Genomic DNA, 115343 nt, shown 5'->3' on the forward strand with positions numbered 1-115343 from the left:
ATCCTCACCAACCCTAGGGAGTCGAGTCAGCGGGATGTCGAGGTCGTTTATGGCGAAGCCCTCTGACGAGCAGCAAAAAGCCTTGGAGGGGCTGCTGGGGCTGGGCAATCACTCGACGCGCAAGAGTCACTATCCGGAGCTGGCGGCGCGCCTCGATGAGCTGGAGCAGGCTCGGCAACATCTGCAACAACTCAACGACCGGTTGGAGCAACGAGTGGCCGAGCGCACCGACGCGCTGCTGGAGGCCAATCACAATCTGCAGCAACAGATCGTCCAGCGCGAGTTGATCGAGCAGCAGTTGCGCGATGCCCGGGACGCCGCACAGGCCGCCAATCGCAGCAAGGACAAATACCTGGCGGCCGCCAGCCATGACCTGTTGCAACCGCTCAACGCCGCACGCTTGCTGATCTCCACCTTGCGCGAGCGTTCGCTGCCGACCTCCGAGCAGGTGCTGGTGGAGCGCACTCACCAGGCCCTCGAAGGCGCGGAAGATTTGCTCACCGACCTGCTGGATATCTCCCGGCTGGACCAGGCAGCGGTCAAGCCCGACCTGGCACCGTATCGGCTGGACGAGTTACTGGCGCCGCTGGTGTCGGAGTTTCAATCGGTGGCCGGCGCCGCGGGGCTGGAGCTGCGGGCGCACTTTGGCGACGAAGCGATCATGACGGACCTGCGGCTGATGACCCGCATCCTGCGCAACCTGCTCAGCAATGCCTGCCGCTACACCGCCCAGGGCGGCATTCTTCTGGCCGCCCGGCGGCGGGGAGGGCAGTTGAGCCTGGAAGTCTGGGACACCGGCCGGGGCATTGCCGCCGACAGCCTGGAGTCGATATTCCTGGAGTTCAACCAACTGGATGTGGGGCGGGCGGCGGATCGCAAAGGCGTCGGCCTGGGCCTGGCGATCGTCGAGCGCATCGCCCATATCCTTGGCTATCGGGTCCAGGTGCGTTCCCGACCAGGGCGCGGCTCGGTGTTCAGCATTCAGGTGCCGCTGTCAGCCGAAAGACCGCCACCCCTCTCTCAGATACCCGTACAAGCAGTTGCTGGCAACCCGCTACCGGGCCGCCGCCTGCTGGTGATCGACAACGAACTGAGCATTTTGCAAAGCATGGCCGCGTTGCTGGGGCAGTGGGGCTGCGACGTGCTGACTGCCACCGACGAGGCGGGCGCCCTTGATGTGCTGCAAGGTCGCGCGCCGGAACTGATCCTGGCGGATTTTCACCTGGATCATGGGGTGGTGGGGTGTGAGGTGGTCAAGCACCTGCGCGAGCATTTTCACCAGGCGATCCCGGCGGTGATCATCACCGCCGACCGCAGTGACCAGTGCCGCCGCGCCCTGCGCAAATTGGGTGCGCCGCTGCTGAACAAACCGCTCAAGCCCGGCAAGTTGCGGGCGGTGTTGAGTCAGATGCTCGGGTAGCGTGAAATTATGTGGAACAGCATGTTCCTGTGGCTCCGTTGCCGGTTAAACGTCAAGCGGAGCCAACAAAATGACCTTGTTTACCCAGTGTTTTTGTCAGGAATGTCAAAAAGGGGCTTCGGTCTGTTTATCTCCTTATGTAAACTCCCCCCGCTGCGACAATCGGGCACGGTCACGCCGGGCCCGATTACAACTGTTTTGCAGTGTCCCTCACCCAGCTGAAGCCAAGACCTACAAGAAGTCAGCGCCGGAGAGACATAAACGTGAGGCCGACGATTGCTCGGCCCTGTAGGTCCACCCTCAGTTCATCTCGATACGCCATGCGGGCTCTGCCGGCCATGGGCGTGGTCTATCATTGATCAGGACTGCTGGGCGGAATGGCGTTCTACCTAGGGATACACACATGTTGAAGAAAACACACACGGCGCTACTGGGCCTGGCGATGGCGATGGGTCTTGCGACCACGCACGCCGCCGAGGCAAAAAAAGTGGATGTCTTGCTCATTGGTGGGGGCATCATGAGCTCGACACTCGGCGTCTGGCTCAATGAGCTGGAGCCGGGCTGGACCATGGAAATGGTCGAGCGCCTGGACGGTGTTGCCGAAGAGAGCTCCAACGGCTGGAACAACGCCGGTACCGGCCACTCCGCGCTGGCCGAGCTGAACTACACGCCGGAAGACAAGAACGGCAAGGTCGATATCTCCAAGGCCATCGAAATCAACGAGGCCTTCCAGATCTCCCGCCAGTTCTGGTCCTGGCAGGTCAAGAACGGTGTGCTGAAGAACCCGCGCTCGTTCATCAACTCCACACCGCACATGAGTTTCCTGTGGGGCGACGAGAACATCGCGTTCCTGAAGAAGCGCTACGAAGCTCTGCAGGCCAGCCCGCTGTTCGCTGGCATGCAGTACTCCGAAGATCGCGAGCAGATCAGCAAGTGGGTACCGCTGATGATGCAAGGACGTGATCCGAGCCAGAAAGTCGCGGCCACCTGGAGTCCCCTGGGCACCGACGTGAACTTCGGCGAAATCACCCGCCAATTCGCGGCTTATCTGCAAACCAAGCCGAACTTCTCCCTCAAGCTGTCCAGCGAAGTAGAAGACATCACCCGCAACGAAGACGGCACCTGGCGCGTTTCGTACAAGAACCTGAAAGACGGTACTGAAACCGAGACCGACGCCAAGTTCGTGTTCATCGGTGCTGGCGGCGGTGCGCTGCACCTGCTGCAGAAGTCCGACATTCCAGAAGCCCGTGAGTACGCAGGTTTCCCGGTAGGCGGCTCGTTCCTGGTCACCGAAAATCCGACTGTCGCTCAGTTGCACTTGGCCAAGGCCTACGGCAAGGCTTCGGTCGGCGCACCGCCGATGTCGGTTCCGCACCTGGACACCCGCGTGCTCGACGGCAAGCGCGTGATTCTGTTTGGCCCGTTCGCAACGTTCTCCACCAAGTTTCTGAAGAACGGTTCGTACTTTGACCTGCTGACCAGCACCACCACCCATAACGTGTGGCCAATGACCAAGGTCGGTATCGAACAGTACCCTCTGGTCGAGTACCTGGCCGGTCAACTGATGCTGTCGGACGAAGATCGCTTCAACGCCCTGAAGGAATACTTCCCGCAAGCCAAGCAGGAAGACTGGCGCCTGTGGCAGGCCGGTCAGCGCGTGCAGATCATCAAGCGTGACGAAGAGAAGGGCGGCGTCCTGAAACTCGGCACCGAAGTGGTCGCGTCCCAGGACGGCAGCATCGCCGGCCTGCTGGGTGCCTCGCCAGGCGCCTCGACCGCCGCGCCGATCATGCTGACCGTGCTTGAGAAAGTCTTCAAGGACAAGGTTGCCAGCCCGGCCTGGCAGGAAAAGCTGCACCAGATCGTGCCGAGCTACGGCACCAAGCTCAATGATAGCCCTGAGCGCGTCGCTCAAGAGTGGGCGTACACCAGCGAAGTCCTGCAACTGGACCCGCCACCGGTGATCGGTAAGCTAGGCGCCACGCCCCGGCACCGGCCAAACCGGGCGCAGCACGCGAAGCTAACCCAGCGGCTGACATGGCGCTGTAAACCGGACGCTGTCTGGTGATGGACAAGAACGCCGCTCAATGAGCGGCGTTTTTTATGGGGGACAGCCGCAGGCCTCTAATGTGGGAGCGAGCTTGCTCGCGATGACGGCGGATCAGTCAACAGCCTGCCCCGCTTGCGAAGTGCCCTCGCAAACCTGCCGAAACCGCTGATCAAAGTCCTCCGCCAACCGGGCCAGGGTAATCCCTCCCAGACGCTTGAGCAGCAACGCCTGGGCCTCATCGAACGCATCCGTCAGCGCCGCATTCACCGCTTGCTCCACCAGGCACTGCGGATGATCGGTGGACAGGCCAAGGGCGAAGATCGACGTGCTGCCCAAGGCCTGGTGGATGTCGAGCAAGGTCATTTCCGACAGCGGTTTGGCCAGGGTCCAGCCGCCGCGATGACCTTTCTCCGAGGTGACGTAACCCTGTTCCTTGAGCAGGGCCATGGTCCGGCGTACCACCACCGGGTTGGTGCCGAGCATCTGCGCGAGGGTGTCGGAGGTGGCGGATTGTTGGTGACGATCCATGTGGATCAGCACATGAAGCATGCGGGACAGGCGGGTGTCGGTTCTCATAATCGTTGCGTGTTCTGTGGTTGAGGCTGGGACGAGTATCGCCTGTAATTGCAAAAGTTACGAGATCGTTGACAAGGGCTTTTCAAGGAACTTACGATGTGTCGAGACTTTCCGGCTCCTTCGAAACCACCCTTGGAGAATGATCATGCGCTACGACGTCATCATTGCAGGCGGCAGCTACGCCGGTATGTCCGCGGCTTTGCAACTGGCGCGGGCCCGGCGCAAGGTGTTGGTGGTCGATGCCGGCCAGCGTCGCAATCGGTTCGCTGCCAGCTCCCATGGATTTCTTGGGCAGGACGGCCGGGCTCCCGCAGATATCGCCGACGACGCCCGCGCCCAGCTCATGGCTTACCCGACGGTGGAGTGGGTGTCGGACACGCTGGTCAATGCCCGCAAGGAGGCGCAGGGCTTCACCTTGGAAACCGCCCGCGGCCTGCGTTACAGCGCTTCGCGCCTGCTGTTGGCGACGGGTGTGATCGATGATCTGCCGGAGGTGCAAGGGCTGGCGCAGCGCTGGGGCAAAAGCGTGTTCCATTGTCCTTACTGCCACGGCTATGAGCTGGAACAAGGCCCGATTGGCGTGCTGGCGACCTCAGAGATGTCGCTGCACCATGCCTTGATGCTTCCAGACTGGGGCCCGACCACATTTTTCACCAATGGTGTGTTCGAACCGGACGCTGAGCAACGGGCGAGCCTTGCGCAGCGTGGGGTGACGCTGGTACCGGAGCCTGTCGAACGCATCGAAGGCGACCGGGCCAACGTTGTACTGACGGATGGACGTGTGGTGGCTATCGACGGTTTGTTCGTCTTGCCCCGCACCCGAGCGGCCAGCCCGCTGGCCGCGTCCCTGGGGTGTGAGTTCGAAGACGGCCCGCTTGGGGCTTTTATCCAGACGGACATGACCCGCGAAACCAATGTTCCAGGGGTCTTTGCCTGTGGCGATGCGGCCATGCCTTTCGGGTCGGTCGCATTGGCGGTCGGCGATGGGGTGAGGGCGGGGTCAGGCGTGCATCGATCGTTGATCTTCAGTACGCATTGAACAGGTTCGCTCCGACATTAAACCCTGTGGGAGCGAGCTTGCTCGCGATAGCGGTGGCCCTGCCACCGCAGATTGAGCCGCCCCGCGTAGAGCTATTGGGTACCAAACATCGCAGTCCAATAGATCCCCGCATCACTTTTCGGATCGGTCGCGTACCCGGCGCCCAACTCGCGGAACTGCGGGTTCATCAGGTTCGCGCAATGCCCGGGGCTGGCCAGCCAGCCGTCCACCACCTTCAACGCCGTGTCCTGCCCGGCGGCTATGTTCTCGCCGACCAACTGGCCGAGATAGCCGGCCAATTCGGCCCGGTCACCCGGCATGCGGCCGTCGCGGTCCTTGTGGTCGAAGAAGTTGTTGTTGGCCATGGCCCGGGTGTGCGTCACCGCCGCCAGGGCCAGTGTGCCGTTCCAGGCCAGTGGCGTTGTGGCCGTGAACGTTTCGGTGCCGCAGCGGCGTGGCTGCGAGCGGGCGCTGTTGATCAGCTTCAGCAGCTTCTGGCCTTCGGCTTGCCAGTCCCCCAGGCGCGCCGACAGCAGTGGACGCGCCAGCACGATGCGCCATTCGCGATCCAGGCGGCTGACGCCGATGTCGACGAACTGCGGATCCAGCACCACTTGGCAGAAACTTTCCTGCACGGCCTTCATCGCGGCTTGCGCATCTCGTGGCCCGGACAGGCTGATGGCCTGCACGTTGACCATCGGATAGGCCGTGCGCGCCAGCGCCTGCTGCAGGTCGCCGATGCCATTGGCCGACAAAATCAGCCGCGAATCCATCGCCAGCGGCGGCAACTCCAGAGAGGCCTGGCCTGCACAGCTTTGGGACTGGCTACGGTAAAGGTTGATGGACTCGACCAGTTGCGTCTCTTCGGTGGCCGCGGCGCCGACGGCGAATGCCAGGCCCAGTGACAGCACGGCAAGCCTTATGGCGGATGAAATGGCACGCATGTAAATCTCCCTTGAGCGGACGGCGCCTATGATGCGCAATTTTTGCCCCGCTGGGGCAACGGTATTCACGCTCTCTTGAAATCCCTTGGAACGGCACCGCTGGGTACCGTTCGGGACAATCCTCAAGTAGTGGGATCAATTTTCAAGCAAATAAGTCCATTTCCGTCGTTTCAAGGCCCTAAAACCGCAAATTATCAGCTCATCCAGTTCCCGCCATCGACGTTGTAGGTCTGCGCCACCACATATTCACTCTCTGCCGAGGCCAGGAAAATCGCCATGCCTGTCAGGTCGTCCGCGGTCCCCATTCGGCCATAAGGCACTTGCTGGCCGACTTGGCGCTTCTTTTCCCCCAGTGGCAGGTTTTCATGGTGGGCAAACAGCGCATCCACGCCGTCCCAATGCTCGCCATCCACCACACCGGGGGCGATGGCGTTGACGTTGATCCGATGTTTGATCAAATCCAGCCCGGCGGACTGGGTGAGGCTGATCACCGCTGCCTTGGTGGCGCAATAGACGCCCACCAGCGCCTCGCCACGACGACCGGCCTGGCTTGCCATGTTGATGATTTTGCCGCCATGCCCCTGGCGGATCATCTGCCGGGCCGCGGCTTGCAGCGTGAACAGGGTGCCGGCGACGTTGATGGAAAACAGCCGCTCGTAGCTCTGGCGGCTGATCTCCACGATGGGCGCGAGGTCGAACAACGCCGCGTTATTGATCAGGATATCCAGCTTGCCGACCCGGGCCACAACCGCGTCGATGGCTTGGTCGATGGAGGCCTGGTCGGTCACGTCCATTTTTACCGCGTAGGCGCTGGCGCCCAGCTCGGCGGCGGTGGCCTGGGCCCGTTCAAGGTCGATATCGGCAATCGCGACTGTCGCACCTTCGGTGATGTAGGCCTGGGCGAATGTCCTGCCGATACCTCGGGCGGCGCCGGTCACCAGCGCACTTTTCCCTTCCAGTCTTTTCATGGGGTTGTCCTGTCTCCAGCTGCATCAATAAATAGGGGCCCTGTGCCGAGGCCAGCGCCTGTTCCACCGTGACCTGTCCGGTGAGGTGGTGGGCGCCTTAAATGGCCAACCGATTACAGCAGTGCACCTGAGCGCGGACAAACGCAGGGAGGAAGATCCGGTGGTACTTTTTTAACCCCGGTAAACTTCGTTCGATTGGGTTAAAAAAGTATCAGTGGATGCTCAGGTCAAAACTGGCGAGTGCTGGGCCCCCGGCGTAAGGTGCTGCCTATAACGCTAAGAGAGGCGCGACATGCCTGACCACAGAACGCCTTTGTTCGAGCAGCGACCGGCCGAACTGGAAGTCATCCTGCCCGAGCCCGAGCACAGTTTTCGCTGGTACGAGCACGACTATCCCTATCCGATGGCGCGTTGGAATCATCACCCTGAGTTTGAAATCCACCTGATCCGCCAGGGCAGCGGAAAACTGTTGGCAGGCGACTACATCGGCCCGTTCGGCCCTGGCCATGTGGCGATGATCGGCCCAGACCTGCCCCATGACTGGATGGGCGACCTGGCGCAGGGCGAGCACTTGGTCGGGCGCGATGTGGTGCTGCAATTCGACGGTGCCACCTTGCTGACCCTGCGCCGGACCCTGCCCGAGCTGGGGGATTTGCAGACGCTGTTCGAACGGGCGCGGCGCGGCTTGGCCTTCAGCGGCGACACCGCCGTCAACGCCGCGAGCCTGCTCGAGGCCATCGGCCCGGCGCAAGGCCTGGGGCGGCTGGCGCTGTTCCTGCAACTGCTGGAGACCCTCAGTAAGGCCCCGCAAGAGGATGCCTTGTGCCTGGCGAGCCCGTGCTACGCGCCCACCCTGGATGCCCGCAGTTCAGAACGCATTCACAAAGCGTTCGAGTACCTGCAGGCTGAGCTCACCGGCGACCTGCGTCTGTCGGTGATTGCCCGGCAACTGGACATGAGCGAACCGGGCTTCTCGCGCTTTTTCAAACGCATCACCGGGCACGGCTTCATCGACCTGATGCGCAAGCTGCGGGTCCAGCGCGCCTGCCGCTTGCTGCTGCAAAGTGAAATGCCGGTGACCGATATCTGTTTTGAGGTGGGGTACAACAACCTCTCCAACTTCAACCGGCACTTTCGCATCGAGATGAACCAGACGCCCAGTGAGTATCGTCGGGGCGCCTTGTCGTTGACTTGAAACGGCGATGTTTCAACGCGCAGCCTGCGCCTCACCCACCGTCACCGCACGAGCCATCACGCTGATCGCCGCCACGGCTGCAATCAGCAGCCCTGGCGATGTCGCCAACAGCACGCCGGTGGTTCCCGCACCGGCCGCCAGGATCTGCCCTGCGGCCAGAGGCCCGGCGACCGAACCCAGGCGCCCGATGGCAACCGCTGCACCCACACCCGTCGCCCGCACAGCCGTGGGATAGGCGGGCGGCGCCAATGCGTACAGCACCAGTTGAGCCGCCATGACGAACAACCCGGCGGCAAACCCGGCGATGGCCATCGGCACAATGCCGACCGACAACCCGACCCCGGCCAGGGCGCTGAGCAGTCCGGCATAGACGAACAGCACCACCTTGAGGCCATTGCAACGGTCCAGCAACAGGCCACCGAGCAACGAACCCAGGGTTCCGCCAATGTTGAACAGCATCTGCACCAGACCGGCCTGGGGCTTGCTGAAGCCTTGTTCCACCAGCAACGACGGTAGCCAGTTGAGCAACATGTACATGACCGTCAGGGTGAAAAAGTAGCTCAGCCAAAGTGCCAGGGTGGTGCGGCCCCGACCTTCGCCGAACAGCGCCTGGCCGGTTGAGCCGCGAGCCTCGCCGCCGACATCCCGGGCCTGGCGAAAGGCGCTGGACTCAGGAAGCCACAACACCATCAGTGGCACGACCAGCAACGGCGCCAACCCGCCGATGAAAAACGTCATTTGCCAGTGCTCGCCAAACAGCATGGTGACCACGGCCGCCAACGCACCCCCCAACGGAACCCCCGCATACATCACGCTGATGGCCGTGCCACGACGTTGCTCCCCCACGGCTTCGGCACACAGGGCGATGAGGTTGGGCAGGGCGGCGCCCAGGCCCAGGCCGGTCATGAAACGCACCAGCAGCAGGCTGGAAAAATGCTCGACATAAGCGGTGCTGAGGGAGAACACACCGAACAACAAGACGGCAGCGATGAGGATTTTCTTGCGGCCGATGCGATCAGCGATCCAGCCCCCGAAGAACGCCCCCGGCAGCAGCCCGATGATTCCGGCACTGAAGACCCAGCCCATCATTTTCGGATCCAGGGTAAACGTCTGTCGCAAGCCTGCGGCGGCGGTGCCGGCCGACTGCAGGTCAAACCCCTCGATCAGCGCAACGATAAAACACAGGGCGATGGTCAGCGTCGCACGACGCGCCGGACGGTTCATGGCAAATCCTCTTATTGTTTTTGTCTTGGAACACCGGCTGGGTAGAAACCGGCACGCTTGGATTAGATTAACAAAGCTAACTAAAAAATGAATCGGGGCGAGTGATCGGCATAATTTTCTTAAATTCCAAACAAAATCATAGAGTTGCTTTCTATCGGAGAGGGAGTTCACAAATTAGATAATGATATTAATGTTCGATTATCGGTCATTCAGGTTGACGAAACATCCGCCGCATTTCCATTCTCTCTCCCAAGAGCCCATCCCTCAGTCGTTGCGGCCGATCAAAAACAACAACAATAAGTGGATATCGAACATGCCAAACCTTGCGCGGGCCACCCTTGTGGCGACCCCTGTTGCACCGCTCGTTCAACTGCTGGCCTGCCTTGGATTGAGCCTGGGTTCCAGCGCGATATGGGCAGAAGGATTCATCGATGACAGCCACGGCACCCTGACCCTGCGCAATTACTACATGGACCGCGACTACAAGGACGACGGTGCCAAGACCGCGGCACGGGAATGGGCCCAGGGTGTGTTCATGAACATGGAATCGGGATTTACGCCGGGCACCGTCGGGTTCGGCCTGGACGCCCGTGGATTGCTGGGAATCAAGCTTGATTCGTCGCCGGATCGCAGTGGCACTGAGTTGCTGCCGGTGTCCAGCAGCGACAAGCGTGCCGCCGATGAGTATTCGCGCCTGGCGTTGACCGGCAAGTTGCGCTTCGGCCAGACCACCGTGAAGACCGGCGATGTTTCGATTTTCCTGCCGTTTGCCTTCGCCAGTCCGTCACGCCTGCTGCCGCAGACCTTTCGCGGGACGACGCTCAGCTCCAAGGACATCGACGGATTGACGTTGAACACCGGCTACATCGACCGCATCAACCGCCGCGATTCCACCGACTACCAGCCGATGAGCATTGCCTCGCCCAATCGGCGTTTCAATGGCGCGGCGACTTCGTCTCACATGGCCTATGTGGGGGGCGACTATCAGGTCAACAAAGACCTCAGCCTGCGGGCCTACCACGCCGAAGTGGCAGACCTGTACCAGCAAAATACCCTGGCGTTGCTGCATAACCTGCCCTTGGGCGACGGCGTGTTGACCACCGACCTGCGTAGCTTTTTCAGTGACGAAGATGGCGCCGCCAAGGCCGGTAAGGTGGATAACCGCAATGTCTCGGCGCTGGTCGGCTATCGCTTGGGTGGGCACCGCGTGAGCCTGGGTTATATGCATGCCAGTGGCGATACGGCCACGCCTTATGTGTCCGGCACCGAATTGATGGGCTTGAGCGAAATGACCATGAGCTCGGATTTTCTCAATGCCAAGGAACGCACCTGGCAGGCGATCCATGACTATGACTTTGCCGCCGTGGGCGTACCGGGACTGAGGACCCGATTGCGCTACGTGCGTGGCGATCACATCGAACTGGCGGCCCTCAATGCCGAGGATCGCAAGGAGCGGGAGTTCCAGATGGAGCTGGGGTACGTGATCCAGAGCGGCCCGCTGAAAAACGTCGGGCTGCTGGCGCGCAAGTCGATCTATCGCAACAACTTCCCGGGAACGGCGGCGTTTCGCGACGAGAACCAGACCCGGTTTCTGGTGACCTATAGCGTGCCGATCTGGTAGGGAATGTGAGCAGTGCTTTTGTGGCGAGGGAGCTTGCTCCCGCTGGGCGGCGCAGCAGCCCCAGACCGGTGAATGCGGTCTGGCAGGCTGATTGAGTCGACTGTTTTGGGGCTGCTTCGCAGCCCAGCGGGAGCAAGCTCCCTCGCCACGGGGGGCCAGTCGTTACTGCTGGTAAACCTTCTTCAACAACCGCAGCAATTCTTCCCGCTCACCATCCGAAAGCGCCGCCGTGGAATCCAGGTCGCTCTGGACGGCGATCTGTTGGAGTTCCTTGAGCAGGGTTTCCCCGGTCTTGCTCAGGAAAATTCCATAGGAACGCTTGTCCGGCTTGCACCGCACCCGTACGGCCAGCGCCCGGCTTTCCAGTTTGTTCAACAGCGGCACCACTTGCGGCGGTTCGATCGCCAGGGCCTTGGCCAGGTCGGCCTGCATCAGGCCGGGGTTCTGGTCGATGATCGCCAGGGCCGAGAACTGGGCGGGCCGCAGATCGTGGACGGCGAGCCGGCCGATCAGGTTCTGGAACAGTTTCAACTGGGCACGGCGCAGGGCGTAACCGATCAGGTCATCCAGCGCAGCGTCCAGCGGTACCTGCGCGTCGGCACCGTCGGCCACGGCCTCGGCGGGTTCGGCAAGCTTGGAAGACTTGGCCATCGAAGAGAGCATCCTCAAGGTGAGTGATTAACAAGGCTATCCAGTTTGCCCGAGGTTGTGACGCGATGGCTACGGTGGATCGCATATTCGTTGTTCGGCTGCGTGACTCCAGTGGTTGAAAAAATACAGATAAATCGATTAATAGTTAATTGACATAACTAATATTCAGGTTTAATTTTTGATCATCTTCAGCCAAGAACAAGAGTGCACGCATCATGAGCAATTACGAAGGTCGCTGGAAAACGGTCAAAGTCGATATCGAGGAAGGCATTGCCTGGGTGACCCTTAATCGCCCGGAAAAGCGCAACGCCATGAGCCCGACCCTCAACCGCGAGATGATCGACGTGTTGGAGACCCTGGAGCAGGATCCCGCCGCCGGCGTACTGGTGCTGACCGGGGCCGGAGATGCGTGGACCGCTGGCATGGACCTCAAGGAGTATTTCCGCGAGGTGGATGCCGGCCCGGAAATCCTCCAGGAAAAAATCCGTCGCGAAGCCTCGCAATGGCAGTGGAAACTGTTGCGCATGTACGCCAAGCCGACCATTGCCATGGTCAACGGCTGGTGCTTCGGTGGCGGTTTCAGCCCGCTGGTGGCGTGTGACCTGGCGATCTGCGCCGACGAAGCGACCTTCGGCCTCTCGGAAATCAACTGGGGCATCCCGCCCGGCAATCTCGTCAGCAAGGCCATGGCCGACACCGTGGGGCATCGTCAGTCGCTGTACTACATCATGACCGGCAAGACCTTCGGCGGACAGAAAGCCGCCGAGATGGGCCTGGTCAACGAAAGCGTGCCCCTGGCGCAACTGCGGGAAGTCACCGTAGAGCTGGCGCGCAACCTGCTGGAGAAGAATCCGGTGGTGCTGCGCGCAGCCAAGCACGGTTTCAAACGCTGCCGCGAACTGACCTGGGAGCAGAACGAGGATTACCTGTACGCCAAGCTCGACCAGTCGCGCCTGCTCGACACCGAAGGTGGTCGCGAGCAGGGCATGAAGCAGTTCCTGGACGACAAGAGCATCAAGCCTGGCTTGCAAACCTATAAGCGCTGAGTCGACAGGCGAATAGCGGGCCGCATCCCGCTGTTCGCTGCGTCGCCCTGGCGCTACTGTTACACCGCTGCGATGCATTCCCGATAAAGACAATAAAGAGGAATCACCATGCTGGACGTGCCCCTGTTGATCGGCGGCCAGTCGTGCGCCGCCCGTGACGGCCGGACTTTCGAGCGCTGCAATCCGGTGACGGGTGAAGTGGTCTCGCGGGTGGCCGCCGCCACACTGGAAGATGCCGACGCCGCCGTGGCCGCTGCGCAAGCTGCGTTTCCCGCCTGGGCTGCGCTAGCGCCCAACGAACGGCGCAGCCGCCTGTTGCGTGCGGCCGAGCAGTTGCAGGCCCGCAGCGGCGAATTCATCGCTGCCGCCGGCGAGACCGGTGCCATGGCCAATTGGTACGGTTTCAACGTGCACCTGGCGGCGAACATGCTGCGTGAAGCGGCGTGCATGACCACCCAGATCAATGGCGAAATCATTCCTTCGGACGTGCCCGGCAGTTTTGCCATGGCCTTGCGTCAACCTTGCGGCGTGGTGCTGGGTATCGCGCCGTGGAACGCGCCAGTGATTCTCGCCACCCGCGCCATCGCCATGCCCCTGGCCTGCGGCAACACCGTGGTACTCAAGGCTTCTGAAATAAGCCCGGCCGTGCACCGGCTGATCGGCCAAGTGCTGCAGGACGCCGGCCTGGGCGACGGCGTGGTCAATGTGATTTGCAATGCGCCAGCGGATGCGCCGGCCATTGTCGAGCGGTTGATCGCCAACCCGGCGGTGCGCCGTGTCAATTTCACCGGTTCGACCCACGTTGGGCGCATCGTCGGCGAACTGTCGGCGCGCCACCTCAAACCGGCGCTGTTGGAACTCGGTGGCAAGGCGCCGCTGCTGGTGCTGGACGACGCCGACCTGGATGCCGCCGTGCAAGCAGCGGCTTTCGGGGCGTATTTCAACCAGGGCCAGATCTGCATGTCCACCGAGCGACTGATCGTCGACGCCCGTGTGGCCGATGCCTTCGTCAGCCGGCTGATCGCCAAGATCGCCACCTTGCGCGCCGGCGATCCTGCTGCCGGTGATTCAGTGCTCGGCTCGCTGGTGGATGTCAGCGCCGGCCAGCGCATCAAGGGGTTGATCGACGACGCCTTGGCCAAAGGCGCGACACTGCTGGCGGGTGGGCAGTTGGAGGGCAGTATCCTGCAGCCGACCTTGCTCGATGGTGTGACCCCGGACATGCGTCTGTATCGCGAAGAGTCCTTCGGCCCGGTGGCCGTAGTCCTGCGCGGGGAGGGTGACGAGACGCTGCTGCGCCTGGCCAACGACTCCGAGTTCGGCCTGTCGGCCGCGATCTTCAGCCGCGACACCACGCGAGCGCTGGCCTTGGCCCAGCGGGTCGAGTCGGGCATCTGCCACATCAACGGCCCGACCGTACACGACGAAGCGCAAATGCCGTTCGGTGGGGTCAAGTCCAGCGGTTACGGCAGCTTTGGCGGCAAGGCGTCCATCGAGCATTTCACCCAGCTGCGTTGGGTGACGATGCAGAATGGACCCCGGCATTACCCGATCTGAAATCCGTCGCACCGCGGCGGCCAGGCCTTGACGGCCACCGCCCCGGTGCAGGCCAGAATAACAATGACAAGGCCACAGCCAGAGGCTGTCATGCTCCGCTCGCTTCGCGCGACCCGAGCGTGCCTTGGTGGAGGAAATGTACGTGAGTTCCGAGTTCAGATCGTCCTCCCGACCCGGCCCTGGGCAGTATCGCCAGGTCTCGATTGGTCATCCTGCTGTTGAAGTCAGGGAAGAGCGGGGCATCCTGCACATGCGCTCCCTGGAGCCCCTGGCGCCGTTGCCGGCGCGGTTGCTCGATCGCCTGGTGCACTGGGCCGAGGTGCGCCCGCAGCACACCTTTATCGCGGCTCGCGAGGCGGGCGGTGACTGGCGTCGCGTCAGCTATGCGCAGATGCTCGACAGTGTCCGGGCCATCGCCCAAAGCCTGCTGGGCTACGGCTTGTCGGCCGAAAAACCGCTGGCGCTGCTCTCAGGCAACGACATCGAGCACCTGCAAATGGCCCTCGGTGCAATGTATGCGGGGATTCCGTATTGCCCGGTGTCGCCCGCCTATTCGTTGCTGTCCCAGGATTTCGCCAAACTGCGGCACGTCTGTGATCTGCTGCGGCCGGGGCTGGTATTCGTCAGCAATGCCGCGCCGTTTGAACGGGCGATCAATGCCGTATTGCCGGCGGATATTCCCTTGATCACGGTCCAGGGTGAGCTGGCGGGAAGGGCGAGGACAAGCTTCGCCAGCCTGCTGGCACAACCCGGCGGCGTCGAGGCCGAGCAGGCTTTTGCCGCCACCGGTCCGGACAGCATCGCCAAGTTTCTCTTTACGTCCGGTTCGACCAAACTGCCGAAGGCGGTGGTCACCACCCAGCGCATGCTCTGCGCCAACCAACAAATGCTCCTGCAGACCTTTCCGGTGTTCGGTGAAGAGCCGCCGGTGCTGGTGGATTGGCTGCCGTGGAACCACACGTTCGGTGGCAGCCACAACGTCGGCATCGTGCTGTACAACGGCGGCACGTTCTACCTGGACGACGGCAAGCCCACGGCCCAGGGCTTTGCCGAAACCTTGCGCAACCTCAAGGAGATTTCGCCCACCGCTTATCTGACCGTGCCCAAGGGCTGGGAAGAACTGGTCAACGCCCTGGAGCAGGACGGCGATTTGCGTGAGCGTTTTTTCAAGCGCATCAGCCTGTTCTTCTTCGCGGCGGCGGGTTTGTCCCAAAGCACTTGGGATCGCCTCGACAAAGTGGCCGAGCAGCATTGTGGTGAACGGATCCGGATGATGGCCGGGCTGGGAATGACCGAGGCGGCGCCGTCCTGCACGTTTACCACCGGGCCGTTGTCCATGGCCGGGTACATCGGCCTGCCGGCGCCGGGTTGCGAAGTGCGGCTGGTGCCGGTGGATGGCAAGTTCGAAGGGCGCTTTCGCGGGCCGCACATCATGCCCGGTTACTGGCGCTCGCCGCAGCAGACCGCCGAGGTGTTCGACGAGGACGGTTTCTACTGCTCGGGTGATGCGATCAAACTGGCCGATCCGGGCAACCCGCAACTGGGGTTGATGTTCGATGGGCGGATTGCCGAAGATTTCAAATTGTCTTCCGGGGTGTTCGTCAGTGTCGGGCCGTTGCGCAATCGGGCCGTGCTGGAAGGCACGCCATATGTGCAGGACCTGGTAATCACCGCGCCGGATCGCGCGTGCCTGGGCGCGCTGGTGTTTCCACGGCTCGCTGAATGCCGACGCCTGTCGGGCCTGGCCTCGGACGCCAGCGATGCCCAAGTGCTCGCCAGCCCGGCGGTACGCCGCTGGTTCGCCGACTGGCTGCAACGCTTGAACCGCGAAGCCAGCGGCAACGCCAGTCGCGTGGAGTGGATTGCCTTGCTCGATGAACCGGCGTCCATCGATCGCGGCGAAATCACCGACAAGGGCTCGATCAACCAACGGGCGGTGTTGCAGTGGCGGGCGGCGAAAGTCGAGGCGCTGTATCGCGGTGAAGACCCATCGATCCTGCGGGCGGGATCGGCGAGTTAACCCCCAATCCTTGTGGGAGCGAGCTTGCTCGCGATAGCGGTGGTTCAGCAGCATTGATGTTGACTGACACGCCGTCATCGCGAGCAAGCTCGCTCCCACAGGATTTTTCATCTTCGATTCGTTCTGCCCTCAGCCCAGCCCCCGCCGTGACACGCCGCTCCAAGCCTTTTACTATGCCGGTTCTCTTTTCTCTGGAATCCACCTGGATGAGTAAGCCTGGCCAAACGGTGCTGGTGGCGCTGCGCAGAATGATCGCCTCGGGCGAGTTGGCGGCCGGTGAGCGCTTGATGGAAATTCCCACCGCAGAATTGTTCGGCGTTTCGCGGATGCCGGTGCGCATGGCGTTCCGCACGCTGGAGCAGGAAGGGCTGCTGGTGCGCTTCGGTGGGCGGGGATTCCAGGTGCGTTCGGTGAGTGCCGAGGAGATCGCCGGGGCGGTAGAGGTGCGGGGTGTGCTGGAAGGCCTGGCCGCTCGGCAGACGGCCGAACGTGGCTTGTCCGAAGAGGGCCGGGCGATCCTCGAACAATGCTTGGTGCAGGGTGACGAACTGTTCGCCAAAGGCTATGTGACCGAGGATGACCTGGAGGTCTATCACGACCTCAACATGCGCTTTCATCAGGTGATCGTCGAAGGCAGCCACAACCCGGCGATTGCCGATGCACTGGCCCGTAACGATCATCTGCCTTTCGCCTCAGTCACCGCCCTGGCGGTGGATCGCCAGAACATGGCCGGCGAGTTTCGCCGCTTCAACTACGCCCACATGCAGCACCATTCGGTGTTCGACGCCTTGATCCATCGCCAGGGTGCCCGTGCCGAGGCGATCATGCGCGAGCATGCCAATGCGACCTTGCGTTATGCCGAGGTGTTTGGTTCGACGCTGGCGGATGAGCGGATGACGGTGATCCTGCGTTCAGAATGAAAGCCCTCACGGTGGGCGCGGGCTTGCTCGCGAAGGGGCCATCACATTCAGCATCAGTGCAAGCTGACTCTCCGCCTTCGCGAGCAAGCCCGCTCCCACAGATTCCGTGTTGATCTGGAGGTTAGAGATCCAACACCAGCAACGGCGTCTTCGACCGGGAGCAACAGGGCGTGAACTGGTCGTTGCACGCCTGTTCAGCCTCGGTCAGGAACATGTCCCGGTGCTCCGGCACGCCCTCCAACACGCGGGTCAGGCAGGTGCCGCACACGCCTTGTTCGCAGGAAATCGGAATCTCGATGCCATGGCTTTCCAGCACCTGCACCACGCTGCGGTCCGCCGGCACTTCGAAGACCTGGCCGCTGCTGGCCAGTTTCACTGAGAAGCGGCCATCGGCGCTGGTGTCGGTAGGCGCGGCGGCGAAGTATTCTCGGTGCAGGTGGGGTTCCTGCCAGCCCTGGACTTTGGCGGTGTCGAGTACGTGCTGCATGAAACCGCCGGGACCGCACACATAAAGATGCAGGTCGTCACTGGGCGTAGCCAGCACCCGAGCGGCGTCCAGCAGCGTTTCGGGTTCTTCATCGAAATGCAGGAAAACCCGATCGGCATAAGGTGATTGGCGCAAACGTTCGACAAAGGCTGCTCGCTCCCGGGACCGGGCGCAGTAGTGCAGTTCGAACGCCGCACCGCTCTGGGCCAAGTGTTCGGCCATGCACAGGATTGGCGTAATGCCGATGCCGCCGGCAAACAGCAGGCTGCGCCGGGCCTCAGGCGCGAGGGGAAACAGGTTGCGGGGCTCGCTGATGCGCAGGCGCATGCCGGGCTGGATCAACTCATGCAAACTGCGTGACCCGCCGCGCGAGGTGGAGTCCTTGAGTACGCCAATCAGGTAGCGGTGCCGCTCCTCTGGGTGGTTGCACAGCGAATACTGGCGTATCAGGCCGTCGGGCAAGTGCACGTCGATATGGGCACCGGCCGTGAACGCCGGCAGCGCAAGACCATCGACGCGGATCAGCTCGTAGCTGCAGATATCGACGGCTTCGTTGTGCCGCGCCGCCACCTGGACTTCGATCATGGCCGTTGCTCCGCCAGTTGTGGCTGATGGCTGCTGGCAATCAATCCGGGCTGGGCTTCACGCTCCCGGGCAATCCAGCGCTCCAGCACACGACGCGACTGCACGCCGCCGGCATCGATGTTGAGCTTGAGCAGGTTGCGTTGCGGGTGATCCAGCAGGTTGCGCTGCTGGCGCTCAAGCATTTCCAGGTCTTCGCTGAAGATCTTTCCCTGGCCTTCGCGAATGCTCGCGGTCAAAGCCTCATCCTGCGGCTGGAAGTGCCGGGCCATGCCCCAGAAGTACCAAATGGAGGTTTCGGTTTCCGGGGTGATGAAATCCACCACGATGCTCGACGCCTTGAATTGCGGCGCGGCGTGATAGCCGCCGTTGCCGGCATGGGCCACGCCCACCTCGATCAGCACATGGCTGGGCGGGGTGAAGCGGCAGATCTGCCAGCGATCCACCGGCACATCGTCGGCCAGGTTGTTACCGCGCAGCGCCATGCGCCAGAAGGGCGGAGCCATGATGTTTTCCATGTGCCGGGCGGTGACCACTTCGTCGCCCTCGACCGTGGTCACGGGCGGCGCTTCGTCGATTTCCTTCTGGCCGATGCTGGAGGCGTGCACGTAGGTTTCGTGGGTCAGGTCCATCAGGTTGTCGATCATCAGGCGGTAGTCGCACTGGATATGGAACAGGCCGCCACCGTAGGCCCACTCGTCACTTTCGGCCCATTCCAGATGATGGATCAGCGCCGGATCGGCCAGCGCCTGGTCACCCGGCCAGACCCAGATGAAGCCATGGCGTTCCTCCACCGCAAAGGTCTTGTTGCAAGGAAAACCCCGTACCCGTTGTCCTGGCATTTCCACGGTCCTGCCGTCGCCACCCATCACCAGGCCGTGATAACCGCACACCAGGTTGCCGTTTTCGACGTAGCCCAAGGAGAGCGGGGCGCCACGATGGGGGCAGAAGTCTTCCACGGCCGCGACCTTGCCTTCATGCCCACGGTAAAAAGCCATCTTCTCGCCACAGATCTGGCGGCCCAGAGGCTTGTCGGCAATTTCATCGGGGGTGCAGGCAACGTACCAGGCGTTTTTGGGGTACATGTCGGATCTCCAGGCGGGTGTTGTTTTTGTTTATGGATCCATTAAGTCTCTTAACTAATATCATTGTCAACGGTATCTGCATTAAATTGGACTATTGGTTTATTAATGGATCCATTGATCTTGATCCAAACATGATCAGACCCAGTGCTTTGAATTTGTTGGCTCAAACCCCATCGAAGCTCGATACTCGGCAAGACTTTCTGCCGTACAGCACGGAGTGATCCATGAAAACCAAAGCGGTACTCACTGAACAAGACGTTGCCATGTTGCTGGTAGCGGCCAAGGATCTGGCGCACCAGCGGGAATGGGCGGTGTCGATCTGTGTGGTAGACGATGGAGGCCATCCCCTGGGACTGTTGCGCCTGGATGACGCCTCGCCGCTATCGGCCTACATCGCCACGGAAAAAGCCCGCACCGCCGCCATGGGCCGGCGCGACAGCAAGGTCTTCGAGGACATGATCAACGGCGGCCGCTACGCCTTCCTCAGCGCCCCGCACCTGCAAGGCATGCTTGAAGGCGGCGTGACGATCCGTCATGACGGCCAATGCATCGGCGCCATCGGCGTGTCCGGGGTCAAGGCCGAGCAGGATGCGGAATTGGCGCGTCTGGCGGTGGAGGCGGCGCTGCCGCAAGCCTGAGGCTGGGGGCAGGCTGATCCCCTGGGAGCGAGCTTGCTCGCGATAGCGGTGGGTCATTCAACAGCTGCATCGACTGATCAGCCGCCATCGCGAGCAAGCTCGCTCCCACCGGGAATTGCACAAATCTTCCAGACGTCATCCCCTCGAGCGGTTAATCTGCCCCAAGCGGATACACAAAACGAGGCGGCTCATGACGGCATGCAACTGGATCGATCTCAAGCAGGACGCCACGTCCGGTATCGAGACCGTGCATGCGCATTTCGAGGGGCATGCCTACGATCCCCATTGGCACGACACGTACCTGGTGGGCGTGACCGAGCAGGGCGTGCAGCAGTTTCATTGCCGCCGCCAGCAGCACAACAGCACGCCAGGCAAGGTGTTTCTGCTCGAGCCGGGTGAGTTGCATGACGGCAATGCGCCCCAGGCCAACGGTTTTACCTACCGCACCTTGTACCTGGAACCCCAGTGGCTGGAGCGCGAACTGCGCTCCTTGTTCGACGAGGCGCCGGACAACGCCCAGTTGGGGTTCGCCGCCACTCTGACGGACGATGCGCGGCTGGCCAGTGCCACCGCCCTGGCGTTCCAGAGCCTGCATGAACAGGAGATTCGCATCGTGCGCCAGACCGCCCTGGACACCTTGCTGGCCAACCTGACCCAACACTTGCACTGGCGGGCGCGGATCAATCCTGACCCACGCTTGCCATTGGTCGCGCAACAGGCTCGTGATTATCTGCACAGTCACCTGCACGAAGACATCGGGTTGGATGACCTGGCGCGGGTCACTGGTGTCGATCGTTTCCGCCTGACCCGTGCGTTCAAGGCCGCTTTCGGCCTGGCACCCCATGCCTATCTGATCCAGTTGCGCCTGGCCCGCGCCCGGCGTTTGCTGGCCCAGGGTGAGAGTGCCGTGGCGGTGGCAGCCATGCTTGGCTTTGCCGACCAAAGCCACCTGGGCCGCTGGTTCCAGCGCGCCTATCGACTGAGTCCGGCGGACTACCGCAAGCGCTGCTCAATTGTTCCAGACTGAATCCGGCTTGTTGGTGATGATCAAGCGACGATCATTCACCGAGAAGTTGCTTCATGGACCAGTTACTGCCGTTTGCCTTGTTCGCCTTTGTCGCCTCCATCACCCCGGGTCCGACCAATATCCTGGTGTTGAGCCATAGCTCGCGCTTCGGCCTGGCCACCACCTTGCCGATCATCCTCGGCGCGTGCGCGGCGGCAGCCTTGTTGGTGCTCCTGGTCGGCACGGGGTTGGGGGATGTGCTCGCGCGCCATGCCACGATTCAAACATTGCTCTCATGGGCTGGCATCGCCTGGTTGAGTTGGATGGCCTGGCAGATCTTCAGCGCGCCGGCCCAGGCCATTGACCCGGACCGGCCCGCCGAAGGCCCGCGACTGGGCCTGGCGGGTGCGGCCGGGTTGCAGTTGGTGAACCCGAAAACCTGGATGATGGCGCTGGCGGTGGTCAGCGTGTTTGCTGGCGCCGAGGCTGACCGTACCGTGCGGGTGCTCTGGCTATCCCTGGCGTTTTTTGCGATTTCCATTCCGTGCATGACCCTGTGGGCCTATCTGGGCCTCGGCGCTGCCCGGTTCTGCCGTTCCGCCGTGGCCATGGGCCGGTTCAATCGGACCATGGCGGTGTTGTTGCTGGTGTCGGCATGGGCGACGTTGGTGGTCTGAGGGATCGGAAAGAACCATTGTGGCGAGGGAGCTTGCTCCCGCTGGGCTGCGAAGCAGCCCCCGCTCAATCAACCTGATAGATACACCGCGTCGCCAGGTTCTAGGGCCGCTGCGCGTCCCAGCGGGAGCAAGCTCCCTCGCCACAATGGGTATCCCAGCCCATCTGGCTCTATCGCCGGTCAGCTTTGCAAGTACACCGCATGGGTATGGGTGTACTCATACAAACCATGCTTGCCATCGGCCCCACCCACCCCGGATTTACGCACGCCGGCATGGAAGCCCTGCATGGCTTCGAAGTTTTCGCGGTTGACGTAGGTCTCGCCAAAGTCCAGGCCACGAATGGCGTGCATGGCCCGGCTCAGGTCCCGGGTGTAGACCGAAGAAGTCAGGCCGTAGTCGCAGTCGTTGGCCAGGGCGATGGCCTCGTCCAGGTCGTCAATGATCTGGATCGGCAGCACCGGACCGAAGATTTCGTCACGCATGATGTCCATTGATGCGTTGCAACCGGCCAGTACCGTGGGTTGGAAGTGGAAACCACTGGGGCGGTCCGCCACGCTGCCGCCGCTGACCAGGCTGGCGCCTTGGCTGAGGGCGGTTCGAACCTTGCGTTCCACGCTGTCCAGGCCCTGGCGGTTGATCAGCGGGCCCATCTCCACGTCGGCTTCGGCGATCGGGTCGCCGTAGCGGGTGGCAGACATTGCCGCGCTGATTTGCTCGATGAATTGATCAGCGACCTTGCGTTCCACGTAGACGCGTTCGGCACAGTTGCAGACTTGCCCGGTGTTGATGATCCGTGAATCGCGAATGGCTTTCACCGCCAGCGCCAGATCGGCGTCCGCCAGCACGATGGCCGGGGCCTTGCCGCCCAGTTCCAGGTTGAGCTTGGTAATGTTCGGCGCCGCCGCCGTCATGATCCGTGAGCCGGTGTCGACGCTGCCGGTGAAGCTGATCATGTCCACGCCTTTGTGACCGCTCAGCGCAGCGCCCACCTGGCCGTCGCCGCATACGACATTGAACACGCCGGGTGGCAGGTCGGTCTCGGCCACCAACCGGGCGAATTCGAAGCAGTTGTTCGGGGTTTCTTCGCTGGGCTTGATGACGATGGTGTTGCCGGTCAACAGCGCCGGTGCCATCTTGCGAGCGATCAGGAAAAACGGAAAGTTCCACGGCAGGATCCCGGCCACCACGCCCAGCGGCTTGCGGAACAGGAAGATGTTTTCACCGGGGCGGTCGCTGGTGATGATCTCGCCTTCGATGCGCCGGGCCCATTCGGCCATGTAGTCGAGATAGTCGGCGGTGAAATTGACCTCCACCTCGGCCAGGGCACTGATCTTGCCTTGTTCCAGGGTGATGGTGCGCGCCAGGTGGGCGACGTTTTCCCGCAGTTTGGCGGCGATGCGGCGCAGGTGTCCGGCGCGTTCGATGGCCGGTTTGGCCGACCAGTCTTTCTGCGCGGCGCGGGCGGCAGCCAGGGCCTGATCGACGTCGGCGGCGTTGGAAGCCGGGACTTGGGACAGCAATGCCCCAGTAGCCGGGTTGAACACGTCCAGGTGCGCCTCGCTGTGGGTGAACTGGCCGTTGATGAAGTTCTGGAACACAGGAACGGATGACATGGCAGTGTCCTTCAGTAAGTGCGCGACGGCGCTTGAACGGTGGCGGGTTCGCGGTAGCGGGCGAGGGTGGCAAGGGCACTCTGGCGCAGCAGGCTGATGTCGATGGCCACGGCAATGAACTGGCAACCCCAGCCCTGATAACGGCGGGCGTCTTCTTCGTTGGGCGCGAGGATGCCGCAGGCCTTGCCGGCCGCGAGGGTGGCATTGACCGCGAACTGAATACGCTCCTGGACTTCGGGGTGGCCAGGATTGCCCGCATGGCCAAGTCCGATGGACAGGTCGGCGGGGCCGATGAACACCGCATCCACCCCTTCGACGGCGGCGATGGCCTCGACGTTTTCCACCCCGGTGCGCGACTCCACCTGGACGATCAGGCACAGCTCTTCATGGGCCGTGGTGAGGTAGTTGGCGACGCCGTCCCAGCGGGTGGCGCGGGTCAGGCCACCGCCCACCCCGCGAATGCCGTGGGGCGGATAACGCATGGCGCGCACCAGGGCCTGGGCTTGTTCAGCGGTCTCGACCATGGGAATCATCAGGGTCTGGGCGCCGACGTCCAACAGTTGCTTGATCAGGTTGGCATCGCCGGTCACCGCTCGCACCACCGGCGCGGTGGCATAGGGCGCTACGGCCTGGAGCTGGCTGAGCACGCTGGGCACGGTGTTGGGTGCGTGTTCGCCGTCGATCAGCATCCAGTCGTAACCGGTGCCGGCGACGATTTCGGCGGCGTAACCGCTGGCGAAGCCGGCCCAGATGCCGTACTGCGTATGCTTGGAGGTCAGCGCGGCCTTGAAGGCATTGTGGGGCATGGTCATGGTGGGCTCCTCTAGCGGTTATAAGGCCGGTGCAGTTGGCACTCAGGGTTTAGCGTCACGCCGAAGCCGGGTTGGTCGAGGACCGACAGGCGCATGCGGCCTTGCACCGGTACCGGCTCGCCCAGCAATTGCGGGTGGAACATCGGCACCACTTCGTCCGCCTTGGGCGCCATCATCAGGAACTCGGCGAACGGGCTGTTATGCCGGGTGGCGACGAAGTGGTAGCTGTAGACCGAAGAACCGTGGGGGATCACCAGCGCGTTGTGGGCGTCGGCCAGGGCCGAGATTTTCACCAGTTCGGTGAGCCCGCCACACCAGCCGACGTCGGGCTGGATAATGTCGCAGCAGCCCATTTCCAGGAGCATACGGAAGCCCCAGCGGGTGGCCTCGTGCTCGCCGGTGGTCACCAGCATGCCCTTGGGGACGTTTTTGCGCAGCGCCGCATAGCCCCAGTAATCGTCGGGAGGCAGGGCCTCTTCGATCCATTTCAAGCCGTGCTCATGGGCGCCGACCGCAAGTTTGGTGGCGTAGTTGAGGTCCAGGCTCATCCAGCAATCGAGCATTAGCCAAAAGTCCGGACCGACCCGTTCGCGCATCGTCGCCAGTGCCTCGAGGTTCTTGCGCAGGCCTTCCTCGCCTTCGGCCGGACCGTGATGCAAAGGCATCTTGCCGCCGATGAAGCCCATGTTCTGCGCCAGGTCCGGCCGTGCACCGGTGGCGTAGAACTGCAACTCATCGCGCACCGCGCCGCCGAGCAATTGATGCACCGGTTCCTGGCGAATCTTGCCCAGCAAGTCCCAGAGCGCCAGGTCCACGCCGGAAATCGTGTTGATTACCAGGCCCTTTCGGCCGTAGTAGAGCGTCGATTGGTACATCTGGTCCCAGATCTTTTCGATGTCGGTGACCCGGGCACCCTCGACGAATCGCGCCAGGTGCTTCTCAACGATGTAGGCCGCCGGTTCGCCGCCGGTGGTCACGGCAAACCCGACCGCGCCGTCGCTGGCCTCGATCTCTACCACCAGGGTGCCGAGTACGTTGATGCCGAAGCTGCGGCGACTCTGGCGGTAGTCCGGGTATTTGCTCATCGGTGTGGCGATGTGATCGTCGATCCAGTGGCCGTCCGCCTGGTCGTGATAATCCGCGCCGCCACCTCGCAGGACGATGGCGCGGACGTGTTTGATAGTGGGGATACCCATTGTGCAGCTCCTTGAGTTAAACCGTGGCCGGTGTGTTCGAAGCGCGTTGGCCGGGGGAGTGGATGCCCAGTACCAGCAACGCGGCGATGACGGTGGTGGCGGCGAGCACGTAAAGGCCCGCCGCAGGGGAGTGGAAGGCGCCTTCGGCCCAGTTCTTCAGCACCGGGGCAATGAAACCGCCGAGGGCGCCGAAGGAGTTGATCAGCGCGATACCTGCCGCAGCGGCACTGCCAGCCAGGTAACTGGAGGGAAAGGTCCAGAACACCGGTTGCACGGCGATGAAGCCGGAAGCGGCGAAGCACAGGGCGATGATGCCCAGCAGTGGGCTGGAAACGCTCACCGAGCAGGCGATCCCGGCGGCGGCCATCAACAGGGTCAACGCAGCCGTGCGGCGGCGTTGGCCAGTGCGGTCGCTGTAACCGGGAATCAGGTAGGCCGCGCACAGTGCACAAACCCACGGAATGGCCGTGACCAGGCCCACCATCAGGCCAACCTTGCTGCCCAGCAACCCGGCCACCTGGGTCGGCAGGTAAAACACCACGCCGTAGACGCTGGCCTGGATCAGCAGGTAGATCAGGCACAGGTACAGCACCGAAGGCTGGCACAACACGCTGAGCAGGCTGCGGCCATGGGATTGTTTGTGCTGGTCTTCGGCATCAAGCAGTTCCTGGACCTGGCGGCGCTCCTCAACAGTCAGCCACTTCGCATCGGCGGGGCGGTTGTCCAGGTACCAGTAGGCCCACACACCCACCGCCGAAGCCATCAGGCCTTCTACGGCGAACAGCCATTGCCAGCCGTGGACACCGCCGAAACCGTCCAGCTCCAACAACAGCCCCGACAGCGGACTGCCGAAAATGAACGCCAGCGGTGCGCCGAAGTAGAAGAAGCCCATGGCCTTGCCCCGGGCCGCCGAGGGGAACCAATAAGTGAGGTAGAGAATCACGCCAGGGAAGAATCCGGCTTCGGCCACGCCCAGCAGGAAGCGCAGCACGTAGAAACTGGTTTCGTTGTGGGCAAAGACCATGGCGGCCGACACGAGGCCCCAGGTGACCATGATCCGGCACATCCACAACCGCGCACCGACGCGGTGCAGGATAAGGTTGCTGGGCACTTCCAGCAGTGCGTAGCCGGCGAAGAACACGCCCGCACCAAACGCGAATGCGGCGTCGCCGATACCGGTGTCGGCCTGGAAGGCCTGTTTGGCGAAGCCAACGTTGGCCCGGTCGAGAAAAGCCATGATGTACATCAGCAGCAGGAAGGGCAGCAGGCGCCAGGAAATCTTGGCCAGCACAGACACAGGAAGAGTCTTCATCGCGGGAGTCCTTTAGCAGGTATTTGTTCTTATGGGCTGGACTGTACGGCGGGCGATTGATGCGTTACAAATCGAATCTCGCTAACAATCGATACCTTTAGGGTATCGATAATCAGGGGCCTATTCATGACTCATCCAGTATTGTCGCGCAGTCTGTTCAACCGCCTGCGCTACAAGCACTTGCACATGCTGGTGGCCTTGAGCGCCAGCCAGAACCTGCACCGGGCTTCCCAGAGCCTGAACATGTCGCAACCGGCGGCGACCCGGATGCTGCACGAGATCGAGGACATGTTCGGTTGCGACCTGTTCGAGCGACTGCCCCGGGGCATGCGCCCGACCGCCCTGGGCCAGGAGCTGATTCGCTTTGCCGAATTGGCCCTCAGCGGCCTGGACCGCTGCGCCGAAGACCTGCTGGCCCGGCAGCAGGGCGGTTATGGTTACCTGTCCATCGGCACCATCATGGGGGCGGCTCCGGACCTGGTCATGGACTCCATCGCCCGGATCAAGGCGCTCAATCCGCAGCTGCGGATCCGCATCATGGGGGACACCAGCGACCAGGTGATCCAGTTGCTGGAGCAAGGCCGCATCGACCTGGCCATCGCCCGGCGCAACGCCGCCACCGACAGCGAGCACTACGACTTCGAACAACTGGGCAATGAACGGCTGCTGGTGGTGGTCCACGCCGGCCATCCCCTGGCCCGGCGCAAAAAACTGGACCTGGCCGAACTGGTCAGCGACTGGCCGTGGATCCTGCAACCGGAAACCAGCCCGGCACGCATCGGCCTCGATCAAGCGCTGCAGCGTCTTGCGCTGCCGACGCCCGCAGACATCATCGAATGCAGCTCGGTGTATTCCATGCAACAACTGATTCAACTGACCGACGCGATCATGGTGCTCTCGGAAACCGCCTTGCGCGATTACCTGAAGATGGGCCTGGTGGTGGCGCTGCCGGTGGCGCTGGACGTGCAATTGGCGCCGTTTGGCTTGTTGCGGCGCAAGGGGGAGCCGGTGAACCGGGAGCTGGGGTTGTTCATTGACCTGCTGCGCACGCAGGCCGGGGCGGGAAGGTAGCACCGGAGCGCTTACTGCGCTGACGCCCGCAACCCCTTGCAACGGTTGCGCGGTTTCAAAAACCGATCGGTTTGGAGAGCATCGGCCAGCGTCAACGCATTCAATCGCCCCCAAGGAAGGAGGCCCAACATGTCCACACTCGAGACCCATGTCGAGTTCATCCACGCCAGGCTGCCCATCTGGTTGAAACACGCTTCGCGGGCCCATCAGAAACGTTTCAAGGTCCTCACCCAGCAGTTGCAGCGCGACAGTGACACCCTCAATGCGCTGATGATCGACTTGCCGGCCCCCGATACCTTTGCGCGCGACCTGTTGCAGGCTCAGCCGCAGGTACAAGCCTGGGGGCCGGTGAATGGCACTGGCGGTGTCGCGGCTGCGGTACGTCGGGCGCGGGTCAAGCGCGATCCCTTCGGCGCCTCGCTGTCGGTGGTCGAAGCGGCCATGCGCAATTACCCTCCCGCTGATGCGAGCGCCGGCAGTGAGTTTGATAAACACGGCGAGCTTTTCATCAAGGGCAAGCCTGGAGAGTTCAGCCGTTGGGGAGCACCGTCAGCCACGGCGGCGCTGCCCACGACCCCGGCCAGCTTCGCGCGGCTCTGTCGACAGGTGGATGTGGGCGGGGCTTATCAGCATTTGCTCGAGCAGCGGCTGCCGCGTATCGGCAGGGAGGTGCCCTCCGTCGCCAAGGCCTACAGGGCCTACGCACGTAGCCAGCTCGCCTATGACGCCTACGAGGCGAAGCTGGATGGACGCCTGGACGAAACGGGTGAGCGATTGCTGGCTTATGTCGGGGTACAGCTTGAAGATCGACTCGTGGCGCCTCTGGCTTGTGAAGTCAAGGCGCTGGAGGTGCTGTCGGCGCCGCTGTTCGGCGCTCGGGTGTATTGGGGCCTGGCAGCAGATGCCAAAGGCGTGCGCCCGGTGGTCTTGCACCTGCCTCATGACGTGGTGGCGCCCATCAAGCAATTTCCCAGCTTGCAGGCCATGGCCGCTCAGTTGACCGAGCGGGTGCGCAAACGCAGTTACCGCCAGAGCCTGATGCGTTACCTCCCGATGCGCCTGCAGGCCCAACTAGGTGATGCCCTGCATGATCAGGTGGAGTGGGAAGTAAAGGACAACCTCAATCTCTTTCAGGAAATCCACGCTCGCATTACCGGCTGGCGAGAGGGCGAGCTGGGTGAGGATGGCAACCCCCGACGCATTCGGGTGCCAGCGCCCCACGTGCCCTGGAATCTCAGCGATGTGCGCGAAAATCACTGGGACGATCGCTATCACGAATGGCGCACTCACACCCTGGCCAATGCCTCGGCGCTGATGGTCCCCACCAGGAATCAGGACTGGCAGGCACTGCTGGCTCGCCTCGAGTATTGGGAAAGCCTCGTCGAGCGCTCGTTGATGCTGGCCGTCAGCTTCATCCCGTTTTGCGCGCCGATTGGCATGGCCGCAGCGGCGGTGGGCGGGGTGCGCCTGGTGTATGAATTCTTCGAAGGTATCCAGGCGTTCAACGAAGACCACGCCCAGGAAGGCATCGACCATATCTTCAACGTCTTGTTTGGCATCGCTCAAGGCGCCTATCTCGGTTTCATCGGCGGGGCCGTTGAACCCATGCCGGTGCGTGACGGTACGACGCGTCTGTGGAACGGCGATGTCACGCCGTTCCAGGCCCGGCGCCGGCCCCCCATGGAGGCCGAGCAGGACGCCTGGGGCGTCTGGCGCACGGCGGACCAGGCATGGGTGCAGGTTGACGGCCGTTACTTCGAGGTGCAAGGGACCGTCGATGCCTTGGGCTTGCGCCTGCCCGCCGACCATCGAGGCGTGACGCCTCTGCTGGAATGGAGCCGTGCCCGCGGCTGGCGATGGGCGCACCGTAACCCGTTGCAGCGCAGCAACCTGGAACTGCTGCGCGACTTTGCTGAAACGCCAGGCGAACTGGACGACAAGATGCTCCTTGCCTTGCAGCGACAGGTCGGCATCAGCGAGGCGCACCTGCGTTACCTGCAAGTGGAAGGACAGCCGCTGCCGGCGCTATTTGCCGACGCCCTGAGCGAAGCGCGCAATTGGCAAAAGGTGCAGCAGACCATCGGGCGTCTGCGCCGCGATGATGCGCCAGGGCATGTGCCTGTTCAAATCGCGCAAACCCTCGTGGACCTGCCGGGTTGGCCAAAGGACCTGAGGCTGCGTTACCACGACGGCGAGCAGACTCACTCCGCAGGCGACACAGCCGCCACGCGCGCGCTCGACGTGCACGACACAGACCTGGCGCAAGACGCCTGGGCGGATCGCATCCTGGCTGGGCTGAGCATGGATGAACAGCGTACTTTGCTGGGGCAGAGCCCCCTTGGCCTGCGCCCGGTGGAGCGCAGTCGGTTATTGGCCAGGCGCTGGTCCGATTATCTGGACCACCATGGGACGCAAGCGAGCGCTGCCATGGTCAGACCCACAGGGCTCGATCCGCTGGCCGTTCCCGTGGCGCGTGCCTTCCCAGGTTTGCCGGAGTCCATGGCCAACGAGCTGGCCAACCAGGCTCAGGGCCAGGACCGGTTGCGCCTGCTTAAGGGGCGTGTTACCGGGCGTCTGGGCAAGCAATGTGTAGAAGCCCTGAGCGAGCTGCGCCTGACCCGTGCCTTGCGCGCCCTGGAACGCGGCGAAAGCAGCGCCGACCGGGACGCCATTGTCATGGGGTTGCTTGGCAACACTGCGCGATTGCGCGGTCGGCTGCACCTGCGTCTGTCATCGCCCGAGCAGCGAGGCCCGCTCACGGTGGGAGAGGTCGGGCCGTTGAAACTCATTCGCCAGGAGGACGGCCAATACCTTCCCTTTGACGAAGCGGATAACGAACTGGCCGGGCCTTCGAGCCTGGAGGAAGCGTTGCTCAGAGCGATGCCGGACGAAGCACGCAATGCGTTGGGCTTGAATATCTGGGACGCAACCAAGCTGCGCGAGGCCCTTCTTGAACAAGCCCTTGGCGATCGGCAGGGCTTGCGTGCGTACCTGCGACTCAAGCGCTTCGACAACATGAATGGGGGGCCGCAATGGCTGAACGGATACTTGGGTTATCCCATGAGCGGACGTGGACGACTCCCGTTGCAGCGCTGGCTTGGCAGCCTGCAAGGGCGCCTTGAACGGCTGTATCCCCACTATGCCGGGGACGCCTTCGAGGGGCTGCAACGTAGCTTGACCGAGCAGGCCGGACTAGAAGGCATCAGCCTCGACGACTTGGTCACCCGCTTGACCAATGAATGGGCAACCCTGGATGAAGGGCTGCGCCAATGGGAGGTTGAGGAGGACCTTCATCACCCTAACGAGAGCCGTTACAGCCGTGATGAAGTGATTTCGGTGCGCAGGGCGGTGACGAGGGAAATCCGCCGGGCCTGGCGACGTGAACCCGATCCGGACCGGGAAGATAGTGAGCTGATATTGCGTCTGTCGGGGTGGGACATCGGCCGGCTTCCTCCCCTCAGCGCGCGTTTCGACCATATCGAAGAGCTGATGTTGTCGCACATGGGCTTGAGTGAAGACCCCTCGGATTTCCTGCGGCTGTTTCCCAATATCGAGACGCTGCGCCTGCACGGCAATAATCTCACCACCGTGCCAGCGGCGGCCGGCGAGTTTCGCAATCTGGTGGAGCTGTCATTGGGCAGGAATCCGCTCAACCTGGACGCGGAAGTGTTCGCCCCCTTGCTGGGCGCCGACCGCGCTCCCCGTCTACAGGAGCTGAACCTGTCCGAGGTGAGTGGCGAAGCCGTCGCCAGTGCCGACAGAGTCGTGGCCATCGGTCGCTTGGCGGAGCTGCCCTCGCTAGGGGAACTGGTATGGACTGACAACTTGCATTTCACCGCCGAGCAATTGCAAGCCATCACCGCTTTACCGGGATTGCGCACCCTGGACCTGGCTCGCTGCGGCCTGCGCCTGGATGAGGAGGGCAGTGCGTTCCTGCGGACCGCCACGACCTTGAGGGAATTGCGCCTGAGTGGTAACAACTGCCGCGATTTACCCGATCTGCCCGAGCTTGTGGCCCTGGAGGCACTGGAACTGGCCAACGCAGGGCTTGACCGCGTACCAGCGCTGGCACTGCGGCTGTTATCCAAGTCTTCATCCGAGGCGCTCTTCCTCGACCTCAAGGGCAACCGCATCACTGACATTCAGGGTGATCTGATTCCGGCACTGGACAACATGCCAACGGGGAATACCCTTGGGCTTTGGCTCGAAGATAATCCGCTACCCAGCGCCCAGATCCGAATCCTGCGTGCCGTGGACCCCCAGGCTTTTCGCTACACCGTCGACGACTGGCTGGAAAACTCCGATGGGCTCCAGCGGGCGTTGGAAGTGGCCCGCGACGATGCCGGCGGGCGACGCTTCATCGATTGGTACTCCGGCCTCATCCGCGACGCCGATGCCGATGCGCCAGGTGGGCTGGCCTCCGGAGATCGCCAACGGGCGACCAGCATCCTGCAGTACTACACCGGTTTCCCGGATGTCTACGCCGACCTCTCGGCCAGGATCACGGATTTCGACCAGCAACTGGCTCAACTGCGCACACGCTTGCAAGCACGCGTGCTGGACAGGCAGACGCCAGACGTCGGCGAACTGGAGGTGCATTTCCTGATGTTCCAAGCGGTTCAACGCGCCCGTCTCGAACCCCAAGGGGTGCCTTTTTCGAGTTTCCTGGGTCGCCATCATGACTATTGGGACCGAGTGCTGGCCAATCAATATCCCGAGGCCTCCCAACGCCAGGCAGCCATGACGCGCGAAGGGTTCATCAACTGGCTCAGCGACGCCCAGGACTCCTTCAACGGCAATGATCAAATACCCCGTGTCGGCGAACTGACCTGGCGACCCTACCTGGGGTTGATGTCCCGCGAGTGGTCCGACGGCCTGGCAATCTGGGACTCGGTGGAGGACAACCTGGTGGATGCCTTCAGCGAGCCGGTGGACCCTTCCCATTGGCCCCAGGTATTGCTGGATAACCTGGCCCGGCCGGACGCCGACCTGCCCAGTGCCCTGGAATCAGTCACCCTACCTGGAGGAATCGTCTGGCACCGTGTGAGGCTCGAGGCGGTGGCAGATGTGGATTGGGCCGCCGGCCAGCCTGTGATGCTCAGCGAAGACCAGTTGCGACGCACCATGGCCATCTACCGTTCGGTCAAGAGTCGGGAGATTGAAGCTTTGGTGAGGCGGATCACGACTGACCTGGTCAGCCCTTGGTGGGCGCTGCGTGCTTACTGATCAGAACCATCGCCAGGCGCCCTCATTTTGAACACCAGCGCCTTCAGGCCACACGCCATGTCGGCATCTGGAAACTCCGGCGGATTTGCCAGCCGCTGTTCGAACGTCAGGCCCGGTGCTTCGCGGGTGACGCCGTCGATGAGGAAGTCCGGGCCGGTGGCCGGGTCGTTGCTGCAGGCCAGGACCGTGCCGTCGACGGTCAGCAGTTCCGGCAGGCGGCGCAGGACGCGCTGGTAATCCTTGGTCAGTAGGAAACTGCCTTTCTGGAACGTAGGCGGATCGATGATCACCAGGTCGTACGGCCCGCTGTTGATCACCTTGCCCCAGGATTTGAACAAATCGTGGCCGAGGAAACTCACCTGACCCAGGTCATGGCCGTTCAGGCGATGGTTGTCGCGACCACGACTGAGGGCGGCGCGGGACATGTCCAGGTTCACCACATGCCGCGCCCCGCCAGCGATGGCCGCCACCGAGAAGCCGCAGGTGTAGGCGAACAGGTTCAACACGCGCTTGGCGCTGGCGTTGGCCCGTACCCAGTCGCGGCCGTAGCGCATGTCGAGGAACAGGCCGTTATTCTGCTTCTTGCCCAGGTCGATGCGGTAACGCAGGCCGCCTTCGGTCAGGGTCCATTCGTCGATCGGCTCGCCCACCAGCCATTGAGTGAGGCTCTGCGGCAGGTAGCGATGCTGCACGGCCAGGGTATGGGCGGCGCTGTGTTGCCAGGCAGGCGAGGTGGTCAGGGCCAGCAACGTCGAGGTCAAGCCATCCAGTTGTGTCGGCTCCGGCTCCTTGAACAACGAGACCAGCACCACCCCTTGCAGCCAGTCGACGGTGATCTGCTCCAGCCCCGGCCAGCAGCGCCCACGGCCATGGAACAGGCGCCGGGTTTCTTCGGGCGCAGACGCCAGCGCCGTCAGTAAATGAGTCTGCAGGGTTTGAAGGGCTTCAGGGTTCATCGCAAAGGCCAGCAATTCGAAGGGCCGGCATTCTAACCACCCCGTGACCCTGGTGGCGAGGGCGCTTGCTCCCGCTTGAGTGCGAAGTGCTCATCGCTTTTTTGGGGCCGCTGCGCGACCCAGCGGGAGCAAGCTCCCTCGCCACAGGCCCGTTGCCTAGCCACCACTGGTCGCAAGAATACTGGCGACCTGTTGCGGCTGACAGTTGAGGTACGCCGAACGCTTGAGCCAATTCGGCTCCGGGTACCAGGAAAACATGAATTGCCCGCCCTTGAGCTTGTCGATCACCTGGCGTGCCACCTGCGGACGAACGGCAGGGCAACCCTGGCTGCGGCCGATGCGGCCCTGGCGCACGCTCCAGAGCGGGTTCACGTAGTCGGCGGCGTGGATCACGATGGCGCGATCTCGGGCCTGGTCATTGAAGCCCGGCTCCAGACCGTCCATGCGCAGCGAATAGCCGTGGGTACCCTGGTAGCTTTCCTGGGTGCGAAACAGCCCCAGGCTGGATTGGTAGCTGCCCAGGCGATTGGAAAACTGCGTGGCGAAGTTTTCCCCGGATTTCTGCCCATGGGCCACCAAGTCGCGCAATACCAATTTCTTTTGGCGCAAGTCGAAGATCCACAGGCGACGGGCCGTGGACGGCTGCGAGTAATCGATCACCGCCAGGTGACGGGCCTGGGTGGCGCCATTGGCGACCGCGCATTGCATGGCGCTCAAGGCACTTTTGAGTGCTTGGGGATTGAGTTCCGGCGCTGCGTGGGCGAGGCTGTTGTAAAGAAGTTGAGAATTGGCCTTTTCGGCCAGCGCTGGGCTGCACATCACGCCAAGGCCCGTCATGATCAGGCAAAATTGGCGCAATACGCTGAGCACGGATGAAAAAAGCCCACGGTGGTGTTGAGTTGCGGCATCCCGTCCGTTTTTGTTCGTTTGCATGATGGCGGGTCGTACCTGTCGCAAAGTTAACCGTCAACGAGACGGCCATGGAGTGGAGTAAAGCAGTTGTTCAAAAAGTCCGCATGTTACCTGAGCCTTTTGTTGCTCACGGCGCCATTGGTCGCGACAGCCGAGGACGGTGAGCCGACACGCGTGCAAACCACATTGGCACAATTGTCGGTCGCCTGCCCGGAAGTGGCGGCGGGCGTCGACTTTCCGACGATGCTCAACTTGCAGGCGTTTTATCAGCAAAACGCAGGCCAGGCGGTCTGGGCGGACGATGAGCGGTTGAGAAGCTTGCAGGTCCAGTTGCAGCAGTTAGCCGATGACGGACTGGATCCGACGCGCTACAGCCTGCCGCTCGAAGGCACAGCCCAGAACGCCCAATGCGTCGACATCGCCATCAGCCAACGCTACTTGCAAGCCTTGCATGACCTGCGTTTCGGCTATTTGCCCCAGGACCGTCTGGAGCCGGTGTGGAAGGCCAACCCGCAGCCCCAAGACCGTCAGGCCGCGGTGCTGGCCATCGCCGGACCGGGCCCGGACAACCTCGCCGGGGCTTTTGAACAGGCGCGGCCGAGCCTGGCGCTTTATCGCAACCTGCGCGACCTCTACGCCCGGCTACGGCAACAGCCGTTATCCGACTGGCAGGCAGTGCCCGGCGGTCCGCTGTTGCAACCGGACAAACGGGATGCCCGGGTGCCCGCCCTGGCCCAGCGGCTGTTCAACGAAGGTTACCTGAGCGCGCCGCCGCTCAGCGGCGACGAGCATTACAGCTCGACGCTGGTGGACGCGATGAAGAACTTCCAGCTCCAGCATTCACTCCAGGCCGATGGTGTGGTGGGGCAGTGGACCGTCACCGAGCTGAACATCAGCCCGGCGATGCGCCGCGAGCAGTTGCGCATCAACCTGGAGCGCATGCGTTGGCTGGCCCAGGATCTGGAGCCCGACAGCGTGTTGGTCAACGTGGCGGCGGCCCAACTGACGGTTTACCAGGGCGGCGCGCCGGTCTGGCAGACCCGCACCCAGGTCGGCCGCGCGCAGCGGCAAACGCCGTTGATCAAGTCCCGGGTCACCCGCCTGACGCTCAATCCGACCTGGACCATTCCGCCGACCATCATGCGCGAGGACAAACTGCCCGAGATTCGCCGCGATCCGGAGTTTCTCAGCCGACACAACCTGAGGATTCTCGACCGTGATGGCTTGCCGCTGATGGCGGCGGATATCGACTGGGAGCACCCCGGCGATCTCATGCTGCGCCAGGACCCAGGTCCGAAGAACCCGCTGGGCAAGATGGCGATCCGTTTCCCCAATCCGTTCTCCGTGTACCTGCATGACACGCCCAGCCAGGCACTGTTCAGCAAAGGCCCGCGGGCGTTCAGTTCAGGCTGCGTGCGGATCGAGCAAGTGATGCACTTGCGAGACCTGCTGGTGAGCCCGGCCGAACGGACCCGCACCGACACGCTGCTGGCCACCGAGTTGACCCATGAGTTCAGGCTGGCCAAGCCCATGCCGATCCTGCTGGGCTACTGGACCGTCCAGGCGGATAACCAGGGCCAGCCGGTGTACATCCCGGATATCTATGGGCGCGATCCGATGCTATCTGCCGCCCGAGGCCGTGCCCTCTGAGGTCAAACCCAGGCGGCAGTGCGGTGCACCTGAGTCGCTTCGTCGGCTGACGCGAACAGGCGCTGGCCGATTACGCCAGCAGCCTCCAAGTGCTGCCTGGGATCGAGGGTTTCCGAGTCGAGCAAACGTTGGGAACTCACCACCCGGGCGCCGCAGTAATCGAAAATGCCATGGTCGATCTGCGTGGTCATCGCCTCGCCATAGCCGTGACGGAGGAATGAGTCGGCATCGGCACCACCGACTGCCACCAGATGCACCTGCAAATGCTGCAGTTTCTGGATAAACGGCTTATCGGGACTGAAGTCGAACGCCCAGCCGTTGGAAAATACCCGGTCGATCCAACCCTTGAGCAATCCAGGCATCGACCACCAATAAATGGGATAGACCAGCACCAGCGCGTCGGCGCGGTCGATTCGGGCCTGCTCTGCCAACACATCTGCAGGCGGCAGTGCCTCGCGATGATGGACCGCGTGGTCGGCGAAACCGAAACGCGGATCGAAGCCTTCAGCGGTCAGGTCAGCGATCTCGAACGTATCGGCGGAATTGGCGCGAGTGATGCCCTCGGCAATTTTCCCGGCCAGGCTATGGGTGAGGGAGTGAGGGTCGTGATGGGCCACAACAATAAGTGCATGCATGGCGAAACTCCTTCTGGTCATGAGGTCTTGAAGACACTATGCTGGGTTAAGTTACGGTTAGTAAGTTACGGTTGGTAAAGTTAGCATGTCAAGTCCCGAAGAAAATTCGCAGTCACCTCGTCGCCGTCTGTCCCGGCATGACCGGCAACGGCAATTGCTGGATGTCGCCTGGCGGTTGGTGCGAGAGGAGGGCAGTGAAGCGCTGACCCTGGCCCGGCTGGCGGAACAGGCCGGGGTGACCAAGCCCATTGTCTATAACCACTTCGTCACCCGGCCCGGCCTGTTGGCGGCGCTTTATCAGGATTTCGATGCTCGCCAGACCGCGCTCATGGATGCAGCCCTGGAAGCGAGTGAACCGACATTGCTCAGTCGGGCTACGGTGATTGCTTCTTCCTACGTGGAGTGCGTCCTGCTGCAAGGCCGCGAGATTCCAGGGGTGATCGCGGCGTTGACCAGTTCACCGGAACTGGAACTGATCAAGCGGGAGTACGAGGGGATTTTTCTGGAGAAATGCCGGGCTGTCCTGGAACCGTTCGCCGGCATGAGGGGCATCAGCCAAGCCGGCTTGCGGGGGATGCTGGGGGCAGCGGAAGCATTGTCCAATGCGGCAGCCTCCGGCGAAATCAGCGCTGCCGAGGCCAAGGAAGAACTTCTTGTGAGCATCGTTGCGATGGTCGATAGAACCGTCGACATCCCTTCAAACTGAACAGCCGCTATCGCGAGCAAGCTCGCTCCCCCATGAGATGACGCGTGGACGCAGATCTTGCGCCCAGCCGAGGAACCCTGTGGGAGCGAGCTTGCTCGCGAAGACGGCGGCACATTCAACATCTCCTCAACTGATCCACCGCTTTCACGAGCGAGCCCGCACACAGGGGCTTGGTGGCAGGCTGCACTTTTATGAAGCCCCAGGCAGGGAGGTCGCACCATGGGAAGGCAATTGTCAGCGCATGCGAAACGCCAGGTCAGCGCTTGTTTGCAACGGGTGACTGAACGGATATTTTCGCGCGCAAGCCCACTCCCACGGGGCTTAGCGGAGAAGACCGGTGTCGAGAGGGCGGTAAAACTTCGATGTTGATAAGGCTTGGCACGCTCGCTGCAAGAGGGTATCCAGGCCCACCCTGAACACAATCGAGTGGGCAGCCCCGTCGGTCAACGAAGATCGAGAGCCAGCAGGCCGGGAGATAACGGTAGATCAAGGCGCAGTCGCCGGATCGATACCGCACAGAACAGGCAAAGACGCCTGGAACCGCAAGGTTTCAGGCGTCTTTTTTTTGCTTTCAAAATCGTGATGGGCTTTTGTCGGGTGCTTTTTATGAATTCCAACGTTGCTTCTCTGAACAAGCTGCAAACGCTGATCGTGATCGGCAATGGCATGGTCGGCCATCACTGCGTCGAGCAATTGATCGAGCGCGGTGCCCTCAAGCATTACCACCTGCATGTGTTCAGCGAAGAACCGATGCGCGCCTACGACCGCGTGCATTTGTCCGAGTACTTCTCTGGCCGCGATGCCGAATCCCTGGCCCTCGGTGAAGCGTCGCTGTACCAGACGCCAGGTGTCACGCTGCACCTGGGCGTGCCGGTGTTGGAGATCGATCGCCAGGCCCGTCAGGTCGTCACCGCCCGGGACCGCATCAGCTACGACAAACTGGTGCTCGCCACCGGCTCCTATCCGTTCGTGCCACCGATCGAAGGCGCCGAAGGGGATTCCTGCCTGGTCTATCGCACCCTTGAAGACCTGGACGCGATCCGTGCCGTCGCCAACAACGCCCGCCGTGGTGTGGTGGTCGGTGGTGGCCTGTTGGGCCTGGAAGCGGCCAACGCCCTCAAGACCCTCGGCCTGGAAGCCCACGTGGTCGAGTTCGCCCCACGGCTGATGCCGGTGCAGCTGGACGAGCAGGGCGGCCTGGCCCTCAAGGCTCGCATCGAGAAGCTGGGTGTCGGCGTGCACCTGTCCAAGGGCACCCAGTCCATCAGTGCCGGCGAGCAGTACCGCTATCGGATGAACTTCGGCAACGACGATTTCCTGGAAACTGACCTCATCGTGTTTTCCGCCGGTATCCGCGCCCAGGATGCCTTGGCGCGCCAGAGTGACCTGCAGATCGGCCCACGTGGCGGCGTGGTGATCGATGACCATTGCCTGAGCAGCGACCCGGACATCTACGCCATCGGCGAATGCGCGGCCTGGAACGGCAGCATCTTCGGCCTGGTCGCCCCGGGTTACCAGATGGCCCGCAACGTGGCAGCCCGCTTGTGCGGAGAAAGCGGCGAAGCCTTCACCGGCGCCGACATGTCCACCAAACTCAAGTTGCTCGGTGTCGACGTCGGCTCCATCGGCGACGCCCACGGCAACACACCGGGTTCGCGCAGCTTTCAGTTCATCGATGGCACCAGCGCCAGCTACCGGCGACTGGTGGTGGACGCCGACGGCAAGCGCGTAATCGGCGCGGTGTTGGTGGGCGACAACAGCTACTACGATACCTTGCTGCAATACATGCAGAACGGCATCGCACTGCCCAAGGACGCGGCCAGCCTGATTCTGCCATCGTCTGAAGGCGCCCCGACCCTGGGTCCGGCAGCGCTGCCGGAAGCGGCCACCATTTGCTCGTGCCACAACGTCAGCAAGGGCTCGATCTGCTCGGCTATCGACGGCGGTTGCACCGACCTGGGCCAACTCAAGTGCGACACCAAGGCTGGCACCGGTTGCGGTGGTTGCGCGGCCCTGGTCAAGCAAGTGTTCGAGCATGAATTGATTGCCCGCGGCGTCAGTGTCGACAAGAGCCTGTGCGAACACTTCGCCTACACCCGCCAGGAGTTGTACGCCCTGGTGCGGGTGGAAGGCATCATCAGCTTCGAAGAACTGTTGGCCAAGCACGGTCGCGGGCATACCGGCTGCGACCTATGCAAACCAGCGGTGGGCTCGATCCTCGCGTCGTGCTGGAACCAGCCGATCATGGACCCGTCCCTGGTGTCGCTGCAGGACACCAACGACACGTTCATGGCGAACATGCAGAAAAACGGCACTTATTCAGTGGTGCCGCGTATTGCCGGTGGTGAAATCACTGCCGACAAGCTGATCGCCATCGGCGTGGTCGCGAAGAAATACGACCTCTACACCAAGATCACTGGCGGCCAGCGCATCGACCTGTTCGGCGCCCAGTTGCACCAGTTGCCGGACATCTGGTCCGAGCTGATCGAAGCCGGTTTCGAAACCGGCCACGCCTACGGCAAATCCACTCGCACGGTGAAATCCTGCGTGGGCAGCACCTGGTGCCGCTACGGCGTGCAGGACAGCGTGCAAATGGCCCTGACCATCGAGGATCGCTACAAAGGCCTGCGCTCGCCCCACAAGCTCAAGTTCGCCGTGTCCGGTTGCACCCGCGAGTGCGCCGAGGCCCAGAGCAAGGACGTCGGCGTGATCGCCACCGAGAAGGGCTGGAACCTCTACGTGGCTGGCAACGGCGGCATGCGCCCGCGTCACGCCGAGCTGTTCGCCACCGACCTGGATGACGCCACGCTGATCCGCTACATCGACCGCTTCCTGATGTTCTACATCCGCACTGCCGACAAATTGCAACGCACATCGGTCTGGCGCGAAAGCCTGGAAGGCGGCCTGGACTACCTCAAGGACGTCATCATCAATGACAGCCTCGGCCTGGGCGCCGAGCTCGAAGCACAGATGCAACTGGTGGTCGACCGCTATGAATGCGAGTGGGCCAACGCCCTCAAGGATCCGGACAAACTCAAGCGTTTCCGCACGTTCGTCAACGACAAGCGCGGCGATCCGGACGTTCATTTTGTCCGCGAACGCGGCCAGCGTCGGCCGGTTCACGCCGGCGAACTTCACCTGATTCCCGTCACCGAGGAGGTGCTCTGATGAGCCAGTCAAACGTCGTTCGTATTCCCGTCCGTGATGTCGCCCAGGAGCCCTTGCAGTGGCGTGCCCTGTGCAGCCGCGACGACCTGGTACCCAACTCCGGCGTGGTCGCCTGGCACGACGGCAGCCAAGTGGCGTTGCTCTATCTGCCGGAGCATGAGGACAAGCCGCTGTACGCCATCGACAACCGTGACCCCAAATCCGGCGCGAACGTAATCGGTCGCGGGTTGCTGGGCAATATCAAGGGTGATCTGGTGATTGCCTCACCGATGTACAAACAGCATTTCCGCCTGGAAGACGGTCATTGCCTGGAATACCCGGAACAGCGCCTGCGGGTGTGGCCGGTGCGTTTGAATGGCGATGTGGTAGAGATCGGCGAAGACTGATCCGTGAGTTGAACGCTGCATGAAAACCTGTGGGAGCGAGCTTGCTCGCGATAGCGGTGTATCAGTCAATACCAATGCTGCTGATCCAACGCGATCGCGAGCAGCTCGCTCCCACACGGGATGTTTTACCTGGCAGACATGGTGTTCAAGCATGTCTTTGGCTGAATGTGGGGATAAGCAATGAAAACCGCCGCTCAACTGGTAAGGCTCAAGAGTGTGCAAAACCAGCAGGTCCACAGCATTGCACCGGAACAGACGGTGCTCGAAGCCCTGCAAATCATGGCCGATAGAAACGTCGGTGCGCTGCCGGTAATCGAGAACGGCCAGGTAATTGGTGTGTTCAGCGAACGGGACTATGCGCGCAAGATGGTGCTCAAGGGTCGCTCGTCAGTGGGCACGCCGGTACGCACCATCATGAGCGCTCCGGTCATCACCGCCGACAGCCAGCAGAGCATCGACCGCTGCATGGAAGTCATGACCGACAGCCACTTGCGGCACTTGCCGGTGCTGGATAACGGGCAGTTGATCGGCCTGTTGTCGATTGGCGACCTGGTGAAAGAGGCCATCGTCGAACAGGCAGACCTTATCCGTCAGTTGGAACACTACATTCGCGGGCACTGAGCCCGCGCTGTTCAAGTCACAACGGCTCTTGTGGCGAGGGAGCTTGCTCCCGCTGGGCTGCGCAGCGGCCCCACGATTTCACAGTCGCTGCCCAGCCAAGCGGGAGCAAGCTTCTTCTCCACAACAGCTGTTTGCCATAAGGCATTTCCACTCCAACAGCCTCACCCCAGCATCAGCAACTGCCGAATCAGGTTCGGCGTGCTACCGGTCCAGCGCTTGAACGAGCGCCGGAAGTTAGCCGTGTCGTTGAAGCTCAAATACTGCGCCACTTCTTCGTTGCTGAACCCCTTGACCTGATACAGGTACAACGCCACATGGGTGTGTACGCGGTCGACCTGTTGCTGGAAACCGGTGTGGTGCTTATGCAGTTTGCGCTTGAGGGTCGCCGGGCTCATGGCGAAGGTCTGGGCGGTTTGTTCCAGGCTTGGCGTTTGCTGGACATGGGCGCGCAGGTGATCGTAGACACAATCGACAAAGCTTGAGGCAAAGCCCAGTTGGTCGAGCTGGTTTCGCGCCTCGCTTCGCGCCACCTGAGCGGCGGTGGCAGACACGTTGGGCCAGGGCTTGGTCAGGAAGTGGCGGGGCAGGCGCATCAGGTCCAGCGGTCGGTTGAACTGCGTCTGTTCGCTCAGGTGCACCCAATACTGCTCGACGTAACGCGGCTCACTGTGGCGAAAAGTGCACTGCCAGGGCAGGCGCTCACCGCTGAGCCAAGCACTCATCGCGACCATCGACGTCATGCTTGCCTCCAACACGAAGCGCCAATGTTCGTCGGCGCCGCAGCTGTCCAGCCAATGCACATAGGCATATTGCTCGTCCAACAATAGGCGCGGTGCAGCCAACGGGCTGAGCAAGGCCTGTTGGTCAATCAGGGTGTCCAGGGCCTGATGAAGGTTCTGCGCGTGGCGTAAGGCATGGCTGGCCGGTCCGTAGTGCCCCGGCAACAGCCGTTGGCCGAACAGGAAACTGCTGTCGTTGGCGTCCAGCAGGCGCCGGCTGTTGTCGATCAGGCCTATGAACTGCTGCGGGCTGATGCGGCTCTGGCCGGCCAGGATATCGTCGTGGAACAACCCGGTACCGCGCAGCAGGCGATGGCTGTCGATGTCCCGCGATAACGCCAGGTCGATCAGCGCGGCAGGCTGATAGTGCCCGGGGATGAAACGACTGTCGGCTTCGTACCAGCACGTCTTGAGCGTCATGGAACGGCCTCAGGCACTTTTTGCCAGCGTGGTTCGGGACTGGGCCAGCGTCAGGTTGAGGCGTTTGAGCAAGATTTCGGCGGATTCGTCGAACGCCATCACCACCGACGTACTGGCGGCCAGTCGCAACCGCTCACCGTGTTGCCGGGTTTTGTGGGCCAGGCTGCGAACCGCCACTTCCAGTTCCAGCGCCAGGCGCTGGGCCTGACTCTCGCCGGTGTCGGGCAGCAGCACCACAAAGCGATCACCGGCCAGTCGACAGAGCAGATCCTGACGACGCAGGTTCAGCACCAACAACTGGCTGACGGCTTGGAGCACGGCGTCGCCCTCGCCATGGCCGAAACGCTGGTTGATGGCGGTGAAGTTATCCAGGTCCAATGCCAGCAATGACAAGGGCTGCTCACGCCGTTTGCTGTCTTCCAGGCTGGCGGACAGTTCCTGCTTGAAAAAGTCGGCCCCACCCAGGGGCGTGAGCTTGTCGAATAAACGGTGTTCGCGGAACAGCCGCTCGCGCTTCTCCATCTGTCCGTTGATTGCCAACTGTTCCCGGTGCCAGTGATAAATGCCAAGGGTTAGCAGAATCATGCCCACCGGCATCGGCGCGGATTCCAGCCAGTGATCCCAGGTGATGCTGTCGGGCAGGCGGATGAATTCGTCGAGGGCGTCGATCCACCAGGAAAAGAAGATACAGCCCAATCCCAGGATCAAGTAACTGGTCACACGCCCGGCCGGGCGGCTTTTGAGCACCAGGCCCAGCCAGACCAGCGCCAGCAGCGCCGAGCCACCTTCGCCGAGAATATCCAGCCAGACCCACTGCGTGACGGGTTTGAGCTCGCCGCAGGCCAAGTGCAGGATCAACCCGAGATTGGCCGCCAGCAGAAGCAGGGCGAGTTTTAAACGGTGCGGGCGGAGCACGGAGAACATGGCCGGAATCCTTTGCCAGAAGCGGAATGCGGCCCAGCACAGCAGATGAATGTGACAGTGCGGTGACGAGGGGCGAATGGCTGGGACAGGTCGAATCAGCTCATCGGTTGTCGGTTTTTTTTGTAGCGACCGCGCATCTATCCGACTTCATGGCATACCCATTGTGGCGAGGGGATTTATCCCCGCGGGGTTGCGAAGCGACCCTGAAATCAGGCATCGCGGTGTGGCAGGCAACATGAAGGGGGGCGCTTCGCGCCCAGCGGGGATAAATCCCCTCGCCACAAGTTGACCGACTTCAGATTCTTTGGACCGCGGGAAAAGGTCATTTCAGCTCACTCTGGCCAATCAACCCGCTCTAAACAGCCTTTATAGGCCCAGTAGTCGCCCTCCTGTCACAGAACCGTCATCCCCCACCCCTAGCGTGCCCTCCCAGTTGCCGGGCCATTGCCTGGCGGATGTTCGGATTCCTGGGGGAGGACCACCATGCACCACCGCACAAGCACCGTCGGGCTCGTCGGTTTCACGTTTACCGCGTTGGCGATGGCCGTTGCCAGCGAGCGACTGAGCGCCGCCGAGCAGGCGGCCACTGAGCACGTCGAGGTGGTCGGTCAGGCCGCCAGCATCGACCAGGCCCTCAAGGAACAACGCAGCGCCGACAGCATCAAGAGCGTGGTGCATGCCGACGGCGTGGCGCAGCTGCCGGACGAAAACGTCGCCGAAGCGGTGCAACGCCTGCCGGGTGTCAGCGTCGAGCGCGACCAGGGTGAAGGCCGTTTTGTCAGTGTGCGGGGCCTGGGGCCGGACCTTAACAGCGTGACCATCAACGGCACCCTGGTGCCGGCTCCAGAAAGCGAACGTCGGGCCGTTGCCCTGGACGTGCTGCCCTCGGAGCTGGTGCAGTCGTTGTCGGTGATCAAGACCCTGACGCCAGATATGGACGCCAACTCCCTGGGCGGCACGGTGGACGTCAAAAGCCTCTCGGCCTTCGACCACATGGGACTGTTCTACACCGGCAGCAGCGAAGCCAGTTACGACAAGAACACCGGCCAGACCAGCCCCAAATTCTCGGGCGCCATCAGCGACCGCTTCAGCCTTGGCGACGGTATCGACAACTTCGGCGTGGCCGCCGCGTTGAGCTGGCAGAAGCGCGACTTCGGTTCGGATAACGTCGAAACCGGCGGTGCCTGGGATTTCGAGCAAGGCTCACGCCTCGAAGAGTTCGAACAGCGCGATTACGACATCCGTCGCGAGCGGGCCGGGGGCGGGTTGAACTTCGACTACAAGCCTGACGATTTCAGCAGCTATTACCTGCGCACGCTGTACAGCCGCTACAAAGACAGCGAAACCCGCAACGCCGCCAGTATCGCTTTTGAAGACCCGCAAGCCGCGGGTGAGCTGGGAGACGCCGAGGGCAAACGCAAACTCAAGCAACGTGAAGAAACCCAGGAAATCCAATCCTACGTGCTCGGCGGCGAACGCATGTTCGGGCTCTGGACACTCAGTGGCCAGGGCGGCTACAGCCAATCGAGCGAAGACAGCCCCGGCCACATCGCCGGTGCCACCTTCGAAGGCATCGACGGTTTCAACGGCGGCTTCTACGACAACGACAAACCACGGCCGATCATCAGCCCGGGGTTCTACGACCCTGCCAACTTCAGCCTCGACAAGGTGGATTGGGAACAGCAGAAAACCACAGACACCGAGAAAAACTTGCGCCTGGACCTGGCCCGGGACTACGACTTCAGAGGGTATGCGTCCCAAGTCAAATTCGGTGGCAAAGTCAGCCGACGCGACAAGGATAACGACCTTGACGCTTGGGTCTACGAGGACTTTGACAGTCTGGGTTTCAGCGATGATCAGCTTAACCTCGGGCAATTCCAGAAGGGCACTATCGATTATCGACTTGGGCGATTCGGTCCTGGCATCAGCACCGATGCTATCAAGCAGTTGCTGGGCGGCCTCAATCGCGATGATTTTTTTGACGAGCAGGAGTCGCGGGTCAACGACTTCAAGATGAGCGAGGACATCAACGCCGCTTACCTGATGAACACCGTCGACATCGACGACTGGCGTTTCATTGCCGGCATGCGCTATGAGGGTACCGAGTTCGATGCCAAGGGCACGGGCGTCACCGATGGTGTATTTACCGACACCGAGACCCGTCGCAAGTATCACCATTGGCTGCCGGGCCTGCATGCGCGCTACCAACTGGACAAGAACACCCAGGTGCGCGCGGCGTGGACCAAGGCCGTGGTGCGCCCGACTTTCGGGCAGCTGGCGCCGGGCTTTGTCATCGACGATGACGAAGCGACCTTTGGCAACCCGCAGCTCAAGCCGCTGGAGTCGAGCAACCTGGACCTGGGGATCGAGCATTTCATGGGGCGCGCCGGTACCGTCTCGGCTTTCGTGTTCTACAAGGACATCAAGAACTTCGTCTACAACACTGACCTGGCGGGCACGGGCGCCTGGACCGATTTCGCCGAAGCCCACAGCTACGCCAATGGCGACAGCGCCAAGCTCTATGGCCTGGAATTGGCCTACTCACAAAAATTCGATTGGCTGCCGGCGCCCTGGAATGGATTGCTGCTGGGCGCCAATACCACCTTCAGTCGCTCGGACGCCGAGATCGAAGGCTTTGACCAGGCCAGCGGCACCCAGCGCAAACGCAGCATTGACCTGCCGAACCAGTCGGACACGGTGGGCAACCTGATGCTGGGTTGGGAAGGCGACAAGCTGAGCCTGCGTCTGTCAGCCAACTACAAGTCGGCCTACCTCTATGAACTGGCGTCCATCAGCGACCGTGACCATGACCTGCACGTCGACGCCCAGACCTTCGTCGACTTCAGTGCCCGCTATTCGTTGACCAAAAACCTGCAAGTCAGCCTGGAGGCGCAGAACCTCACCGACGAGCCGTATTTCGTCTACACCGGCCATCGCTCCTACAACGGCCAGTACGAAGAGTACGGCCCGACCTACAAGCTGGGCCTGACCTTCACCCATTTCTAGGTTCCGATGCTGATCACCTGTGGCGAGGGGATTTATCCCCGCTGGGCTGCGTAGCAGCCCCAAAGACCTGACTGTGCGGTGTGTCAGACATCTTGGATGGGGCCGCTTCGCGCCCCAGCGGGGATAAATCCCCTCGCCACTAAGTGCCCGACACACTTGTTTGAACCCGGCTCAATGACAAGGATTTTCCGATTGAACACGATGTTGTTTTTACCCAAGCGTTACCTGCTGGCGATGCTCGTCAGCTTGGCCACGGTCCCAGCCTTGGCGGCTGCCGCCGGCCTCAACCTGAAGTTGCAACCCTGGCCTGCGCCCCAGGACCTGTCGCTTAACGCCTTGGCCTTTGTGCCCGGCCATTCGACGACCGAGCGCCTGGCCAGTGCCCGTGAGGGTTTGTTGCTGCTCGATGCCCAAGGCCGTGAACTGGCGCGCCTGAAGGGCAGCTTCGAGGACCTCGACAGCCGGTCCCTGGGGACGAACGTTCTGGTCGCCAGCCTCGACACTACGCGTCAGCAAGCGTTGCTGGTCAGCCTGGATCCGCAGAAGCGCCAATGGGGAACGCCGCTGTATCTGCCGACACGGGACTTCCCGGTCAACGGCCTGTGCCTGTACCGCGATGAAGCGAGCAACCTGTTTGTGTTCCTGATCGGTGAAGAGGGCAAAGGCGAGCAATGGCTGGTCGGCAATGGCGAGCGCCTGAACGACACCGCGCAACGGGTGCGCGGCCTGCCGTTGCCACCGGACGCCAAGGTCTGCCAGGTGCAGGACAGCGCCCATCAGTTGTTCGTCAACGAGCAACGGGTGGGCTGGTGGGTCTATCCGGCGTCTGCCGAAGCCGAAGCCGTTCGTGTCCCCGTGGCGATGCGCGCGCCGTTTGGCGACATCCAGCAAGCCGCTGGCGCCATGGCGGTACTGCCGGGAGGCATGCTGGGCCTGGACCCGGCCGCGGCCCAACTGCATCTGTATCAGCAAAAGGGCGAGGGTTGGAGCGCCAAGGTCAGTTTGCCGTTGCCGGGCCTGAAAGAGCCAGAGAACCTGGCGGTACGCCCGACGAAAACCGGTATCGAAGTGCTGCTGCGAGACGATGACAATGGGCGCCTGTACCAAGGCGAAATCAACTGGCAACCCACGCCAATGCCTTTGTCGCCGGCACTGCCCACGGTGTCCGCCATTGTTCAGAGTGAACCGGTGGCCCGTCAGGGTGATGCGGCCGATGACCCGGCGATATGGGTGCATCCGACCACGCCTGGGTCGAGCCGGGTCCTGGGTACCAACAAGAAGCAAGGCCTGCTGGCCTATGACCTGCACGGCAAGTTGCTGCAGGAACTCCCGGTCGGGCGCCTGAATAACGTCGATGTGCGGGCGAACTTCAAGCTGGGCACGCAGACCGTCGATCTGGCGGTGGCCAGTAACCGTGATCGCAACAGCCTCAGCCTGTTCAGCATTGACCGAACCCACGGCGAATTGCGCGAGGCCGGCGAGATTCCTACGTCGCTCGAGGAAATCTATGGCGTCTGTCTGTTCCAGCCCAACGAAGGTGAACTGTATGCCTTCGCCAACGGTAAGGACGGTCGCTATTTGCAGTACCGCCTCAGTGCAGCGGACGGTGTGGCGAAAGGTGAACTGGTGCGTCAGTTCAGCGTCGACAGCCAACCCGAAGGTTGCGTCGTCGATGACCTGCGCCAACGCTTGTTTCTCGGTGAAGAAGATGTGGGTGTCTGGGCAGTGGACGCCCGGGCCGACCAGCCGACGACATTGAACAGCGTGATCAAGGTTGGCTCGCAGTTGCACGCCGACGTCGAGGGGATCGCCCTGTACCGCAGCGCGGACCGTGACTACCTGGTGGTGTCCAGCCAGGGCAACGACAGTTACCTGGTGCTCGATGCCGAACCACCCTATGCCATACGTGGGGCTTTTCGAGTGGGCTTGAACGCCGCCGCAGGCATTGACGGCGCCTCGGAAACCGATGGCCTGGAAGTCACCTCGGTGAATCTGGGCGGGCCTTGGAACCAAGGGATGCTGGTGGTCCAGGACGGGCGCAAGCGCATGCCCGAGCAAACCCAGAATTTCAAGTTCGTGCCCTGGGCCGAGGTGGCAAAAGCGCTACGCCTGCCTTGAGCAACGTTGTCATCAACCGGTCACGAACATCTCATCGAATAGCAGCCAGACAGGAATTTCAACCATGCACGCTACTTTGGAACACATGACAATTTGGGGCCTGATCAGCGACGCGAGTCTGTTGGTCAAGGCGGTCATGCTCACGCTGTTGCTGGCCTCGCTGCTGAGCTGGTACCTGATCATCCAGCGCAGCGCCGTGTTGCAACGCGACGAGCGCCAGCTCAAGGGCTTCATGCAACGCTTGCGCAGCACCCAGGACTTGCTGCCCCTGTATCGGGAGACCGCACAGGGGCGGGAGGAAGGCGGCGGCATAACGCCGATTTTCCAGGCGGGTTTGTTGGCCTTCACTCAACTGAACCAACCTTCGAGCGCTCCGCAAATTGTGCTTGAAGGCGTCGAGCGCTCGCTGCAGGTGGCGATCAGTGAACAGGAAGTGCAGTTGGAAAAAGGCTTGCAGTTTCTTGCCACTGTCGGTTCGGTCAGCCCTTACATCGGCCTGTTCGGTACCGTCTGGGGAATCATGAACGCTTTTATCGGCCTATCCCAAGTACAACAGGCCAGCCTTTCCACCGTTGCGCCGGGCATCGCCGAAGCGTTGATCGCCACGGCCATCGGCCTGTTCGCGGCGATCCCAGCGGTGATTGCCTATAACCGCTTGGCCGCCCGCGGCCAGACCTTGTTGACCCGCTACTACGCCTTCGGCAACGAATTGCAGGCACGTCTGCACCACAAGCTGCACGGTGCCTCGGTGAACCTGGCCGCGGCCGCTTGAGAGGAGAGGGCAGATGTTAGTCAAGCCGCAACGCAAGCACGGGCCCAAGGCCGAAATGAACGTAGTGCCCTACATCGACGTGATGTTGGTGTTGTTGGTGATATTCATGGTCACCGCACCGATGCTGACCCAGGGCGTGAAGGTCGAACTGCCCAAGGTCGCCAGTGAGGCACTGCCCAATGACAAACGTCAGCAGATCCTGACCCTGTCGGTGAAGGCCGAGGGTGGTTATTACTGGAACCTTGGCGGCGAATTGGATACCCGCAACCAGACCGACAGCGCCGTGGACCTGGACCAGATGAGCACCAAGGTGGCGCAAGTCGTTGCCGAGCGCAGCGACACCCAGGTGTATATCCGTGCCGACGATCACGCCGACTACGGCCGAGTCGTCGCGGCCATGGCTGCTTTGCAGCGGGGCGGGGTGAGCAACTTGGGCTTGGTGACCGAGGCACCGCAATGACGGCGATGATCATGCATACCCCCTCTCTGCACTTTCCCGCGTTGACACGCCATGGCGTTTGGAGAAACAGCCTCGCGGCAGGGCTCGCCGTGGCGTTGCACGTGGGGGCGGTAGGGTTGCTGGTGTTGGGCTGGACCGCGGAGAAACCCGCTGCCCAGGCGCCTCGGGTGCTGCATACGCAACTGGTGATGTTGCCTGCGTCACCGGTGCCCGTAACTCCTGCACCTGCACCAGCCCCTGTTGCAGCGCCACCGGTGGAGTCCGCCCCGGTGCCGGTTGAAATGCCACGCCCTGCAGCAGCCAAACCCGTCGTGGACCCGCGTGTCCAGGCGCAAAGACTGGAACAGGCGACCCTGGCCCGCAAACGGGTCGAGGATCAGAAACGCGAGCAACAAGCCCAGCAGCAACGTGAACGCCAGGAGAGCGAGCGACGCCAGCACGAAGCTGAGCAAAAGGCCGCCGAACGACAACGTCAGGCACAACAGGTGCAAGCGCTCGCACAACAGCGCGCCGAGCAGGCCCGCCTGGCCGCCGCTGACAGCCGCAGCTATCAACCGCTGAGCAAACAAGCCCCCGACTATCCGCAACGGGCGCTGGACAAGGGACTGGAAGGCGACTGCACCGTCGAATACAGCGTGACGCCGGACGGACGGATCGACAGCCCCAAAGTGCTCGACGGTTGCCACCCGCTGTTCATCCGACCATCCCTGGCCGCCGCCCAGACCTTCCGCTACCAACCGCGGATTATCGAAGGCAAAGCCGTGACAGTGCCGGCGGTGCGTAACACCTTTCATTACCGGATCAAATAAAACGCAAAATCCCGACAACTCAAGCAAGTCCCCCAAAGAACGCGCGTGCGTGATCGACGACAGTGGAGGCGTCGAAAACAAACCCGTTTTTTTGGAGAACTGACATGACTGACTTCACCCCCACCCCCAACGAAATCGCCGGCAAGGTGGTACTGGTCACCGGTGCGGCCAGCGGTATCGGCCGGGCAATCGCAGAGTTGTTCCATGCCCGCGGCGCCAAGGTCATTGCCGAGGACATCAACCCAAAAGTGAGCGCGCTGGAGCAACCTGGCCTGGTGCCGTTCGTGGCGGACATCACTGCGGACGGCAGCGCTGAAGCCGCCGTTGCGCTGGCGCAAGAGCGCTTTGGCCGGCTTGATGTGCTGGTGAACAATGCCGGGCGAATCCTCTACAAGCCCTTCGTGGAAATGACCCGCGAAGATTGGAACTGGCAGATGGAAACCAACGTGACCGGCGCCTTCCTGCATTCACGCGAAGCCATGAAAGCGATGCTGAAACAGCAGTCGGGCGCGATCGTGAACATCGCCTCCTATGCGTCCTATTTTGCTTTCCCAGGCATCGCGGCCTACACCGCCTCCAAGGGGGCCCTGGCCCAGTTGACCCGGACCCAGGCCCTGGAGGCTATCGAGCACGGGATCCGGGTCAATGCCATCGGCGTCGGTGATGTGGTCACTCATCTGCTTGATCACTTCATGGAAGATGGCCAGGGGTTTCTGGCCGAGCACGGCAAGTCCGCGCCCATTGGCCGGGCGGCGTCCCCCACGGAAATTGCCGAAATCGTCGCGTTCCTGGCCTCGGAACGCGCCAGTTTCATGGTGGGCTCGGTGGTCATGGCTGATGGAGGGATGAGTGTTGCGGTAGGCGGTTGACCAGCATTAGCTTTTGTGGCGAGGGAGCTTGCTCCCGCTCGACTGCGCAGCAGGCGCTCTATATTGGGTCTGCTTCGCAGCCCAGCGGGAGCAAGCACCCTCGCCACGGGGTTTGTGTTCACTTCACCTGCGGTAATGACTCGGCGCAACTCCCACCTCGCGGCGAAATATCTGGGAGAAGTGACTGGCGCTGCCATACCCGACTTCCAGGCCGATATCGATGATGCTGCGCTCGGTTTCGATCAGCAGTTGCCGGGCCCTGGCCATCCTCAGTTGGATGAAATACTGCGACGGCGAACGCCCCGTGGCGCGTTTGAACAGCCGGCTGAAGTGGTATTCGCTCATGCCGATGGCCTGCGCCAGGTCGCCAAGGCTGAAGTGATCGGCCAGCCGTTGTTCCATTAGCTGGACAACCCGTTTGAGCTTGAAGGCGGGCAGGGCATTGCGCCCGGACATGTCATCGGCCTCGGCATCCCGATAATGGCGCGCCAGGTGCACCGCCAGGCATTGCGCCACGCCCTGGATCAACAACGCGCTGGTTTCACCGCGCCGGGTCAGTTCCAACCGAATCTGTTCGAGCAGGGCCGTAAGCACGTCATCCCGTCCACCCGAGACTTCCCGCAAGCGGATCGCGGCGCCACCACCGGTTTCGGCAATGGCGCGCTCCAGCAGCGGTAACCCCAGGTAAACGTGCATGACCACGAACGGCTCGGTACCGCTGGTTTGCCAGCGCATTTCATAGGGCACGGGTGACGCGGTCAGGAAAAAATCGCCACGCCGCACCGAACTCGAAAGCCAATCCTCCTGTTCGTCGCGCTCTTCGACAACGGCCTCTCCGGACAACACCCAAACGAGCAACGGTTCGGCCACGGCGGGCACGATGACGCGTTCTTCCGTGCGTTCGCGGACAAAGATCTCGACCAGGACATCTTGCGACGAGATACCGCCGGACGTCGCCAGGCGCTCGCCGCGAATGTACGCTTGCAGACCGGTTGCCGATGTTCGCTGGATGATGTCCATACTCGACGCTCTCAATGCCTGCCGCCAGGCTAGACCGGATCGACCGCCGGCCGGTGCTGACGCAACAGCTCGATCTGTTGGGGTGGAATCAACTCGCGCAACGCCTTATAGAGCGCCCGGGTCTCCAGCAGGTTCCAGACCCGCAGCATGGTTTCCAGTGCATCCAGCGGCTTGCTGATGAAGTCCCGGGCGCCGAGGGCCAGGGCACGCAAACGGGTATCGCGGGTGGCGTCGGCGGTGAGCACAAGGATCGGCAGGTAGTCGTTGGCCGGGATGCGCCGGTTGAGTTGTTCCAGCACGGCAAAGCCATCGAACGCGGGCATGTGCAGGTCGAGGATGACCAGGTCCGGTTCGAAGCTGTTGAATAGATCTAGGGTGCGCAGGGGCTCGGTGCTGCTCAGCACATTGTGCAACCCTTCGCGGGCCAACAGTTGTTCCATCAGGTCCAGGTTGGGGCGCTGATCGTCGACGATCAGAATGCGCAAATCGCGATTCATGCGGGCTCCGGTAAATAATGCTCGAGGTGGCCTAGAAAGGCCTGGATATGGATAGGCTTGGTCAGGATTGCCGTGGCGCCGGCGTCGTGCAGGGTGCGATGCGTCAGGTCGCTGGCATCGGCGGTGATCATCAGCACCGGCGTCGACGCGGTGGCGGGGGAATGGCGCAGGCGCCGCAAGACCTCCAGACCGTCCAGGTCCGGCAGGGTCACGTCCAGCAGGATCAGTTGCGGCGCGTGCTGGCGAGCCAGGTCCAGGCCCATCTGGCCCTGCATGCTCGACAACAACTGAATGCCGGGGCGACGCTGCATCAGCGTCTCGATCAATGCGAGGCTCGACAGGTTGTCTTCGATGCACAGCACTTTGCCGTGATATTCAACCGGAGGGCGCGCCACCGCCAGGGTCGCAACGGGCGGCAACTGGCTGCTGGACACCTGGGCACCCGGTAGTTGCAGGGTAAAGCGGCAACCCTGTCCCGGTTCACTGTGGACCTCGAGGTGCCCCTGCATCATTTCCAGCAGGCTCTTGCTCAACGACAGCCCCAGGCCGGTGCCTTCGACCTGGGGGTCGGCGCCCAGGCGTTCGAAGGGCTTGAACAGTTGATCCAGCTGTTCGAGGGCAATGCCATGCCCGGTATCGCTGACGGCAATGCTCACTTGGCGGGCCTGGACGGTGACGGCAATGCGCACCTCACCCCCCGGCCGGTTGTACTTGATGGCGTTGGACAACAGGTTGAGCAGCACCTGTACCAGGCGTTGGCGATCGGCGAGCACACCGCTGCCATCGGGTAGCGGCGGCAGCTCGGCCAGATGAATCCCGGCATCGGCCGCCATGGGCGAAACCAGGGTCAGGGCCTCGTGCAACACCGTCGAGAGGGCGATCGGTTCAATGTTCAGCGGCAGGCGCCCGGCCTCGATCCGGGCGATGTCCAGCACCTCGTTGATCAGCGCCAGCAAATGCTGGCCGGCGCGCAGGATGTGGCCGACCTGGGGACGCTGGCCGGCCGTGGAGTCCATGTCCAGCAGTTGCGCGAAACCGAGGATGGCATTCAGCGGCGTGCGCAGTTCGTGACTCATGCGCGAGAGAAACTCACTCTTGGCCCGACTGGCGCTTTCCGCTTCTTCGCGGGCGGTGCGCAGGGCAATCTCGGCGGCGCGGCGGTCGGTGATGTCGCGGGTGATCTTGGAAAAGCCGCGCAGGACGCCGGTACTGTCATATTGGGCGGTGATGACCACGCTGGCCCAGAAGCGGCTGCCGTCCTTGCGACAGCGCCAGCCTTCTTCCATGTAGTGACCGTCGCGGGTGGCCTCGCGCAGAGCCATGTCCGGATGCGCGGGGCATTCTTCGGGCAGGTAGAACAACGAAAAATGCCGACCGAGGATTTCCTGCTCGGTGTAGCCCTTGATCCGTTCGGCGCCGGCGTTCCAGGTGGTCACGTAGCCCTGGGCATCCAGTGCAAAAATCCCGTAGTCCTTCACGCCATCGATGATCAGCCGCAAACGCTCTTCGTTATCGCGCAGGGCCCGCTCACGTTCGGCCAGCAGTTGCCCGGCCTCCACCAGGCGAGTGCCCAGCTGGCCGATTTCGTCTTGCTCCGGCGGTTGCGGCAACAAGGGTTGACCCAATGCCAGGCGCTGGGCGTTGCCTTGCACCTGCTGGACCCGGGCGACAATGCCCTTGGACAGGAACAGCACGGCGACAATGGCCCCGAACAGTCCGCAGACCGCCGCCAGCAAGGTGGCGAACAACAGCCGCATGCGCGTGGCCGAGGCGGCGGCGCTACGTTCGGCGAGCAAGGCATCCTCGCGAACCCGCATGGCGCTGATCTGCTCGCGCAGTACATCCAGCACCTGTTTGTTTTCGATCAGGATCGCGGTAATGGCCTCGGTGTCCTCACCCTTGGCGCTGCGCAAGGCGATCAGCCCGTCGAGTTTGTCGGCGATCAATGGGGTGATGGTCTTGAGGTACTCGCGCATCCGGGCGTCGCGGATGTTGTGGTCCAGCCGTTGCAGCGCGGCCTGGATCAGCGGCGTGGCCTGTTCGTAGCTGGGCAGGAAGTCTTCGCGGCGGGTCAGCAGATAACCGCGTACGCTAGCCGCAGCTTCGGCCAACAGGGTATGGACCGTCTGGATATCGCCCTGGACCAGCAGTACCCGACGCACGTCTTCTTCGGCCCGAGCGGTCTGGCGTTCGGTGATGTAGATCAGCACCAGCGACAGCAGCAAGACCACCAGCGGCAGGGAAATCACCACCAGCGCCTTGCCCCGCAACGGCAGGTCGGCCCAGCGGCGAGCGGCGAGGAACCTCATGGCCATTGCCTGCTGGGTTGCGCCACCAACCCCAGGGCAACACCGCGCACGGCCGCCTGGGTCCGGTCCGCGGCACCCAGCTTGCCGATGACCCGTTCCACGTGGGCCTTGGCGGTACCGGGGGCGATACCAAGTTTTTCGCCGATTTCACGGTTGCTGAAGCCGCCGGCAACCAGCCCCAGGACCTGCCGTTCTCGCGCTGTCAGGGCCTGGACCGGGCTTTCGCCACTGGCGCCGCGCTCGGCCATACGCCGCAACAGGCGCGCGCTGACCGAACTGTTCAACGCCTCTTCGCCTCGGGCGACCCGTTTGAGCGCATCCAGCACTTCATCGCGGCTGGCATCCTTGAGCAGATAACCGACAGCGCCTGCGCCGATGGCGGCCTCCAGGTGGTCGGGGCTGTCATCCATGGTGAAGATCACCACTTTGATCCCAGGCTGGCGCTGTTGCAGGATGCGCGCCGCCCCCAGGCCGTTGAGCACCGGCATGCGAATGTCGAGAATCGCGATGTCCGGCTTCAGCCGCTCGCAGAGATCGAGGGCTTCCTGGCCATCGCGGGCCTGGCCGACGACTTCGAACCCCGGGCTGCCGGCCAGCATGCTGATAAACCCAGTGCGGGTGACTTCGTGATCATCAGCCAGCAGTAGGCGCAAGGGAGGCGTCATGGGTGTGCTCCGTGGGTGGGCAGGGGCACGCTGGCCAGCAATCGGGTGCCGCCCTCGGGCTCGCTGGCACAGGCCAGGTGGCCACCCAGCAGGCTGGCACGTTCCTGCATGGCGGCCAATCCCAGGTGGCAGGTGCCATTGGTCTCGATGGGTTGTTCCAAGGCAAAGCCACGGCCGTCGTCTTCCACTCGCAGCGAGACGTGCTCGTCGCTGACGGCCAGTTCCAGGCGCACATGGCTGGCGCGGGCGTGTTTGAGGATGTTGTTGATGCCTTCCTGGGCAATGCGGAACAGGGCAATTTCCACGTTGCCCGGCAGACGAGCGGCACTGTGCTCGGCCCACTCCACCGTCAGGCCCGCGTCACGCAGGCGATCGGCTTCCTTGTCGACGGCTTTGTAGAGGCCGAAATCATCCAGCGCATGGGGACGCAGGCCGCCGATCAGTTGCCGGCCTTCGCCGACACAGCCCCGGGCGAGGGTGAGGATGGTCTGCAACTCGTTCGCCAGTTCAGGTGGGAGAGGCGGGCAGCGGCCGGCGAAACCTTGTAGGCGCTGATGCAGGCCGGCGAGGTTCTGTGCCAGGCCATCGTGCAGGTCATAGGCCACGCGTTTGCGCTCGTCTTCCTGGGCGCTGAACAGTCGATGGACCAGCTCGGACATGGTGCGCTCACGGGCCTGCAGCGCTTCGAGCAGGCGACTGTTCTCCAGATGCGCCGCCAGCAGGGTCGCCAACAGTTGCAGCGACTCGATGTCCTCGTTGTCCGGCGCTCCCAGGGCCACGCTGTTGCCCAGCAGTAAAGCCCCGAACACCACGCCGTCGGAGCCACGCAATGGCACGCGCAAGACCTGGGGCAGGGCGCTGTGGGGATACTCCAGCCATTGCGGTTCGGGCGCCGACGGCTGGGCCAGGCTGGCGAGCAGATCGAGCCGTTCGCGGTTACCGTGGCTGGCAATGGTGCGCAGGGTTGTGTCTGCCGCCCACTCCAGCAGCAGGCCATGGTCCATGGCCATGAACGCGCACGCCCGTTGCACCGCGCGCTGACGCATCGCCGACAGTGGCAACTGCGTCAGTTCATGGCCCGTGCCCAACAGCAAGCGCAGGCGCGCGGCTCGGCTTTGCGACTGGCGATACTGGCTGCGAATGGCCAGGGCACTGCCGGGGTCGTGGGGTGGGCTTTGCATGGTGAGGCTCCAGCGTAAGAGGGGACCGGTCTGGTTCGTGGTGGCGTCATTAGAACGTGTCATCGACACCGGGCCTATCTGCCGAATGGCATAGGCGATCGGCACCGGTTGGCCGATGGCGAAGGCTGCACGAGCCGGCAAAGTGACCTCATTGAAACCCAAAGGAACGCTTCGATGAAAATGAAAACCTGCGCCATTGCTGCTTTTTTCTTGCTGACTGCGCCGCTTGTCCATGCAGTTGACGCCACGCCTTACGTGTATCGCACCGTGGCCGAACAGCCAGCGAACGTGAATGACCGCGAGATTGCCGCACTGTTCGACCGCTGGAATGCGGCGCTGAAAACCGGCAGTGCCAGCGCGGTGACGAACCTGTACGCCCCGGATGCAATTTTGCAACCGACCGTTTCCAACAAGGTGCGCAGTACGCCGGAGCAGATCCAGGATTATTTCCAGCACTTCCTGGCGGCGAAGCCAGTTGGACAAATCAACTACCGGGAGATCCGCCACTTGGGGCCCGACGCGGCGATGGACAGCGGTGTCTATACCTTCACGCTGACCGATGCCGACGGTTCCAAGCGGGACGTCCAGGCACGCTACACCTTCCTCTATGAGCGCCTCGACGGGCAGTGGAAGATCATCAACCATCACTCATCGGCGATGCCTGAGGTGCCAAAGACACTGCACGCCAGTCACTGATATCGAACCCAGTGGCGAGAGGGCTTGCTCGCGCTGGCTGTGCAGCAGCCCCTCTCGAGTCGAGCCCAAAGCCATAAGGCCACCACCGTATTTACACTTTCCTGCATAAATAGCTTGGATTCGCCTGCGAACATTAATTAGAATCAGTCTCATTTGAGACATTCCTTGCGCAGGGCCTCTTGACATGTTTGACGCAGCTACGCCGACGGAGCATTCCCTACACGCGCTGTACCGTGACCACGGCGGTTGGCTGGAAGGCTGGTTGAGACGGCGCATGGGCAACGCCTGGGATGCGGCGGATTTGCGCCAGGATACTTTTCTACGAGTGCTGGCCAGCTCCCAGCCGTTGACCGATTTGCACGAGCCCCGTGCCTATCTGCTGACGGTCGGCAAGCGGCTGCTGAGCAATTTCTACACCCGACGTAACCTGGAGCAGGCGTATCTCGACGCCCTGGCGAGCCTGCCCGAAGACAGCGTGCCGTCTCCGGAACAGCGCTGGTTGTTGCTGGAAACCCTGCAAGCCCTGGATGAACTGCTTGATGGCCTGCCGCCCCTGGTGCGGCGGGCTTTTTTGTGGAGCCAGCTTGAAGGCCTGGGCTACCGTGAAATTGCCGAACGCCTGCAGGTGTCCGACCGCACCATCAAGCGCTACATGGCCCAGGCGTATGAACATTGCCTGCTGGTGGAGTTTTGATTCGCCCGGCCCCTTCGCCCGAAGCCCGTGAAGTTGCCCGGGCGGCTGCTCGTTGGCTGGCCATGATGGAATTCAGCGGGGACGAATTCGACTTCGCCGGCCTGCAACAATGGCGCGAAAGCAGCGCCCAGCACGAGGCCGCCTGGCAAAAAGCCCAGCGACTACGTCAGCGTTTTGCCGGGGTGCCGCCGTCCCTGGGCATGGCAACGCTGGACCGCCCGGCAATGGCTCGGCGCGTCGTGCTCAAGCGCGCATTGGGTGTGGCCGCGGCGGTGCCGGCCGCCTGGCTGTTGGGGCGAGAACTGCCACTGGAAGCCTGGCGCGCCGACCTGCACACCGGCACCGGCGAACAGCGGCGGTGGTCGCTGATCGATGGCAGCACTCTACAGTTGAACACTGACAGCGCCGTGGATCTGGACCTCAAGGCGCGGCGACTGGTCTTGCTGCAAGGCGAGCTGGCCCTCAAGGTCGCAGGCGCCACGCCATTGGCCATCCAGGCGCCCTATGGGCTGATCACGGTCAACCGTGGTGAAGTCTGTGTGCGCTTGAGTGAGCGCAACTGCCGGGTGTCGGTGGTCAGTGGCTCGGTGCAGTTGCAGCCGCTGCACGGGCCGCTGCTGAGGCTGGAGCAAGGCCAGCAAGTCAGCCTCCAGGCAGCGGGGGCTGGGCCCGTGGACGCCTTTGACGTGGCGCAACTGGGGTGGCGTGATGGGGTACTGGTGGCGCAGAACCAGCCATTGGGGGACTTTCTTCGCGAACTGGACCGCTATCGCCCGGGCGTGCTGCGCTGGGACGCAGCCCTGGAATCCCTTCGCGTCACCGGCAGCTTTCGCCTGGAAAACACCGATCGAATCCTCGCGTTGCTCGCGGTCAGCCTGCCGCTGGACGTGCAGACACGCACCCGCTATTGGGTCACGTTATCGCCTCGCAAAAATATGGCGTGAAACGTGTCCCCTTTTTTTGTCTCGCTTGTCATTCAAGGCAACTGAACAAAAATGAGAGCTCCTTCTAATGTCCGCAGTAGTACCTTTGCGTTTTCGCCCGGCCATCGCCGGCTGGCGTCCGCTGTTGAACCTGAGTCTCATGCTGAGCCTGAGCGCCAGTCCATTCTTCATCTCCTCCAGCCAGGCCGAAGACGCTGCCCGACGTAGCTATCAGGTGCCGGCTGGCAGCCTGAGTGCGGCACTGACCCGGTTCGCCGGGCTGGCGGGCGTCAACCTGTCGGTAGATCCGGCCCTGGTCAGCGGCCGCAACAGTGCCGGGCTGTCGGGTGAATATGGGGTGGAGGAGGGCTTTGCCCGGCTGTTGCAGGGCTCTGGCCTGCAGCTGCAGCCGGTGGGCGAACAGGCGTTCATCCTGACCCCCGCACCAGAAGGCGGCAGCCTGCAATTGGCCCCGACCTCGATTCTTGGCGCCACTGCCTCGACAGACGTCGAGGCGTTTGCCGGCGGCCAGGTTGCTCGCCGCGGCTCCCAAGGTCTGCTGGGCTCGCGCGATTTCATGGAAACGCCGTTCAGCATGACCACCTACACCAGCGAGGCGGTCAAGAACCAGCAGGCCCGCACCTTGGGCGACCTGATCGCCAGCGACCCTTCCGTTCGCGCCACCAACCCGGCAGGCGGGCGTTATGAGCAATTCACTATTCGCGGGTTGAGCCTGTTCAACAGTGATGTCGCCTACAACGGTCTCTATGGCGTCCTGCCCACCTACACGATCGACATGGAGATGGCCGAACGGGTCGACATCCTCAAGGGGCCGAGCCAGCTCATCAATGGCATTTCGCCGCGGGGCAGTGTGGGTGGCGGGATCAACGTGGTGCCCAAGCGCGCGACTGACAAGCCGATCACCTCGTTCACGGGGAGCTATGCGTCCAACAACCAGCTCGGTGGTGCCGTGGATGTGGGCCGGCGTTTTGGTGAGGATAACAAGTTCGGAATTCGCTTCAACGGCGTGAAACAATCTGGCGATACCGAATGGGATCACCAGAGCGTGGACCGCGAGATGGCCGTGCTGGGCCTGGATTTCCGCGGTGAGCGCCTGCGCCTCTCGACGGACATCGGGCGTACCGAACGAGATACCGATGCACCGCAAGAGCGCGTCCAGGTTGCCGCTGCCGCGCCAGTGCCGCATGCCAGCGATGTCGATCGCAACTACGCGCAGCGTTGGAGCAAGGCGCGCACCAAGGATACCTTCGGCACGGTAAATGCGGAGTTCGATGTCAACGACTCCGTCATGCTGTACGGCGGCGTGGGGGCGCGTAAAAGCAATCATGAATTCCTTCGGCATGCCGTTTCGGTTCTCAACGAGGCTGGGGATTTCAGCGTTCAACCCCGAGACTTTACCCGTGATGAGAATGTCCGCACGGCCAATGCCGGGGTGCGCAATTGGTTCCATACCGGCCCGGTCAGCCATGAGGTCAATCTGGCCGCCAGCTATTTCTACATGGACTTCGAGAATGGCGGCGCTCGCTACGCCTCGTCACCAAGCAATCTATATGACCCGGTAGTCACACCGACCCCTGTCACCCCCACGCGACAAGATAACAAGGTCTACACCGAGAACCGTTTCAGCGGCGTGGCGTTGTCCGACACGCTGGGGTTCTTCGATGACCGACTGCTGCTAACCCTCGGCGCCCGCTGGCAGCGGGTTAAGGTTGACGACTGGACGAATGACATCAAAGGCAAGACCGCCTACGACGACGAAAAGGTTTCGCCGTCGGGCGGCATCCTGTTCAAGGCCACCGATAAACTGTCCCTCTATGCCAACTACATGGAAGGCCTGAGCCAGGGCAAGATCGCGCCAACGAATACGATAAATGCGGACGAAATTTTCCCACCGTTCATCAGTCGTTCGGTCGAGGTCGGTGCCAAATATGACGCGGGGGCGTTCGCATTGACTGCCGCCCTGTTCCGGATCAAGCAGCCCGCCTATGCGATCGACGAGACAAACCCCGCGAGGCGCGTCTTCGGTCCGAACGGCAAACGTGAAAACACCGGTGTTGAACTGAGCGTATTTGGTGAACCCGTCAAAGGTACCCGCTTGCTCGGCGGTGTGATGTACATCGACAGCAAGCTGACCAATACCACCAACGGTACCTTCGACGGAAACCGGGCGCCCGCCACGCCGAAATACAACGTCAACCTGGGCGCTGAATGGGACGTGCCTACCGTACAAGGTCTGACGCTGACCAGCCGGGGTATCTATTCCAGTTCACAGTACCTGGATCAGTCAAACACCAAGGAAATCGACTCCTGGGAGCGCTTCGATGTGGGTGCACGCTACGCATTCAAGGTCGACGAAAAGAACATCACCCTGCGTGCCAATATCGAGAACGTGGCGGACAAGCGCTACTGGAGTTCGGCCGGGGCCTCGGATGACAGCGAACCTGGCTTGACCCTGGCAACACCGCGCACCTACCTTCTGTCGGCTACCGTCGATTTTTAAATCAACAGTCAGCTCCATGGAAGGAGCTGTTTATTATGAATGACACTGTCGTATTGATATTAACTGATGTTACTTTGCAATTAACGGAGTCAACAATTCGATATAAAAGTTAGTCAATAACACCGTCTTGCGCTGATATCAAAGCGCCTCTTTCGATCTGTTTTTTTCATTGATCCGATTTAATCCGGTGAACTTTTCCTGCGCGCTTATTCTTAAAGTATCGACTCGATCACAGGCATGATTTTATTTGCGATTACTTGTTGCAGTAATTCGTGAATGATAATAGTTTGCATGTCGGGACTTATCAGGGTTGATACTCATGCTGAATGAAAGTGTTTTGCGCATAGATGCTTTGCAGAAAGACAATGCTCATTATCTAAGCCGTCAAGGCCGGTTCGAATCCAATGTCCGCAGTTATCCGCGCAAGTTGCCCCTGGCCATCGCCAAGGCGCGCGGCATGTGGGTGACGGACGTGGAAGGCAAGACCTACCTCGACTGCCTGGCCGGTGCTGGCACCCTGGCCTTGGGGCATAACCATGAAGACATCGTCGCCAGCATCGATCACTTCATGGCCTCGGGCATGCCCATGCACACCTTGGACCTCACCACGCCGCAGAAGGACGCCTTCAGCGAAAAACTGTTGAGCCTGCTGCCGGGGCAGGGGCGTGACTATTGCCTGCAATTCTGCGGCCCTTCCGGGGCGGATGCCGTCGAGGCAGCACTCAAGTTGGCCAAGACCGTCACCGGGCGCAGCAACATCATCAGCTTCAGTGGTGGCTACCACGGCATGACCCACGGCGCCTTGGCGGTGACCGGTAATACGGGGCCGAAGAATGCCGTGGCGTCCTTGATGCCAGGCGTGCAGTTCATGCCGTATCCCCACGAATACCGCTGCCCGCTGGGCATCGGCGGAGAGGCTGGTATCGAAGCGCTGGCTCATTATTTCACCCAGTTCATCGAAGATGTGGAAAGCGGCGTCTCGCTGCCTGCTGCGGTGATTCTGGAAGCGGTGCAAGGCGAGGGCGGCGTCAACTGCGCGCCAGCCCAATGGTTGCGCCGCATCCGCGAGGTCACCCAACGGTATGGCATCGTGCTGATTGTCGATGAAGTCCAGGCCGGTTTTGGTCGCACGGGCAAGATGTTCGCCTTCGAGCATGCGGGGATCGAACCGGACATTATCGTCATGTCCAAAGCCGTTGGGGGTGGGCTGCCGCTGGCATTGCTGGGCATCAAGCGTCAGTTCGACGCCTGGGAGCCAGGCGCCCACACCGGGACCTTTCGTGGCAACCAGATGGCCATGGCCACGGGCTTGGCGACGCTCAACGCCTTGCAGCAACAAAACCTTCCAGCCCAGGCCGAGCGCCGCGGGCAGTGGCTCAAGACCCAGCTGATACAGTTGCAGCACCGCTTCCCGGCCCTCGGCCAGGTGCGTGGCCGCGGGCTGATGCTGGGCATCGAAATCGTCGACGAGCGCCAGGCCCCCGATCGCCTGAACAGTTTCCCGGGGGATCCGACCCTGGCGGTAGCCATTCAGAAACACTGCTTCAATCATGGATTGCTGCTGGAACGAGGCGGACGCCAGGGCAACGTGATCCGGCTCTTACCGCCGTTGATTATCGATGATGAGCAATGCGCCCTCGTGATCGACCGATTTGAAAAGGCCATGACGACGGCGCTCTTGCAGGAGCGCGGTTAAAAGAACTGCCCGAACATGGGCATGACCATGTAAGTCATATCAGTCACTTGATAAACAGCGCTAAACATTTCCCGGTATTGGGAAGATGGGCATCTATTGTTTCGCTGAATGCTATTTGAACTTGCCCAGACATGAAGTCATCCGTAACCCACTGGTTACGAGGAGCAACTATGCAATATCCCGATCGTACCGTTTTATCCAATCGAGTCAGCGAGTTGGCAAGCACGCGCGCCTTGCTCAATTGCCTGATCAAAGAGTTTGCACTGCCTGAAAATTGCCTGCGTTATAACTGGCCGCAAGAGATGAGCGGCATCGCGCCAGGAAGTTACCTGGAGGGGCTGCAATGCAAGGGTATTCCGTTGACCATCGGCTTGCCCAACGGCCAACAATTCTTCGTGATGGTGGATCGGCGCGACCGCCTCGGCAGCCATCGCTATCTGTCCGATGTGTATGCACGTCAGGGCGATGCGCCGTGGTGCAGCCTGGCCTTCCCTGAATTCGTCGCGCAACTGCTCAGCGCCTGCGAGCACATGACCCGCGCCAGCAACGATGAGCTGCTGGACCAAGTGCTGCAAAGCCAGTCCCTGACCGCCGCCATCGTCGCCCACAACATGGATGGCGAAGGTCCCGCGCCCTTGAGCAATTACCTGGCCAGCGAACAAGGCCTGTGGTTCGGTCATCCTAACCATCCGGCGCCCAAGGCGCGCCTCTGGCCGGCTGATCTGGCCCAGGAAACCTATGCCCCGGAATTCCAGGCACGCACGGCGTTGCATCTGTTCGAAGTGCCGCGCGAAGGACTGCGCATCACCGCCAATGGCTTGACCGACGAGCAAGTGCTGGCCGGGTTCGCCGATCAAGGCCGAGCGGCGCCGGGCAGGGCGATCATCTGCCTGCACCCGGTCCAGGCGCAGTTGTTCGTGCAGGACCGTCGGGTGCAACAATTGCTGGAGCGGGGCGAACTACGGGACCTGGGCCCCACCGGCGCACTTGCCAGCCCAACGGCGTCCATGCGCACCTGGTACATCGAGGGCCATGACTATTTCATCAAGGGGTCGCTGAACGTACGCATCACCAATTGCGTGCGCAAGAACGCCTGGTACGAGCTGGAAAGCACCTTGATCATCGACCAGCTGTTCCAGCGCTTGCAGCAGACCCAACCTGAAACACTGGGCGGCCTGTCCACCGTGGCCGAGCCGGGCTCAGTGAGCTGGGCGCCGAAACAGGCCAGCGAAGCCGACGGCCATTGGTTCCGCGAGCAGACCGGCGCCATCCTGCGGGAAAACTTCTGTCGCCGCTCCGGCGCCGACGTCAGCGTGATGGCCGGTACGCTCTTCGCCCGGGACGTTCACTCCCAGCCGTTGGTCCATGAATTCCTGCAAGTTTTCAACGGCCAGGCGCTGGAGGACGAGCAGTTGCTGGACTGGTTTGACCGCTACCAGGCACTGTTGCTGCGCCCGGTGCTGGCGCTGTTCTTCAACCATGGCGTGGTGATGGAGCCGCACCTGCAAAACAGCGTGCTGATCCATGACAACGGCCAGCCACAGCAATTGCTGCTGCGGGATTTCGAAGGGGTCAAGCTCACCGAGGAACTGGGCATGTCCACCATCGATGTCGGCCTGCATCCTCGCGTGCGTCAATCGTTGCTCTACACCCGCGAACAAGGTTGGAGCCGGATCAGTTATTGCCTGCTGATCAATAACCTCTGCGAAGCGGTGTTGGCCCTGAGCTGGGAACGTCCGCACCTGGCGCCGCTGATGTGGCAACGGGTGGAGCAGCAACTGCGCAGCATCCGTGAAGAACTGGTGCGCCCCGCGCCGGAACTGGACGCGCTGATCGCCGGGGAATCCATCGCCTGCAAGACCAACCTGAAGGTACGCCTGGCCGCCAAGGCCGACCGTCAGGCCGGCTACGTCAACCTACGTTCGCCTTGGGGCGAGGAGACGCGTTATGCCTAACCTGCCCGAAACCGTGATGGCTGCCATCGACGGCGCGCGCCGTCATAGCGAAGATCCGCTGGCGCTGTTCGTCTACGACCTGGACGCACTGACCCGGCACGTCGGCGAGGTCATGGCCGCGCTGCCCGCGGGTGTGGAGTTGTATTACGCGATCAAGGCCAACAGTGAAGCGCCGATGCTCGAGGCGCTGGCGCCGCTGGTCAGTGGATTCGAGATTTCCTCCGGCGGCGAAATCGACCGGGTCGTGGCCTGTCCTACGCGTAAACCCTACGTGTTTTCCGGTCCGGGCAAGCTCGATTCCGACCTGCGCGCCGCCCTGGCGCATCAGGTGGAGGCCATTCACCTGGAAAGCCTTAGTGAGATCGACCGCTTGCAGCGCCTGGCGCAACAGGCCGGCCGCGTCCAACCGGTCTTCATCCGCATCAACCCCCAATTGCCATCCACCTTGTCCAGCAAACTGGCGATGGCCGGCACGGCGACGCCGTTCGGCATTGACGAGTCGGAGTTGCCCGAAGCGGTTCGGCGGGTGCAGGCGTTCAGTCACTTGACCCTCAAGGGCTTTCATGTGCACGCGATGTCCCACCAGAACTCGGTGGAGCGGCACGAACAACTGCTGGATTTCTACCTGCAACGCTGGGCCGAGTGGAAGGCACTGGCGACCGGGACCGAGCAACCGACGCACTTGAATGTCGGCGGCGGCATCGGTGTCGACTACCTCACCGGGCAACGGTTTGACTGGCAGCGTTTGTGCCGGCACCTGGGCCAATCCCTGGCCGCCCATGAACAACCGCCAGTGGTGCGTTTCGAGCCGGGGCGTTTCATCAGTGCGTTCTGTGGCTACTACGTGATCGAAGTGCTGGACGCCAAGACCAGCCACGGCGAGCACTTCCTGGTCTGCCGGGGCGGTACCCACCAGTTCCGCCTGCCGGCGGCCCAGAGTCACGATCATCCAGTCATTCATCTGCCGCGCCGACGCAAGCCGCAGCCGGACACCGCGAAAACCTGGACCGTCGTCGGCCAGCTGTGCACACCCAAGGATGTGTTGAGCCGTGGTTGCCAATTGCAAGGCGTCGAGGTGGGCGACCTGTTGGTGCTGCCGATGGCCGGCGCCTATGGCTACAACATCTCCCACGCCGACTTTCTGTGTCATCCGCGGCCGCTGCAGCACTTTGTCAGCGCCACGGCGCCCGGTGCTTTGTTGTGAAAGTGCAACGTCACTGGGTGGTGATCAACGTCCTGCTGGGCACGCTCACGGTCAGCCTGAACAACAGTTCCCTCAACCCGGCGTTGCCGGCATTCATGAGTGCGTTCGCCATTGGTCCGCTGATGGCGACCTGGATCGTCGCGGGTTTCATGACCGCGATGGGCATGACCATGCCACTGACCAGTTTCCTCAGTCAGCGGATCGGGCGCAAACGCTTGTATCTGTGGGGCGTCGCCGTGTTCATCGGCGGCTCGCTGTTGGGCGCCCTGGCCGACTCCATCGCCGTGGTGATTGCGGCGCGGGTGATCCAGGGCATTGCCAGCGGCCTGATGATTCCGCTGTCGTTGGCGATCATTTTCTCGGTGTATGCCAAGGACGAGCGGGGCCGGGTGACGGGGTTGTGGGGCGCCGCGGTGATGCTCGCCCCGGCGGTGGGGCCGTTGTGCGGCAGCCTGCTGCTGGAGTGGTTCAGTTGGCGCTCGCTGTTCCTGATAAACGTGCCCATTGGCCTGCTGGCCTTGGTGCTGGGGTTCGGCGTGTTGCCGGCGTCGGAACCGCCCGAACGCAAGCCATTCGACTTTGCCGGGTATCTGCTGATCGCTTCGGGCATTGGCTTGTTGATGGTCGCCACCAGTCGCCTGCATCACGCCGGCGGCCTGGTCGATCCGTTCAACCTCGCCATGCTGGTCGCCGGCGTGCTGTGCCTGATCGCGTTTGTGCGTGTGGAACTGAGCCGCCCGGCACCGCTGCTCAACCTGCGGATTTTCGCCCTGCGCGGCTATCGCTTGAGCGTGATCATCGCCGTGGTGCAATCGGTGGGCATGTTCGAGTGCTTGGTGTTGGTGCCGCTGCTGGTGCAAATGGTGTTGGGCTACAGCGCCATCTACACCGGCCTGGCGCTGCTGTGTACCGCGGTGTTCGCCAGCCTGTTCGGCCACATGGGCGGCAAATGGCTGGACCAGTACGGGCCGCGGGCCGTGGTGTCGGTGGGCCTCCTGTTGACCGGAGGGGCGACCCTGACCCTGGGCATGCTCACGCCACAGACCACTCTCACCACGGTGTTCGTGCTGATGATGGTGCGCGGCGCCGGGCTGGGGCTTTCCTACATGCCGGTCACCACCGCCGGCCTCAATGCCTTGCCGGAACCGATGGTCACCCAGGGCGCGGCCATGAACAACATCTCCCGGCGTCTCATCTCGTCGTTGGCCATCGTGATCGCTGCGCTTTGGCTGGAAATGCGCCTGGGTACCGGATCCACCTCTGCGCTGCATATCTCCGGGGCCATCAGCGAAGTGTTTATCGCCACCGGGGTCCTGATCCTGCTGGCCTTGCCTGGCGCCTGGCGTTTCCCCGTGCCCGAACGGGCTCCCGAGGCGCCGTCCGTTGCCCTCGAACAACGTTAATCGATAAGGAATTCCCATGACGATTTTTGAAAAAGACCCGCAACCGAGCGCTTCCTCTGGCCCGGGTGCCTGGCTCGCGACCGTCGATGCCGATGTCTGCCGGCGGGTCCAACAGCGCGTAGTGGGCCAACTGCTGCAAACCCTGCTGTATGAAGACGTGCTGGCGTACCAGCACCAACCCTTGGAGGACGGTCGGTATCGTTTCATCGTGCAAGGCACCGACGCCGACCAGCAACCGGTGCACTATCGCTGCAACGGCCTGCGTAGCACCAGCTTCGAGCTGATTCGCCTGGACCATGCCAGCCTTGAGCGAGTGGATGCTGCGGGTCAATCCCAGGCGCCGGACCTGCACCAGGCCCTGGCCGAACTGCTCGGCGCGTTCGAGGGCAGCGTCCACCTGCCACGCTTTATCCAGGAACTGGAACAGACCCAGCTCAAGGACCTGCAGGCCCGCAGCCAGGGCTATAGCGCTCCTCGTGCGACGCACCTGCTGGACATGGACGCGCTGGAACAGCACTTCATGGACGCCCACAGTTACCACCCGTGCTACAAATCGCGGATCGGTTTCTCCTTGCAGGACAACACGGAGTACGGGCCGGAATTCGCCAATCCCATTGCAGTCGTCTGGCTGGCCGTGGCCAAGTCCTGCGGGGCGATGAACCATTCGAACAGCATGGATTTTGAAGCGTTCATCCGTCAGGAAGCAGGGGAAGGCCGCGTGCAGCAACTGGCGCAGGTCCTCGAAAGTCGCGGCCAGGCGCCGGAGGATTACTGGCTGATCCCGGTCCATCCGTGGCAGTGGGAGAACACCATCGTCGCGAATTTTTACCCCGAACTGATCAGCGGCGAGCTGATTTACCTCGGTGTTTCGGACGATCACTACAAGGCCCAACAATCGATCCGCACCCTGGCCAACGCCAGTGCGCCCGAGCGCCCGTACGTGAAATTGGCGATGAGCATGACCAACACGTCCAGCACGCGGATTCTGGCGCGGCATACCGTGATGAACGGCCCAATCATCACAGATTGGCTACAACAGCTGATCGCCACCGACAGCACCGCTCGCGCCTTGGACTTTGTCATCCTGGGTGAGGTGGCCGGGGTCAGCTTCAGTTACGACCACCTGCCGGCCAGCCGCGCCTCTCAAGCCTATGGCACCCTGGGGGCCATCTGGCGCGAAAGCATCCACGGTTACCTCAAACCCGGCGAGCAGGCCGTGCCGTTCAATGGCCTCAGCCACGTGGAGAACCGTTACAGCGAGGGCGAGCAGGCGCCGTTCATCGATGCCTGGATCGCCCAATACGGCTTGCAGGCCTGGACTCAACAGTTGCTGGAAGTCACCGTGCCGCCGATCATCCACATGCTGTACGCCGAAGGCATCGGCATGGAGTCCCACGGCCAGAACATTGTGCTGATCGTCAAGGATGGCTGGCCGCAACGCATTGCCCTCAAGGATTTCCACGACGGCGTGCGTTATTCCCCGGCGCACCTGGCCCGCCCCGAACTGTGCCCGACCCTGGTGCCGTTGCCCGCCAGCCATGCACGGTTGAACCGCAACTCGTTCATCCTCACCGACGACGTCAATGCAGTGCGCGATTTCTCCTGCGACTGTTTCTTCTTCATCTGCCTGGCGGAAATGGCTATTTTCCTGCACCAGCATTATCAGCTGGAGGAAAGCCGTTTCTGGCAGATGACCGCCGAGGTCATCACGGCCTACCAGACTGCGCACCCGCAACACCGCGAGCGCTTTGCGCTGTTCGATGTGTTCGCGCCTTCTTATGAAGTGGAAGAGCTGACCAAGCGGCGCCTGTTGGGCGACGGCGAACGGCGCTTCAAGTCAGTGCCCAACCCGCTGCACGCATTCAGGCCGCGCACATGCTGAGAACCAATCAACTGAAACTCAAGCTCGGCGCGGGGCAGGCCGCCTATGGCCTGATCAGTTCGATCCCGTCGGCGATGGCGATCGAGCTGATCGCCGAGGCCGGCTACGACTTCGTGATCATCGACATGGAGCACGTGTTGATCAACCCGGAGACCGTGGAGCACATGATCCGCATGGCCGAGGCTTACGCCATCACGCCGCTGGTGCGGGTCGCGGACCTGGACCCGAAAACCCTGTTGCGCCTGCTCGACGGCGGCGCCCAGGGCATCGTGTTGCCGATGATCGAAAGCCCGGAGCAACTGGCCGAGGCGATTGCCGCGTGCAAATACCACCCGTTGGGTCGACGCAGCCTGAATGCCGGGCGCCCGGGTTCGTTTGGTAAGTACAGCCTCGCCGAATACGTTGGGCGAGCCAACGAGCAAATCATGGTGGTGGCGATGATCGAAAGCGCCGAAGGCGCACGACGGGCGGCGGACATTGCAGCGGTGCCCGGGTTGGACATGATCCTCGAGGGCGCCGCCGACCTGTCTCAATCCCTGGGAACACCCTGGCAGATCAACGAGCCCGCGGTGCAGCAGGCCTTGCTGGACACCTGGCAGGCGGCCCGCGCAGCCGGCGTCCCCTATTGCGCGATTCCCCGCCAACCCGACGATCACGCCCGCTGGCGTGCCCGCGGGGTGAACACCTTTGTACTGGGCGACGAACGCGGCATTGCGTTCCGCGCTCTCCAGGGCCGCTTGGCCACACTTTCTTCAGAAGGACAATGACTCAAGATGACTACTCTGACCCCACAGGCCATGGGCCAAGCGGCCGACATCGTCATGCAGGACCTGGTGGACTGCCTGCTGGCCGAGCATTTCTTTGGCTCCGATCCCTTGCCCCTGGTGAACGTTGTCGACTGGCAGCAAGCCCATCCCAAAGCGCCAGCGCTGACTGGGCGGCACATTTGGGAGTGGTGCTGCGATCCGGCCGAACAGCGCTACATCAGCATCGCCCTGCGCCCCGGCATTACCCAGCAATGGGAGAAGGTCCCAGGCACGCCGGTGCTGGCGCGCCAGGACGAACAGTGGACGGTCCTGTCCCCGGACGACTTCATGAAGCGTGTGTTCGGCGCGATGAGCGAACGCTTCGAGGACAATGATAAAGGCCTGGCCCTGTTTCTCGATGTGCTGCACACCAGCGTTATCCAAACGGCGCTGTCCTTGTCCCACGCCGTCGATGACCGGGACCTGATGGCCCAGGATCCAGCGACTTTTTTCCGCACCATGGAGCAATGGGCCTCGCTGCGTGACCGTCCATACCACCCACTGGCCAAGGCGAAGCAGGGCCTCGACGACCAAGAATATCGCCGTTACCAGGCCGAATTCGCCCGTCCGGTGGCCTTGAACTGGGTGGCGGTGGATCGCATGCTGCTGCAATGTGGCGCAGGCGTGGGTGACCTGGCGCAGTGTTACCCGGCGCGCTACCTGCTGCCGCAGGATCTGCAGGCCCGTCTCGCCCAGGAAATGCAAGAACGCGGCTTGGCCGACAGCCATGTCGCGCTGCCGGTCCACCCGTGGCAGTGGGAACACGTACTCGACAAGCAACTGGGGGAGGTGTTCGCCAAGGGCGACTGCCAGCGCCTGAGCTTCAATGAAGGCGATTTTTTCGCCACCTCGTCCCTGCGTTCCATGACACCGTGCTTTAACAGCGCCGATTACCTCAAGCTGCCGATGGCGATCCATTCCCTGGGCGCGTCCCGCTACCTGCCAGCGGTGAAGATGATCAACGGCGGCCTGAGCGAAGCCTTGCTGCACGAGGTGCTGGAGAAAGACGCGACCTTGCGCCAATCCCTGCACCTGTGCGATGAGGGCAAGTGGTGGGCGTTCATGCCGCCGCAGGCCACGCTGTTCGACGAAGCACCACGACACCTGTCGGCGATGGTCCGGGGCTACCCGAGCGCGTTGCTCGACGATGCCGATACCCGGTTGCTGCCCATGGCTGCCCTGGGCACGCCGTTGCCGGGCAGCAACCGGCACTTCTTCGATGACTGGATGCAATACCGCAACCTGCCGGCGGAGGCCGAATCGGTCATGACCTTGTTCCGCGAGCTGGCCCGCAGCTTTTTTGACATCAACCTGCGCATGTTCCGTCTTGGCATGCTGGGCGAGGTCCACGGCCAGAACGCGGTGCTGGTCTGGAAGGACGGCCACGCCGATGGCCTGCTGCTGCGCGACCACGATTCGCTGCGCATTTTCGTGCCGTGGCTCGAGCGCAACGGCATGGCGGACCCGGTGTATCGCATCAAGAAGGGCCACGCCAATACCCTGTACCACGAGCGCCCGGAAGACCTGTTGTTCTGGCTGCAGACCCTGGGTATCCAGGTCAACATGCGGGCGATCATGGACACCCTGGCGCAGGTCTATTCGATGCCAGTGACGGGCTTTTGGCTGGCCCTGCGGGACGTGCTGGACGAACTGATCGAAACCATCGACTTCGACGACGAAGCGCGGGCGATGATCAAGCACCAATTGTTCGAAGCACCGAACTGGCCGCAGAAACTGTTGCTCACTCCGATGATCGAGCGGGCCGGCGGCCCGGGCAGCATGCCGTTCGGCAAGGGCGAGGTGGTCAACCCGTTCCGCCGGCTGTCCCTGGAGGCCTGAAGGGCATGGCGGCTAATAGCATGGGAGGGGCTGAACGGGCCACTGTCGACGTGTCCCGTAGTTTTACGGCGGGCGAATGGGCAGTGCTCAGCGGCGCCTTGCGGCTCAAGCCGGCAGGGGCGCGCGATCCGGCGCGCTCCCTGGCAGCCCATGAACTATTGGACGGCGGCGTGTGCCTGCGTTTGTTGGATGAGCTGACACCGATTATCGGCTCGCCATCCCGGGCGATCACCGCCTCGTTGTTGAGCAAGCGGATTGCGTTCCTCGCGACCGGCGCTTGTCTTTATGCGTTGTCGGCATGTGACAAGGGGCTGCGGCTGTCCCTGGATAACTGCATCATCGAGTACGGCCACGACGAAGGGCTCTGGACCTCGTCGATGCCGCTGCTGGACCTCGAACCGCAGGGCTACGTCCACGGCTACCGGGAGCACTGGCGCGAAACGTTGGTCAGCAATTTGTTCGCCGGGTTGCTCAAGCCACTGTGGGATTGCTTCGTCCAGGTCAGCGGCATTTCCCGGCGCATTCTCTGGGAGAACACCGCGGTACGGGTGTACTCGCTGTACGAAAAACGCATGGACAGCCTTCAAGATCCTTCCGTACGCCGCCGTGTCGAGGCTGACTTCGATTGGCTGCTGAACCAGGCCGATCCAGCCTTGTTCGGCCTGGACTACAACCCGTTACAGCATTTTCGCCGCCCCCTCATGCCCCTTGGCAACGGCCTGGATTGTCGGCGTCTGCGGCGTACCTGCTGTTTCTATTACAGGGCCAGCAACCCGGTCGAATACTGTTCGGCCTGCCCGTTGCTGCGAAAGAGAAAAAAACCATGAATGACTCAATCGCGCCGTCGCTAACGAGGGTTACCGAATCGCTGTTGGCGCAGTACCGAAGCATCCCATCGTCCACCGTCGGGCACTTCACGGACGCCGGTTATCTACGGGGTATCCGCCCGTTGTTCAACAACCTGCGCATGGTGGGCAAAGTCGTTACGGTGAAGCTCTTCACTCCGGACGGCAGCGTCCTGCGCGAAGCCTTGCTGCTCAGCGAACCCGGGGATGTGCTGGTGGTGGAGTGCGTGGGCGACCCCGAATGTGCCTGTTGGGGGGAGTTGCGAACACTGGCCGGCCTGATCAAAGGGTTGGCCGGCGTTGTGGTGTGCGGCGCGGTGACCGACGTGGTGGCCTTGCGCACCCATCGCTTGCCAGTGTTCAGCCGCAGTATCAGCGCGTTCACGACCCGCAGCCTTGGCCTGGGTGGCGAGGTCAATCAACCGATCCAGGTTTCAGGTATCACGGTGCACCCCGGTGACATCGCGATCGGCGACGACGACGGGGTGTTCATCCTCGGCGTGCAACAGGCCATCGACCTGTTGCCGAAATTGTTGGCGAAGGAGCAGGCGGATCAATTGAAAAGAACCGAGTTCTTGCGACGGATCCAGGCGGCGCGCTGACGGTCAGGCGTCGCGGAACAGGTCGTGGGCGTCCAGCAGGCGCCAGGCGATTTCGGGGCGTTTTTCCAGGCCACGGCGGATGGCGGCCGGGATCGCCTGCCGAATCTTGCGACACAAGCCAGGCTGTTCCTGGAATTCGATGGCGATGCCTCGCATAGTCCGGACTTCGTTGTAGCCGGGTTCGACGGTCAGACGGATGCCCAGGTTCTCGTACAAACGCTGCTGTAGGCGCTCGAGCTCGGCCAGGCTCTGGATATTTTCCAACCGTTCGAGCAGGCGTTTTTCTTCCTGGCGATTGAAGCAAAGGATGCGCAGGTCGCTGCCAGGCGTTTGCAGCAACGCATCACGCCCGCAATCACAGACGCCGGGCGGGCAGGGGGACGAATCGGGATCGACGCGGTCATGGGCTCCACAAGGTCTGCAACACAACGAAGCCGCCTCTGGTGCGATGGGCTGGCTCAGGCAATGTGATGCCTGGCGTCTCGCGGGTCAACCCTGTCGGGCGGCCATTTGTCTGTCGTGACTGTGTGCTCCAGCGCTCTCCTGTGGGAGAGCGCTTGCTCGCGATAGCGGCGGGTCAGCTTGCATCCCTGTTGGAGCTGCCGTCGTCATCGCGAGCAAGCTCGCTCCCACAAGGGATTGTGGTGGGCCAGAGGGCCTACAGCCCCAACTCGGACAGCCCCGGATGATCATCCGGCCGGCGTCCCAGCGGCCAATGGAACTTACGCTCGTTTTCCTTGATCGGCATGTCGTTGATGCAGGCGTAGCGGTTGGACATCAGGCCCTGCTCGTCAAATTCCCAGTTCTCATTACCGTAGGAGCGGAACCAGTTGCCCGAATCGTCGTGCCATTCATAGGCGTAGCGCACGGCGATGCGGTTGTCGGTGAAGGCCCACAGCTCCTTGATCAACCGGTAATCCAGTTCCTTGGCCCATTTGCGGGTCAGGAACGCCTTGGCTTCTTCGCGGTTATGGGCGAACTCAGCGCGGTTACGCCATTGCGTATCCAGCGTATAGGCCAGGGACACCCGCTGTGGGTCCCGGGAGTTCCAGCCGTCCTCGGCCAGTCGAACTTTCTCGATAGCCGATTCGCGGGTGAAGGGCGGTAAGGGCGGACGAACTTCAGCAGGGGATGACATGGCAACTCTCCAGGCAGTGATTAAGGATGTGTACAGCGGTTTACGAAGTGCGTGAGTCAGTTGATTTCAACCAACAAAGTGTTGAGCACGTTCCGGGCATCGTCAGCGGCGCTGTGATCGCCCATGACCAGTGCGACGGTGATGGCGCCGTCGATCAGGATCAGTAACTGTCGGGCCAGGGCGTCCGGGTTTTCTACACCTTGGTCAGCGCACAGCCGGGTGACATAGTCGAGCAACTTCTGTTTGTGCAGCTTCGCCACCTGGCGGACCGGGTCTTGTGGGTCGCCGGTTTCACCGCTGGTGTTGATGAAAGCACAGCCGCGAAAGCCTTCGCTGCCGAACCAATCCTTGAGCACGGTGAACAGGTTGAGCAGCCGTGCGGCGGGCGTCGGTGCCTTGTCGACCTCGCTGCTGAACCAGTGCATCCAACGTTCGTCGCGCCGTTTGAGGGCAGCCACGATCAGATCGTCCTTGTTGGCAAAATAGCGGTAGATACTTTTCCTGGAGACGCCGGCGGTTTTTACCAGAAGGTCCATGCCGGTGGCCGCGATGCCACTTTTATAGATCAACTTTTCGGCGACATCGAGGATGATGTCTCGGGTGTCATTACTAATGATTTCGTTCATGGTTATTACAGTAGAACGATCGTTCTCCTTGGTCAAATCTTTTTTCATGACGACGGGAAGACCCAACCCCGTCCATGGTGTAAGCTCATGCGTTCTTCGGAATCGACCTTTTGCGAGCCCTATGCCGTCGCTTTTCAAACGCTCCCTGCTGCCCAAGCTGCGCAGCTTTGCACTGACCGCCGATGCCGTGACCATCCTCGATGGCGCCGCCGAGTTCCGCCGTAGCCTGCTGGAGAAAATCGCCCAGGCCACCCAGCGCATCTACATCGTCGCCCTGTACTTGCAACAGGACGAGGCCGGCCAGGAAATCCTCGATGCCCTGCATGCCGCCAAAGCGGCGCGTCCCGAACTGGATGTCGTCGTGGTGGTGGATTGGTTGCGGGCCCAGCGCGGGCTGATCGGCGCCAAGAAGCAGCCGGGCAACTCGGCCTGGTACCAGGAACAGACGCGCACCCATGCCAGCGAAGTGCCGATCTACGGCGTACCGGTGCAGACCCGCGAGTTGTTCGGCGTGCTGCACTTGAAAGGCTTCGTGATCGACGACTGTGTGCTCTACAGCGGCGCGAGCCTGAATAACGTCTACCTGCACAAGTTCGACAAGTACCGTTACGACCGCTACCACCTGTTGCAGAACGCGGCACTGGCCGATTCGATGCAACACCTGGTGCAGCACGGCTTGATCACCTCCAAGGCGGTGCATCGCCTGGACCTGCCGAACCTGCCCAGCACCCGCAGCCTGCGCAATGACATCGGCGACCTGCGCAGTCGCCTCAAACACGCGGCGTATGACACCAACGCCGGCAGCCTCGACAAGAGCGGCCTGTCGGTGAGTCCGTTGCTCGGCGTGGGCAAGAACAACCCGCTGAGCCGGGTGATCGGTGAACTGATCGCCAGCAGCCGCCAGCAACTGACCATCTGCACGCCGTACTTCAACCTGCCCCTGGCCGTGACCCGGGAGATCAACCGTGCGCTGGCCCGTGGGGTCAAGATCGACATCATCGTCGGCGACAAGACCGCCAACGATTTCTACATTCCGCCGAGCGAGCCGTTCAAGATCATCGCCGCGCTGCCTTATCTCTACGAGATCAGCCTGCGGCGTTTCGCCAAGCGGCATCAGCGCTACATCGACAGCGGGCAGTTGAACCTGCACCTGTGGCGTGACGGTGACAACACCTATCACCTCAAGGGCATGTGGGTCGACGAGCGCTACACCTTGCTCACCGGCAACAACCTCAACCCGCGGGCCTTTCGCCTGGACCTGGAAAACGCCCTGTTGCTGGACGACCCCAAGGGCGAGTTGCTGGGGCCGCGTCAGGCCGAGCTTGAACAGATCTACCGGCACACCCGCCGGATCGAACGCTACCTGGACCTCGAGACCCTGCCAGATTACCCCGCAGCAGTGGGCAAGTTCCTCAAGCGGGTCAGTCGGGTGCGGATAGAACGGCTGCTTTACCGGATCCTGTGAAAACCCGCGCCATGTCGGAAAAAGACACCATCTCCATCCAGTTGGTGCGAGAGGCGCTGCTGCAAAGCTGCGTCCCTGGAGCCACCACTGAGGAGGTGCTGAGCAAGGTCGGCATCGACCCGGGGTTACTTGATGATCCCCAGGCGCGGGTGCCGGCCCATGCCTATGCGCGGCTCTGGCGTTTGCTGGCGCGGCGTCTTGACGACGAGTTTTTTGGCATGGACCCGCGCCGGCTCAAGTCCGGCAGCCTGGCGTTTCTCTGCCAGTGCGCCATGGCCCAGCCCACGCTGGCCGCGGGGTTGACGGCGGGGTTGGGGTTTCTGTCGCTGATGCTCGAACACCTGCCGGCCCAATGGGTGCGCCAGCAGAGCCTGGCGGAAATCGTCCTGTTGGAAGACCATCAGGATCCGCGTCGGGCCTTCACTTATTTCACCTATTGGATGATCGTCCATGGCGTAGCCTGCTGGCTGGCCGGGCGACGCATTCCCATTCTTGCCGTTGAGTTACGCTGCCCGGCGCCGGATTTCTGCGACGACTATCGAGTGATGTTTTCCCAGAACCTGCGCTTCGACCGGCCTCGGACTCGGATGATCTTCGCCGCCGAATGCCTGGACCTGCCCATCAGACGCAGCGCCGAGGAACTCAAGCGCTTCCTGGCCCAGGCGCCGGCCAACATCCTGGTCAAATACCGCGACCCGCAAAGCCTCGCCAGCCGCATCAGGCACGACTTGCGCCAGCTGCCGGCCGAGCAGTGGCCGGAAACCGAGGCCCTGGCCCAGCAGCTGTGTGTGTCCGCTTCCACCCTGCGCCGGCGTCTGGCGGAGGAGGGCCAGACCTATCAAGGCCTCAAGGACAACGTGCGCAAAGAACTGGCGATCACCTGGCTCGCCGAGCCCTCCATCAGCTTCGCCGAGATTGCCTCGCGCCTGGGCTTCGCCGATGCCAGCTCCTTCTACAAGGCGTTTCGCAAATGGTCCGGGTCCAACCCGGGGCATTACCGCAGCCTGATTCTCAACGATTCCGCCTGAACCCCTTCCATCGCTGTCATCGCTCACTCATAAAACCGTCATGTTTTTTTGATATATGCCTCTGTGGATACAAGAAAGCCATCCAACAGAGTGATTTATGCAAGTGACCTATTACGCAGTTGAGGAAGGCACGCCGGCACGGAGCGGGGCATGAAAATACTGGTGACCGGCGTCGCCGGGTTTATCGGGTTCCATGCCGCCAAACGCTTGTGCAGCGATGGCCATCAGGTCATTGGCCTCGACAACCTCAACAGCTACTACAGCGTCGAGCTGAAACAGGCTCGACTTGCACAACTCCAGGCATACGGTAACTTCCAGTTCCTGCGCCTGGATGTGACAGACAAACCAGCCCTGCTGGATCTGTTTGCCCAACAGTCATTCGAGCACGTCGTCCACCTGGCCGCCCAAGCGGGGGTGCGCTATTCCATCGACAATCCGGACACCTATGCGCAAAGCAACCTGGTGGGATTCCTCAACGTGCTGGAAGCCTGTCGTGCCCATCGACCGGCGCACTTGATTTACGCGTCCAGCAGTTCGGTGTACGGACTGAACGAGCACTTGCCCTATGCCACCACCGACGCGGTCGATCGTCCGGTGTCGTTCTATGCCGCGACCAAACGCGCCAATGAACTGATGGCCCACGCCTATGCCCATCTCTACGGCATTCCCACGACCGGCCTGCGCTTTTTTACCGTGTATGGACCATGGGGCCGCCCTGACATGGCGCTGTTCAAGTTCACTGACGCCATCATCAAAGGCCAACCCATCGACGTGTACAACGACGGCGAGATGTCCCGTGACTTCACCTATATCGACGACATCGTCGAGGGCTTGGTGCGCTTGATACCGCGGCCGCCTGCCGAGGAAGGCGGCGCACGAAACAAGGTCTACAACATCGGCTTTGGCGCGCCGGTGAAGCTTGTGCAATTCATCGAATGCCTCGAAGAGGCCATAGGCATCCGCGCGATAAAAAACTTCATGCCGCTGCAGTCAGGCGAGGTCGTCAATACCTGGGCCGACACCCGCGAACTGGCGGACTTCGTGGGTTTTCGTCCGCAGACCCCGGTCCCCGTGGGAGTCCAGTCATTTGTCGACTGGTACCGCAGCTATTACGGCGTTTAGCCCCCCTGAGCTTTTATACGGAAACCTCATGCACGAAAGCCCTTATGTGTCGGTCCTGATTCCGGCAAAAAACGAAGCCGGCAACCTCATTCCATTGTTGGAGGAAGTGCGTGCAGCGTTGGCCAATGAAACATTTGAAGTGATTGTGGTCGACGATGGCAGCACCGATGCCACCGCCGCTGAATTACGCACACTGCAAGGTGATGGCTATCGTCAATTGCGCGTGCTCAGTCATGCCCGCTCCCTCGGGCAGAGCACCTCGATTTATCAGGCGGCCCAGGTGGCGCGCGGGCACTGGTTGGCAACGCTCGATGGTGATGGGCAGAACGATCCCGCGGATTTGCCGAAGATGTTGGACTTGGTACGGGGTTCAGAGGGTAAGCCCGGGGGGGTAAAACTGGTCGCAGGCCACCGGGTGAATCGCCGGGATACGGCCAGCAAGCGCTGGGCTTCGCGATTTGCGAACAGGCTGCGCGCCCGTTTGCTCAAAGACCAGACGCCCGATACCGGGTGCGGTATCAAATTGATCGAGCGCCAGGCCTTTCTGCGCCTGCCATATTTCGATCACATGCATCGCTACATTCCTGCGCTGATCCGCCGCCATAACGGCCGAATGTTGATTCAACCGGTGAACCACCGTGAACGCGGAGCAGGGGTGTCCAATTACGGCAACCTGGATCGGGCACTGGTGGGCATTGTCGATCTGTTCGGGGTGTGGTGGCTGATCAAACGCACCCGCCTGGAATTCAACGCACAAGAAACCGAGGTCTGAGATGGGCAGAGAATCTGTGTGGCTGGCCGTTGGTTTCGCCGGCCAGTTTGCCTTTACCGGACGATTTGTCCTGCAATGGCTCTACAGCGAATACAAGAAGCGCAGCGTGATCCCCGTCGGGTTCTGGTACCTGAGTATCGTTGGTAGCGCGCTGTTGCTGGCCTACGCCATCTACCGTGAAGACCCGGTTTTCATTGTCGGCCAGTCCTTCGGTTTCATTGTGTACCTGCGTAATTTGCAGTTGATCGCCAAGCATCACGAGCAGCAAAGCCGCGAACAGGCGGAAAAGGGCTGAAATGGTGCGAATACGACTGTCCTCCTCGCGTTTGGAGCTGCTGGCTTTTGTGTTGTTGACGTTAGTCATGGTGGGCGCCGGTCTCGGTTGGCGCCAACCGATGAATGTCGATGAAGAGCGTTTCCTCGGCGTGGCCTTGGAAATGCTGCAGAACGGTTCGTGGTTCATTCCCCATCGCGCCGGTGAGATCTACGCCGACAAGCCGCCCCTGTTTCTGTGGGCGGTGGCGCTGTTCGTGCAACTGACCCACTTACCGAAAGTTGCCCTGTATTTGCCTGCGCTGCTGGCAAGCGCCGTGACCACGGCCTGCCTGTATGACCTGGGCCGTCGCTTGTGGGGACGGCGTGTCGGTGTCATTGCGGTGCTGTTATTCCTGGCGACCTACCAGACCTACAGCATCCTGCGGACCGGGCAGATCGATGGCTTCCTCGCACTCTGGACCATCCTGGGGATCTATGGCTTGTGCCGGCATCTATTGCTCGGCCCGGCCTGGCGCTGGTACTACCTGGCCTGCGCGGCGATGGGGTTTGGCATTATCAGCAAAGGCGTGGGGTTTCTGCCGGTGTTGATGCTGATTCCCTACGCCTATGCCGTGCGCAACGGTTGGAAAGGGGTGGTGCCGATGCCTGGCAAGGCAGGGCATTGGTGGCTGGGGCTGGCCGTGGCGCTGGCAGCCATTGCGTCATGGCTAGGGCCTTTGCTGTTGATCGTGTGGCAGGGCAGTCCCGACAGCTTGGCGTACGCCCAGGAAATCCTGCTGAAGCAGACCGCTGGGCGTTACGCCAATGCCTGGGAGCACCGCGAACCTTTCTGGTATTTCTTCGTCCAGGTGATTCCCAAGTACTGGTTGCCGATTGTTTTCATGCTGCCCTGGCTGGTGCCAGCCTGGCGCAAGCAGTTGCTCAAGCACGACGGTCGAGTGTTGGTGCTGCTCGGTTGGGTGGCGCTGGTGCTGCTGTTCTTCAGCTTGAGCAGCGGCAAACGCAAGCTGTATATCTTTCCTGCGTTGCCGGCCTTGGTTCTGCTGGTGGCGCCGCTGGTTCCGTGGTTGCTGCGCCGTTGGTTCAGCCAACGTCCGAGGGGCAGGACGGTATTCGCCGTATTGACGGCGGTTTGGTTGTGCGCTTGGTTGGTTCGCGGCTTCGTCGAGCCCCATAAGGAAGGCATCAACCCCCATGAAACCCTCATGGGCGATGTAGCGCGGCTGACGGGCAATGCTGAGTTGGTACTGGTGGGGTGGCGTGAAGGGCATTGGTTGTTCGCCCGGCAACCCATCGTGCACTTTGGGTTTCATAGCCGCCACTCGCTGGAACAATCCGCTGTCTGGCTTCGCAGTCATCCGCAGGCCTATGCCTTGGTGCCTGCCCGGGACCTGGCGCGCTGCTACGACCCGCAAAAGGCTCGCAGTGTTGGCAATACCTCAAGGGCCGAGTGGTTCCTGGTGGGGGCTGATGCGGATAACCGGGATTGCCAGTCGCCGGCGCCAGAGAAAGTTTATTCATTCACTTGGGCGCATCCTTTGTAGTGGTTGCCCCCTGTGGCGAGGGAGCTTGCTCCCGCTGGGCTGCGCAGCAGCCCCAAAGCAGTCAACTCAATTTTCCTGACACACCGGGTTGTCAGGTTTGGGGCCGCTTCGCGCCCCAGCGGGAGCAAGCTCCCTCGCCACAGGGGCCCGCACAGACAACACATCCCCAGACCATTGGCCAAACCAGTCAAGCAACTTGATAGCTTTGACCATTGCCGCCGGAGCCCTTCGGCGCGAGTATTTCCCTGCTATTTACGGTTCCCCCAGCCAATAACAAATACAGAGGGATTCTGGTCATGCGCGATTACTCCTCCGCCACGACGCAGTTCGATTACCTGCAAAGCGTCAACGCCGCACTGCACGGCTCACTCGAGGCTCTCAATGCCTGCGTCGAATGTTGCGACCGGCACGCGTTGCCGGGGCGCATAGCCCTGTTCTGGGAGGGCCGCGACGGCACGGACGCCACCTGGACCTACCGGGACTTGCAGGACAACGCCGCGCGTTTCGCCAATTTCCTGCTCGCCCAAGGCGTCGGCAAGGGCGATAAAGTGGCTGGCCTGCTGCCGCGCACCGCCGAGCTGCTGATCGTGGTGCTCGCTACCTGGCGCATCGGGGCGGTGTATCAGCCGCTGTTCACTGCGTTCGGCCCCAAGGCCATCGAGCATCGCCTCGCCAGCTCCGGCGCACGGCTGGTCGTCACCGACGGGGTTAATCGCCCCAAGCTCAACGACGTAGCTGCTTGTCCCACTGTCGTTACAGTCGGCGGCGAAAAAGGCCGGGGTATCGTTCGCGGCGACTACAGCTTCTGGGCCGAAGTGGCCAACCATTCCAGCCAGTGCGAACCGGTGATGCTCACTGGCGAAGACCCGTTCCTGCTGATGTTCACCTCCGGTACCACGGGACCTGCCAAGGCGCTGTCGGTGCCGCTCAAGGCCATTGTCGCGTTCCAGAACTACACCCGTGATGCGGTAGACCTGCGTGCCGAAGACGCTTTCTGGAACGTCGCCGACCCGGGTTGGGCCTACGGTATCTATTTCGGCGTGACCGGGCCGTTGGCCATGGGGCATCCCATCACGTTCTACGATGGCCCGTTCACCCTGGAAAGCACCTGCCGGATCATCAATAAATACGGCATCACCAACCTCACGGGCTCGCCCACGGCCTATCGCCTGTTGATTGCCGGGGGCGAGCAGTTCGCCCGGTCGATCCAGGGCAAGCTGCGCATCGTCAGCAGCGCCGGCGAGCCGCTGAACCCGGAGGTGATCCGCTGGTTTGCCGACAACCTGAACGTGGTGATCCACGATCATTACGGCCAGACCGAACTGGGCATGGTGCTGTGCAACCACCACGGGCTGGAACATCCGGTGCACCTGGGCGCGGCCGGTTTCGCTTCGCCGGGCCACCGGATCGTGGTGTTGGATGAAAACCATCAGGAACTGGGCGTGGGCCAGCCCGGTATCCTGGCGGTGGATCGCAGCCAGTCGCCCATGTGTTGGTTTGCCGGATACGAAGGCGGGCCGACCAAGGCTTTTGTCGGTGACTATTACTTGAGCGGCGACACCGTGGAGCTGAACCCGGACGGCAGTATCAGCTTCGTGGGGCGCAGCGACGACGTGATCACCACCTCCGGCTACCGCGTCGGCCCGTTCGACGTCGAAAGCGCCCTGATCGAACACCCGGCCGTGGTCGAGGCTGCGGTGATCGGCAAACCCGATCCGGAGCGCACCGAGCTGGTGAAGGCCTTCGTAGTGCTCAGCGGCCAATACCGCGCCGCGCCGGAACTGGCCGAAGAGCTGCGCCAGCACGTGCGCAAACGCCTGGCGGCCCATGCATACCCCCGTGAAATCGAATTTGTCAGCGACTTGCCGAAAACCCCAAGCGGCAAATTGCAGCGCTTTATCTTGCGCAACCAGGAAATCGCCAAGGCTCAAGAGGCCGCGGCGCAGAACGTTTCAGCTTGAACCCAAGGAAACCATGATGCAGATCGACAATAAGATTTTCCTCGTCAGCGGCGGCGCGTCCGGCCTCGGCGCGGCGACCGGCGAGATGCTGGTCAAGGCTGGCGCCAAGGTGATGCTGGTGGACCTCAATGCCGAAGCCGTGGCCGCCCAGGCGCAGAAGCTCGGTTGCCACAGTGTCGTGGCCGACATCAGCAACGAGGCCGCGGCTGAGGCGGCGGTCAAGGCCACGGTCACGGCCTTCGGTGGCCTCAATGGCCTGGTGAACTGCGCGGGCATCGTGCGCGGCGAGAAAATCCTCGGCAAGAACGGCCCGCATGCCTTGGCCAGTTTCAGCCAGGTGATCAACGTCAACCTGATCGGCAGCTTCAACCTGTTGCGTCTGGCAGCGGCAGCCATTGCCGAAACCGAGGCCAATGCCGACGGCGAGCGTGGCGTGATTATCAACACCGCGTCCGTGGCGGCCTTTGACGGCCAGATCGGCCAGGCGGCCTATGCGGCTTCCAAGGGCGCTATCGCCAGCCTGACCCTGCCGGCCGCCCGGGAGTTGGCACGCTTTGGCATCCGAGTGATGACCATCGCCCCGGGCATTTTCGAGACCCCGATGATGGCAGGCATGACACCCGAGGTACGCGACTCCCTGGCCGCCGGGGTGCCGTTTCCGCCGCGCCTTGGGAAACCCGCCGAGTACGCGGCGCTGGTCAGGCATATCATTGAAAACAGCATGCTCAACGGCGAGGTGATCCGTCTTGACGGTGCCTTGCGCATGGCGGCCAAGTAGGAGAATAGTCATGTCCAACGATCCGATTGTCATTGTCAGCGCCGTCCGCACCCCCATGGGCGGTTTCCAGGGTGAACTGAAAAGCCTCAGCGCCCCCCAACTGGGAGCGGCCGCCATCAAGGCCGCCGTGGAGCGAGCCGGCATTGCGCCCACTGCGGTTGAAGAAGTGCTGTTTGGTTGCGTGCTCGCGGCTGGCCTGGGCCAGGCCCCGGCCCGGCAGGCGGCGCTGGGGGCCGGGCTCGACAAGTCGGCCCGTTGCACCACGCTCAACAAGATGTGCGGTTCGGGCATGGAAGCGGCGATTCTCGCCCATGACATGCTCATCGCCGGCAGTGCCGAGGTGGTGGTGGCCGGCGGCATGGAAAGCATGTCCAACGCCCCGTATCTGCTCGATCGCGCCCGTAGCGGCTACCGCATGGGCCACGGCAAGGTGCTGGATCACATGTTCTTAGACGGCCTCGAAGACGCCTACGACAAGGGCCGCCTGATGGGCACCTTCGCCGAGGATTGCGCCGAAGCCAACGGTTTGAGCCGTGAAGCCCAGGATGCCTTTGCCATTGCCTCCACCACCCGCGCCCAACAAGCGATCAAGGACGGCAGTTTCGAGGCCGAGATCGTGCCGCTGACGGTGACCGTCGGCAAAGAGCAGGTACTGATCAGCCACGACGAACAGCCGCCGAAAGCCAAGCTGGATAAGATCAAGTCGCTCAAGCCGGCATTCCGTGAGGGCGGCACAGTAACAGCGGCCAACGCCAGTTCCATCTCCGATGGCGCAGCGGCCCTGGTGCTGATGCGCCAGAGCCAGGCGCTGCAGCGGGGCTTGAAGCCCTTGGCGGTGATTCATGGGCATGCGGCGTTTGCCGACACCCCAAGCCTGTTTCCGACGGCGCCGATTGGCGCGGTGAAAAAACTGCTGCACAAAACCGGTTGGTCGCTGGATGAAGTCGATCTGTTCGAAGTCAACGAAGCCTTTGCCGTGGTGGGATTGGTCGCCATGCACCAATTGGACATCCCCCATGAAAAGGTCAATGTTCACGGTGGCGCTTGCGCCCTGGGCCACCCAATCGGCGCATCCGGCGCACGGATCCTGGTGACGCTGCTCTCGGCCCTGCGCCAGAAAGGCCTCAAGCGCGGCGTCGCGGCAATTTGCATCGGCGGCGGCGAAGCCACGGCCATGGCCGTCGAATGCCTGTATTAAGGAATCAACATGCTTCCGACTGAAGAACAGACGCAAATCCGCGACATGGCCCGAGACTTCGCCCAGGAACGCTTGAAACCGTTCGCCGCCGAGTGGGACCGTGAGCACCGCTTCCCGAAAGAAGCCATCGGCGAGATGGCCGAGCTGGGGTTCTTCGGCATGCTCGTGCCGGAGCAGTGGGGCGGCTGCGACACCGGTTACCTGGCCTATGCCATGACCCTGGAAGAAATCGCCGCTGGCGACGGAGCGTGCTCGACGATCATGAGCGTGCACAATTCGGTGGGCTGCGTGCCGATCCTCAAGTATGGCAACGACGAGCAGAAAGAGCGTTTCCTCAAGCCGCTGGCCAGCGGCGCGATGCTCGGCGCCTTTGCCTTGACCGAGCCCCAGGCCGGTTCCGATGCCAGCGGCCTGAAGACCCGCGCCAAGCTGAATGGCGATCACTACGTGCTCAACGGCTGCAAACAGTTCATCACATCGGGGCAGAACGCCGGCGTGGTGATCGTGTTCGCGGTAACCGATCCGAGCGCCGGAAAACGTGGCATCAGTGCGTTCATCGTGCCGACCGATTCGCCGGGTTATACCGTGGCGCGGGTTGAAGACAAGCTCGGCCAGCACGCCTCCGACACCTGCCAGATTCTCTTCGAGGATGTGAAGGTGCCGGTGGGCAATCGCCTGGGGGAGGAGGGTGAGGGCTACAGGATCGCCCTGGCCAACCTGGAAGGCGGGCGGGTCGGCATCGCGGCGCAGTCGGTGGGCATGGCCCGCGCTGCGTTCGAGGCTGCCCGCGACTATGCCCGGGAACGGCAGAGTTTCGGTAAACCGATCATCGAGCACCAGGCCGTGGCGTTCCGTCTGGCCGACATGGCCACCCAGATCGCGGTGGCCCGGCAAATGGTGCATTACGCCGCCGCCCTGCGGGACAGCGGTCAACCGGCGCTGGTGGAAGCGTCCATGGCCAAGCTGTTCGCCTCGGAAATGGCCGAAAAAGTCTGCTCCATGGCGTTGCAAACCCTTGGCGGTTACGGTTACCTCAACGACTTCCCGCTGGAGCGCATCTACCGCGACGTGCGGGTCTGCCAGATCTACGAAGGCACCAGCGACATTCAGCGCATGGTCATTTCGCGCAATCTTTGAACAGGAGTCCTGCATGAACTACGAAACGATTTTATTGGAGATCAAGGACCGCGTCGGTCTGATCACCCTCAACCGTCCCCAGGCGTTGAATGCCTTGAACGCGCAGATCGTCAGCGAGTTGAACCAGGCGCTGGACAGCCTGGAGGCGGATCCGAAGATTGGCTGCATCGTGCTGACCGGCTCGAAAAAGGCCTTTGCCGCCGGTGCTGACATCAAGGAAATGGCTGAGCTGACCTACCCGCAGATTTATCTGGATGATCTGTTCAGCGACAGCGACCGCGTGGCTAACCGTCGCAAGCCGATCATCGCCGCGGTGAACGGTTTCGCCTTGGGCGGAGGCTGTGAGCTGGCCTTGATGTGCGACTTCATCCTGGCGGGCGATAACGCCAAGTTCGGCCAGCCGGAAATCAACCTCGGCGTGCTGCCGGGCATGGGCGGCACCCAGCGCCTGACCCGGGCGGTGGGCAAGGCCAAAGCCATGGAAATGTGCCTGACTGGGCGCTTCATCGACGCGGTGGAGGCCGAACGCTGCGGTATCGTGGCGCGGATCGTACCGGCCGATGAACTGCTGGATGACGCACTGAAAACCGCTGCGTTGATCGCCTCTAAATCAGTGCCCATCAGCATGATGGTCAAGGAAAGCGTCAACCGCGCCTTTGAGGTCAGCCTGTCCGAAGGCGTGCGATTCGAGCGCCGGGTCTTCCACGCGGCGTTTGCAACGCAGGATCAGAAGGAAGGCATGGCGGCCTTCGTGGCCAAGCGCGCGGCGGAGTTTCAGGATAAGTAATGCGGCGTCTTCATTGACGCCATCGCGAGCAAGCTCGCTCCCACAGGGCGCCGGAAGTGTACGCAGCATTTGCGTACACCACCAAACCCTGTGGGAGCGGGCTTGCCCGCGAAGATGCCGGTACATCCAGCATAGAAGTGACTGACCTACCGCTTTCGCGAGCAAGCCCGCTCCCACACTGGATCTCGGGTGTACACAGCATTTGCATACACCACCGCCCCCTGTGGGAGCGGGCTTGCCCGCGAAGATGCCGGTACATCCAGCATAGAAGTGACTGACCCACCGCTTTCGCGAGCAAGCCCGCTCCCACATTGGATCTCGGGTGTACGCAGCATTTGCGTACACCACCGCCTCCTGTGGGAGCGGGCTTGCCCGCGAAGATGCCGGTACATCCAGCATAGAAGTGACTGACCCACCGCTTTCGCGAGCAGGCCCGCTCCCACATTGGATCTCGGGTGTACGCAGCATTTGCGTACACCACCGCCTCCTGTGGGAGCGGGCTTGCCCGCGAAGACGCCGGTACATCCAGCAGAAGTGACTGACCTACCGCTTTCGCGAGCAGGCCCGCTCCCACACTGGATCTCGGGTGTACGCAGCATTTGCGTACACCACCAAACCCTGTGGGAGCGGGCTTGCCCGCGAAGACGCCGGTACATCCAGCATAGAAGTGACTGACCCACCGCTTTCGCGAGCAAGCCCGCTCCCACACTGGATCTCGGGTGTACGCAGCATTTGCGTACACCACCAAACCCTGTGGGAGCGAGCTTGCTCGCGATGCTTTTTCCAGCCATCACACCAGGTAGTGTTTCAACTCCCGGGCGATGACCATCCGCTGGATCTCGCTCGACCCTTCATAGATCTGGGTAATCCGCGCATCGCGGTAGTAGCGCTCTACCGGGTAATCCTCGAGATAGCCGTACCCACCATGAATCTGTATCGCCGAGGAACAGACCTTCTCGGCCATTTCCGAGGCGAACAGCTTGGCCTGGGACGCCTCCGACAAGCATGGTTTGCCGGCGCTGCGTAACCGGGCGGCATGCAGGATCAGCAGGCGGGTGGCGTTCAGGCGGGTGTGCATGTCGGCCAACAGGTTGGCGATGCTCTGGTGCTCGATGATCGGCTTGTCGAACTGCACCCGATCCCGCGAGTAAGCCAATGCGGCTTCGAACGCCGCACGAGCGATGCCCAAGGCCTGCGCCGCGATGCCGATACGACCGCCTTCGAGGTTGGAGAGGGCGATGGCCAGGCCTTTGCCACGCGCGCCCAACAGGTTGGCTTCGGGGATGGTGCAGTTGCTCAAGGTGACGGCGCAGGTGTCCGAGGCGCGAATGCCCATTTTGTGTTCGGTGCGATCGACGATAAACCCCGGCGTATCGGTGGGCACCAGGAGCGCCGAGATGCCTTTCTTGCCCAGCTCAGGGTCCGTCACGGCAAAGACAATCGCCAGTTTCGCGCGCTTGCCGTTACTGACGAACTGCTTGGCGCCGTTGATGACCCATTGGCCTTCGCGCAGTTCGGCGCGGGTGCGCAGGTTATGGGCCTCGGAGCCAGCCTGGGGTTCGGTCAGGCAGAAGCAACCAATGGCCTGGCCGCTGGCGAGATCGGCCAGCCACGTCTGTTTCTGCTCGTCGGTGCCGTAGTTGAGGACGGGCCCGCAACCCACCGAGTTGTGGATGCTCATCAGCGCCCCCGTGGCGCCATCGCCCGCGGAGATTTCCTCCACCGCCAGGGCGTAGGCCACGTAGTCGACATAGGTGCCGCCCCATTCTTCGGGCACCACCATGCCCAGCAGGCCCAGTTCACCCATCTTCGACACCAGTCCATCGTCGATCCAGCCGGCCTTTTCCCAGGCCTGGGCATGAGGCGCGATTTCGCCACGGGCAAAATCCCGGGCCATGTCGCGGATCATCACTTGTTCTTCGGTCAGTTCGAGATCGTGCATGGCTCAGTTCCCGTGGTAGTCGAAGCCGTCGAAGAAACTCGCCACGTGGAGGGCATCCAGTGCCTCCAGGGTCGGCGGGTTCCAGCGCGGGTTCTTGTCTTTGTCGATCAGCAACGCGCGCACGCCTTCGATCAGGTCGCCGCGTTCGAACCATTGCCGGTCCAGGTGCAGCTCCAGGGCAAAACAGTCTTCCAGGCTCAGGTGCCGCCCGCGCCGCAGCATTTCCAGGGTCACGGCCATCGCCAGGGGCGAACGGGTTTCCAGCAGGTCGGCGGTCTTGACGGCCCACTCATGGCTGTTGGCGACCGTGACCTGCCGCAGCTGTTCGACCATGCTCGGCACGTCGGGGAGGGCAAAAAAGTGATCGATGACCGGACGCAGGTCGGCCAGGGGCGGGGCGGGCAGTTGCTGCATGCCGAGTTTCGCCAGCAGGCTTTGCAGGTCCTTGAGCGGTGTGTCGTGCCACTCCAACCGATCGAGGCGCGCGTCGAGCTGTTCGAGTTTGTGGCTGTCCAGGTACCAGTCGGCCAGGCCGCAATACAACGCGTCGGCTGCGCGGATTTGCACGCCGCTGACGCCCAGGTAGATACCCAGTTCGCCAGGAATGCGCGGCAGGAAGTAACTGCCACCCACGTCCGGGAAGTAACCGATGCCGACCTCCGGCATGCCCAGGCGGCTGCGTTCGGTCACCACCCGCAGGTCGGCGCCTTGCGCCAGTCCCATGCCGCCGCCCAGGACGAAGCCGTCCAGCAGGGCGAGAACCGGTTTGCGGTAGTGGTGGATCGTCAGGTCGAGGGCGTACTCCTCGACGAAAAAGTCTTGATGCAGCGTATCGCCCTGCTTGTGGCTGTCGTACAGCGAGCGGATATCGCCGCCCGCGCAAAACGCCTTGTCGCCGGCGCCGCGCAATACCACCGCGTGGATCTGTGGGTTGAGGGCCCAGCTATCGAGTTGTTGTTGCAAGCTGCGCACCATGCCCAAGGTCAGGGCATTGAGGCCGGCGGGGCGGTTCAGGGTCAAGTGGCCGATATGGTTGCGGACTTCGACCAAGACCTCACGGGCCATGGTTTCGACGGTCCCTGCGGCTTGGGATGAAACCTGAGCAGTCATCGCTAACTCCCTGCTTTTACTGTTCTTTATAAATTGCATTGCGCGTATAGGGCCGGGATCGTAACAGCGCAAATTTGCATTGCACAACCGGGATACGTGCAGGTCCTGTCTGCATATTTATAGCAGCCACAGGATCAACCGCGACCCGACAGCACCTCCGTGATGCTCCGGCGCTTGGCGTTGCGCTCGCTGATATGGATCAATTGCTCGAGATCTTCAGGGGTTACGTCGAAGAAAGCCTCCATCTCCGCCAAAGCCAGTTTCAAATCCTCGGGGGTGATGGCCTGGCGGTCGACAGGGGGATGGTCGGCAGGGATGACGGCCATCGGTTCAGCCGCCCGTTTCGGATAACGCACCCGCGTCAGGTTGTTGTAGGCCAGCGCGCTGACAAGCAGGGCGGAACCGGCCAGCATGGCGGCACCGACGGCCTGCCAGTCCAGGGCAATCATGGAGGAATCTGCCAGCACCAGCGTTGCCGCCACGGCGCCCGCCGGAGGGTGCACGCAACGCAGCCAGCACATCAACACCAGCGCCATGCCAGCGGCCAGGCACGCACTGCCCAGCGTGCGGCCCAGCACATGGGCCACCAGCAGTGCCACGACAGATGCGCACAGGTAGCCGCCGACAATCGACCAGGGTTGGGCGAGAGCCCCCGAAGACACGGCAAACAACAGCACCGCGGAAGCGCCGAGAGGGCCAATCAGATGTTGCGCCACCTCGAGGCCATAGACCTGGCTGCAGAGCCAGACACTGAACATCGTCCCCAGGGCCATGCCGATGGCGGCGCGACTCCATTCGGTAGGACGGGTATTGATAGCAGCGGGGAACCAGCGAGCAAGCATTAAGCGAAGATCCAAAAAACGAACAAAAAAAGGGGCTTACGGGAAGATCCCTGAAAGCCCTTTAAGTGTTCCAACAATTGGGGGAGGAACGAGGCACAGTGTGACGATCGCGCCCCTCGCTTACAAATTCATATTAATGCTGCTTGAGTGCATTTATTTTGAGGTAAGGCGATTTCACGCGCTTTTGGACGCTTTGAACCAGGTTTGCGCGGCGATGGGCAGGTCGCGCGATTGCCCGCGCCCCATCGGGAAATAGCTAAACCCTTTGTCGGCCATGCGTTCCGGGTCATACAGGTTGCGCCCATCGAAAATCACCGGTGCCTTGAGCCGTTGCTGGATCAGGTCAAAGTCCGGCGCCTTGAACGGCTGCCATTCGGTGCAAATGACCAGCGCATCGGCGCCCGGCAATACCGATTCCGGCGTGCCCATCAGCAAGAGCTTCGACTCATTGGGATAGAGCAGTTGGGTCTGCTGCATCGCCTCCGGGTCAAAGGCACGCACGCTGGCGCCGGCGGCCCACAACGACTCCAGGAGCGTGCGGCTCGGAGCATCGCGCATGTCATCGGTGTTGGGCTTGAAGGCCAGGCCCCAGAGCGCAAAGGTTCTGCCCCGCAGATCGCCCTTGTAGAACGCGTTGATGCGTTCGAACAGCTTGTGCTTCTGCCGTTGGTTGATGGTTTCCACCGCTTGCAGCAGGTCGCTGGAACAGTGGGCCTGCTCGGCGGTGTGGATCAGGGCGCGCATGTCCTTGGGAAAACACGAGCCGCCGTAGCCGCACCCCGGGTAAATGAAGTGATAGCCAATGCGCGAGTCAGCGCCGATGCCCAGGCGCACGGATTCGATGTCGGCCCCCAGGTGTTCGGCCAGTTCGGCGATCTGGTTGATGAAGCTGATCTTCGTCGCCAGCATGCCATTGGCGGCGTATTTGGTCAGTTCGGCGCTGCGCAGGTCCATGAACAGCACCCGGTCGTGGTTGCGATTGAACGGTGCGTACAGGTCGCGCATGATTTCACGGACCTCATCGCGCTCGCAGCCGATCACGATGCGGTCAGGGCGACGGCAATCGGCGACCGCCGAGCCTTCCTTGAGAAATTCCGGGTTGGAGGCAATATCGAACTGCAACAGCCGACCGGCCTTGAGCAGGCATTTGTCGATGTGGGCCCGAAGGACGTCGCCAGTGCCGACCGGCACGGTGGACTTCTCCACCACGAGCACCGGTTGCTCGCGATAGCGGGCGACTGCTTCACCGACCGCCAGGACCTGGCACAGATCGGCCGACCCATCCTCCCTGGAAGGTGTGCCCACCGCGATAAACAGCACCTGGCCATGTTGCACGGCAAGCTGTGGGTCACTGGTGAAGTGCAATCGTCCGGCTTCCAGTCCTTCACGCACCAGCGCTGCCAGGCCGGGCTCGTAAATACTCACCTGGCCCTGGCGCAGGCTTTCGACTTTCTGCTCGTCAATGTCCATGCACACCACGTCATGGCCCACTTCGGCCAACACGGCGGCTTGCACCAAGCCGACGTAACCACTTCCGAATACACTGATTTTCATGACGAGCTCCCTGGATTCGCGGGTGGGCAGACAGGCACAACCAGCGGTTCGCCGCAGTGCGCTGGACCGAGAATAAGTCGGGGATGTTGCAGTTCACTTACAGTCCGTGGCCTTCCTGGTTTTCAGTGGAAGGAAGTAGGCCGCCCAACCGAGCATCATCAACACCAGATTGCTGGCATCACGTAACAGCAGGCTGCCTGTTGCCCGTCGTACTTCCCTGGCACTGACGCGACCACGGGCCATGTCGAGGCGGGCGAAACCGTGCAGGTGGCGAAGCACATCGAACGCCATGAGCGCCGATGCAGCCAGGAAATAGAGGATTCGTTGCCAATACGGGACGCCCAGTGCCCGTAGCAAGTCCGTGGTGACGTGCTGATGCGCGACTTCTTCCTGGCAATGCCAACGCCAGAGGCGCGTCTGTGACGATTCCCTGGTCGAGAGCAGGCCGCCCTTGCGCAAGGCAACCCCGGAGATCACCGCCGTCACATGTTCGAACGCCGCAGCCAAGGCCAACTGCGCATGCAGTGACCATTTCGATTGCAGGGCTTCGAGATCCTTCTCGATCTCGAGTTCGTACTGCTTGACCTCAAAGCCTTGCTTCTCCAGCTGCTGGTTGTAGAGCCTATGGGCTCGCTGGTGGGCTCGTTCCTCGACGACAAAGCGGCGTGAGTCGTCGGCAAGCGCCGAGGTCTGTTGCAACTGCGCGGAGGATTTCTCCACCACCGAGATCACGAACTGTTCGCCGGCAGGTAGCAGGACCGAGAACGCGTCGAACAGGTAAGTCTTGATCGGCGTGTCGTTCCAGAAGGGCTTGAAGGAGGCATCGTCGCCCAGGGGGTCTTTCATCGTCTACTTCCAGAGTCGGGGACCAAGTTGCATCCAGGTGGTCACGAAGGTGGGCAGGTCCGTCACGCCGCCTGGCTTGTTCCTGGTCAGTGCCCTCGATTGAGACAAGGCGTGGAACCAGCGGGTCGCCGGCGCATGGTGGTGCGTGCGATGCAGCGAGCGGTGCAGGACAAGCCAGGAGACTACGCTGGGCAGGTACACGTCTGTGGTGATCTCGGCAGGCGCGCGGCGCGGGCCTTCGGTCGAAATCGATACGCCATAGTGCTCGGCCTGGGTCAGCCAGAAATCCAGCCAGGAAAACAGGCAATAGGGCAGCACGTAGGCGCATATGACTTGTCGAGGTGCTTCATGGATGCCAAACACCAGCGCGGCAACGAAAACGACGATCAGGGCATTGTTCCAGCGCCAACGCCAGACGGCGTGGGAGGGGAGGTAGTGTCGGGAGATCCTGTTGGTGGAGATCGACACCCACAGTTGCTCGGCGGCACCCAACAGGCAGATCAGGCGTGTCGGCCATGTCTGTTGGTACATCAGCCCTTCGGGGTCATCGATCTGGCAGGTTTTGCGATGGTGTTCCAGGTGAAAGTAGCGGTAGCCCACGAAGTTGGCGGCAAAAATCGCAGCCGCCAGGACACCCACGGCATCGTTGAGACGCGTGCCGACGAGAAACTGGCGATGCACGCCTTGATGCTTGATCTCCTGGACACCGATCATCAGCAGCGCCTGGACCACCATCAACGGAACAGCGGCCAGCCATCCGAATGCCTCGCGCGCAGCCAGCCAGGCGATCGCAGCCGTATTCAAGACGCACAGCGCCAGGAACAGATAGCTGGGCAGGTTGGAACTTGATGAAGGCAGGGCCACCGCGTGCTTATGCATGGTTACAGGCACACGAAGATCAGTTTTTTCATGCGTTGCAGCCAGGGCAGCGGCACTTTCTTCCAGATGAACGAAAGCCCCGACAGCGGTACTTTGCCCAAGATCAGCACGCCGACGTCCAGCGACGGTTCATGGGGGAAGTAGTTGTCCTTGATGGCGACTATCTTGCGAAAACCTTTCTTGAAGTAATACCGCAACTGCGGATCCAGAGGCAGGCCCTGGCGCTCGCTACGCACATACTGCGCGACTGTGATATCCGGGTTTTTCGAAAGCCAGCTGCGCAGCCCCGGGACGGGGGAGCCGAGATAGATGTTCGACCATCCCTGTTTCAATGCGTAGGGCCAGAAGAACTCGAAAATCGCATTGGCTGCTCTCGGGTCGACGCTGCTCAAGCTGATGCCGAACAACGTGCCCGTCCTGATGGCATCATCACCCTGCTGTTTTCTCGCGCAGTCTGCCCAGGTTGGGCACTGACGTATGAGTTCGTGTCGGGTGGGCTTCATGAACAACGACGCCAGCGCGGTGCCGGTACGGCGGCAAAACGCTCCGACGCTCAGGGCAGGGAATGCGGCGATTCGGGAGGCCAGCATGACGGCGTCGGCACGCTGGTCATCTGTCCATTTTTTTTGTTCGAGTTCGAGTAGCGAGGGCACATCGGCACGGGACAGAAACCGGACGTCGATTTCACCTTCACGGGGGATTGCTTGTGCGTTTCCCCCTGGGTCCGGGTCTTCGCAGGTCTGTTTTTTTAGAAATACTTGCATCAGGTTGACGGCTCACCGGCTGGATTGGACTGTATCTAGCGGTGCCAACCGTATGGCATCTGTGTGAAGCGCTGATGACAAAATGAATGTATGAGGAGGGGCGCCTAATTCGCATCCAACCGGTAACCGGCCGGCAGTTCCGCCACAAACTCACCGACCACCTCCCGGGTCAGGCTGACGATGTCTTCCACCCGTTCCATTCCCGCGCCGGTTCGCCAACTGGCCACGATATCCATCACCGATGGCAGCGGCACGCCGTCCACCAGGGTCAGTGTGCCCTGGGCCAGCTCGCCCAGGACCAACGCCGCCGGCATGGCGCCAATGCCAAAGCCGTCGCGAACCAGGCGGGTGATAGCCGATGCCGAGTTCACACAATTGATGCGCGGCGAGACAATGTTGGCCGAGTGCAGCAGGTTGAGGATGTCCTGGTGGGGCCGCGAGTTGCGCGAGAAGGTCACGATGCGTTCCTGGGACAGGTCCTCCAGCGACGCATAATGCCGGTCGTACACGGAGCCGGTGCGCACCACCCAGTGCATGGGGTAGCGGGTCAGCAGGGCGTTGCGCACGCTGTCGAGGCGCAGGATGTCGGTCTGGAAAATGATGTCCTGGTAGCCTTTCTCCAGTTGTGAGCACAGGTTGCTCGCGGTGTCGGCCGAGAGCTCGATTTCCAACGCCGGATAACACGCCATCAGGCGGGTAACCAAAGGACTGAGCCAGGTGTGGATCACCGTATCCATTGCGCCAATGCGGATCCGGCCGCGCACCTGGCGAGGGTCCTTGATCACCGCCTTCATGCCTTGCACGGTGTCCATGATGCGCTCGGCGTATTCCAGCACCCGCTGTCCTTCGGAGGTCAGCGATACACCCTTGGAGTCGCGCACGAACAGGCGCACGCCCATTTCGTCTTCCAGGGCCGCGATTCGGCTGGAAATGGACGCCTGAGTGGTGAACAGCTTTTCCGCGGTGAGCCGAAAACTCTTCAGGCGGGCGACCCAGACGAAGGTTTCGAGAAACTTGATGTTCACGTAGGTCGGTTCCTTGAAGCAGTCATGAGGGTTGCTGAAAGCGTAGATGATGTACCGAGGTTGCCCGCGACGGCGGGCTACACCCTGGCCGTCACATACTGGATCACATCGTGAAGCTCGCTTGAATCCGGCACGTTGGTCGCAGTCGCTTCAGTGTTGCACCATGGATAATCCAGCCTCGATACCCACGCCATAATCGCCGGCAGATCGGTTGCCGGCAGGGTTTTCATGTGTTCGATGGTAATAGTCAATCGCTCGGCCAGTTTCGACGTCGGGTCGAACTGCCAGTCATACACGCCACACCCGACACGAGCCTCACCACTGTTCTTGTCCGACATCGCCACCAGCCATTTGCACTGGAACACGTTGGCGTCCGTTGCCGGTGGGGCTCCCAGGCAAAACGTGTAGACGTTTTCGAAGGTCTGGCCAAAGCGCCTGACCAGCACATCGCCAATGGCGGCGCGGCCTTCAACGTGGTCGGGGAACGAGATAGAACCCGTGCGCACGATCATGTCCAGAATGGCTTCCGCCGCGAAGGCCTGGTCCAGCAGGTGAGGGCGGTTGCCGTCCTTGGCGGTTATGTACTGCTGAATCGACAGCTGAGGCGTATTCATCGGGTGTCCTTATCAAGTTGAGCGCGGCCTCGTCCGAGGCTTACAAATCACTGTTCCATAAATCCGTCACCAACATGCAGCCGGGGGCGTGGGTGATGCACAGCGGTGGGCGCGAGGCCTGGACCACCGATTGAGGCGTCACACCGCAGGCCCAGAACACCGGGATCTCGTCCGCTTCGACGGGCACGGCGTCGCCGTAATCCGGCTTGTCCAGGGACTGAATGCCAATCAGCGACGGATCACCGATATGGACCGGTGCGCCATGGACATTGGGCATGCGGCCGGTGATCTGGATCGCCTGGATGGCGGCGGCGGCTTTCATCGGCCGCATGGTCACCACCATTTTGCCAGACAGGCGAGCGGTGGGGCGTGTGTCGATGTTGGTCCGGAACATCGCGACGTTGCGTCCCAGATCAATGTGCCTGAGACGGATGCCTGCCTCCAGCAAGGGTTGCTCAAAAGAGAACGAGCAGCCAAGGGCGAAGGCCACCAGGTCGTCTTGCCACAGATGCTCGATGTCCTGCGGTTCCTCGGTCAACTCACCGCGGCGATAAACCCGGTATTGAGGCACCTCATGACGGATATCGATGGGGGCGCCCAGGTTACGGAAAAACGGATCCCCAGGCTCGGTCACGTCGAGCAACGGGCACGCCTGGCGGTTGAGGGTGCAATAGCGCAGGAACTCGTTGGCCCAGTCGCTGGGCAGAATCACGATATTGGCTTGTACCCGACCCTGGCCCAGGCCGCTGGTATGGCCCTGGTATTGGCCGGCGGCAATGTGTTGGCGCAGGGCGAGCGGGGCGCACTGCTGCAATTGTTCGAAGGACAGGGCGGGTTGACTCATCACGACATCTCCAAAAGTTCGTAGGTCTTTTTTAGAGAAGCGTGGCAATGCCGTCCAACAAGGAAAATTGGTACCCCCCACAACTAAAAGTTATTCCAGAGCCGGCGGACTGTTCAGGCCAGGCACCGCCACCATGCGTTGCGGCCCGACGTCGAGGGCATATTGGCCCACCACCTGGCGACTCATCTGAACGATGCGCTCGATCAGCTCCAGGCCCACGCCGGCGCGCCACGAAGCCACGACATGCAGCTGGGGCAGGGCAGTGCCGGGCTCGAGCTGGATCAACTCGCCGCTGGCCAGGGGCTTGGCCACCAGCGCGGCGGGCAAGGCGCCAATACCAAAGCCGTCGCGTATCAGCCGGGTCATGGCCGAGACCGAGTTGACGCAACTGACCCGCGGCGCGCCGACGCCATGGGCGTACAACAGATTGAGCACGTCCTGATGAGGTCGCGAGTGTTTGACGAAGGTGATGATACGCTCGCTGGCCATCTCGAGCAGCGACGCATAGGGCCGGGCATAGATCGAGTGGCTGGCGGCGATCCAGTGCATGGGATAGTGCCCGAGCTCAAGGTTACGCACGCTTTCGTGGCGGATCAGGTCAGTCTGGAACACGATGTCCAGGTAACCTTTTTGCAGTTGCTCGCAGAGATTGCGCGCAGCGTCGGCGGTGATTTCGATTTCCACGCTGGGGAAGGCCTGCATCAGCATCGACATCAACGGACTGAGCCAGGTGTGAATCACGGTATCCATCACGCCGATACGCACCAGGCCTTGCTGCGGGCTGGTGGTGTCCAGTGACTGCTTCAACGCACGTTGGACTTCGAGCATCTGTTCGGCGTAGTCGAGCACCTTGAGGCCTTCAGGCGTCAGCGAAACCCCGCGCGAATCCCGCACGAACAGGCGCAGGCCCAATTCCTCTTCCAACGAAGCGATCCGGCTGGAGATCGCGGCCTGGGTGCTGAACATTTTTTCGGCGGTGAGACTGAAGCTTTGCAGCCGGGCAACCCAGACGAAGGTTTCGAGGAATTTGAGATTCATGGCGGCTCTCTTGGCGCGTGTGGTTCTTATGTTTGCAATTGTTACTCCAGATCGGGCCACAGGACGCATCAAATTTTCTTATGTCCGATCTCGCTTTTTTCCCGTTTGACGCTGCCCGGATTCGCCGCAAAGAATCCTCTCCACGACGCAGGCCACTGCGTCTGCATCCCCAACGACACCGCCTTCACAAAAAAATAACGAGGCGTGTCCGTCATCTTCGCTTGCTGCCGCAGGAACCTCCCATGGAAAAGACCATGACTGACTGCGTACCGACAGAGACAGGCCGCACCGGCCCGTTCAGCTGGTATGGCCCTTTGTCGAAAAATGAAAAGCGCACTTTCTGGAGTTGCAAGATCGGCTATGCCCTGGACGGCATGGATACGCAAATGCTGAGTTTTGTCATTCCGACCCTGATCGCGACCTGGGGCATTTCCAAGGGCGATGCCGGGCTGATTGGCACCTGTACGCTGCTTGCCTCGGCAGCGGGCGGTTGGATCGCCGGGATCTTGTCCGACCGCATCGGCCGGGTACGAACCCTGCAGTTGACGGTGCTGTGGTTCGCATTTTTTACCTTCTTGTGTGGGCTGGCGCAGAACTACGAGCAATTGCTGGTAGCCCGGACTTTGATGGGCTTTGGCTTTGGGGGTGAATGGACGGCGGGCGCGGTGTTGATCGGGGAGGTGATTCGCTCACAGGATCGCGGTAAAGCAGTGGGCATGGTGCAGGCCGGTTGGGCGCTGGGGTGGGGACTGACGGCGCTGCTCTATGCCGGGCTGTTCAGCTTTCTACCACCAGAAGACGCCTGGCGAGTTTTATTCATGATCGGGTTGGTTCCGGCGCTGTTTGTGCTGGTGATTCGCCGGCTGGTCAAGGAGTCCGATACGTTTGAGCACGCGGTGCGCGAGCGTACCGCCAGGCCCGAGCAGGATTCGCGGTGGGCGTTTTTCGAGATCTTTGCGCCGCGGATGCTCAGCACCACGTTGCGCGCCTCGTTGTTGACCACCGGCGCGTTGGGCGGCTACTACGCGATCACCACCTGGTTACCGACGTACCTGAAAACCGAACGCGGCCTGAGTGTTCTCGGCACCGGGGGGTATCTGGCGATGGTGATCGTCGGTTCCTACATCGGCTACGTGACCAGTGCGTTGCTAACCGATGCCATCGGTCGCAAGAAGAACTTCATCCTGTTCGCTGTCGGGTCCATGGCCATCGTCCTGGCCTATACGCAACTCCCCATCGATAACACTTGGATGCTCTGGTTGGGCTTTCCACTAGGCTTCTTTGCTTCAGGCATCTTCGCCGGCATGGGCGCATTCCTGACCGAGCTGTTTCCCACCCGTATGCGTGGGTCGGGGCAGGGGTTCTGTTACAACGCCGGGCGTTCCATTGCAGCGCTGTTCCCATTGTTCATCGGTGCGCTGAGCAACACCTTGCCGATCGGTACCGGGATCGGCGTGTTTGCCGCTGGCGCCTATGGTGTGGTGATTCTGGCCGCGTTGAGCTTGCCGGAGACTCGCGGTCGACAGCTCGAATCCTGACCGTCCAAGACGCCTGGGCCGATTGCCCAGGCGTCGCCAACAACCTTCCAAAAACAACAACCATCGGACGCGATCGCAACGCCCCCGAGCGGGTTCGCTCGCGCCCATAAAAGGAGCACATCATGCGACGTTTCACCTCCACGCCATGGGTTTATACCCCGGTCGGTACCTTGCTCGGCTTGAGCCTCATCGGCGTGCCGAGTGCCCAGGCTGATTTCATCGCCGACAGCAAAGGCAGCCTGGAAGCCCGCAACTTCTACTTCAACCGCGACTTCCGTCAGGAAGGTGCGCGGGACAAGGCCGAAGAATGGGCACAGGGTTTTCTGTTGCGGATCGAGTCCGGATACACCGCCGGGACCGTGGGTTTTGGCCTCGATGCCTTGGGCATGGCCGGTTTCAAGCTGGACTCCGGTGGCGGCACGGCGGGAACCAATCTGTTGCCCGCGGATTTGTCCGGCGGTTCTCAAGATCGCTATGGCGAACTGGGCCTGACCGCCAAGGCGCGCATCTCCAATAGCGTCCTGAAGTTGGGGACGCTGCAAATCAAAGACCCCGCGGTGAGTTCCAACGATACGCGTCTGCTTCCAGGAACCTTCAAGGGTGGGCTGCTGAGTGTGCAGGAGATCGATCGTTTGAAGCTGACCGCCGGGCAACTCACCCAGATCAACTTTGTCGACTCCACCGACTATCAGGACATGACCGCCAACCGAATCGGCGGAACCAGCGACAAGTTCCAGTTCGCCGGCGCGGACTACCAGTTCCTGCCGAACCTCACGGCGCAATACCGATATGGCAAGCTGGAAAATATCTACCAGCAAAACTACCTTGGCTTCGTCCACACCCTGGACCTGGGAGCAGGGCAGGCGCTCAAGAGCGACGTACGCTATTCGCGCAGTACCGAAGACGGCAACTTCCGTGATATCGACAACCAAGCCTTCGGCGCCCTGTTTACCTACAGCCTCGGTGGGCATGCGCTGGGCCTGGGCTATCAACGCATGAGTGGCGACGATCCGTTTCCCTATATCAGTCGCAGCGATCCATACCTGGTCAACTTCGTGCAGATTGGCGACTTCGCCAACATCGACGAACGTTCCTGGCAAGCCCGCTATGACTACAACTTTGCGGCATTGGGCGTGCCGGGGTTGACCTTCATGACCCGCTACATTTCAGGCGACAACGTGCAACGCGCCGCGCCGGGAGAGGGCAAGGAGTGGGAACGTAACACTGACATTGCCTATGTAGTGCAGGACGGAAAGTTGAAGGGGTTGGGTGTCAAATGGCGCAATGCCTCGGTGCGCTCGAACTTTGGGAATGATCTGGATGAGAATCGGTTGATCGTCAGTTATACGGTTGCGCTTTGGTGAGGTTTTTCAATAACGCCACTCGTTGAGTGGCGTTATTGCAGATCCATCGCACGGGGGACTTGTGGTCAAAGCGGACGCTCAAGAAACAACAAGCGTGCCGCCAACGCAGCCATGACCCCGGCGAAACCATACGTCCCTAGACGCCTTGAAATCCTGCCGCTGAACAGTTTTGCCCTTAGCTGTCCGGCAAAACGACGGCAACCACGAATAGATAGAGATTGGCTGTATCCGGCATGGAGGTACTCCAAGAGATGAGCCACGACGGTAAGCGAACTGTTGAGCGGGACACATCGTGCCGATGGAAACCGAAAACCTGATCAACGTACGACCTTGAGTGAAACTGACTCGGTGCCAAAGCACTGGAGGATATTGAACGCAGGAGCCGCATGCGCCAGTTCCTGGCTCAAAATCTGGTGGGTGACCAGGCAGAAACCGTAATATGTTGTTGCGTGTAATGTATATTATGTTAAACGAGATGTTTATGGCGGACGATTCGGATACTGATTGCCAGACTTCTTTCTTGCGGGACCAACTAGCCCACACGAAACCATTAGTGTGTACCCATACCTCTCGCCGCTCATGCTTTGCCGGCTTGGTAACATGGTCGTAGGGTTCATCAAGCATCAACATGGGATAGCCAAAGATCCCCCATGAGTCCAGCGCTGATGCCCACCGCAATCTCAAGCAAATCCCACTGCCCGCCAAAGATATGATCACGCTTACGACGTTTAAAGGGTTGATCATTTCATGAGCGTTCCATCAGAAACGACACGGGCATTCATACTTTCTTCGCTGCAAAACATCGGAGTCGCTCAGGACAAGCTCCAAGCCATCAATCACGGTGCTGAAATCTACGGTCCGCAGGGATTATTGGATTCGATACATCTAGTTGGTCTTATTTCAGTCATCGGTGAATGGGTCGACAACTGCGAAGGCAATGCTGAGAGTTTCTTCGATATTCTCGATGATGATCTGTTTGATAATTTTAAAGATATCAACCGAATCGAGTCGCTATTGAATGGAAAATTCGGCCATGTCAGCTTTAGCTCCTGATAGTCAATACATCCACACCGACAAGATCGAAGGCGTGTCCTATCATCTTCTGGCGGATAAGGTGCCCACGCCTTTCTATGCGTACAGCGCCACGCAGATAAAAGCAGACTTTGCCGAGCTTAAACGCACCCTTCCCCAAGGCATCGATTATTTCTATTCCCTCAAGGCCAACCCGAATAAAACGCTGATTGCTCTATTGCATCAGGCCGGAACGGGCTGCGAAGTGTGTTCCCTGGTGGAACTGGAGATTGCATTGCGCCAAGGTGTAGCCCCCGGCGATATTATTTTCGTCGGGCCGGGCAAACACATCAATGAACTAACGCAATGCTGCCTTGCCGGCATTAAAGCCGTGGTGGTGGAATCCATCGAAGAAATGCATTTGCTCAATGATATTGCCGCTGGCCTGGGTGTGGTCCAGAACATCGCGCTGCGTATCAATCCCGACTTCACCGGCGAAAAAGCCAAGTTGGTAATGAGCGGCAAGCCCCGGCAATTTGGCATCGATGAACAACTTCTACCGCAGGCATTTGCTGTTCTCGGGCAGCTTGTGCAACTGCGCCTGGCGGGGATTCATATTTATCTTGGTACCCGTATTCTTGATTGGCAGGCCCTTGCCAACAACACGCAAAACATCCTGGCACTGGCTGCCACGCTTCAGCAGGATTATGAAATAGACCTCGACTTCGTGGATGTCGGTGGTGGCTTTGGCGTGCGTTATTTCGACAAAGAAAAGGCACTCGACCTGGCCGCCCTGGGCGAGGCCCTCCTCCCTGTGGTGAACGACTACTGTCAGCGTTTTCCGCGCTGCAAGATCGTTATCGAGCTTGGCCGCTTCTTGGTTGCGCGCGCAGGCATCTTTGTCACTCGGGTCAACTACCTCAAGCCATCCCGTGATGAGTGGTTTGCCGTATGTGACGGCGGTGCCAACTGCCACGGCAGTGCGGCTGGCATCAATTCCTTGATCCGCCGCAATTTTCCGATGGCGCGTCTTGGCCCGCCCCGGCGCAACGATGATCAGCACCGCTATCAAGTGACCGGTCCCCTGTGCACGCCCACTGATTTATTGGGCGAAAACGTCATGCTGGCCGAGCTTCGTTCGGGGGATCTGATCGGCATCGGGCATTCCGGCGCCTATGGTGCCAGCGCATCACCGGTGAGCTTTTTAAGTTTCGGGCATCCGGCAGAAGTACTTGTCGAAAATGACCAAGCTTTTCTGATCCGCACGGCGGACAGCGTAGACACCCTGCTGGCTCCCCAGGTGTACCAATGTTTATCCCTGGCCCACGGTTGAAGGAATCGCCATGTCTTTGGAGTTCGCGACTTCCCACATCCTGTGGCGCCCGTTTGCAAGAGAAAACGATTCGCCTGCCGTAGACGATGGGCAATTGAAAGTAGTGAAAGACTTCGTCAACGCTTTTTTTTGCTCGCATGGCCACTCGGGCCAGGCCCAGGACGCTCATGCCCTGCGTTGGTACGCCGCGCAAGACGTGACGTTCAGGACAATGCTCAAGCAACTGGTCGGGGAGTTGGCCAACCAAGCCGTGCTCAATGACCTGGATCTGGTGGTGCTGGCCCACTGGACGCCGGACGTAGAGGTCGGCTGCTCGGTGACCAACGCCATTATTTATGAGACGGGCGCCCACGACGCCTTTGGTATGGCCATCAGCGATCATGGCCTGAGCAGTACGTTCCTGGCACTGCAAGTCATCGAGGATTACCTCGGCGATATGAACCATGGCGGCCAGGGGAAAAAGGCTCTGCTGCTGATCGCTGACCAGGATGCCATCCTGTATGACAGCCCCGCCCTCGCCCGGTTAAATCCCGTGCCCAGTGCCTGCGTCGTGATGTTGCGCAGCCTGCCAGGCGAACGTGTTGGCGGCCAGCCCGCCAGCATCGTGTTCAAGCATTATCGAAAAGTCGCTGTTCCAGGCACGCCCCCGGCACTTGATACCCTGCTCGTCACATTGGACATGTTCACGTCCGGGGAAAATCTCCTTCCCCTGCTGATCCTGACCACGCCATGTTTTGCCGGGCAGTTGCGCCAGCATGGGCAGTTGGCAACTCACCGCATCGAGAGCTGGGACGAGACGCTGCTCTCTTCGGCCCCCTGGGTCCGCTCAAAAGAGCTTGCGACGAGCAGCCAGCGCATTTTATGGCTGTTGCCGGAGGGCAAACATCTCGTCTGCGCAGGCTTCGTGGCGGAGGTCTGAGCATGTATATCCATACGATAACCAGCCTGGTCGCTGAGAATCTCACTCCCCTGCCCGCCCTGGCGGAGAAATATGCCTGGGGGGAGCGCAACAGCAAAATCTTTGGTCGTTTTCATCGGATGGAGTCGGCCAGCCTGTTTGACCGCGAGACGTTGCCTGAGCTGATCATGCAGCTGTTGCAACGGTTCCGGGCCGAATGTCCTCCGGCACTGTTCGAGCAAATTGGCTATGTAGCCTGGGCGCATTCTCTGAATGGCCCCAGCCCTTTTGACCTGGTCCCCAGCCTGGCCAGCGATGTGCGTACGTTTCTGGGGCGCCCGCAGATTGAGTTTTTCTCCATCACCCAAGCGTCGTGCGCATCGGCGCTGGTTGGGTTGAAATTTCTCGACGCCAAACTCGCTGCCGCACACGACCGACAGGATAACGTTCGTGGGTTATTAATCACTGGGGAGAAATGCTTCCACGACACGGTGCAGTACGCCAATCAAAATGGCTATTTCGGCGAAGCATTTTGCGCGACCCTGCTCAGCGCGACCCCCTCGCCCGGCGCCTTGCGTCTGAGTGCTGTGCACGTCCAGCAACTGGCCGCCTATGGCACGCGCATGCGTGCGACGGATCGCGAACGTGAAAATGCCTATGATCACGCCTTCATCCCCACCATGCTCGAAACCGTACACACCGCGCTGCAGCACGCAGGACGGCGTCCTGAAGAGCTGCGTACGCTGATCCCGTACCACATCAGCCCACCGACCTTCGACAGGATTGCCGACGGCGCCGGCTTTGCCCGAGACATCATTTTCCGTCGTCATCTCTACCAACTGGGACATTGCTTTTGCAGTGATGCGTTCGTCAATTTGAAAAGTCTCCTGACGCGCCGCGATGACGCCATCGCCGTTGCTCCCATTCTGGCCCTGGCGTCCGGCGTCGCCGGCACTTTTGCAGCCATCGTTCTTGAACTGAATAACGAGGATGAGACATGAGCACGAACCATTTGACCCAGTGGCTGGCGCTGGCTGCGCACCAGTTTCCTGAAAAAACGGCGCTGATCGAGGGTGAACAGGCGGTGACTTGGGGCGCACTCCACCAACGCGTGATCAACACCGCTGCCTATTTGCGCCAGCTACAGGTTGAGCGCGGCGACAGGGTATTGGTATGGCTGCCAAACGGGGTGGACTTCGTCGTCTGCTTCTGGGCAGTGCAATATTTGCAGGCCGTGTTCGTTCCGGTAAATCCGGAGACACCGTTGGCGCGGGTCGGCTGGCTGCTCGACAATGCCGCGTCGCATGTATTGATCGCCCAAACCGGGCAGGCCGCTGCGTTGCTAGCGGCACCAGGCAACCCCGATCTGCAGGTGTTGTTCGATAAAGCATCCGATGCGCAAGAGAGCGGTTCGTCACTCCTCTCTCTGCAACAGATAGCGACACAGGACCTGGCAACGCCGCTGCCTGTGCAAGGCGCGTTGGATATCGACCTGGCCTGCCTGATCTACACCTCGGGCTCCACAGGCGACCCCAAAGGGGTCATGTTGACCCAGCGCAATATGCTCAGCGCGGCGGACTCTGTCGCCACCTATTTGCAATTGGCGCAAAGCGACCGGATCTTCTGCACGATTCCCATGAGCTTCGACTACGGGCTGTATCAAGCGATCATGACCGCCAAGGTTGGTGCAACGCTGATTATCGAGAAGGATTTCAGCCGCCCGCTTTTTGCCCTTAAACAGCTGGTCAAGCACAAAGCCACCGTACTGCCGATCGTCCCCACGCTGCTGGCGCTCATCGCCCCATTGGCCAAGCGCTATGACTTCTCTTCCCTGCGCAAAATCACCAACACCGCGGCGGCCCTGCACCCCAGCGACATCGACCTGCTGCTTTCACTCTTTCCTCAGGCCGAGATTTTCTCGATGTACGGGCTGACCGAATGCCACCGCTGTACCTGGCTGCCCCCTGCGCTGCTGGCCAAACACAAAGACAGCGTGGGCTACGCCATCCCGAACACCGAACTCTGGGTCGTGGACGACGACGGCGTGGCACACCGCAGCAACGCCATCGGTGAATTGGTGATCCGCGGCGCTACGGTGATGCGCGGCTATTGGCGCAACCCTGAGCAGACCGCGAAAAAGTTGCGGCCGGGCCCACTGCCTGGCGAGTCGGTTCTGTACACCGGCGACATGTGCCGGCTGGATGAGCAGGGCTTGCTTTATTTCCTGTCGCGCAAGGATGACATGCTCAAGACCCATGGCGAAAAAGTCGCCCCCAGGGAAGTCGAGGGAGTACTCAAACGAATCCCGGGCGTGTTGCAGGTCGCCGTCATTGGCGTCCCCCACCCTATTCATGGCGATGAGATCGTAGCCTGTATCGAATGCGTCGAGCCCTTGGACATTGCACGGCTCAAAGCCTTTTGCCAGGCCCATCTTGAAGCCTATAAACGGCCACACCGCTACTATTTCAGTGATGCGTTACCCAAAAACAACAATGGGAAAGTTGACCGCGGCCAATTAGCCATTCTCCTGCCGCGCCAGGATAAAAATCTCAACGTCGGGTGCACACAACACACAGGGAGTCATCATGTATACGTCCACCATCATTGAAGCCATTGGACTGGTTCTGGAGACTTCGAATCTCTCGGAACTGAACGCCCGAACCCATCTTGAGCGTGACCTGGGTTTTGAAAGCGGCCTGTATATCGAACTGATCATGTACCTTGAGGAGCGCATCGAGGACCTGGTACTCGACCCTGCCACGCTGGAGTTCCAGCACTTCGAAACCGTAGGCAGTTTGTCGAACTTCATTGAGCTTCAGCTCGCCAACCGGGCGGCTTGAATGGACGCCTGGTCTGAGCTCATCACGGTGTTCATGCGCTTTGAGGGTCAGGCGCAGACCGCCTGGTGCCACCACTCACGGACGTACAGCTATGGGGCGCTCAGCCAGCGTGCGCAGGCGATCGCCGTTGAGATAGTCCGTCAGCAGCCTGTCAGCGAAGGTCCCCTGGCGCCGGTGCTGGTTTACGGCCACAAGTCCTTCGACTTCCTGGCGGCCTGGTGGGCCTGCATTTTGTGTGGTTGTCCGATCGTGCCGGTCGAGTCCGATAACGCTCCCGAGCGTCTGGAGCGCCTTGTCCAGACGGTCGGTGCACGCCTGGTCCTGAACACCGACGCGCTCCCCCTGTTCGTCGCAAATGCCAAGACCGTTACCCTCGCCGCCCTGCCCTGGCAGCGCCATGAAGACGGCGCACTGCAATCTTTACTAGAGGCGACCCGGAGGCGGTTCGACAACGCGAGCACAATCCCGCTGGCGTACATCATGTTTTCCTCGGGCACCACCGGTGAGCCCAAGGGCATTCAAATCAGCCTGTCCAACCTGGTCGATTTTCTGGCCTGGATACGCAGCGACTTTGCGCTGGACGGGGCTATCACCGGAAATGTGCGGTACTGCTTCGACGTTTCGCTGTTTGAGATCTGGCTCGCCTGGCAGTTTCTGCAACCCCTGTCGGTGCTCGATCATCGCGATTTGATCAACACCCGCAAGGTGATCGCCCAACACGCGCAAATGGCACTGACCTGCTGGGTCTCCACACCGTCGATGGTCCGACTCTACCTGCTGGACCCGACCTTCAATGCCCAGGCGCTGACGCACTTGCAGCGTTTCATCTTTTGCGGTGAAACGCTGCCCAAGGCGATCGTCACCCAGCTATGGGCGCGTTTTCCAGGCTGCCAAGTGATCAATACATACGGCCCTACCGAATGTACCGTGGCGGTTTCACAGGTGGTGATCACCCCGGACATGCTGACTTCGCCCCTGCCCTTGCCAATTGGCAACGCCAGGCCGGGAGCGGCATTGCGCCTGGCCGACCCCGTGGACGCCTCCGGCCGTGGGCAACTGCTGATCAGTGGTGAGTGCGTCGGCCCGGGCTATCTCAATGCGGTACCTGCGCGTCAGGCCAGTTTCAGCCGGCAGGATGGACAAGCCTCCTACGCGACGGGTGATATTGGTCTGTTCGATGGCACCTGGTACTACTTCCTGGGGCGCGAAGATGGCGAGGTCAAAATCCAGGGACACCGCATTGACCTGCATGAAATCGAACACTTCCTGCGTGACCGTAACCTGGTTGTTGACGTGGTGGTCGAACCCTATTGGCGCAAGGGCAATGCCGAGGCGATCCAGGCCTGTGTGATCCTCAATGCAGGTTGCGAGTTGTCGCAGCTTGGCAACGCCATGCAGGCCCATTTCCCCCCGTGGGCTATCCCGCGTTATTGGTACAGCACCCCCCGCACCGTACTGAATCATAACGGCAAACTGGATCGTTCAGTCGCCCGGCAACTGGCTATGGATAAAGGAGAGAAGTATGTTTTCATCGCAAATCAAACCACTGTTTGAGCGGTTGAAATATCAGGACAGCGCGGTCGCGTTGATCAACCAGGAAGGTATCTACAGCTTTGCCGAACTGGGCCTGCGCACCGCCGCGATTACCCGATTGCTAGCACCATGGGCGGGCCGTAACGTACTGGTTCACGGCCATAAGCAACTGGATGCCGTGGCCGCGATGCTGGCCTGCATCAGCCAGGGATGCTGCTTTACTTTTGTCGATCAATCCAACCCTGTTGCGCGAGTTGAAAAGATTGCCAGTCTGATCCGCGCCGAACTGATCCTCACGGCCACGACACACCCGCTGGAGGGGCTGGACCACTGGCCGCAATGGGTCCTGCCGACCCTGGAAAATGGCGACCCGGCCTCGTTGCCACTCGAACCGCAATTGACTCAGCCTGCGTTCTATATCCTCCCGACGTCGGGCAGTACCGGTGAGCCGAAGGGCGTTATCGTCAGCTATGAGAACTTCGCCGCTTTCTCGAGCTGGTACAGCCCGCTGATTGCCGACGGTATCTCTCACGGATGCCATGTGAGCCATGCCTGCTTTTCTTTCGACATGGGCCTGCTGGATCTCTTCCCGGTGCTTAGCCAAGGTCGAGCCTTGCTGATGCTGGATCATCGGCACAATATGCTGCCCCGACAAAATATCCGCCTGATGTCGCGTCACCCGCAGTGCCCGGTCACTAGTTGGTTCTCCACACCGAGCTTTATCGATTTGATGTTGAAGGATCCGTTGTTCAGTCGGGAGCAGTTTCCAGACCTGAAGCGATTCTTCATGGCTGGCGAGCGCGCCGCGTTGGGCTTGGTGCACCAGTTGCAGGCTCGCTTTCCGGGCCTGGAGGTGATGCATGGTTATGGCCCGACCGAAACCACCGGCATGACCCATACCTTCGCGCTCGGCCAGCCGCCCGAACACAGCGCGGGCCTGCTGTCCCTTGGTCCGGTTTGCGGGTTGACCCGGATCAGGGTTGTCGATGCCGATGGCGAGAGCGTGCCACCTGGCGAGATGGGCGAGGTGCGCTTGTACGGCCCGCAAGTCGCATTGGGTTATCAGCCTGAAGACGACCCGCGTAACGACGCCTTCGGTCAAGACGAGTTCGGACGTTACTACGCCACTGGCGACCGTGGGTTCATGGACGAAAATCAATCCCTGTTCATCCACGGCCGGGATGACAACCAACTGAAGTTGCACGGTAATCGGGTCGAACTGGCTGAAATTGAAAGCAGCGTGTGTCGCTATGTGGAGGTCATCCAGTGTTGCGCGGTGCCGATAAAGGACGACGGCAAGGTCATCGATCTGCAACTTTTCGTTCAATTGCGCGAGGATAATGCGACCCACCGCGAAGCGCTGCGCCGCTTCCTGGCAGAACAATTACCCGCCTACATGATCCCGAAATCCATGTGCTTCTGTCAGACCTTCCCCGTGACGCTGCATGGAAAGATCGACCGCCAGCAACTGGTGCAACAACACAAAGCGCTGTCAGCCGCGACTTGATGGCCATCTGCAAGCACATATAAAAAACGGTTCGTCATGACAGTGACAATGCCCGTTACTTTGTGCACCGGCGCCAGACGGGTGCCAGCGTAAAACGTGTTCCTCGAGAAAAAGGCGGCGCGATGCGTTTCAGTCATGTTGGTTATGTGGTTTGCGACAGCGATGCAACCGCTGTCGCAGTTAAACCGTTTTTCCCCGTTATCGTCCGATACAAAGAATACGTGGCCGCACAAAAAGTGTTCATCACGCTGCTGGCGACGGCTGAAGGGAACAGCCAGATAGAGTTGGTAGAACCGCTGGAAAACAATCTCCCCTTGCGCGAGTTGTTGGCTAAATCCGGCAAGTCGTCGCTGCCCTACCATATCTGCTTCGAAGTCGGTGACTTTGACGAGCAACTCAAAGCGATGAAGGCCACGGGTTGGATCGTATTGACGCGGCCCTTCAATGCTTTCGATGTCAATCACCGTTCCAGCCACCTCTATCACCCTGACGCCGGGGTTATCGAAATCATGTCAGGCCCGCTATGAGTCAACTCTACGATGATGCTTTCGCCGGACGATCTTGCCCGCTGGGCTCCGACGCCCAGCAGATTGCCGACCAACTGCGCAACTTCGGCGATACACGACAGGTCTTGGGCCAGTGGTCGTTCGCCCCGGCCATGAATCATCTTGGCGTGCCACCACGGTACCTGGACACAGCCAGTCACCAGGTGACCAGCCTGGCCGCGCGCTATGAGCTTTATGAACAGGTGGGCTTCGTTTCCCCGGCGCTGATGTTCAGTGCGCCGGGCCCGAGCATGTCGGCCTATGTCGTCGCCGGGCTGGGTAACGAACAGCAGCAGGATGCCTTCTTCGGCGAGTTTCTAGAGACATTGCGCTGGTCGTGCTTCGCAATGACTGAACCGGCCCGGGGAAGCGATGCCGGTGCCATGCAAACCACGGCGACGCGGGTTGATGGTGGGTACCTCATTTCTGGGCAAAAGATGTTTATCGGAAACGGAATGGTCGCCGAAACCGGTGTGCTGTTTGCGCGTACCGCACCGGGTCAATTGGGGATCAACGCTTTTCTATTTTCGCCGCAAAACCCGGCCATCACCCGTCAACGCCTGGCATTGACCGGGCTTGAAGGCACAAACCTGGCGCATATGCAGTTCAACGACATGTTTATCCCAACCGCGGATGTACTCGGACTGCATTTAAAACCGACCCAGCGTTTTGCGCGGTCGGCGATGGCCACATTCGATGCTCTGCGCCCCTGCGTGGGCGCCCTGGCACTGGGCGTGGCGCGACGCGCATTGCACGAGTGGCAAGCTTGTGTCACGCCTGACCTGGCACAACGGCAACAATTGTCGCGACTGAAGCGGCGCTGGCAGACCGCTTACCACGAGGCGTTGACGCTCTGTCAGCAGGCGGGTAAGCAACAGGCCCCGGCCAAAAGCCCCGGCATGGTGAAGACCACCAGCGTGATGATTGCCGAGGAGATTGTCAGTCAGCTGATCCATGCCTTCCCAGCAGACCAAGGGCCTTTACCGACCGGCCTATGGCAGGCATTTCGTGATGTAAAGGCCTTTGAATACACCGAGGGAACGCGACAGATCCATCGATTGGGCCAGAGTTTTTCACCCCGACCAGCCAGCCAGGAGTGCCGATGACCATTGCCCTTCTGACACAGGGTCAACTAAGTATCGTCAGTACCTGTGAAGCCATTGTTCCTGACAGCCGACATTTTATTGCCACGCAGCCACCATTGACCCAAACCCACTGGTATCAGCACTGGCCACAAGATGATTGTGGCGAGCGCCTGCACGCCAGGGCTGCTGTGGAACTGTGTCGCAGCGTCGGCAGCGAGCCTCATCCCACACAGTTGGTCTACGACAGCCTTCACCCTCCGGCACGCGGCGCCACTCCCCTGCTGCAAAGCCTGTTATCGCAATGCCCGGTGTTCATCGAGACCTGGGGCATCTGCAGTGGGCAATTCGATCCGGAGTACGCAGGTTCGCTGGCAAACCAGCTGCTGCAACCCGGGCAACGCCTGCTTTACCTGTATGACCCACTGCAGCGCCTCAATGGTGACCCCGCACCCCAACAGCTGACGCTGCACTACCTGATTTTTTCCGCACAACCCTTGGGGGTGTGAATGGATACCCAGCTTGCGTCCCTGATCGAGCGCCTGGCACAGCCTTGCGTGATGCCGATGCGTACGACCGAGTCGCACCAACTGGCAACCCTGAAAACCGAGGTGATGACCTGCGGCCCCTATCGCAGCCGAGTGCTGGTCAAGGAGCAGCGGGATCCACACGCCAGAAGCGCGCTGTTGCTGCACGGCTGGGGTGGTCATCCCATGATGCTGTACGAGGCGCAAACGTTATTGCACGCCCGCGGATACAGGGTCTACACGCCCTTCCTGCTTGGCCATGATCCTCACTTCCCTGCCGGATGCGATTTGCCCGGGCAAAGCCCGTTATTGTTGGCGATGCAGGCCACCTACGGCCCGTTCGATAGCGTGGTGGCCCATTCGGCCGGCGGGATTATCACGGCGATGGCCCACTGGTTGGGTTTTTCCCTGGACCGGGTTGCATTGCTTTGCGCCCCAGCCTCACTGTCCAGCCTGTTGCAGCACTCCCTCGCGCAGCTGCGGGTACCGGCACAGCACTTGCCGTCGCTCAGGACCTATTACCAAAGCCGCTATCCCCTGCCGGCCGCCTTGCAAACCGCGCAGCCCTACGCGTTGCGCGGGGCGCGTGCGCTCATCCTGCATGGTTCACAGGACCAGCGAGTCGACCCTGCCGACGCCAGGCAAATCCAGGCGCAATGGCCGGACAGCCAGTTGCATATGATCGAAGGCACAGGTCACCTGGGCATTCTTTCGCACCCCCATACCCAACAGGCGCTAGACAGGTTTCTCTGTGCTCAAAACGCTGACCATGAAAAAAGGAATCATCATGTTGGGGCATATTGAATCCATCACCCTGCACATCCCCGAGCAGCGCAAGTCACTGGCCGAGGCCGCCCTCTCCCTTGGGCTGAGTGCGCTGGACGTCAGGATGTTTTCGAGGTTCTACGGCCTGGAAAACTTCCCGCGTCAACCTGGCACGGTAGATGACCTGATACGCGCGCTCCTGGAGCAATTCGTCGCGGCTCATCCTGATATCGTCACGCGCATCC

The 115343-nt window shown here is 61.5% G+C and carries 99 protein-coding genes and 1 pseudogene (2 of these 100 cut by a window edge); 65 read left to right on the forward strand and 35 right to left on the reverse strand.

Translation table 11 applies throughout. The features are described from left to right. The 3 genes and pseudogenes from ercA to mqo all read left to right on the forward strand — a co-directional run. On the forward strand, positions 1 to 66 hold the end of the coding sequence (gene ercA / locus CD58_RS13655; protein ID WP_144238653.1) for an alcohol dehydrogenase-like regulatory protein ErcA. 1092 nt of this gene lie to the left of the window's left edge; the window shows 66 of its 1158 coding nt (coding positions 1093-1158); its start codon lies beyond the left edge, outside the window; it ends in the stop codon at positions 64 to 66. Continuing rightward, the gene (locus tag CD58_RS13660) at positions 50 to 1420 is read left to right on the forward strand and encodes a hybrid sensor histidine kinase/response regulator (protein ID WP_025213557.1); all 1371 of its coding nucleotides are present in this window, start codon (positions 50 to 52) and stop codon (positions 1418 to 1420) included. The genes ercA and CD58_RS13660 overlap by 17 nt, the downstream gene beginning before the upstream one ends. A gap of 403 nt (positions 1421 to 1823) precedes the next feature. Further along, a pseudogene (gene mqo / locus CD58_RS13665) lies at positions 1824 to 3469 on the forward strand (malate dehydrogenase (quinone)). A 112-nt stretch (positions 3470 to 3581) separates the two neighbouring features. On the opposite strand, the gene CD58_RS13670 reads toward mqo, so the two are convergent. Beyond that, positions 3582 to 4046 carry an Rrf2 family transcriptional regulator gene (locus tag CD58_RS13670; protein ID WP_025213558.1) on the reverse strand — a complete coding sequence of 155 codons (465 nt, stop codon included), beginning with the start codon at positions 4044 to 4046 and terminating at the stop codon, positions 3582 to 3584. 145 nt (positions 4047 to 4191) lie between these two features. On the opposite strand from CD58_RS13670, the gene CD58_RS13675 reads away from it, so the two are divergent. Beyond that, a complete protein-coding gene (locus CD58_RS13675) occupies positions 4192 to 5085 on the forward strand; it encodes an NAD(P)/FAD-dependent oxidoreductase (protein WP_025213559.1) in 894 nt (297 codons plus the stop codon). A gap of 92 nt (positions 5086 to 5177) precedes the next feature. On the opposite strand, the gene CD58_RS13680 is transcribed toward CD58_RS13675, so the two are convergent. Further along, positions 5178 to 6029 carry a CAP domain-containing protein gene (locus CD58_RS13680; protein WP_025213560.1) on the reverse strand — a complete coding sequence of 284 codons (852 nt, stop codon included), beginning with the start codon at positions 6027 to 6029 and terminating at the stop codon, positions 5178 to 5180. A gap of 194 nt (positions 6030 to 6223) precedes the next feature. Continuing rightward, positions 6224 to 6997 carry an L-iditol 2-dehydrogenase gene (locus CD58_RS13685; RefSeq protein WP_025213561.1) on the reverse strand — a complete coding sequence of 258 codons (774 nt, stop codon included), beginning with the start codon at positions 6995 to 6997 and terminating at the stop codon, positions 6224 to 6226. Positions 6998 to 7289: 292 nt separating this feature from the next. Between CD58_RS13685 and CD58_RS13690 the strand changes: the two genes are divergently transcribed. Continuing rightward, a complete protein-coding gene (locus tag CD58_RS13690; RefSeq protein ID WP_025213562.1) occupies positions 7290 to 8192 on the forward strand; it encodes an AraC family transcriptional regulator in 903 nt (300 codons plus the stop codon). A gap of 12 nt (positions 8193 to 8204) precedes the next feature. Here CD58_RS13690 and mhpT read toward each other — a convergent pair whose 3' ends face one another. Next, complete coding sequence (mhpT, locus tag CD58_RS13695) at positions 8205 to 9416, reverse strand: 3-(3-hydroxy-phenyl)propionate transporter MhpT (protein WP_025213563.1); 1212 nt, start codon at positions 9414 to 9416, stop codon at positions 8205 to 8207. Positions 9417 to 9729: 313 nt separating this feature from the next. Between mhpT and CD58_RS13700 the strand changes: the two genes are divergently transcribed. Continuing rightward, positions 9730 to 11037 carry an OprD family porin gene (locus CD58_RS13700; protein ID WP_025213564.1) on the forward strand — a complete coding sequence of 436 codons (1308 nt, stop codon included), beginning with the start codon at positions 9730 to 9732 and terminating at the stop codon, positions 11035 to 11037. Positions 11038 to 11199: 162 nt separating this feature from the next. Here the strand turns inward: CD58_RS13700 and CD58_RS13705 are convergent, their stop codons facing one another. Then, positions 11200 to 11688 carry a MarR family winged helix-turn-helix transcriptional regulator gene (locus CD58_RS13705; protein WP_025213565.1) on the reverse strand — a complete coding sequence of 163 codons (489 nt, stop codon included), beginning with the start codon at positions 11686 to 11688 and terminating at the stop codon, positions 11200 to 11202. Positions 11689 to 11903: 215 nt separating this feature from the next. Between CD58_RS13705 and CD58_RS13710 the strand changes: the two genes are divergently transcribed. The 4 genes from CD58_RS13710 to CD58_RS13725 all read left to right on the forward strand — a co-directional run bounded on the left by CD58_RS13710 (position 11904) and on the right by CD58_RS13725 (position 17231). Further along, on the forward strand, positions 11904 to 12734 hold the full coding sequence (locus tag CD58_RS13710) for a p-hydroxycinnamoyl CoA hydratase/lyase (protein WP_003202420.1): 831 nt from the start codon (positions 11904 to 11906) through the stop codon (positions 12732 to 12734). Between the two features lie 108 nt (positions 12735 to 12842). Then, positions 12843 to 14291: an aldehyde dehydrogenase gene (locus CD58_RS13715; RefSeq protein WP_025213566.1), complete on the forward strand. Its 1449-nt coding sequence runs from the start codon at positions 12843 to 12845 to the stop codon at positions 14289 to 14291. 142 nt (positions 14292 to 14433) lie between these two features. Continuing rightward, positions 14434 to 16311, forward strand: coding sequence for a feruloyl-CoA synthase (locus CD58_RS13720; RefSeq protein ID WP_025213567.1), 1878 nt, complete (start codon positions 14434 to 14436; stop codon positions 16309 to 16311). A gap of 206 nt (positions 16312 to 16517) precedes the next feature. Further along, complete coding sequence (locus CD58_RS13725; protein ID WP_025213568.1) at positions 16518 to 17231, forward strand: GntR family transcriptional regulator; 714 nt, start codon at positions 16518 to 16520, stop codon at positions 17229 to 17231. Positions 17232 to 17352: 121 nt separating this feature from the next. Here CD58_RS13725 and CD58_RS13730 read toward each other — a convergent pair whose 3' ends face one another. Continuing rightward, positions 17353 to 18303, reverse strand: a complete 951-nt coding sequence (locus CD58_RS13730; RefSeq protein WP_025213569.1) for a PDR/VanB family oxidoreductase — start codon at positions 18301 to 18303, stop codon at positions 17353 to 17355. Then, positions 18300 to 19385: an aromatic ring-hydroxylating oxygenase subunit alpha gene (locus CD58_RS13735; protein ID WP_025213570.1), complete on the reverse strand. Its 1086-nt coding sequence runs from the start codon at positions 19383 to 19385 to the stop codon at positions 18300 to 18302. The genes CD58_RS13730 and CD58_RS13735 overlap by 4 nt, the downstream gene beginning before the upstream one ends. A 224-nt stretch (positions 19386 to 19609) precedes the next feature. On the opposite strand from CD58_RS13735, the gene CD58_RS13740 reads away from it, so the two are divergent. The 3 genes from CD58_RS13740 (at position 19610) to CD58_RS13750 (ending at position 21706) form a co-directional block, all read left to right on the forward strand. Next, entirely contained in the window at positions 19610 to 20023 is a 414-nt protein-coding gene (locus CD58_RS13740; RefSeq protein ID WP_025213571.1) for a GlcG/HbpS family heme-binding protein, read from the forward strand. Between the two features lie 190 nt (positions 20024 to 20213). Then, positions 20214 to 21050 (forward strand): AraC family transcriptional regulator, encoded by an 837-nt coding sequence (locus tag CD58_RS13745; protein ID WP_025213572.1) that lies wholly within the window; start codon positions 20214 to 20216, stop codon positions 21048 to 21050. 53 nt (positions 21051 to 21103) lie between these two features. Beyond that, on the forward strand, positions 21104 to 21706 hold the full coding sequence (locus tag CD58_RS13750; RefSeq protein ID WP_025213573.1) for a LysE family translocator: 603 nt from the start codon (positions 21104 to 21106) through the stop codon (positions 21704 to 21706). A gap of 179 nt (positions 21707 to 21885) precedes the next feature. Here CD58_RS13750 and aldA read toward each other — a convergent pair whose 3' ends face one another. Genes aldA through CD58_RS13770 form a run of 4 tightly spaced genes read right to left on the reverse strand, consistent with a single transcriptional unit; the run spans position 21886 to position 26639 of the window. Then, positions 21886 to 23319, reverse strand: coding sequence for an aldehyde dehydrogenase (gene aldA, locus CD58_RS13755; RefSeq protein ID WP_025213574.1), 1434 nt, complete (start codon positions 23317 to 23319; stop codon positions 21886 to 21888). 11 nt (positions 23320 to 23330) lie between these two features. Then, entirely contained in the window at positions 23331 to 24131 is an 801-nt protein-coding gene (locus tag CD58_RS13760; protein WP_025213575.1) for an aldolase/citrate lyase family protein, read from the reverse strand. 11 nt (positions 24132 to 24142) lie between these two features. After that, positions 24143 to 25327, reverse strand: a complete 1185-nt coding sequence (gene rhmD, locus CD58_RS13765; RefSeq protein WP_025213576.1) for an L-rhamnonate dehydratase — start codon at positions 25325 to 25327, stop codon at positions 24143 to 24145. 16 nt (positions 25328 to 25343) lie between these two features. After that, complete coding sequence (locus CD58_RS13770; RefSeq protein ID WP_025213577.1) at positions 25344 to 26639, reverse strand: MFS transporter; 1296 nt, start codon at positions 26637 to 26639, stop codon at positions 25344 to 25346. A 126-nt stretch (positions 26640 to 26765) separates the two neighbouring features. On the opposite strand from CD58_RS13770, the gene CD58_RS13775 reads away from it, so the two are divergent. Together CD58_RS13775 and CD58_RS13780 are read left to right on the forward strand one after the other, a co-directional pair. Continuing rightward, positions 26766 to 27710, forward strand: a complete 945-nt coding sequence (locus CD58_RS13775) for a LysR family transcriptional regulator (protein WP_025213578.1) — start codon at positions 26766 to 26768, stop codon at positions 27708 to 27710. Between the two features lie 129 nt (positions 27711 to 27839). After that, the gene (locus CD58_RS13780; protein ID WP_025213579.1) at positions 27840 to 32936 is read left to right on the forward strand and encodes a dermonecrotic toxin domain-containing protein; all 5097 of its coding nucleotides are present in this window, start codon (positions 27840 to 27842) and stop codon (positions 32934 to 32936) included. Here CD58_RS13780 and CD58_RS13785 read toward each other — a convergent pair. Together CD58_RS13785 and CD58_RS13790 are read right to left on the reverse strand one after the other, a co-directional pair. Beyond that, a complete protein-coding gene (locus tag CD58_RS13785) occupies positions 32930 to 33892 on the reverse strand; it encodes a class I SAM-dependent methyltransferase (RefSeq protein WP_025213580.1) in 963 nt (320 codons plus the stop codon). The two genes, CD58_RS13780 and CD58_RS13785, sit on opposite strands and share 7 nt — an antisense overlap. Before the next feature lie 156 nt (positions 33893 to 34048). After that, positions 34049 to 34729, reverse strand: a complete 681-nt coding sequence (locus tag CD58_RS13790) for a murein L,D-transpeptidase catalytic domain family protein (RefSeq protein WP_419178837.1) — start codon at positions 34727 to 34729, stop codon at positions 34049 to 34051. A 162-nt stretch (positions 34730 to 34891) separates the two neighbouring features. Here CD58_RS13790 and CD58_RS13795 point away from each other — a divergent pair, with 162 nt between their 5' ends. After that, the gene (locus CD58_RS13795; RefSeq protein WP_025213582.1) at positions 34892 to 36454 is read left to right on the forward strand and encodes a L,D-transpeptidase family protein; all 1563 of its coding nucleotides are present in this window, start codon (positions 34892 to 34894) and stop codon (positions 36452 to 36454) included. Positions 36455 to 36456: 2 nt separating this feature from the next. On the opposite strand, the gene CD58_RS13800 is transcribed toward CD58_RS13795, so the two are convergent. Then, on the reverse strand, positions 36457 to 37089 hold the full coding sequence (locus CD58_RS13800) for an NAD(P)H-dependent oxidoreductase (RefSeq protein WP_025213583.1): 633 nt from the start codon (positions 37087 to 37089) through the stop codon (positions 36457 to 36459). Positions 37090 to 37174: 85 nt separating this feature from the next. Between CD58_RS13800 and CD58_RS13805 the strand changes: the two genes are divergently transcribed. From CD58_RS13805 to CD58_RS13820, 4 genes are all read left to right on the forward strand, one after another. Next, a complete protein-coding gene (locus tag CD58_RS13805) occupies positions 37175 to 37795 on the forward strand; it encodes a TetR/AcrR family transcriptional regulator (RefSeq protein ID WP_025213584.1) in 621 nt (206 codons plus the stop codon). Positions 37796 to 38401: 606 nt separating this feature from the next. Further along, a complete protein-coding gene (gene nirB, locus CD58_RS13810; protein WP_025213585.1) occupies positions 38402 to 40963 on the forward strand; it encodes a nitrite reductase large subunit NirB in 2562 nt (853 codons plus the stop codon). Beyond that, positions 40963 to 41349: a nitrite reductase small subunit NirD gene (gene nirD / locus CD58_RS13815; RefSeq protein WP_025213586.1), complete on the forward strand. Its 387-nt coding sequence runs from the start codon at positions 40963 to 40965 to the stop codon at positions 41347 to 41349. The genes nirB and nirD overlap by 1 nt, the downstream gene beginning before the upstream one ends. 180 nt (positions 41350 to 41529) lie before the next feature. Continuing rightward, complete coding sequence (locus CD58_RS13820; protein ID WP_025213587.1) at positions 41530 to 41970, forward strand: CBS domain-containing protein; 441 nt, start codon at positions 41530 to 41532, stop codon at positions 41968 to 41970. Positions 41971 to 42131: 161 nt separating this feature from the next. Here the strand turns inward: CD58_RS13820 and CD58_RS13825 are convergent, their stop codons facing one another. Then, on the reverse strand, positions 42132 to 43169 hold the full coding sequence (locus CD58_RS13825; RefSeq protein ID WP_025213588.1) for an AraC family transcriptional regulator: 1038 nt from the start codon (positions 43167 to 43169) through the stop codon (positions 42132 to 42134). Positions 43170 to 43178: 9 nt separating this feature from the next. Then, a complete protein-coding gene (locus CD58_RS13830) occupies positions 43179 to 44093 on the reverse strand; it encodes a GGDEF domain-containing protein (RefSeq protein WP_025213589.1) in 915 nt (304 codons plus the stop codon). A gap of 483 nt (positions 44094 to 44576) precedes the next feature. On the opposite strand from CD58_RS13830, the gene CD58_RS13835 reads away from it, so the two are divergent. From CD58_RS13835 to CD58_RS13860, 6 genes are all read left to right on the forward strand, one after another. Then, the gene (locus tag CD58_RS13835; RefSeq protein ID WP_025213590.1) at positions 44577 to 47099 is read left to right on the forward strand and encodes a TonB-dependent receptor; all 2523 of its coding nucleotides are present in this window, start codon (positions 44577 to 44579) and stop codon (positions 47097 to 47099) included. Between the two features lie 201 nt (positions 47100 to 47300). After that, positions 47301 to 49217 (forward strand): phytase, encoded by a 1917-nt coding sequence (locus tag CD58_RS13840; protein WP_419178838.1) that lies wholly within the window; start codon positions 47301 to 47303, stop codon positions 49215 to 49217. 64 nt (positions 49218 to 49281) lie between these two features. Then, complete coding sequence (gene tolQ, locus CD58_RS13845) at positions 49282 to 49989, forward strand: protein TolQ (RefSeq protein ID WP_025213592.1); 708 nt, start codon at positions 49282 to 49284, stop codon at positions 49987 to 49989. A 13-nt stretch (positions 49990 to 50002) separates the two neighbouring features. Then, entirely contained in the window at positions 50003 to 50449 is a 447-nt protein-coding gene (tolR, locus tag CD58_RS13850; RefSeq protein WP_025213593.1) for a protein TolR, read from the forward strand. Next, positions 50446 to 51258, forward strand: a complete 813-nt coding sequence (locus CD58_RS13855) for an energy transducer TonB (protein WP_025213594.1) — start codon at positions 50446 to 50448, stop codon at positions 51256 to 51258. The genes tolR and CD58_RS13855 overlap by 4 nt, the downstream gene beginning before the upstream one ends. A gap of 104 nt (positions 51259 to 51362) precedes the next feature. Then, the gene (locus CD58_RS13860) at positions 51363 to 52127 is read left to right on the forward strand and encodes an SDR family NAD(P)-dependent oxidoreductase (protein ID WP_025213595.1); all 765 of its coding nucleotides are present in this window, start codon (positions 51363 to 51365) and stop codon (positions 52125 to 52127) included. A 123-nt stretch (positions 52128 to 52250) separates the two neighbouring features. Here CD58_RS13860 and CD58_RS13865 read toward each other — a convergent pair whose 3' ends face one another. Genes CD58_RS13865 through CD58_RS13885 form a run of 5 tightly spaced genes read right to left on the reverse strand, consistent with a single transcriptional unit; the run spans position 52251 to position 57799 of the window. Next, positions 52251 to 53147: a helix-turn-helix domain-containing protein gene (locus CD58_RS13865; RefSeq protein ID WP_025213596.1), complete on the reverse strand. Its 897-nt coding sequence runs from the start codon at positions 53145 to 53147 to the stop codon at positions 52251 to 52253. A 29-nt stretch (positions 53148 to 53176) separates the two neighbouring features. Beyond that, positions 53177 to 53644 (reverse strand): response regulator, encoded by a 468-nt coding sequence (locus CD58_RS13870; protein WP_025213597.1) that lies wholly within the window; start codon positions 53642 to 53644, stop codon positions 53177 to 53179. Further along, on the reverse strand, positions 53641 to 55953 hold the full coding sequence (locus CD58_RS13875) for an ATP-binding protein (RefSeq protein ID WP_025213598.1): 2313 nt from the start codon (positions 55951 to 55953) through the stop codon (positions 53641 to 53643). The genes CD58_RS13870 and CD58_RS13875 overlap by 4 nt, the downstream gene beginning before the upstream one ends. Then, a complete protein-coding gene (locus tag CD58_RS13880; RefSeq protein WP_025213599.1) occupies positions 55950 to 56618 on the reverse strand; it encodes a response regulator in 669 nt (222 codons plus the stop codon). The genes CD58_RS13875 and CD58_RS13880 overlap by 4 nt, the downstream gene beginning before the upstream one ends. After that, the gene (locus CD58_RS13885; protein ID WP_025213600.1) at positions 56615 to 57799 is read right to left on the reverse strand and encodes a sensor histidine kinase; all 1185 of its coding nucleotides are present in this window, start codon (positions 57797 to 57799) and stop codon (positions 56615 to 56617) included. The genes CD58_RS13880 and CD58_RS13885 overlap by 4 nt, the downstream gene beginning before the upstream one ends. Positions 57800 to 57973: 174 nt before the next feature. Here CD58_RS13885 and CD58_RS13890 point away from each other — a divergent pair, with 174 nt between their 5' ends. The 13 genes from CD58_RS13890 (at position 57974) to CD58_RS13950 (ending at position 74865) form a co-directional block, all read left to right on the forward strand. Next, a complete protein-coding gene (locus CD58_RS13890; protein WP_025213601.1) occupies positions 57974 to 58495 on the forward strand; it encodes an SgcJ/EcaC family oxidoreductase in 522 nt (173 codons plus the stop codon). Positions 58496 to 58679: 184 nt separating this feature from the next. Further along, the gene (locus tag CD58_RS13895) at positions 58680 to 59189 is read left to right on the forward strand and encodes a sigma-70 family RNA polymerase sigma factor (RefSeq protein ID WP_025213602.1); all 510 of its coding nucleotides are present in this window, start codon (positions 58680 to 58682) and stop codon (positions 59187 to 59189) included. Beyond that, entirely contained in the window at positions 59189 to 60133 is a 945-nt protein-coding gene (locus CD58_RS13900; RefSeq protein ID WP_038436810.1) for a FecR domain-containing protein, read from the forward strand. Before CD58_RS13895 ends, CD58_RS13900 begins: the two co-directional genes overlap by 1 nt. 67 nt (positions 60134 to 60200) lie before the next feature. Next, a complete protein-coding gene (locus CD58_RS13905; protein ID WP_025213604.1) occupies positions 60201 to 62633 on the forward strand; it encodes a TonB-dependent receptor in 2433 nt (810 codons plus the stop codon). A 319-nt stretch (positions 62634 to 62952) separates the two neighbouring features. Further along, the gene (locus CD58_RS13910; protein WP_025213605.1) at positions 62953 to 64329 is read left to right on the forward strand and encodes a diaminobutyrate--2-oxoglutarate transaminase; all 1377 of its coding nucleotides are present in this window, start codon (positions 62953 to 62955) and stop codon (positions 64327 to 64329) included. Positions 64330 to 64499: 170 nt separating this feature from the next. Continuing rightward, positions 64500 to 66284 (forward strand): IucA/IucC family protein, encoded by a 1785-nt coding sequence (locus CD58_RS13915; RefSeq protein WP_025213606.1) that lies wholly within the window; start codon positions 64500 to 64502, stop codon positions 66282 to 66284. Further along, positions 66277 to 67488, forward strand: a complete 1212-nt coding sequence (locus CD58_RS13920; RefSeq protein ID WP_025213607.1) for a type III PLP-dependent enzyme — start codon at positions 66277 to 66279, stop codon at positions 67486 to 67488. Before CD58_RS13915 ends, CD58_RS13920 begins: the two co-directional genes overlap by 8 nt. After that, positions 67485 to 68891, forward strand: a complete 1407-nt coding sequence (locus CD58_RS13925) for a DHA2 family efflux MFS transporter permease subunit (RefSeq protein ID WP_025213608.1) — start codon at positions 67485 to 67487, stop codon at positions 68889 to 68891. The genes CD58_RS13920 and CD58_RS13925 overlap by 4 nt, the downstream gene beginning before the upstream one ends. A gap of 16 nt (positions 68892 to 68907) precedes the next feature. After that, positions 68908 to 70773: an IucA/IucC family protein gene (locus CD58_RS13930; RefSeq protein WP_025213609.1), complete on the forward strand. Its 1866-nt coding sequence runs from the start codon at positions 68908 to 68910 to the stop codon at positions 70771 to 70773. Next, positions 70767 to 71540 (forward strand): HpcH/HpaI aldolase family protein, encoded by a 774-nt coding sequence (locus CD58_RS13935; RefSeq protein WP_025213610.1) that lies wholly within the window; start codon positions 70767 to 70769, stop codon positions 71538 to 71540. The genes CD58_RS13930 and CD58_RS13935 overlap by 7 nt, the downstream gene beginning before the upstream one ends. Positions 71541 to 71570: 30 nt before the next feature. Next, on the forward strand, positions 71571 to 73418 hold the full coding sequence (locus tag CD58_RS13940) for an IucA/IucC family protein (RefSeq protein WP_025213611.1): 1848 nt from the start codon (positions 71571 to 71573) through the stop codon (positions 73416 to 73418). Positions 73419 to 73438: 20 nt separating this feature from the next. Then, positions 73439 to 74245, forward strand: a complete 807-nt coding sequence (locus tag CD58_RS13945) for an IucA/IucC family C-terminal-domain containing protein (protein WP_025213612.1) — start codon at positions 73439 to 73441, stop codon at positions 74243 to 74245. Continuing rightward, positions 74242 to 74865: an RraA family protein gene (locus CD58_RS13950; protein WP_025213613.1), complete on the forward strand. Its 624-nt coding sequence runs from the start codon at positions 74242 to 74244 to the stop codon at positions 74863 to 74865. Before CD58_RS13945 ends, CD58_RS13950 begins: the two co-directional genes overlap by 4 nt. A gap of 3 nt (positions 74866 to 74868) precedes the next feature. Here CD58_RS13950 and CD58_RS13955 read toward each other — a convergent pair whose 3' ends face one another. The 3 genes from CD58_RS13955 to CD58_RS13965 form a co-directional block, all read right to left on the reverse strand. After that, complete coding sequence (locus CD58_RS13955; protein ID WP_235195303.1) at positions 74869 to 75204, reverse strand: hypothetical protein; 336 nt, start codon at positions 75202 to 75204, stop codon at positions 74869 to 74871. 319 nt (positions 75205 to 75523) lie between these two features. After that, entirely contained in the window at positions 75524 to 76003 is a 480-nt protein-coding gene (locus tag CD58_RS13960) for a DUF1348 family protein (RefSeq protein WP_025213614.1), read from the reverse strand. A 56-nt stretch (positions 76004 to 76059) separates the two neighbouring features. Continuing rightward, positions 76060 to 76629 carry a TetR/AcrR family transcriptional regulator gene (locus CD58_RS13965; protein ID WP_025213615.1) on the reverse strand — a complete coding sequence of 190 codons (570 nt, stop codon included), beginning with the start codon at positions 76627 to 76629 and terminating at the stop codon, positions 76060 to 76062. 121 nt (positions 76630 to 76750) lie between these two features. On the opposite strand from CD58_RS13965, the gene pssA reads away from it, so the two are divergent. The 11 genes from pssA to CD58_RS14020 all read left to right on the forward strand — a co-directional run bounded on the left by pssA (position 76751) and on the right by CD58_RS14020 (position 88697). Further along, on the forward strand, positions 76751 to 78094 hold the full coding sequence (gene pssA / locus CD58_RS13970; RefSeq protein ID WP_025213616.1) for a CDP-diacylglycerol--serine O-phosphatidyltransferase: 1344 nt from the start codon (positions 76751 to 76753) through the stop codon (positions 78092 to 78094). 11 nt (positions 78095 to 78105) lie between these two features. Continuing rightward, positions 78106 to 79122, forward strand: coding sequence for an AraC family transcriptional regulator (locus tag CD58_RS13975; RefSeq protein ID WP_025213617.1), 1017 nt, complete (start codon positions 78106 to 78108; stop codon positions 79120 to 79122). 150 nt (positions 79123 to 79272) lie between these two features. Continuing rightward, positions 79273 to 80244 (forward strand): NAD-dependent epimerase, encoded by a 972-nt coding sequence (locus tag CD58_RS13980; protein ID WP_025213618.1) that lies wholly within the window; start codon positions 79273 to 79275, stop codon positions 80242 to 80244. 28 nt (positions 80245 to 80272) lie between these two features. Next, positions 80273 to 81016, forward strand: a complete 744-nt coding sequence (locus tag CD58_RS13985) for a glycosyltransferase family 2 protein (RefSeq protein ID WP_025213619.1) — start codon at positions 80273 to 80275, stop codon at positions 81014 to 81016. Between the two features lies 1 nt (position 81017). After that, a complete protein-coding gene (locus tag CD58_RS13990) occupies positions 81018 to 81311 on the forward strand; it encodes a lipid-A-disaccharide synthase N-terminal domain-containing protein (protein WP_025213620.1) in 294 nt (97 codons plus the stop codon). 1 nt (position 81312) lies between these two features. After that, on the forward strand, positions 81313 to 82836 hold the full coding sequence (locus tag CD58_RS13995; RefSeq protein ID WP_038436638.1) for an ArnT family glycosyltransferase: 1524 nt from the start codon (positions 81313 to 81315) through the stop codon (positions 82834 to 82836). 296 nt (positions 82837 to 83132) lie between these two features. Continuing rightward, entirely contained in the window at positions 83133 to 84797 is a 1665-nt protein-coding gene (locus tag CD58_RS14000; RefSeq protein WP_025213622.1) for an AMP-binding protein, read from the forward strand. 16 nt (positions 84798 to 84813) lie between these two features. Further along, a complete protein-coding gene (locus tag CD58_RS14005) occupies positions 84814 to 85575 on the forward strand; it encodes an SDR family NAD(P)-dependent oxidoreductase (RefSeq protein ID WP_025213623.1) in 762 nt (253 codons plus the stop codon). 10 nt (positions 85576 to 85585) lie between these two features. Beyond that, entirely contained in the window at positions 85586 to 86773 is a 1188-nt protein-coding gene (locus CD58_RS14010; protein WP_162178156.1) for an acetyl-CoA C-acyltransferase, read from the forward strand. 9 nt (positions 86774 to 86782) lie between these two features. Continuing rightward, on the forward strand, positions 86783 to 87910 hold the full coding sequence (locus CD58_RS14015) for an acyl-CoA dehydrogenase (protein ID WP_025213625.1): 1128 nt from the start codon (positions 86783 to 86785) through the stop codon (positions 87908 to 87910). 13 nt (positions 87911 to 87923) lie between these two features. Further along, positions 87924 to 88697, forward strand: a complete 774-nt coding sequence (locus tag CD58_RS14020; protein ID WP_025213626.1) for an enoyl-CoA hydratase — start codon at positions 87924 to 87926, stop codon at positions 88695 to 88697. A gap of 790 nt (positions 88698 to 89487) precedes the next feature. Here the strand turns inward: CD58_RS14020 and CD58_RS14025 are convergent. The 11 genes from CD58_RS14025 to CD58_RS14075 all read right to left on the reverse strand — a co-directional run bounded on the left by CD58_RS14025 (position 89488) and on the right by CD58_RS14075 (position 100155). Then, positions 89488 to 90639, reverse strand: coding sequence for an acyl-CoA dehydrogenase family protein (locus CD58_RS14025; protein WP_025213627.1), 1152 nt, complete (start codon positions 90637 to 90639; stop codon positions 89488 to 89490). Positions 90640 to 90642: 3 nt separating this feature from the next. Then, positions 90643 to 91749: an enoyl-CoA hydratase/isomerase family protein gene (locus tag CD58_RS14030; protein WP_025213628.1), complete on the reverse strand. Its 1107-nt coding sequence runs from the start codon at positions 91747 to 91749 to the stop codon at positions 90643 to 90645. Between the two features lie 134 nt (positions 91750 to 91883). Further along, complete coding sequence (locus CD58_RS14035; RefSeq protein WP_025213629.1) at positions 91884 to 92591, reverse strand: HPP family protein; 708 nt, start codon at positions 92589 to 92591, stop codon at positions 91884 to 91886. A 174-nt stretch (positions 92592 to 92765) separates the two neighbouring features. Further along, entirely contained in the window at positions 92766 to 94145 is a 1380-nt protein-coding gene (locus tag CD58_RS14040; RefSeq protein ID WP_025213630.1) for a UDP-glucose dehydrogenase family protein, read from the reverse strand. 93 nt (positions 94146 to 94238) lie between these two features. Beyond that, positions 94239 to 94991 (reverse strand): metal-dependent hydrolase, encoded by a 753-nt coding sequence (locus tag CD58_RS14045; RefSeq protein WP_025213631.1) that lies wholly within the window; start codon positions 94989 to 94991, stop codon positions 94239 to 94241. Positions 94992 to 94994: 3 nt separating this feature from the next. Continuing rightward, positions 94995 to 95870 carry a fatty acid desaturase family protein gene (locus tag CD58_RS14050; RefSeq protein WP_025213632.1) on the reverse strand — a complete coding sequence of 292 codons (876 nt, stop codon included), beginning with the start codon at positions 95868 to 95870 and terminating at the stop codon, positions 94995 to 94997. Positions 95871 to 95872: 2 nt separating this feature from the next. Beyond that, positions 95873 to 96634: a hypothetical protein gene (locus CD58_RS14055; protein ID WP_025213633.1), complete on the reverse strand. Its 762-nt coding sequence runs from the start codon at positions 96632 to 96634 to the stop codon at positions 95873 to 95875. Positions 96635 to 96738: 104 nt separating this feature from the next. Continuing rightward, positions 96739 to 97659: a LysR family transcriptional regulator gene (locus CD58_RS14060; protein WP_025213634.1), complete on the reverse strand. Its 921-nt coding sequence runs from the start codon at positions 97657 to 97659 to the stop codon at positions 96739 to 96741. 77 nt (positions 97660 to 97736) lie between these two features. Next, positions 97737 to 98273 (reverse strand): hypothetical protein, encoded by a 537-nt coding sequence (locus tag CD58_RS14065; protein ID WP_025213635.1) that lies wholly within the window; start codon positions 98271 to 98273, stop codon positions 97737 to 97739. A 40-nt stretch (positions 98274 to 98313) separates the two neighbouring features. Further along, positions 98314 to 99117, reverse strand: a complete 804-nt coding sequence (locus tag CD58_RS14070) for a putative hydro-lyase (RefSeq protein ID WP_025213636.1) — start codon at positions 99115 to 99117, stop codon at positions 98314 to 98316. A gap of 90 nt (positions 99118 to 99207) precedes the next feature. Continuing rightward, complete coding sequence (locus CD58_RS14075; protein WP_025213637.1) at positions 99208 to 100155, reverse strand: LysR family transcriptional regulator; 948 nt, start codon at positions 100153 to 100155, stop codon at positions 99208 to 99210. Between the two features lie 254 nt (positions 100156 to 100409). Here CD58_RS14075 and CD58_RS14080 point away from each other — a divergent pair, with 254 nt between their 5' ends. From CD58_RS14080 to CD58_RS14150, 15 genes are all read left to right on the forward strand, one after another. After that, positions 100410 to 101693: an MFS transporter gene (locus CD58_RS14080; RefSeq protein WP_162178168.1), complete on the forward strand. Its 1284-nt coding sequence runs from the start codon at positions 100410 to 100412 to the stop codon at positions 101691 to 101693. A 122-nt stretch (positions 101694 to 101815) separates the two neighbouring features. Next, positions 101816 to 103057 (forward strand): OprD family porin, encoded by a 1242-nt coding sequence (locus tag CD58_RS14085; protein WP_025213639.1) that lies wholly within the window; start codon positions 101816 to 101818, stop codon positions 103055 to 103057. A 747-nt stretch (positions 103058 to 103804) separates the two neighbouring features. Continuing rightward, positions 103805 to 104110, forward strand: a complete 306-nt coding sequence (locus tag CD58_RS14090) for a hypothetical protein (protein ID WP_025213640.1) — start codon at positions 103805 to 103807, stop codon at positions 104108 to 104110. Continuing rightward, positions 104091 to 105401: a type III PLP-dependent enzyme gene (locus CD58_RS14095; RefSeq protein ID WP_025213641.1), complete on the forward strand. Its 1311-nt coding sequence runs from the start codon at positions 104091 to 104093 to the stop codon at positions 105399 to 105401. Before CD58_RS14090 ends, CD58_RS14095 begins: the two co-directional genes overlap by 20 nt. A 10-nt stretch (positions 105402 to 105411) precedes the next feature. After that, complete coding sequence (locus CD58_RS14100; protein ID WP_025213642.1) at positions 105412 to 106320, forward strand: hypothetical protein; 909 nt, start codon at positions 105412 to 105414, stop codon at positions 106318 to 106320. A gap of 2 nt (positions 106321 to 106322) precedes the next feature. Further along, entirely contained in the window at positions 106323 to 107300 is a 978-nt protein-coding gene (locus tag CD58_RS14105; protein ID WP_025213643.1) for a 3-oxoacyl-ACP synthase, read from the forward strand. An 11-nt stretch (positions 107301 to 107311) separates the two neighbouring features. Next, the gene (locus CD58_RS14110; RefSeq protein ID WP_235195304.1) at positions 107312 to 108907 is read left to right on the forward strand and encodes a class I adenylate-forming enzyme family protein; all 1596 of its coding nucleotides are present in this window, start codon (positions 107312 to 107314) and stop codon (positions 108905 to 108907) included. Continuing rightward, the gene (locus tag CD58_RS14115) at positions 108885 to 109139 is read left to right on the forward strand and encodes a phosphopantetheine-binding protein (RefSeq protein WP_025213645.1); all 255 of its coding nucleotides are present in this window, start codon (positions 108885 to 108887) and stop codon (positions 109137 to 109139) included. Before CD58_RS14110 ends, CD58_RS14115 begins: the two co-directional genes overlap by 23 nt. Then, the gene (locus CD58_RS14120; RefSeq protein WP_025213646.1) at positions 109140 to 110693 is read left to right on the forward strand and encodes an AMP-binding protein; all 1554 of its coding nucleotides are present in this window, start codon (positions 109140 to 109142) and stop codon (positions 110691 to 110693) included. Then, on the forward strand, positions 110662 to 112179 hold the full coding sequence (locus CD58_RS14125; protein WP_025213647.1) for an AMP-binding protein: 1518 nt from the start codon (positions 110662 to 110664) through the stop codon (positions 112177 to 112179). Before CD58_RS14120 ends, CD58_RS14125 begins: the two co-directional genes overlap by 32 nt. 122 nt (positions 112180 to 112301) lie before the next feature. Continuing rightward, the gene (locus CD58_RS14130; RefSeq protein WP_025213648.1) at positions 112302 to 112706 is read left to right on the forward strand and encodes a VOC family protein; all 405 of its coding nucleotides are present in this window, start codon (positions 112302 to 112304) and stop codon (positions 112704 to 112706) included. Then, complete coding sequence (locus tag CD58_RS14135; protein WP_025213649.1) at positions 112703 to 113830, forward strand: acyl-CoA dehydrogenase family protein; 1128 nt, start codon at positions 112703 to 112705, stop codon at positions 113828 to 113830. The genes CD58_RS14130 and CD58_RS14135 overlap by 4 nt, the downstream gene beginning before the upstream one ends. Next, on the forward strand, positions 113827 to 114315 hold the full coding sequence (locus CD58_RS14140) for a hypothetical protein (RefSeq protein WP_025213650.1): 489 nt from the start codon (positions 113827 to 113829) through the stop codon (positions 114313 to 114315). Before CD58_RS14135 ends, CD58_RS14140 begins: the two co-directional genes overlap by 4 nt. After that, positions 114316 to 115137: an alpha/beta fold hydrolase gene (locus CD58_RS14145; RefSeq protein ID WP_025213651.1), complete on the forward strand. Its 822-nt coding sequence runs from the start codon at positions 114316 to 114318 to the stop codon at positions 115135 to 115137. Then, on the forward strand, positions 115085 to 115343 hold the 5' portion of the coding sequence (locus CD58_RS14150) for a 3-oxoacyl-[acyl-carrier-protein] synthase III C-terminal domain-containing protein (RefSeq protein ID WP_235195305.1). It continues 776 nt past the right edge of the window; only the first 259 of its 1035 coding nucleotides appear in the window; its start codon is at positions 115085 to 115087; the stop codon falls past the right edge of the window. The genes CD58_RS14145 and CD58_RS14150 overlap by 53 nt, the downstream gene beginning before the upstream one ends.

The sequence above is a fragment of the Pseudomonas brassicacearum genome (genome assembly GCF_000585995.1).
Classification (GTDB): Bacteria; Pseudomonadota; Gammaproteobacteria; order Pseudomonadales; family Pseudomonadaceae; genus Aquipseudomonas; species Aquipseudomonas brassicacearum_A.

Coding starts and splice junctions, on each gene's coding strand:
- CD58_RS13660 (WP_025213557.1), top strand. CDS start 50: ATGGCGAAGCCCTCTGACGAGCAGCAAAAAGCCTTGGAGGGGCTGCTG.
- CD58_RS13670 (WP_025213558.1), bottom strand. CDS start 4,046: ATGAGAACCGACACCCGCCTGTCCCGCATGCTTCATGTGCTGATCCAC.
- CD58_RS13675 (WP_025213559.1), top strand. CDS start 4,192: ATGCGCTACGACGTCATCATTGCAGGCGGCAGCTACGCCGGTATGTCC.
- CD58_RS13680 (WP_025213560.1), bottom strand. CDS start 6,029: ATGCGTGCCATTTCATCCGCCATAAGGCTTGCCGTGCTGTCACTGGGC.
- CD58_RS13685 (WP_025213561.1), bottom strand. CDS start 6,997: ATGAAAAGACTGGAAGGGAAAAGTGCGCTGGTGACCGGCGCCGCCCGA.
- CD58_RS13690 (WP_025213562.1), top strand. CDS start 7,290: ATGCCTGACCACAGAACGCCTTTGTTCGAGCAGCGACCGGCCGAACTG.
- mhpT (WP_025213563.1), bottom strand. CDS start 9,416: ATGAACCGTCCGGCGCGTCGTGCGACGCTGACCATCGCCCTGTGTTTT.
- CD58_RS13700 (WP_025213564.1), top strand. CDS start 9,730: ATGCCAAACCTTGCGCGGGCCACCCTTGTGGCGACCCCTGTTGCACCG.
- CD58_RS13705 (WP_025213565.1), bottom strand. CDS start 11,688: ATGGCCAAGTCTTCCAAGCTTGCCGAACCCGCCGAGGCCGTGGCCGAC.
- CD58_RS13710 (WP_003202420.1), top strand. CDS start 11,904: ATGAGCAATTACGAAGGTCGCTGGAAAACGGTCAAAGTCGATATCGAG.
- CD58_RS13715 (WP_025213566.1), top strand. CDS start 12,843: ATGCTGGACGTGCCCCTGTTGATCGGCGGCCAGTCGTGCGCCGCCCGT.
- CD58_RS13725 (WP_025213568.1), top strand. CDS start 16,518: ATGAGTAAGCCTGGCCAAACGGTGCTGGTGGCGCTGCGCAGAATGATC.
- CD58_RS13730 (WP_025213569.1), bottom strand. CDS start 18,303: ATGATCGAAGTCCAGGTGGCGGCGCGGCACAACGAAGCCGTCGATATC.
- CD58_RS13735 (WP_025213570.1), bottom strand. CDS start 19,385: ATGTACCCCAAAAACGCCTGGTACGTTGCCTGCACCCCCGATGAAATT.
- CD58_RS13740 (WP_025213571.1), top strand. CDS start 19,610: ATGAAAACCAAAGCGGTACTCACTGAACAAGACGTTGCCATGTTGCTG.
- CD58_RS13745 (WP_025213572.1), top strand. CDS start 20,214: ATGACGGCATGCAACTGGATCGATCTCAAGCAGGACGCCACGTCCGGT.
- CD58_RS13750 (WP_025213573.1), top strand. CDS start 21,104: ATGGACCAGTTACTGCCGTTTGCCTTGTTCGCCTTTGTCGCCTCCATC.
- aldA (WP_025213574.1), bottom strand. CDS start 23,319: ATGTCATCCGTTCCTGTGTTCCAGAACTTCATCAACGGCCAGTTCACC.
- CD58_RS13760 (WP_025213575.1), bottom strand. CDS start 24,131: ATGACCATGCCCCACAATGCCTTCAAGGCCGCGCTGACCTCCAAGCAT.
- rhmD (WP_025213576.1), bottom strand. CDS start 25,327: ATGGGTATCCCCACTATCAAACACGTCCGCGCCATCGTCCTGCGAGGT.
- CD58_RS13770 (WP_025213577.1), bottom strand. CDS start 26,639: ATGAAGACTCTTCCTGTGTCTGTGCTGGCCAAGATTTCCTGGCGCCTG.
- CD58_RS13775 (WP_025213578.1), top strand. CDS start 26,766: ATGACTCATCCAGTATTGTCGCGCAGTCTGTTCAACCGCCTGCGCTAC.
- CD58_RS13780 (WP_025213579.1), top strand. CDS start 27,840: ATGTCCACACTCGAGACCCATGTCGAGTTCATCCACGCCAGGCTGCCC.
- CD58_RS13785 (WP_025213580.1), bottom strand. CDS start 33,892: ATGAACCCTGAAGCCCTTCAAACCCTGCAGACTCATTTACTGACGGCG.
- CD58_RS13790 (WP_419178837.1), bottom strand. CDS start 34,729: ATGACGGGCCTTGGCGTGATGTGCAGCCCAGCGCTGGCCGAAAAGGCC.
- CD58_RS13800 (WP_025213583.1), bottom strand. CDS start 37,089: ATGCATGCACTTATTGTTGTGGCCCATCACGACCCTCACTCCCTCACC.
- CD58_RS13805 (WP_025213584.1), top strand. CDS start 37,175: ATGTCAAGTCCCGAAGAAAATTCGCAGTCACCTCGTCGCCGTCTGTCC.
- nirB (WP_025213585.1), top strand. CDS start 38,402: ATGAATTCCAACGTTGCTTCTCTGAACAAGCTGCAAACGCTGATCGTG.
- nirD (WP_025213586.1), top strand. CDS start 40,963: ATGAGCCAGTCAAACGTCGTTCGTATTCCCGTCCGTGATGTCGCCCAG.
- CD58_RS13820 (WP_025213587.1), top strand. CDS start 41,530: ATGAAAACCGCCGCTCAACTGGTAAGGCTCAAGAGTGTGCAAAACCAG.
- CD58_RS13825 (WP_025213588.1), bottom strand. CDS start 43,169: ATGACGCTCAAGACGTGCTGGTACGAAGCCGACAGTCGTTTCATCCCC.
- CD58_RS13830 (WP_025213589.1), bottom strand. CDS start 44,093: ATGTTCTCCGTGCTCCGCCCGCACCGTTTAAAACTCGCCCTGCTTCTG.
- CD58_RS13835 (WP_025213590.1), top strand. CDS start 44,577: ATGCACCACCGCACAAGCACCGTCGGGCTCGTCGGTTTCACGTTTACC.
- CD58_RS13840 (WP_419178838.1), top strand. CDS start 47,301: ATGTTGTTTTTACCCAAGCGTTACCTGCTGGCGATGCTCGTCAGCTTG.
- tolQ (WP_025213592.1), top strand. CDS start 49,282: ATGCACGCTACTTTGGAACACATGACAATTTGGGGCCTGATCAGCGAC.
- tolR (WP_025213593.1), top strand. CDS start 50,003: ATGTTAGTCAAGCCGCAACGCAAGCACGGGCCCAAGGCCGAAATGAAC.
- CD58_RS13855 (WP_025213594.1), top strand. CDS start 50,446: ATGACGGCGATGATCATGCATACCCCCTCTCTGCACTTTCCCGCGTTG.
- CD58_RS13860 (WP_025213595.1), top strand. CDS start 51,363: ATGACTGACTTCACCCCCACCCCCAACGAAATCGCCGGCAAGGTGGTA.
- CD58_RS13865 (WP_025213596.1), bottom strand. CDS start 53,147: ATGGACATCATCCAGCGAACATCGGCAACCGGTCTGCAAGCGTACATT.
- CD58_RS13870 (WP_025213597.1), bottom strand. CDS start 53,644: ATGAATCGCGATTTGCGCATTCTGATCGTCGACGATCAGCGCCCCAAC.
- CD58_RS13875 (WP_025213598.1), bottom strand. CDS start 55,953: ATGAGGTTCCTCGCCGCTCGCCGCTGGGCCGACCTGCCGTTGCGGGGC.
- CD58_RS13880 (WP_025213599.1), bottom strand. CDS start 56,618: ATGACGCCTCCCTTGCGCCTACTGCTGGCTGATGATCACGAAGTCACC.
- CD58_RS13885 (WP_025213600.1), bottom strand. CDS start 57,799: ATGCAAAGCCCACCCCACGACCCCGGCAGTGCCCTGGCCATTCGCAGC.
- CD58_RS13890 (WP_025213601.1), top strand. CDS start 57,974: ATGAAAATGAAAACCTGCGCCATTGCTGCTTTTTTCTTGCTGACTGCG.
- CD58_RS13895 (WP_025213602.1), top strand. CDS start 58,680: ATGTTTGACGCAGCTACGCCGACGGAGCATTCCCTACACGCGCTGTAC.
- CD58_RS13905 (WP_025213604.1), top strand. CDS start 60,201: ATGTCCGCAGTAGTACCTTTGCGTTTTCGCCCGGCCATCGCCGGCTGG.
- CD58_RS13910 (WP_025213605.1), top strand. CDS start 62,953: ATGCTGAATGAAAGTGTTTTGCGCATAGATGCTTTGCAGAAAGACAAT.
- CD58_RS13915 (WP_025213606.1), top strand. CDS start 64,500: ATGCAATATCCCGATCGTACCGTTTTATCCAATCGAGTCAGCGAGTTG.
- CD58_RS13920 (WP_025213607.1), top strand. CDS start 66,277: ATGCCTAACCTGCCCGAAACCGTGATGGCTGCCATCGACGGCGCGCGC.
- CD58_RS13930 (WP_025213609.1), top strand. CDS start 68,908: ATGACGATTTTTGAAAAAGACCCGCAACCGAGCGCTTCCTCTGGCCCG.
- CD58_RS13935 (WP_025213610.1), top strand. CDS start 70,767: ATGCTGAGAACCAATCAACTGAAACTCAAGCTCGGCGCGGGGCAGGCC.
- CD58_RS13940 (WP_025213611.1), top strand. CDS start 71,571: ATGGGCCAAGCGGCCGACATCGTCATGCAGGACCTGGTGGACTGCCTG.
- CD58_RS13945 (WP_025213612.1), top strand. CDS start 73,439: ATGGGAGGGGCTGAACGGGCCACTGTCGACGTGTCCCGTAGTTTTACG.
- CD58_RS13950 (WP_025213613.1), top strand. CDS start 74,242: ATGAATGACTCAATCGCGCCGTCGCTAACGAGGGTTACCGAATCGCTG.
- CD58_RS13960 (WP_025213614.1), bottom strand. CDS start 76,003: ATGTCATCCCCTGCTGAAGTTCGTCCGCCCTTACCGCCCTTCACCCGC.
- CD58_RS13965 (WP_025213615.1), bottom strand. CDS start 76,629: ATGAACGAAATCATTAGTAATGACACCCGAGACATCATCCTCGATGTC.
- pssA (WP_025213616.1), top strand. CDS start 76,751: ATGCCGTCGCTTTTCAAACGCTCCCTGCTGCCCAAGCTGCGCAGCTTT.
- CD58_RS13975 (WP_025213617.1), top strand. CDS start 78,106: ATGTCGGAAAAAGACACCATCTCCATCCAGTTGGTGCGAGAGGCGCTG.
- CD58_RS13980 (WP_025213618.1), top strand. CDS start 79,273: ATGAAAATACTGGTGACCGGCGTCGCCGGGTTTATCGGGTTCCATGCC.
- CD58_RS13985 (WP_025213619.1), top strand. CDS start 80,273: ATGCACGAAAGCCCTTATGTGTCGGTCCTGATTCCGGCAAAAAACGAA.
- CD58_RS13990 (WP_025213620.1), top strand. CDS start 81,018: ATGGGCAGAGAATCTGTGTGGCTGGCCGTTGGTTTCGCCGGCCAGTTT.
- CD58_RS13995 (WP_038436638.1), top strand. CDS start 81,313: ATGGTGCGAATACGACTGTCCTCCTCGCGTTTGGAGCTGCTGGCTTTT.
- CD58_RS14000 (WP_025213622.1), top strand. CDS start 83,133: ATGCGCGATTACTCCTCCGCCACGACGCAGTTCGATTACCTGCAAAGC.
- CD58_RS14005 (WP_025213623.1), top strand. CDS start 84,814: ATGCAGATCGACAATAAGATTTTCCTCGTCAGCGGCGGCGCGTCCGGC.
- CD58_RS14010 (WP_162178156.1), top strand. CDS start 85,586: ATGTCCAACGATCCGATTGTCATTGTCAGCGCCGTCCGCACCCCCATG.
- CD58_RS14015 (WP_025213625.1), top strand. CDS start 86,783: ATGCTTCCGACTGAAGAACAGACGCAAATCCGCGACATGGCCCGAGAC.
- CD58_RS14020 (WP_025213626.1), top strand. CDS start 87,924: ATGAACTACGAAACGATTTTATTGGAGATCAAGGACCGCGTCGGTCTG.
- CD58_RS14025 (WP_025213627.1), bottom strand. CDS start 90,639: ATGCACGATCTCGAACTGACCGAAGAACAAGTGATGATCCGCGACATG.
- CD58_RS14030 (WP_025213628.1), bottom strand. CDS start 91,749: ATGACTGCTCAGGTTTCATCCCAAGCCGCAGGGACCGTCGAAACCATG.
- CD58_RS14035 (WP_025213629.1), bottom strand. CDS start 92,591: ATGCTTGCTCGCTGGTTCCCCGCTGCTATCAATACCCGTCCTACCGAA.
- CD58_RS14040 (WP_025213630.1), bottom strand. CDS start 94,145: ATGAAAATCAGTGTATTCGGAAGTGGTTACGTCGGCTTGGTGCAAGCC.
- CD58_RS14045 (WP_025213631.1), bottom strand. CDS start 94,991: ATGAAAGACCCCCTGGGCGACGATGCCTCCTTCAAGCCCTTCTGGAAC.
- CD58_RS14050 (WP_025213632.1), bottom strand. CDS start 95,870: ATGCATAAGCACGCGGTGGCCCTGCCTTCATCAAGTTCCAACCTGCCC.
- CD58_RS14055 (WP_025213633.1), bottom strand. CDS start 96,634: ATGCAAGTATTTCTAAAAAAACAGACCTGCGAAGACCCGGACCCAGGG.
- CD58_RS14065 (WP_025213635.1), bottom strand. CDS start 98,273: ATGAATACGCCTCAGCTGTCGATTCAGCAGTACATAACCGCCAAGGAC.
- CD58_RS14070 (WP_025213636.1), bottom strand. CDS start 99,117: ATGAGTCAACCCGCCCTGTCCTTCGAACAATTGCAGCAGTGCGCCCCG.
- CD58_RS14075 (WP_025213637.1), bottom strand. CDS start 100,155: ATGAATCTCAAATTCCTCGAAACCTTCGTCTGGGTTGCCCGGCTGCAA.
- CD58_RS14080 (WP_162178168.1), top strand. CDS start 100,410: ATGACTGACTGCGTACCGACAGAGACAGGCCGCACCGGCCCGTTCAGC.
- CD58_RS14085 (WP_025213639.1), top strand. CDS start 101,816: ATGCGACGTTTCACCTCCACGCCATGGGTTTATACCCCGGTCGGTACC.
- CD58_RS14090 (WP_025213640.1), top strand. CDS start 103,805: ATGAGCGTTCCATCAGAAACGACACGGGCATTCATACTTTCTTCGCTG.
- CD58_RS14095 (WP_025213641.1), top strand. CDS start 104,091: ATGTCAGCTTTAGCTCCTGATAGTCAATACATCCACACCGACAAGATC.
- CD58_RS14100 (WP_025213642.1), top strand. CDS start 105,412: ATGTCTTTGGAGTTCGCGACTTCCCACATCCTGTGGCGCCCGTTTGCA.
- CD58_RS14105 (WP_025213643.1), top strand. CDS start 106,323: ATGTATATCCATACGATAACCAGCCTGGTCGCTGAGAATCTCACTCCC.
- CD58_RS14115 (WP_025213645.1), top strand. CDS start 108,885: ATGTATACGTCCACCATCATTGAAGCCATTGGACTGGTTCTGGAGACT.
- CD58_RS14120 (WP_025213646.1), top strand. CDS start 109,140: ATGGACGCCTGGTCTGAGCTCATCACGGTGTTCATGCGCTTTGAGGGT.
- CD58_RS14125 (WP_025213647.1), top strand. CDS start 110,662: ATGTTTTCATCGCAAATCAAACCACTGTTTGAGCGGTTGAAATATCAG.
- CD58_RS14130 (WP_025213648.1), top strand. CDS start 112,302: ATGCGTTTCAGTCATGTTGGTTATGTGGTTTGCGACAGCGATGCAACC.
- CD58_RS14135 (WP_025213649.1), top strand. CDS start 112,703: ATGAGTCAACTCTACGATGATGCTTTCGCCGGACGATCTTGCCCGCTG.
- CD58_RS14140 (WP_025213650.1), top strand. CDS start 113,827: ATGACCATTGCCCTTCTGACACAGGGTCAACTAAGTATCGTCAGTACC.
- CD58_RS14145 (WP_025213651.1), top strand. CDS start 114,316: ATGGATACCCAGCTTGCGTCCCTGATCGAGCGCCTGGCACAGCCTTGC.